The sequence below is a fragment of the Flagellimonas flava genome (assembly GCF_900129665.1).
In the GTDB taxonomy this organism is placed as follows: Bacteria; Bacteroidota; Bacteroidia; order Flavobacteriales; family Flavobacteriaceae; genus Flagellimonas; species Flagellimonas flava.
In genome coordinates this window covers 1-87,500 of the sequence record NZ_FQWL01000009.1, presented here as the reverse complement: position 1 = coordinate 87,500, position 87,500 = coordinate 1, and the positions used below count along the sequence as shown (strand labels likewise).

General features: G+C 42.2%; 79 protein-coding genes and 2 tRNA genes (1 of these 81 running past the window's edge). 42 read left to right on the top strand and 39 right to left on the bottom strand.

The genetic code is table 11. From position 1 onward, the window contains the following. A protein-coding gene (locus BUC10_RS16930) for a T9SS type A sorting domain-containing protein (RefSeq protein WP_073181865.1) crosses the window boundary here: on the top strand, positions 1-652 show its 3' end. The gene continues 1,082 nt to the left of window position 1, outside the view; only the last 652 of its 1,734 coding nucleotides appear in the window; the start codon falls outside the window, past its left edge; its stop codon occupies positions 650-652. Between the two features lie 61 nt (positions 653-713). Here the strand turns inward: BUC10_RS16930 and BUC10_RS16925 are convergent, their stop codons facing one another. The 3 genes from BUC10_RS16925 to BUC10_RS16915 all read right to left on the bottom strand — a co-directional run bounded on the left by BUC10_RS16925 (position 714) and on the right by BUC10_RS16915 (position 8,154). Continuing rightward, positions 714-2,180 (bottom strand): glutamate synthase subunit beta, encoded by a 1,467-nt coding sequence (locus BUC10_RS16925; RefSeq protein ID WP_073181863.1) that lies wholly within the window; start codon positions 2,178-2,180, stop codon positions 714-716. Positions 2,181-2,190: 10 nt separating this feature from the next. Beyond that, positions 2,191-6,696: a glutamate synthase large subunit gene (gene gltB / locus BUC10_RS16920; protein WP_073181861.1), complete on the bottom strand. Its 4,506-nt coding sequence runs from the start codon at positions 6,694-6,696 to the stop codon at positions 2,191-2,193. Between the two features lie 315 nt (positions 6,697-7,011). Then, positions 7,012-8,154: an acyl-CoA dehydrogenase gene (locus tag BUC10_RS16915; RefSeq protein ID WP_073181859.1), complete on the bottom strand. Its 1,143-nt coding sequence runs from the start codon at positions 8,152-8,154 to the stop codon at positions 7,012-7,014. A gap of 236 nt (positions 8,155-8,390) precedes the next feature. On the opposite strand from BUC10_RS16915, the gene nhaD reads away from it, so the two are divergent. The 10 genes from nhaD (at position 8,391) to BUC10_RS16865 (ending at position 16,207) form a co-directional block, all read left to right on the top strand. Then, complete coding sequence (gene nhaD, locus BUC10_RS16910) at positions 8,391-9,776, top strand: sodium:proton antiporter NhaD (RefSeq protein ID WP_073181857.1); 1,386 nt, start codon at positions 8,391-8,393, stop codon at positions 9,774-9,776. A gap of 57 nt (positions 9,777-9,833) precedes the next feature. Further along, complete coding sequence (locus BUC10_RS16905) at positions 9,834-10,526, top strand: MotA/TolQ/ExbB proton channel family protein (RefSeq protein ID WP_073181854.1); 693 nt, start codon at positions 9,834-9,836, stop codon at positions 10,524-10,526. Positions 10,527-10,535: 9 nt separating this feature from the next. Beyond that, positions 10,536-10,922, top strand: a complete 387-nt coding sequence (locus BUC10_RS16900) for an ExbD/TolR family protein (protein WP_073181852.1) — start codon at positions 10,536-10,538, stop codon at positions 10,920-10,922. Beyond that, a complete protein-coding gene (locus BUC10_RS16895) occupies positions 10,922-11,803 on the top strand; it encodes an energy transducer TonB (RefSeq protein WP_073181850.1) in 882 nt (293 codons plus the stop codon). The genes BUC10_RS16900 and BUC10_RS16895 overlap by 1 nt, the downstream gene beginning before the upstream one ends. Before the next feature lie 4 nt (positions 11,804-11,807). Then, entirely contained in the window at positions 11,808-13,019 is a 1,212-nt protein-coding gene (locus BUC10_RS16890) for a bifunctional folylpolyglutamate synthase/dihydrofolate synthase (RefSeq protein ID WP_073181848.1), read from the top strand. 73 nt (positions 13,020-13,092) lie between these two features. Continuing rightward, positions 13,093-13,167, top strand: a tRNA-Val gene (locus tag BUC10_RS16885). Between the two features lie 84 nt (positions 13,168-13,251). After that, complete coding sequence (locus BUC10_RS16880) at positions 13,252-14,028, top strand: LytR/AlgR family response regulator transcription factor (protein ID WP_073181846.1); 777 nt, start codon at positions 13,252-13,254, stop codon at positions 14,026-14,028. A 131-nt stretch (positions 14,029-14,159) separates the two neighbouring features. Continuing rightward, positions 14,160-14,588, top strand: coding sequence for a nuclear transport factor 2 family protein (locus BUC10_RS16875; RefSeq protein WP_073181844.1), 429 nt, complete (start codon positions 14,160-14,162; stop codon positions 14,586-14,588). A gap of 1 nt (position 14,589) precedes the next feature. After that, on the top strand, positions 14,590-15,102 hold the full coding sequence (locus BUC10_RS16870; protein WP_073181842.1) for a DOMON domain-containing protein: 513 nt from the start codon (positions 14,590-14,592) through the stop codon (positions 15,100-15,102). A 25-nt stretch (positions 15,103-15,127) separates the two neighbouring features. Next, positions 15,128-16,207, top strand: a complete 1,080-nt coding sequence (locus BUC10_RS16865; protein WP_073181840.1) for a sensor histidine kinase — start codon at positions 15,128-15,130, stop codon at positions 16,205-16,207. Positions 16,208-16,263: 56 nt separating this feature from the next. On the opposite strand, the gene BUC10_RS16860 is transcribed toward BUC10_RS16865, so the two are convergent. The 7 genes from BUC10_RS16860 to BUC10_RS16830 all read right to left on the bottom strand — a co-directional run bounded on the left by BUC10_RS16860 (position 16,264) and on the right by BUC10_RS16830 (position 24,867). Next, positions 16,264-16,338: transfer RNA gene (locus BUC10_RS16860), tRNA-Val, on the bottom strand. Between the two features lie 28 nt (positions 16,339-16,366). Further along, positions 16,367-16,777 carry a 6-pyruvoyl trahydropterin synthase family protein gene (locus BUC10_RS16855; RefSeq protein WP_073181838.1) on the bottom strand — a complete coding sequence of 137 codons (411 nt, stop codon included), beginning with the start codon at positions 16,775-16,777 and terminating at the stop codon, positions 16,367-16,369. Between the two features lie 96 nt (positions 16,778-16,873). Further along, positions 16,874-17,746: a hypothetical protein gene (locus BUC10_RS16850; protein WP_073181884.1), complete on the bottom strand. Its 873-nt coding sequence runs from the start codon at positions 17,744-17,746 to the stop codon at positions 16,874-16,876. A 28-nt stretch (positions 17,747-17,774) separates the two neighbouring features. Next, positions 17,775-19,508 (bottom strand): SusD/RagB family nutrient-binding outer membrane lipoprotein, encoded by a 1,734-nt coding sequence (locus tag BUC10_RS16845; protein ID WP_073181881.1) that lies wholly within the window; start codon positions 19,506-19,508, stop codon positions 17,775-17,777. Positions 19,509-19,530: 22 nt separating this feature from the next. Continuing rightward, positions 19,531-22,785, bottom strand: coding sequence for a SusC/RagA family TonB-linked outer membrane protein (locus BUC10_RS16840; protein ID WP_073181836.1), 3,255 nt, complete (start codon positions 22,783-22,785; stop codon positions 19,531-19,533). A gap of 478 nt (positions 22,786-23,263) precedes the next feature. Continuing rightward, positions 23,264-23,713 (bottom strand): helix-turn-helix domain-containing protein, encoded by a 450-nt coding sequence (locus BUC10_RS16835; RefSeq protein ID WP_073181835.1) that lies wholly within the window; start codon positions 23,711-23,713, stop codon positions 23,264-23,266. 137 nt (positions 23,714-23,850) lie between these two features. Next, positions 23,851-24,867, bottom strand: coding sequence for a LacI family DNA-binding transcriptional regulator (locus BUC10_RS16830; RefSeq protein ID WP_084732695.1), 1,017 nt, complete (start codon positions 24,865-24,867; stop codon positions 23,851-23,853). A gap of 153 nt (positions 24,868-25,020) precedes the next feature. Between BUC10_RS16830 and BUC10_RS16825 the strand changes: the two genes are divergently transcribed. The 4 genes from BUC10_RS16825 (at position 25,021) to BUC10_RS16810 (ending at position 28,178) form a co-directional block, all read left to right on the top strand. Beyond that, on the top strand, positions 25,021-26,061 hold the full coding sequence (locus BUC10_RS16825) for a sugar kinase (RefSeq protein WP_073181833.1): 1,041 nt from the start codon (positions 25,021-25,023) through the stop codon (positions 26,059-26,061). Positions 26,062-26,071: 10 nt separating this feature from the next. Further along, entirely contained in the window at positions 26,072-26,746 is a 675-nt protein-coding gene (locus BUC10_RS16820) for a bifunctional 4-hydroxy-2-oxoglutarate aldolase/2-dehydro-3-deoxy-phosphogluconate aldolase (RefSeq protein ID WP_073181831.1), read from the top strand. Positions 26,747-26,847: 101 nt separating this feature from the next. Then, entirely contained in the window at positions 26,848-27,384 is a 537-nt protein-coding gene (locus tag BUC10_RS16815) for an RNA polymerase sigma factor (protein WP_073181829.1), read from the top strand. Beyond that, the gene (locus BUC10_RS16810) at positions 27,384-28,178 is read left to right on the top strand and encodes an anti-sigma factor (RefSeq protein ID WP_073181827.1); all 795 of its coding nucleotides are present in this window, start codon (positions 27,384-27,386) and stop codon (positions 28,176-28,178) included. Before BUC10_RS16815 ends, BUC10_RS16810 begins: the two co-directional genes overlap by 1 nt. Before the next feature lie 53 nt (positions 28,179-28,231). Here BUC10_RS16810 and BUC10_RS16805 read toward each other — a convergent pair whose 3' ends face one another. From BUC10_RS16805 to gldJ, 7 genes are all read right to left on the bottom strand, one after another. Further along, positions 28,232-30,466: a TonB-dependent receptor gene (locus BUC10_RS16805; protein WP_073181825.1), complete on the bottom strand. Its 2,235-nt coding sequence runs from the start codon at positions 30,464-30,466 to the stop codon at positions 28,232-28,234. Positions 30,467-30,497: 31 nt separating this feature from the next. Beyond that, positions 30,498-31,772 (bottom strand): tetratricopeptide repeat protein, encoded by a 1,275-nt coding sequence (locus BUC10_RS16800; protein WP_073181823.1) that lies wholly within the window; start codon positions 31,770-31,772, stop codon positions 30,498-30,500. Between the two features lie 83 nt (positions 31,773-31,855). Next, the gene (locus tag BUC10_RS16795) at positions 31,856-32,635 is read right to left on the bottom strand and encodes a hypothetical protein (RefSeq protein ID WP_073181821.1); all 780 of its coding nucleotides are present in this window, start codon (positions 32,633-32,635) and stop codon (positions 31,856-31,858) included. 18 nt (positions 32,636-32,653) lie between these two features. Continuing rightward, positions 32,654-33,346, bottom strand: coding sequence for a DUF4331 family protein (locus BUC10_RS16790; protein ID WP_073181819.1), 693 nt, complete (start codon positions 33,344-33,346; stop codon positions 32,654-32,656). A gap of 222 nt (positions 33,347-33,568) precedes the next feature. Then, positions 33,569-33,943 (bottom strand): thiol-disulfide oxidoreductase DCC family protein, encoded by a 375-nt coding sequence (locus tag BUC10_RS16785; RefSeq protein WP_073181817.1) that lies wholly within the window; start codon positions 33,941-33,943, stop codon positions 33,569-33,571. Between the two features lie 87 nt (positions 33,944-34,030). Further along, positions 34,031-35,305, bottom strand: a complete 1,275-nt coding sequence (locus BUC10_RS16780) for a UDP-N-acetylmuramoyl-tripeptide--D-alanyl-D-alanine ligase (protein WP_073181815.1) — start codon at positions 35,303-35,305, stop codon at positions 34,031-34,033. A 60-nt stretch (positions 35,306-35,365) separates the two neighbouring features. Further along, entirely contained in the window at positions 35,366-37,024 is a 1,659-nt protein-coding gene (gene gldJ, locus BUC10_RS16775) for a gliding motility lipoprotein GldJ (RefSeq protein ID WP_073181813.1), read from the bottom strand. Between the two features lie 394 nt (positions 37,025-37,418). Between gldJ and porV the strand changes: the two genes are divergently transcribed. From porV to BUC10_RS16745, 6 genes are all read left to right on the top strand, one after another. Beyond that, positions 37,419-38,564 (top strand): type IX secretion system outer membrane channel protein PorV, encoded by a 1,146-nt coding sequence (gene porV / locus BUC10_RS16770; RefSeq protein WP_073181811.1) that lies wholly within the window; start codon positions 37,419-37,421, stop codon positions 38,562-38,564. Positions 38,565-38,641: 77 nt separating this feature from the next. Next, complete coding sequence (cdd, locus tag BUC10_RS16765) at positions 38,642-39,133, top strand: cytidine deaminase (RefSeq protein ID WP_073181809.1); 492 nt, start codon at positions 38,642-38,644, stop codon at positions 39,131-39,133. A gap of 81 nt (positions 39,134-39,214) precedes the next feature. Further along, positions 39,215-40,213, top strand: a complete 999-nt coding sequence (pdhA, locus tag BUC10_RS16760) for a pyruvate dehydrogenase (acetyl-transferring) E1 component subunit alpha (protein ID WP_073181877.1) — start codon at positions 39,215-39,217, stop codon at positions 40,211-40,213. Positions 40,214-40,217: 4 nt separating this feature from the next. Then, positions 40,218-41,843, top strand: a complete 1,626-nt coding sequence (locus BUC10_RS16755) for a dihydrolipoamide acetyltransferase family protein (protein WP_073181807.1) — start codon at positions 40,218-40,220, stop codon at positions 41,841-41,843. Positions 41,844-41,937: 94 nt separating this feature from the next. Further along, positions 41,938-42,969: a M28 family metallopeptidase gene (locus tag BUC10_RS16750; protein ID WP_073181875.1), complete on the top strand. Its 1,032-nt coding sequence runs from the start codon at positions 41,938-41,940 to the stop codon at positions 42,967-42,969. A 38-nt stretch (positions 42,970-43,007) separates the two neighbouring features. Beyond that, entirely contained in the window at positions 43,008-43,685 is a 678-nt protein-coding gene (locus BUC10_RS16745) for an SDR family NAD(P)-dependent oxidoreductase (protein WP_073181805.1), read from the top strand. Between the two features lie 7 nt (positions 43,686-43,692). Here the strand turns inward: BUC10_RS16745 and BUC10_RS16740 are convergent, their stop codons facing one another. Together BUC10_RS16740 and BUC10_RS16735 are read right to left on the bottom strand one after the other, a co-directional pair. Next, positions 43,693-44,190, bottom strand: a complete 498-nt coding sequence (locus tag BUC10_RS16740) for a DoxX family protein (protein WP_084732694.1) — start codon at positions 44,188-44,190, stop codon at positions 43,693-43,695. A 112-nt stretch (positions 44,191-44,302) separates the two neighbouring features. Then, a complete protein-coding gene (locus BUC10_RS16735) occupies positions 44,303-45,187 on the bottom strand; it encodes an amidohydrolase family protein (protein ID WP_073181801.1) in 885 nt (294 codons plus the stop codon). A 151-nt stretch (positions 45,188-45,338) separates the two neighbouring features. On the opposite strand from BUC10_RS16735, the gene BUC10_RS16730 reads away from it, so the two are divergent. Genes BUC10_RS16730 through BUC10_RS16720 form a run of 3 tightly spaced genes read left to right on the top strand, consistent with a single transcriptional unit; the run spans position 45,339 to position 48,524 of the window. Beyond that, entirely contained in the window at positions 45,339-45,965 is a 627-nt protein-coding gene (locus tag BUC10_RS16730; RefSeq protein ID WP_073181799.1) for a SprT-like domain-containing protein, read from the top strand. 21 nt (positions 45,966-45,986) lie between these two features. After that, the gene (locus BUC10_RS16725; protein WP_073181797.1) at positions 45,987-47,066 is read left to right on the top strand and encodes a mannose-1-phosphate guanylyltransferase; all 1,080 of its coding nucleotides are present in this window, start codon (positions 45,987-45,989) and stop codon (positions 47,064-47,066) included. Between the two features lie 3 nt (positions 47,067-47,069). Beyond that, positions 47,070-48,524 (top strand): DUF389 domain-containing protein, encoded by a 1,455-nt coding sequence (locus tag BUC10_RS16720; protein WP_073181795.1) that lies wholly within the window; start codon positions 47,070-47,072, stop codon positions 48,522-48,524. A gap of 27 nt (positions 48,525-48,551) precedes the next feature. Here BUC10_RS16720 and BUC10_RS16715 read toward each other — a convergent pair whose 3' ends face one another. Beyond that, a complete protein-coding gene (locus BUC10_RS16715) occupies positions 48,552-49,319 on the bottom strand; it encodes an ABC transporter ATP-binding protein (RefSeq protein WP_073181793.1) in 768 nt (255 codons plus the stop codon). Further along, positions 49,319-50,056, bottom strand: a complete 738-nt coding sequence (locus BUC10_RS16710) for an MlaE family ABC transporter permease (protein WP_073181791.1) — start codon at positions 50,054-50,056, stop codon at positions 49,319-49,321. The genes BUC10_RS16715 and BUC10_RS16710 overlap by 1 nt, the downstream gene beginning before the upstream one ends. A 119-nt stretch (positions 50,057-50,175) precedes the next feature. Between BUC10_RS16710 and pafA the strand changes: the two genes are divergently transcribed. Beyond that, entirely contained in the window at positions 50,176-51,852 is a 1,677-nt protein-coding gene (gene pafA, locus BUC10_RS16705) for an alkaline phosphatase PafA (protein ID WP_073181789.1), read from the top strand. A gap of 104 nt (positions 51,853-51,956) precedes the next feature. Here pafA and BUC10_RS16700 read toward each other — a convergent pair whose 3' ends face one another. The 4 genes from BUC10_RS16700 to gcvP form a co-directional block, all read right to left on the bottom strand. Beyond that, positions 51,957-52,811 (bottom strand): glycosyltransferase family 2 protein, encoded by an 855-nt coding sequence (locus BUC10_RS16700; RefSeq protein ID WP_073181786.1) that lies wholly within the window; start codon positions 52,809-52,811, stop codon positions 51,957-51,959. Between the two features lie 36 nt (positions 52,812-52,847). Continuing rightward, on the bottom strand, positions 52,848-53,372 hold the full coding sequence (locus BUC10_RS16695; RefSeq protein WP_073181784.1) for a class I SAM-dependent methyltransferase: 525 nt from the start codon (positions 53,370-53,372) through the stop codon (positions 52,848-52,850). A 90-nt stretch (positions 53,373-53,462) separates the two neighbouring features. Beyond that, positions 53,463-54,521, bottom strand: a complete 1,059-nt coding sequence (locus BUC10_RS16690; RefSeq protein ID WP_073181783.1) for a 3-oxoacyl-ACP synthase III family protein — start codon at positions 54,519-54,521, stop codon at positions 53,463-53,465. A gap of 164 nt (positions 54,522-54,685) precedes the next feature. Continuing rightward, positions 54,686-57,538, bottom strand: a complete 2,853-nt coding sequence (gene gcvP / locus BUC10_RS16685; protein WP_073181873.1) for an aminomethyl-transferring glycine dehydrogenase — start codon at positions 57,536-57,538, stop codon at positions 54,686-54,688. 125 nt (positions 57,539-57,663) lie between these two features. Here gcvP and BUC10_RS16680 point away from each other — a divergent pair, with 125 nt between their 5' ends. Further along, entirely contained in the window at positions 57,664-58,488 is an 825-nt protein-coding gene (locus BUC10_RS16680) for a UbiA prenyltransferase family protein (protein ID WP_073181781.1), read from the top strand. Here BUC10_RS16680 and BUC10_RS16675 read toward each other — a convergent pair. The 6 genes from BUC10_RS16675 to BUC10_RS16650 form a co-directional block, all read right to left on the bottom strand. After that, on the bottom strand, positions 58,485-58,715 hold the full coding sequence (locus tag BUC10_RS16675) for a hypothetical protein (protein ID WP_073181779.1): 231 nt from the start codon (positions 58,713-58,715) through the stop codon (positions 58,485-58,487). The two genes, BUC10_RS16680 and BUC10_RS16675, sit on opposite strands and share 4 nt — an antisense overlap. A gap of 2 nt (positions 58,716-58,717) precedes the next feature. Further along, positions 58,718-59,272 carry a sigma-70 family RNA polymerase sigma factor gene (locus BUC10_RS16670; protein WP_073181777.1) on the bottom strand — a complete coding sequence of 185 codons (555 nt, stop codon included), beginning with the start codon at positions 59,270-59,272 and terminating at the stop codon, positions 58,718-58,720. 151 nt (positions 59,273-59,423) lie between these two features. Further along, positions 59,424-61,454 (bottom strand): M3 family metallopeptidase, encoded by a 2,031-nt coding sequence (locus tag BUC10_RS16665; RefSeq protein ID WP_073181775.1) that lies wholly within the window; start codon positions 61,452-61,454, stop codon positions 59,424-59,426. 6 nt (positions 61,455-61,460) lie between these two features. Further along, on the bottom strand, positions 61,461-61,850 hold the full coding sequence (locus BUC10_RS16660) for a hypothetical protein (RefSeq protein WP_073181773.1): 390 nt from the start codon (positions 61,848-61,850) through the stop codon (positions 61,461-61,463). Positions 61,851-61,858: 8 nt separating this feature from the next. Further along, entirely contained in the window at positions 61,859-62,353 is a 495-nt protein-coding gene (gene purE / locus BUC10_RS16655; RefSeq protein WP_073181771.1) for a 5-(carboxyamino)imidazole ribonucleotide mutase, read from the bottom strand. A 57-nt stretch (positions 62,354-62,410) separates the two neighbouring features. Then, positions 62,411-63,565 (bottom strand): 5-(carboxyamino)imidazole ribonucleotide synthase, encoded by a 1,155-nt coding sequence (locus BUC10_RS16650; protein ID WP_073181769.1) that lies wholly within the window; start codon positions 63,563-63,565, stop codon positions 62,411-62,413. 117 nt (positions 63,566-63,682) lie between these two features. Between BUC10_RS16650 and BUC10_RS16645 the strand changes: the two genes are divergently transcribed. The 7 genes from BUC10_RS16645 to BUC10_RS16615 all read left to right on the top strand — a co-directional run bounded on the left by BUC10_RS16645 (position 63,683) and on the right by BUC10_RS16615 (position 70,880). After that, on the top strand, positions 63,683-64,792 hold the full coding sequence (locus BUC10_RS16645) for an adenylate kinase (RefSeq protein ID WP_073181871.1): 1,110 nt from the start codon (positions 63,683-63,685) through the stop codon (positions 64,790-64,792). A gap of 52 nt (positions 64,793-64,844) precedes the next feature. Further along, positions 64,845-65,846: a GTPase ObgE gene (gene obgE / locus BUC10_RS16640; protein ID WP_073181767.1), complete on the top strand. Its 1,002-nt coding sequence runs from the start codon at positions 64,845-64,847 to the stop codon at positions 65,844-65,846. A 78-nt stretch (positions 65,847-65,924) separates the two neighbouring features. After that, positions 65,925-66,431 (top strand): DUF4136 domain-containing protein, encoded by a 507-nt coding sequence (locus BUC10_RS16635; RefSeq protein WP_245812851.1) that lies wholly within the window; start codon positions 65,925-65,927, stop codon positions 66,429-66,431. A gap of 144 nt (positions 66,432-66,575) precedes the next feature. Next, the gene (locus BUC10_RS16630) at positions 66,576-68,600 is read left to right on the top strand and encodes a S9 family peptidase (RefSeq protein WP_084732693.1); all 2,025 of its coding nucleotides are present in this window, start codon (positions 66,576-66,578) and stop codon (positions 68,598-68,600) included. Positions 68,601-68,851: 251 nt separating this feature from the next. Next, entirely contained in the window at positions 68,852-69,049 is a 198-nt protein-coding gene (locus BUC10_RS16625; protein ID WP_073181763.1) for a hypothetical protein, read from the top strand. A 47-nt stretch (positions 69,050-69,096) separates the two neighbouring features. Continuing rightward, a complete protein-coding gene (locus tag BUC10_RS16620; protein WP_073181761.1) occupies positions 69,097-70,155 on the top strand; it encodes a sensor histidine kinase in 1,059 nt (352 codons plus the stop codon). Continuing rightward, positions 70,152-70,880 carry a LytR/AlgR family response regulator transcription factor gene (locus BUC10_RS16615; RefSeq protein ID WP_073181759.1) on the top strand — a complete coding sequence of 243 codons (729 nt, stop codon included), beginning with the start codon at positions 70,152-70,154 and terminating at the stop codon, positions 70,878-70,880. The genes BUC10_RS16620 and BUC10_RS16615 overlap by 4 nt, the downstream gene beginning before the upstream one ends. A gap of 76 nt (positions 70,881-70,956) precedes the next feature. Here the strand turns inward: BUC10_RS16615 and BUC10_RS16610 are convergent, their stop codons facing one another. The 3 genes from BUC10_RS16610 to BUC10_RS16600 all read right to left on the bottom strand — a co-directional run bounded on the left by BUC10_RS16610 (position 70,957) and on the right by BUC10_RS16600 (position 72,525). Next, positions 70,957-71,331 carry a DoxX family membrane protein gene (locus tag BUC10_RS16610; RefSeq protein WP_073181757.1) on the bottom strand — a complete coding sequence of 125 codons (375 nt, stop codon included), beginning with the start codon at positions 71,329-71,331 and terminating at the stop codon, positions 70,957-70,959. Positions 71,332-71,425: 94 nt separating this feature from the next. Beyond that, complete coding sequence (locus tag BUC10_RS16605) at positions 71,426-72,211, bottom strand: SDR family oxidoreductase (RefSeq protein WP_073181755.1); 786 nt, start codon at positions 72,209-72,211, stop codon at positions 71,426-71,428. 2 nt (positions 72,212-72,213) lie between these two features. Next, positions 72,214-72,525 (bottom strand): cupin domain-containing protein, encoded by a 312-nt coding sequence (locus BUC10_RS16600; protein ID WP_073181752.1) that lies wholly within the window; start codon positions 72,523-72,525, stop codon positions 72,214-72,216. Between the two features lie 93 nt (positions 72,526-72,618). On the opposite strand from BUC10_RS16600, the gene BUC10_RS16595 reads away from it, so the two are divergent. Both BUC10_RS16595 and BUC10_RS17785 read left to right on the top strand, forming a co-directional pair. Next, complete coding sequence (locus tag BUC10_RS16595) at positions 72,619-73,974, top strand: UDP-N-acetylmuramate--L-alanine ligase (RefSeq protein ID WP_073181750.1); 1,356 nt, start codon at positions 72,619-72,621, stop codon at positions 73,972-73,974. A gap of 59 nt (positions 73,975-74,033) precedes the next feature. Next, entirely contained in the window at positions 74,034-74,219 is a 186-nt protein-coding gene (locus tag BUC10_RS17785) for a hypothetical protein (RefSeq protein ID WP_131819096.1), read from the top strand. Positions 74,220-74,223: 4 nt separating this feature from the next. Here the strand turns inward: BUC10_RS17785 and BUC10_RS16590 are convergent, their stop codons facing one another. Beyond that, positions 74,224-74,673 (bottom strand): DUF1569 domain-containing protein, encoded by a 450-nt coding sequence (locus BUC10_RS16590; RefSeq protein ID WP_073181747.1) that lies wholly within the window; start codon positions 74,671-74,673, stop codon positions 74,224-74,226. Positions 74,674-74,723: 50 nt separating this feature from the next. On the opposite strand from BUC10_RS16590, the gene radC reads away from it, so the two are divergent. From radC to BUC10_RS16560, 6 genes are read left to right on the top strand one after another with little or no spacing between them, the layout of a single operon-like run. Further along, the gene (gene radC / locus BUC10_RS16585) at positions 74,724-75,422 is read left to right on the top strand and encodes a RadC family protein (protein WP_073181745.1); all 699 of its coding nucleotides are present in this window, start codon (positions 74,724-74,726) and stop codon (positions 75,420-75,422) included. A 12-nt stretch (positions 75,423-75,434) separates the two neighbouring features. Then, positions 75,435-76,730, top strand: a complete 1,296-nt coding sequence (locus BUC10_RS16580; RefSeq protein ID WP_073181743.1) for a polysaccharide deacetylase family protein — start codon at positions 75,435-75,437, stop codon at positions 76,728-76,730. After that, complete coding sequence (locus tag BUC10_RS16575; protein WP_073181741.1) at positions 76,723-77,412, top strand: YjjG family noncanonical pyrimidine nucleotidase; 690 nt, start codon at positions 76,723-76,725, stop codon at positions 77,410-77,412. The genes BUC10_RS16580 and BUC10_RS16575 overlap by 8 nt, the downstream gene beginning before the upstream one ends. 58 nt (positions 77,413-77,470) lie before the next feature. Beyond that, positions 77,471-78,022, top strand: a complete 552-nt coding sequence (locus tag BUC10_RS16570; protein ID WP_073181739.1) for a hypothetical protein — start codon at positions 77,471-77,473, stop codon at positions 78,020-78,022. Further along, complete coding sequence (locus tag BUC10_RS16565) at positions 78,019-79,476, top strand: DUF5723 family protein (protein WP_073181737.1); 1,458 nt, start codon at positions 78,019-78,021, stop codon at positions 79,474-79,476. The genes BUC10_RS16570 and BUC10_RS16565 overlap by 4 nt, the downstream gene beginning before the upstream one ends. Before the next feature lie 37 nt (positions 79,477-79,513). Then, positions 79,514-80,341, top strand: a complete 828-nt coding sequence (locus tag BUC10_RS16560; RefSeq protein WP_131819095.1) for a hypothetical protein — start codon at positions 79,514-79,516, stop codon at positions 80,339-80,341. Here the strand turns inward: BUC10_RS16560 and BUC10_RS16555 are convergent. Continuing rightward, positions 80,338-81,615, bottom strand: a complete 1,278-nt coding sequence (locus tag BUC10_RS16555; RefSeq protein WP_073181734.1) for a replication-associated recombination protein A — start codon at positions 81,613-81,615, stop codon at positions 80,338-80,340. The genes BUC10_RS16560 and BUC10_RS16555 overlap by 4 nt on opposite strands. Positions 81,616-81,748: 133 nt before the next feature. Here BUC10_RS16555 and BUC10_RS16550 point away from each other — a divergent pair, with 133 nt between their 5' ends. Further along, positions 81,749-82,483, top strand: coding sequence for a rhomboid family intramembrane serine protease (locus BUC10_RS16550; protein WP_073181732.1), 735 nt, complete (start codon positions 81,749-81,751; stop codon positions 82,481-82,483). A gap of 3 nt (positions 82,484-82,486) precedes the next feature. Here BUC10_RS16550 and rlmB read toward each other — a convergent pair whose 3' ends face one another. From rlmB to BUC10_RS17900, 3 genes are all read right to left on the bottom strand, one after another. Continuing rightward, positions 82,487-83,218 carry a 23S rRNA (guanosine(2251)-2'-O)-methyltransferase RlmB gene (rlmB, locus tag BUC10_RS16545; RefSeq protein ID WP_073181730.1) on the bottom strand — a complete coding sequence of 244 codons (732 nt, stop codon included), beginning with the start codon at positions 83,216-83,218 and terminating at the stop codon, positions 82,487-82,489. 28 nt (positions 83,219-83,246) lie between these two features. Beyond that, positions 83,247-86,579 carry a VCBS repeat-containing protein gene (locus tag BUC10_RS16540; RefSeq protein WP_084732692.1) on the bottom strand — a complete coding sequence of 1,111 codons (3,333 nt, stop codon included), beginning with the start codon at positions 86,577-86,579 and terminating at the stop codon, positions 83,247-83,249. A 204-nt stretch (positions 86,580-86,783) separates the two neighbouring features. Continuing rightward, the coding region (locus tag BUC10_RS17900) for a hypothetical protein (RefSeq protein ID WP_073181728.1) at positions 86,784-87,500 on the bottom strand (717 nt) is incomplete at its 5' end.

Below are 87,500 nucleotides of genomic sequence, written 5' to 3'. Positions count from 1 at the left end.
TCGTAACCAAAGTGAAGTACCGTCCCATTTTGTGAACAATCTGGTGGCGGATCCGGGCTATGATTTTGAAGGCGGTAACACTTGGAAACAAAACCAAGAGAGCTATTTTGACTTTAACGAGAGAGCAACAAGGGATAGTCTTCTGACCAATATCCATTCAAACATAATGACACGCCAGATAGATACATTGGGTCTAACAAATGTATTGAATAATGATTTCAGTCCTGCATCATCAACTTCAGACGTTGTAGATGCCGGCCACAACGTTGCTTCTTGGGGAATTACCTTCGATATGGACAATGATTCCCGACCTTCAGGAATCGCTTTTGATATTGGAGCTTACGAGTTCCAGTCGAGCGGAACAAGCTTGCAGGCTAGATTATCTGACGATTTGGAACTCTTTGATGTTTTGACCGAAGAGCAGCAGCAAACCATCTTTTATCCAAACCCCGTATTCTCTTCATTTAGACTGGAGAATTCAGGGTATAAAAATGTTATCCTCCAACTCATTGGACTTGATGGACGAGTACTTCAAACCGTTTCATACAAAATGGGGACCTCTTTCAATGTGGAGGAATATACAGCTGGACTCTATTTTTTAAAGGTTATTACCTCAGATAAAACCGAAACCCATCGGCTTATAATTAGATAAAAGAAGCAAGGCCCTCCATCAAAATTGACAGAGGGCCTTTATAGTTAGGTTGGTTATTTACTTATAAACGTGGCAAGTCGCCATCCCCTTTGAGTGGGAGATCTGAAGCCCCCATGATATAACTATCTACATGATGCGCAGCTTGCCTTCCTTCGGAAATGGCCCAAACTATTAAAGATTGTCCCCTTCTCTGATCACCGGCAACAAAAACTCCGGGAACATTGGTCTTGTAATCCATGACCGATGCATTGATGTTGGTTCTTGCATCCATTTCCAGGCCAAGTTGTTCTGCTATGGAAGTCTCTGAACCGGTAAATCCTAAGGCCAACAACGCCAAATCACACTCCCATTCTTTTTCTGTGCCTTCCACTTCTTTTAAAACTGGACGTTTCCCTGGGACCTTTTCCCAAAACACTTCTGCGGTAACCAGACTTTTAAGGGTTCCTTTTTCGTCTCCAATAAATTTTTTGGTGGAAATGCTAAAAACCCTTTCTGCGCCTTCTTTATGTGAGGAACTTGTTCTTAAGCGCATGGGCCAAAATGGCCACGGCTGTCCTTCAGGGCGTTCCGGAGTGGATTTTGGCATGATTTCAAAATTGGTCACGGAAACTGCCCCATGACGAATGGAAGTTCCGATACAATCAGAACCTGTATCACCTCCGCCAATTACAATAACATGCTTTCCTTTAGCATTGAGCTCTTCTCCCTCAAAGGGAATACCGTCCACCTTTCTATTATTTTGAGGAAGAAAATCCATGGCTTGCACCACTCCCTTTAAATCTGCCCCGGGTATGGGGAGCTTTCTTCTAACCGTAGCACCACCGCAGAGCAAAATCGCATCAAATTGGTCTTGAAGTTCAGTGGCGTTCACATCAACACCTACATGGACTCCCGTCTTAAAAATTATACCTTCTTTTTCCATGATTTCAAGACGTCTATCGATGACGTTTTTCTCCATTTTGAAATCAGGAATACCGTAGCGTAATAGGCCACCCACTTTTTCATCCCTTTCAAATACAGTGACCAAGTGGCCAGCTCTGTTCAACTGTTGCGCTGCAGCTAACCCGGCTGGTCCAGAGCCTATTACGGCTATTTCCTTGCCAGTTCTAACAATAGGGGGTTCAGGAGTGATCCAGCCATTTTTAAAAGCTGTTTCCACAATGTTTTTCTCAATGTTTTCAATGGAGACGGGATCTTCATTAATTCCCAATACACAGGCCTCTTCGCAAGGTGCCGGACACAATCTTCCAGTAAATTCAGGAAAATTATTGGTGGAATGTAGAATTTTGGTCGCCTTTTCCCACTTCCCTTGATAGACTGCATCGTTGAAGTCAGGAATTAAGTTCCCCAAAGGGCATCCGCTATGGCAAAATGGTATACCGCAATCCATGCATCGTGCACCCTGGTTTTTGAGTTCTTTTTCCTTTAGCGGAATTGTAAATTCCTTATAATTTTTGATGCGCTCTTTAACAGGGGCGTATGTTTCATCCTTCCTGTCAAACTCCATAAATCCAGTTGTCTTTCCCATGGCTCAAGTTTTATAAGGTTTGCAATTTTTCTTTTTCCAATCGTATTAGGGCTTGTCTGTATTCTTCAGGGAATACCTTGATGAATTTTGGCAAATACGCTTCCCAGTTCTCCAAAATGTCCTGCGCAAGGGGACTTAAAGTAGCATTGTAATGATTTTCAATAAGCTCCTTTAGTTGCTTAATATCATTATCCTCTTCAACTGACAGTAAATTCAAGGTCTCGCCATTGCATCTTTTTTCAAAAGTATTGTCCTTGTCAAAGACATAGGCGATGCCACCACTCATTCCTGCACCGAAGTTTCTTCCAACCGAACCCAAGATAACGGCTACTCCTCCGGTCATATATTCACAGCCGTGGTCACCTATACCCTCTACAACAGCTTTGGCACCTGAATTCCGAACGCAAAAACGTTCACCTGCCTTACCGTTGATATAGGCTTCTCCGGAAGTGGCTCCGTAGAGTGTTACATTTCCTGTTATGATGTTCTCTTCAGGTTTGATGGTGGATTTAAAAGGCACCTTAATCACCAATTTGGCGCCAGAAAGCCCTTTTCCGAGATAATCATTGGTGTTTCCATTCACTATCATGGTAAGTCCTTTGGTGGCAAAGGCACCGAAACTCTGTCCGGCGGAACCCGTGAAATTCAGTTTCAGTGTATTTTCTGGTAGACCATCCGCTCCGTAGATTTTGGAAATTTCATTGCTAATGATAGATCCCACCGCTCGATCAGTGTTATAAATAGGGAAGTCCAACGAAATCTTTTCTTTTCGGAATAAGGCTGGATGGGCTTGGGCGATTATATCAAATTCAATGGAATCCTCAATGCTATGCACCTGTTTTTCAGTGTTGTGGAACAATGTTCCCTCTTGCACATCCACTTGATAAAGAATGGGCGTAAGGTCGATGCCTGCCGCTTTATAATGGGCTATTGCCTTTTTTCTATCTAGTTTTTGAACCTGTCCAACCATTTCGTTAACAGTCCTAAACCCAAGCTTGGCCATAATTTCACGCAGTTCCTGAGCTACGAAATACATATAGTTGACCACGTGCTCTGGCTTTCCTTTGAATTTTTTTCGTAACTCCGGATTTTGGGTTGCTATTCCGACAGGGCAGGTATTCAAATGGCAAACCCTCATCATGATGCAACCAGAAGCTACCAAAGGTGCTGTGGCAAACCCAAATTCTTCGGCTCCCAATAGGCAGGCAATAGCCACATCTCTTCCGGTTTTTAGTTGTCCATCGCATTCCAAGACCACCCGATTTCTAAGATCATTTAAAACCAAGGTTTGCTGAGCTTCTGCAATTCCTAATTCCCAGGGGAGCCCCGCATGTTTTAAAGAGGTAAGTGGAGATGCTCCGGTACCGCCATCATATCCTGATATGAGGATAACATCCGCTTTGGCCTTGGAAACTCCAGCGGCTACGGTACCAACACCAACTTCCGATACCAGTTTCACATTGATTCGAGCCTCTCGGTTCGCCGATTTTAAATCATAGATCAGTTGGGATAAATCCTCAATTGAATAAATATCGTGATGTGGTGGAGGCGAAATCAATCCTACATAGGGGGTCGAATTTCTTGTTTTGGCAATGGCTGGATTGACCTTTGGTCCAGGTAATTGGCCGCCTTCTCCAGGCTTGGCCCCTTGTGCCATTTTTATCTGTATTTCTTGTGCGTTGGTCAAATAGTTGGAGGTGACTCCAAACCTACCTGAGGCCACCTGCTTGATGGCGCTGTTCTTCCAGTCGCCTGTCTGATTTTTATAAAAACGAGCCGAATCTTCCCCGCCTTCTCCAGAATTGCTTTTTCCACCAATTCGGTTCATGGCAATAGCCAGATTCTCATGAGCCTCTTTGCTAATGCTTCCATAAGACATAGCTCCTGTCTTAAAACGCTTCACAATTTCGGTCCACGGTTCTACTTCCTCAATCGGAATGGGATCGTAATTTGAAAACTCGAACAATCCGCGGATAGTCATTAAGCTTTTTGACTGCTTATTCACCAATTCGGAATACTCTTTATAGGTATCCGGCTCGTTATTGCGCACCGATTTCTGAAGTTTGGCAATACTTAATGGATTGAACATGTGTTTTTCACCATCCCTTCTCCAGCGGTACTCTCCACCAATCTCAATATCCAGATTGGCTGCTAATTCCTGATTCTTGAATGCTTTTTTGTGGCGTTTTGCTATCTCCTTTTCAATCTCATACAAACCAATCCCTTGAATACGTGTTGGCGTATTTGGAAAGTATTTGTCAACCACCTTGGTATTGATACCAATGCATTCGAATAATTGGGAACCTCGATATGAGTTCAATGTTGAGATTCCTATTTTGTTCATCACTTTTAAGATGCCCTTGCCAATGGCTTTGTTATAGTTTTTTATGGCTTCATCAAAAGTGTATTCCGTAATATCGTTTTCTTCTATTTGCTCCCCAATGATCTCATTTACCAAATAAGGATTGATTGCGCTGGCTCCAAACCCAAACAATAGGGCAAAGTGATGCACTTCGCGGGGTTCGGCGGACTCGACAATGATGCTGAGCTTAGAACGTTTGCCCATCACACTAAGGCCGCTGTTTACATACGAACAGGCCAACAAAGCAGGAATGGCGGCCATTTCGCTGCTCACCATTCGATCTGAAAGAATGATGATGTTTGTGCCATCATCTATGGCATCCGAAGCCTGCTGTAAAATAGAGTCCAAAGCTTCTTCAAGGCCATTGTGGCCTTTGGCAATTTCGTAGAGAATGGAAATGGAAACTACTTTGTAGTCTGGACTTGCATCATGATTTTTTATCTTATCCAAATCTTCCTTGGAGATTACTGGATTTTGAATTTTGAGCTTTCGGCAGTGCAATTCGTTGATATCGAATATATTTTGGTCACTACCAAGGGTGAGACTTATATCGGTGATCAACTCTTCGCGAATTCCATCCAAAGGAGGATTGGTAACTTGTGCAAATAATTGCTTGAAGTAATTGTAGATAAGCTGTGGCCGTTCGGATAACACCGCGATAGGGGTGTCTGATCCCATAGAGCCTATAGGTTCTTTCCCATTTTTGGCCATGGGCAAGATTATGGTATTGATATCCTCCAAGGTATATCCAAAGGCAGATCGGCGGGTTTCCAGAGGGAATTCTCCATAAAACACTGGGCAATCGTTATAAGGAATATCCTTAAGGTGTACCAAATTGTTCTTTAGCCATTTTTCATAGGGATGTTTTTTAGCAATGGACTCCTTTATCTCCTCATCATTGACAATTCTACCTTCTTCCATATTTACAAGGAACATCTTTCCGGGTTCCAATCGTCCATGGAACTCTATGTCCTCCGGTTCCAACTCTACCACGCCAGTTTCGGAAGACATGATTACATAGCCTTTTTTGGTTACTGAATAACGTGAGGGACGAAGCCCATTTCTATCCAATACGGCACCAATATAATTTCCGTCGGTAAAGGGAATTGAGGCAGGACCATCCCAAGGTTCTACCATACAGGAGTTGTATTCGTAGAATGCCCTTTTGGATGCGGACATTTCCGTGTTTTTTTCCCATGCTTCGGGAACCAACATCATCATAACCTCTGGAAGTGAACGTCCGGTCATCAGTAGTAGTTCAACGACCATATCCATGCTGGCAGAATCCGATTTTCCTGGAAGGACAACTGGAAGAATTTCTTTGATTTCGTCTCCAAACCAATCGCTCTTTAATAGCTCTTCCCGAGATCGCATTCTTGAAACGTTGCCTCTGAGAGTATTTATTTCCCCGTTATGGCACATATATCTAAAAGGTTGGGCCAAATCCCAAGTAGGGAAGGTGTTTGTGGAAAAGCGTTGGTGCACCAAAGCCAAACGCGTGACTACTCGTGGGTCTAAAAGATCTTCATAGTACCTACTGATGTCCTGGGGAACCAGCAGACCTTTGAAGATGATAATCTTAGTGGAAAGGCTAGGTAGATAAAAGAACTGACTTTGAGAGAGTTTACTTTTTATAATGGCATGCTCGGTAATTTTTCTGGCAATAAAAAGTTTTAGGTTGAACTGAAAATCATCCAAGTCCTTGTTTTTGCCAACAAATATCTGCTTTACGAAAGGCTCTGTTTCTGAAGCAATTCTTCCTGGTACCGATCGGTTCACTGGGACGTTTCGCCAGCCCAAAAGTTTTAGCCCTTGTTTTTTTATATTTTCCTCGAGAACAGAAACGCAAAAGTCGCGCTGATTTTCTTTTTGGGGGAGAAACACGTTACTTACGGCATAGGATCCAGCCTCTGGAAGGTCGAACTTGCAAACATCCATGAAAAAATCATGTGGTATATCTATAAGAATACCGGCTCCATCCCCTGTTTTTCCATCCGAGCTTACCGCTCCCCGGTGTTCCAATTTATCAAGGATCTCTAAAGCCTTATGAATGATGTCATTGGATTTCTTTCCTTTTAGGCTGCATATGAAACCTGCACCACAGTTATCGTGCTCAAATTCGGGTAGGTACAAACCTTGTTTCTCTAACTTCATCATTATGGTATTTCTTCAAAAATATCATAATCAATAAATAAAAATCAAGCTTTTTGGAGAAATGCAGTTAAAAGTGCAACGTTTGTGTTAGGACGTTAAAAATTATTTAAAATGAAAAAATGTAGAATATTAAATTGTGATTCTGATAAATATATCCAAAGAATGCTGTTTACCTCTCAAAAAACAGGGGTATGATATGTAATGTGCACTATAAATCCAATGATTTGCATAAAAATAAAGGGGTGGATGTCTTAATTGATGATACTTTTGAAAAACAACCCTGCAAAAAACGGGGTTTATCTTGGTAGTAAAATGTTAGTCCTTTAAAATACTCCTCGAAATAACTATTTTTTGAATCTCGGATGTGCCTTCATAGATCTGTGTGATTTTGGCGTCGCGCATGAATCGTTCTACATGGTAATCCTTCACAAAACCATTTCCTCCATGAATTTGAACTGCTTCAACTGCTGTTTCCATGGCCACTTCGGAAGCATATAATTTCGCCATTGCGCCGGAAAGCGTATAGTCGTTTCCGGAATCTTTATCGCAAGCGGCTTGATACACCAAATGACGCGCTGCCTGAATTTTGGTATGCATATCGGCCAGTTTAAATGCAATGGCCTGATGATTGGCAATCTCGGTTCCAAAAGCCTTTCGTTCCTTGGCGTATTTTTTGGAAAGTTCGTATGCGCCCGCGGCAATGCCCAATGCTTGTGCCGCAATGCCAATTCTTCCGCCAGCTAGGGTTTTCATGGCAAACTTAAATCCAAAACCGTTTTCCCCAATTCGATTCTCCTTCGGAACTTTTACATCGTTGAAGATAAGTGAATGGGTATCACTTCCTCGTATGCCGAGTTTGTTTTCTTTGGGACCAATTTCAAAGCCTTCCATTCCCTTTTCCACAATTAGGGCGTTTATACCCCGGTGGCCTTTTTCTATATCGGTTTGGGCAATGACCAGATATACCTCGGCCTTACTTCCATTGGTAATCCAGTTTTTGGTACCATTAATTATATAGTGGTCCCCTTTGTCCAGTGCTGTTGTTTTTTGTGAGGTTGCATCACTGCCAGCCTCTGGTTCGGAAAGACAAAAAGCCCCGATAATTTCACCAGTGGAAAGACGGGTAAGATATTTCTGTTTTTGTTCTTCGGTGCCGTAAGTCTCCAATCCCCAACATACAAGGGAGTTGTTTACTGATACCATGACGGAAGCGGATGCGTCAATCTTGGAAAGTTCCTCCATTGCCAGAACATAGGAAAGGGTGTCCAATCCGCTACCTCCGTACTTTTCATCCACCATCATTCCCATGAATCCAAGCTCCCCCATTTTTTCAACCAAATCCCAAGGGAATTTTTGGGCATCGTCACGTTCTATTACTCCTGGCAGCAACTCATTTTGTGCAAAATCTTTGGCCGCTTGTTGGATCATCAGTTGTTCTTCGGAAAGTGAAAATTCCATAGGATTGAGAATAAGTTAAAAAAACAGTGCAAATATAGCCTTAAACTGGTTATTTTTCAACGAAAAATCAACTAAAATGAGAATTAATTAAAGCTTGAAAGAAATTATTTGCCTTAATTTTTTAGCCACATTTATAAGGGTAAGATTATGAAGGAAAAGTCATTTTGAATATCTTTAGCAGCATAGTTGTGTCCTAAAGGGCACAATTTATTTTCAACCACGTAAACCAACTTTCTATGGAAACCGTACTGATTGCCATCTTTGTCATTGGATATTTAGCCATTACCCTTGAACATAACCTAAAGATTGATAAGCTTATCCCAGCTTTGGCCATGATGGCTGTGCTTTGGGCCATGATGGCTTTTGGAATTGATGGGTTTACTACTTGGTTTGATTCCGGCAAGCATGCTCTGATGGACAATTTTGGAGATTTGGGGCATGAGGATAAAATGCACATGCTGGAGGAAACTTTATTGCATCATTTGGGGAAAACCTCTGAAATTCTGGTATTTCTTTTAGGTGCCATGACCATTGTGGAAATCATTGATTATTTCGATGGGTTCGCCACCATCAAGTCATACGTAAAGACAAGAAGTAAAAGAAAAATCCTTTGGATTTTTGCCTTTTTGGCCTTCATCCTTTCTGCTATCATAGATAATCTTACCGCTACCATTGTTTTGGTTTCCATTTTGCAAAAGGTAGTAAGGGATAGAAATGTGAGAATCTGGTATGCAGGTCTTATCATTATCGCCGCAAATGCTGGAGGGGCTTGGTCACCGATTGGAGATGTGACCACAACTATGTTGTGGATTGGAAACAAGGTGACAACCGCAAAACTAATTGGTTATTTATTAGTGCCTTCTTTGGTGTGTATGCTCGTTCCTACCTTTATCGCTTCGTTTTTGGAGCCGTTCAAGGGAGAAATAGACTTGGAGGAGAATCCGCCGGCAAAGTCGAAATTTGGAGCTACAATGCTGTATTTGGGCTTGGGTGCTATTGTCTTCGTACCGATTTTTAAAACCATCACGCATTTGCCGCCTTATGTGGGAATGATGTTGTCTTTAGCGGTGGTGGCCACTTTCGCTGAAATTTATAGTAATTCCAAGATTACCATATCATCTGTGGATCCAGAGAGTGATGCTAGTTCGCATCACAGTCCTGTACATAGCGCGTTGACCAAAATTGAATTACCGAGTATTCTTTTCTTCTTGGGTATTTTGATGGCCGTTGCAGCCCTAGAGTCCTTAGGACTTCTCTTCAATTTTGCAGAAACCCTAAAACAAGGGATCGGCTTGTTGGGGACAGAAATTCCTGGAACAGAGGTGTCCGACCTTGTGGTTATTATTCTGGGAATAGGTTCCGCAATTATTGATAATGTTCCACTGGTGGCTGCCAGTTTGGGCATGTTCTCAGAGCCAATTGACAATCCGTTATGGCACTTTATTGCTTATTCCGCAGGAACTGGGGGGAGTATGCTGATCATAGGTTCCGCAGCGGGAGTAGTAGCCATGGGAATGGAAAAAATCGACTTCTTTTGGTATCTGCGAAAAATCGCTTGGTTGGCTTTCATAGGATTCATTGCAGGAGCCATCTGTTTCATTATCATGCGATATTTTTTCTGAAAAATACTTTAGCTCAAAAATCTCCGTTATTATTGCAACTTAAATTGGGGATTTTATATGACTATTTTTCAAGATTTGGAGGAAGGGACCGATTTAGCAGCATCTATTTCGGAAGAAAAAACCCTTTCTGTTATTGACTTAATTGTCAATGGGGGAACAGGAAGTATTGTGATTATAATGGTGCTTTTTGTGCTGCTTTTTGTAGCGCTCTATATTTATTTTGAGCGGATTTTTGCCATAAAGGCGGCTTCTAAAATTGATAAGAACTTCATGAACCAGATTCGTGACCATGTCATGAACGGAAAATTGGATGCTGCAAAATTACTTTGCGCCCAAACAGATTCACCTGTAGCTCGTTTAACCGAAAAAGGAGTTTCAAGAATCGGCAAGCCGTTGGATGATATCAATACGGCCATTGAAAACGCTGGTACACTTGAGGTGTATAAACTGGAGAAAAATGTAAGTGTTTTGGCCACGGTTGCCGGGGCAGCTCCAATGATTGGGTTTCTAGGTACTGTAATCGGTATGATTTTAGCTTTCCATGAAATGGCGAGCAGTGGCGGTCAGGCGGAAATGGGATCCTTGGCGTCCGGTATCTATACGGCCATGACAACCACAGTTGCCGGATTGGTAGTTGGTATTATTGCCTACATTGGATACAATCATTTGGTGAACCGAACCGATAAGGTAGTTCACAAAATGGAAGCCAATGCTGTTGAGTTCTTGGACTTGTTGAATGAACCTATCTAATCGTTCGGCATGAAATTGAAGGGAAGAAACAAGGTAAGTCCTGAATTTAGCATGTCATCCATGACAGACATTGTGTTTTTGTTGTTGGTATTCTTTATGCTGACATCAAATGCACCAAATGCCTTGGATTTATTATTACCGAAGGCTAAAGGCAAATCAACAAATACACAGAATGTTTCAGTGACTATCAACAAGGATTTGGAATATTATGTGAACAACGAGCAGATAAGCGCAGAATACATTGAAATTGAACTAAAAAAGGCACTTGAAGGACAAGAAAAGCCTACCATTATTCTAAGGGCGGAACAAAGCGTGGCCATTAAAGAAGCGGTCAATGTGATGGATATCGCCAACAGAAACAATTACAAGGTTATCTTGGCTGTGCGGCCAAAATAATGTCATTTTTAGATACGAGACACAAGAAAAAATCCTTTACGCTCACAACACTGTTGTTGAGCGCACTCCTGTTATTGCTTTTTTATATTGGTCTTACCTATTTGGACCCGCCCATTGAAAATGGGATTGCGGTCAATTTTGGTACGATGGATTTTGGTAGTGGAAAGGTACAGCCGAAAGAAAAAGTACGGTCAGAACCTAAGGAAGTGCAATCCGAAGAAATTCCTGAGCCAGTTCCAGAACAGACCGAATCACAACCAGTAGCACCCCAAGAGCCTGTGGAGAAAGTTGTCACTCAGAACAATGAGGAGACAATTAGAATCAATCAGCAAAAGGAGGCAAAAAGAAAAGCTGAAGAAGCGCAAAAAAGGGCGAAGGCCGAGGCAGACCGAAAAGCTCGGGAAAAACAACAGGAAGAAGAACGGAAAAGGAAAGAACAGGAAGCCAAAAAGAAGAGTTTGGATGCGCTTATCGGAGGGATTGGAAAATCTGATGGTAAGACTACCGGAAGTGAAGGAGACGATGATAAACAAGGTGATAAAGGACAGCCAGGAGGCGATCCATACGCCACAAGCTATTACGGGGCACCGGGAAGTGGAAGTGGCACAGGTGGTTATGGGTTAAATGGGCGTTCTTTGGTACGTAAGGGTAAGGTGCAGCAAGAATGCAATGAAGACGGCCGCGTGGTGGTCCGTATTGTAGTGGATAGAAATGGGAAAGTCGTTAAGGCAACCCCGGGAGTAAAGGGTACTACCAACAACGCCCCGTGCCTATTGGAACCAGCCAGGAAAACAGCTTTCTTGCACAAATGGAATCTCGATTCCAATGCACCAACATCCCAAATTGGTTTTGTGGTGGTCAACTTTAAGCTTGGCCAGTAATCCTATGAAGTACCAAGAAACTCTGGATTGGATGTTCTCAAGACTTCCAATGTATCAACAAAAAGGGACGTTAGCTTTAAAGAACAAACTGGATAACATTCTTCATTTATCCGATTTGCTTGGTAACCCTCACCAAAAATTTAAAAGTATTCATGTGGCCGGGACCAATGGGAAGGGTTCTAGCAGCCATATGCTGGCTTCAATTCTTCAGGAAGCCGGATACAAAGTGGGGTTGTATACCTCGCCCCATTTAAAGGATTTTAGGGAGCGCATAAGAATCAATGGCAAAAAGATAGAAAAAGCCTTTGTCAAAGAGTTTGTTGCATCCCGCAAGACTTTTTTTGAACAGCACGAGCTCTCTTTTTTTGAAATGACCGTTGGGATGGCTTTCCAATATTTTGCTATGGAAGAAGTCGATATAGCTGTTATAGAGGTGGGCCTAGGTGGTCGACTTGATTCAACCAACATTATACACCCAGAGGTTTCCCTGATAACGAACATTGGATTAGATCATACCCAGATTTTAGGTGATACCCTGGAAAAAATCGCATTGGAGAAGGCGGGCATCATTAAAAGAGGGGTTCCTGTTGTAATCAGTGAAAGACAATTGGAAACTCGAGGTATTTTCGAATTGATAGCAGCCCAAAAAAGTGCACGAATAACTTTTGCGGAGGATGCTACGACTCCAAAATATCAAACAGATTTGCTCGGCAGCTATCAAGAAAAGAACATAGGTGGTGTGGTTGAAACGATTAAGGAGCTAAAGGGCTTCAAGGTGACCGAGGAGCATATAAAAAAAGGCCTTTTAAACGTGGTCAAAAACACGGGAATGTTGGGGAGGTGGCAGGTTTTGGGTAAGAACCCCACAATTATATGTGATACGGCACACAACAGAGAAGGACTTCAATTGGTGCTTGAGCAATTACAGCTGCAAAGTGAAAAAAGGCTACATATTGTCCTTGGGTTTGTAGATGACAAAAATGTTGGGCAGCTTTTAGGCCTTTTTCCAAAGAATGGAATATATTACTTTGTGAAACCCAATGTGCCGAGGGGTTTTGCAGTTGAAAAGCTAAGAAAATTGGCATTGGAAAATGGTCTGAACGGAAAGGTTTTTAAGTCTGTGGAAAAGGGACTTAAAAGGGCTGTTGGCAACGCTGATAAGGATGATTTGATTTTTGTTGGGGGAAGTACATTTGTGGTTGCCGAAGTAGTTTAGATATTTTGTGTTTTTTCTTTTTGGGAAATGAAAAATGGTGCTATATTTGCACTCCCATTTGGTAAATGGAATGGGGCTCTTAGCTCAGTTGGTTCAGAGCACCTGCCTTACAAGCAGGGGGTCACTGGTTCGAATCCAGTAGGGCCCACAAAAGAAAAAACCTCCAAAATAATGGAGGTTTTTTTGTTTCTAGGTGTAACTTCCCTTCCCAGACAAACAATAGGCATTTGTGATGAAGTATAAGATACTTATTGTTGATGATGAACAAGAGGCCCTGAGCAGGCTTCGACTCCACCTTGAGCATTTTTCGGGACTCCATAGTATTGATGCCTGTCAGGATGGAAATCAAGCCTTGGCCAAAATCAAAGAACTTAACCCAGATATTGTTTTTATAGATATTGAAATGCCCGGAATGAATGGCATTGAAGTACTGCGAAAATGTATGGAGCCCTTTCCTTATTTCGTTTTTGTGACGGCCTACAACGAATACGCTATAGAAGCCTTTGAACAGAACGCCATTGATTATATACTGAAACCCTACGAGGGAGAGCGTATTGTAAAAGCACTTGAAAAGGCGGTAAACAGATTGGAAAGAGATAAATTGGCCAAAACGGCGGATGACTACAGAAATCTACTGTTGAGTTTTTCCAATAGCTTAGAAAGTAGGAAAAATAGGGAATTTGTTAAGCGAATTGCCGTGAGGTCCGTTGGCAAAACCTTGTTCATCAATGTGGACGACATTGTAAGTATTGAGGCCGCAGATCAGTATGTGGAAGTTGAAACTTCAACCAAGAAGCATACGGTCAGGGAATCCATGGATCATTTAGAAGCCATACTGAATCCTAAAATCTTTTTTCGTGTGCACCGATCCTTTATTATAAATATTGACCATGTGGTTGGAATGGAGAATTATGATAAAAACTCGAGCATGGTGATTATGAAGAATCAGAGAAAGATTAAAATTTCGAATAGTAGAAAGCCTGACTTTAAAAAATGGATGGGGCTCTGATCGTTCTATATGATTTTAGTTTCGCGAACCTTTTCACCTGATTCCCAATCTAGTTTCCATTACTCACAACTTTGACCTTTTAACTGTTTTAAAAGGGAATTACTTTCATCCTCAAACTAAAAAATGAGATTATGATTGTAAAAAATGTAATGAAAGTATGCGTGCTGTTCATGCTGTCTTTTGGAGCGATCAATGCCCAAAGTTCAAAAAAGGACATTAAGGAAGTAGCGGCTAAGTTTGTAAAGGGGGCGGACCTCCAGAATCCACAGATGCTCAGGGATATACTTGAATCCAACTCTAACCAGTATGTCCTAATAGGTGGAAAATTCAGCACTTTTTCGGCGGAGCAGTACATTAAAATGGTAGAAGAGAAAAAACTTGGTGGCAAACCACGAACGATGAAGTACCAACATGCTGAATATCTTGGGGAAAACTTGGCTGTTGTGGTTCTAAATGCGGTGAGCTCGGAATACGACTTCTTATATCAACTGTCCATGGCAAGGTCCAGCAGCGGTAAATGGGAAATTGTAGGAATCACTACCGAGGTCAGAAAAGTTTAGCTTGAGGTTTTCCAAACAACTGGCGATTTTTATCCTGTGCACCCATTCTTGGATTTCCATGCTCGGTCAGGAAACCATTCAGGTAGAGGGAATGACATTTGCATATCGAATTGAAGGTGATGTTCTGAGATGCGAACTTAGAGCCCCAACCAATGGGTGGACAGGAGTTGGCTTTAATTCCAAAAATTCTATCGTCGGAAGCGATTTACTGCTGTTCAATGTTGTGGACGGAAAAGCTACAAGCAAGGATTTATATGTCAAAAGTTTAGGAAACCCTATGCGGGATGAGGATTTAGGGGGAAAATATTCTATTGAATTACTGGATGCCTTGGAGGACGAAAAGTCCACCGTAGTTCGTTTTGTTATTCCGCTTGACTCTGGAGACCCTTATGACTATGCTCATGAACTCGACAAAGATTTTTGGCTCATTTTGGCTTATTCCATCGAGGACGATTTTGAACATCATTCCAGGGTTAGAAAACACATTCCATTGCAATTAAAACATAGAGAATAGTGGGGCTACTTTTGTAACTTTCAGGATGCTTCGATTGATTCAAAAAAGACATATTGCCATTTATTCCATTTGGGTACTTGCAGCTTTGTTTACAAGTACCCAATTGTATTTGAAAACCTTGGATGCAGGAAATGGAGATGGATGGCTAAAATTATTTTTGATCCAATTGTTGGTCTGGAGTGTATGGGGAGGGCTGAGCCCGATTATCTTTTGGTTGGGCAAGAGGTATCGAATAGACAAACAAACGTATTATAGCGGATTGGCACTGCACCTCTTGTTCGCAGTCGCATTGGTCTTATTGTATTTGGCTATTTATTCGCTCCTGTGGAATTTTTTGGGCATAGGGACCATTCGTTGGGAAACTTTTAAACTCTATTTTAAGATTTTCTTTCTCAACCTATTTCATTGGCACTTTTTTATCTACATGGCCATAATAGGGATTGCCCATGCCATGGACTATCGAAATGAAGCCGAAATCAGACGAAGGGAGGCGGACAGGTTGGAAAAACAGCTACTAAGGAGCGAACTAAATACATTGAAAGCACAGTTGTCACCACATTTCTTATTCAACACGATCAACAATGTTGTAGGTACCATTGAGCAAGGTAGGAATAAGGTAGCCTCTGGGATGTTGATACGTCTAGGGTCTTTTCTTAGAATGACCTTGGAAGAGTCCCAACATGATCTGATACCACTTAAGACGGAGATTGAATACATACAGCAATACCTAGAGATTGAGCGATTTAGGAATAAGGATTTGGAGGTGGTTATCCATGGGCCTTTGGGAGAATCCGAATGTCTTGTGCCCAACTTTATTTTACAACCCTTGGTGGAAAACGCAATTAAGCATGGTATTTCAAAAGAAAAAGAAGCCAAGCGCATTGAAATTGGGATGGACAAGCTTGGTGAAAAGCTAAAGCTCTGGGTTTATAACGAGGGCCCTCCTTTCAAAAGGCAAAAAGAACACGAAAATGGAATTGGTATTGGAAGTACGATTTCACGATTAGAGTCTGTTTACCAAGGGCAAGCCAGTTTTGAATTACTTAATGCAAATGCCGGAGTAGTTGCAGAACTACTTTTGCCCATAAACCTTAAAGGAAGTTAATAGCAGGTTACAATATAAAAGAACAGGCAGCCAAATCGACTAAATGTCCTCTTGTGTGGGATATACTGGATTCGAACCAGTGACCTCTGCCCTGTCAAGGCAGCGCTCTAAACCAACTGAGCTAATATCCCGTAAAAGTGTTGCAATATCGTAAAATTGTTACCAATCTCCATACTCAGCAGAATTCTTTTGGGTTTCATGCAAGGTAATATGGAGCAAATGCCCCTTATGCAGCTTTGGTTTCAAAATGTCATAGATCACCTTTACAAAATATTCTGTTGTAGGGAGCATCTCCCCAAATTCTGGACAGTCTTCATTTAGATTTTTATGATCAAAGCGTTCTTCGATTTCGTTTTTTATAAGACCTCCCAAAACAGCTAGATCCATGACAAAACCGGTGTCTGGATTCACCTCACCTCTAATCCTCACCTCTAGATCAAAATTGTGCCCGTGATAGTTTGGACTATTGCACTTTCCAAAAACAGCAATATTTTGTTCTTCACTCCAATTGGGATTATGCAGCCGGTGAGCGGCGTTAAAATGGGCTTTTCTGCATATTGTGGCAACCATATCACAAAGCAAGTAAAAAGATTGGACTCGCACCAGTTTAATGCAAAATAAAAAGGGTCGTTTAAACGACCCTTTTCCACGCTGTTTTGTAAAGTATTAAAGATTACCTAAACAGTAGTCGATCAGTTCAGCTCCTGCCGTTGGGCTAGGCTGTAGATCAACAATCACATTTCCGTTGGCAGAAGTGACCTGAGCGGTAACTTCCTCATCGAAATCCCCAGAAACAAAAATGATGGAGATTACCTCTGCGCCTGCTGGAACTGTAAATACTTCTGTACTGGCCGAGCCAGCCGCCAAGGTATAATCCGTAGAAGTTCCATCAATGTCAACCGTAAGGGCAGCATTGTTCCACCCATCACCGAAAGAATCCTGAAAATCAATGGTCCAGTCCCCAGCTGTTGGAGCAGTAGGAGGACATACGATTGGAGAGGTGTAGGCAAAGGGAGAGCTAAAGAAAGATCCATTTGCCACAGTTCCTGCCAATCTGTTGGTAAACACTCTTCCGTCGCTTAGGATTGCTTCCAACCTAAAATTAAACGCGTCACCACCCGCTACGTTATCAAAATCCACGCCTGTGGCCGCCAACGCTTCAGCATAGGAAGCGCTCACGTCTCCCCTTGGAAACCCAAAAGGTCCTGGAGCGAATGCAGAGGCAGAAAAAGTGGACAGTTCCGCCTCATCTGCACTGAAATCTGGATCTCCATCTTCGATGGTGTTATCGGTGAAGGAAACAAAAAGCTTGATTTCAGTTAGGAGGCTTCCTCCTTCAGCATCCTGCACTTCCAAGGTTTTCCCCCATACCGAACCGGTATCACTAATACTAAAACTGTCTCCGATGGTTCCCACTGTCCTTAAGATGAGCCCTCTTCCAACCGTTGCCTGAACGTCATCAACAATTTTTTCCTCTGAACAAGCCATTAAGGTAATGACCCCTAAAGAGAGTAATATATATGTTCTTATTTTTCTCATAATATTATTTTTATCAGTCATTACTTGATTAATTTGATCTTGGGAAGGCTGGTCCCGCCGGGTTATTATCCCAAAAAACCTGTTCTGCCAATGTGGTCTTCTGCGTGATGTTGGAATTTGATGTTACAGCCTGATTAGGGTAGAACATGGATCTTGGGAAACTTCCCGGATCCGGTTCCCTGTTTGGTTGCAATGTACTTGGGAAACCTGTTCTTCTATAGAAATTATAGGTTTCAATTCCATTACCATAATGTGCCACAAAGTAATTTTCGGCCAATACATCCCACTGAGCATCTCCACTGGCAGCACCAAAGGCTGCTACAACTCCATTGATAAAGTCTGTAACATCTGTGGCCGAAGGCTCAAATGAAAGATCTGCATTGGGATCAACGGATACGGCTGCCCTTACTTTTGCTATCTGCTTGGTGAGCCCTGCTTCCAGAAATCCCTGAGCGGCAGCTGCGTTGCCATCAACCAAGGCCATTTCGGCCCTCCAGAAATCAACCATAAAGGCATTCAAAATTGGAGTTACTCCAACACCACCTCCACCATTTGATAAGGCGTCGGTTGGCTGGGCAACAGGACTGAAACTGTCATCATCAAATCGTCCTCCTGCCGGATATACTCCCCAAGTTGTACGCAAAGGCCCATCTGGCGGAGCTCCTTCATCATCGCCGTGATCTCTTCCCCAATACCCGTTCGGAAGATTGCAAAATGTAAATCCACCATTGATATAATGTATTGGAGGGGTTTGTAGAGAGCATCTTAATGTTTGCTCGTCTGGATCTATTTCCTGTCCAGGCACTTCGGCTGTTTGTCTATAGAAGTAATATCTAATCCTCGGATCAGCTGCTTCCTGCATATAATTAATCAACCAGTTGGAAGCATAATCCCCAGGACCGTTAGAAACATAGTTCAATCCGTAGCGTGGATGCCTGTTATCGGGCTGGGCTGCACTGGTACCAGGCCAGAAGAACTCAAAGTCATCCGCGGTGTCGGTAATGTAATCTCCTGAAGCAACAATGGCATTAAAGGCAGCTGCTGCTCCTGGGTCAACCAACCTTGTTTGCAAGTAAAGCTTCATTTTAAGCGTGTTGGCAGCCTTTACCCATTTAGAGTAATCATTGTTGTAGAACATTTCCACAGGTGGGGTGGACGAAGCTGTATTTGTAAAATTAACTATCGCCTGATCCAACAGTGCTAGGGCCGCCGCATATACAGATTCTGCACTGTCGAGCTTTGCATTTACAATTTCTGGAGCTTGAACTGCCTCCGTGTATGGAATATCCCCAAAGAAATCCACCAAGGACGAAATGATATAGGCTTCTACAAACTGGGCAATACCCAAATGTCTGGTCAAACCTGCTTCTTCAGCCAAAGGCGTCATTAAGCGGATATCAAAAAGGACCCCTCTATAGGCATTGTCCCACTCATCATCAACATCACTGTCCTGATAGGTACTTTCGTAATCCCTACTCTGCATTTGCATAAGACGGGTCAACTCCATGCCTAAAGGAGAAAGTCCATCTCCAAATTGGAATCCGCCCGAAACAAAATTGTCATTGGGATCACCCGAAACGTCACCATCCAAATGTCTTGCGAAATCCTCTTGTATAGAGGTGATGAAAAAATCAGGCGCCGACTGATCTGGTGTTAAAAAGTTTGGGTCGTTTGTTCCATCCAGTTCTGATACTTCACAAGATGTCAACACGAGTAGCCCGGCAAAAAGGGCGGTAATAATATGTTTATTCCTTATTTTCATTTTTCTGTCTTTTTTTGTCATCTTAGAAAGTTGCTTTTACACTGAATCCATATCTTCTGGAGCTTGGTCCGTTTAGGAAATCAAAGCCAAAACCGTTACCGACTCCCGTACCTGAAGTATTTGGGTCGAAATTGGCCCCATCAGGCGTGTTAATGGCATCATACCAAAGGTTGAATCCGGATACCGTAAAGGAAAGGGACCCAAATGGCGTGTCTTCCAAGAACTTCTTCGGAAGCGAATACCCCAACGTAACCTCTTGCAAACGAAGCACTGTGGCATCAAAAATTTGCAGTTCCGAAATGTTACCTAAAATGTTGTTGAAGTAGTAATCCGAGTTATTGATCTGTACATCGTTGACTCTTCCGTCGCTTTGTTGAACTCCAGGCAATACAAAGGTGTTTTCCCTATCCAAGGTCTCCACAATCAATCCCCTTCCCAGAAGCGTAGATATGGTACTGGACCAAATATCGCCCCCCTGGGTCCAGTTGAACTGGAATCCGAGACTGAAGTTCTTGTAAGAGAAGGTGTTGTTGACGTTCATCACAAAATCTGGATTTGGATCACCAATTACACCATCCTGTGAATCCTGAACATAATCTCCAATGGCATTTACAACAAAGTTTCCAGCATCATCCCTCAATATTCTAGTACCGTAGATGACACCTAATGGTTGCCCTTCTATAGCTGCGTTACCAAGGTTTCCGAAACCGGAATACACAATCAAATCGGTTTCTTGACCCAAATCGGTTACTTCACTTTCATTAGCCGTGAAGTTGACATTGGTATTCCAGTTGAAGCCTCCTTCTTCTTGGCTTCTAAAGAAATTCAGTCCTAAATCAACTTCTATACCCTCACCTTTGATCTCACCGACATTGGTATTGGTTCTAAAGAATCCAGAAGATGGATCCAACGGTTGTTGAACGATAAGATCCGTAGTGGTTCTTTCGTAAACCGAGGCATCAAGGGTAATTCTACCACCCCACCACCTGGTCTCAACACCCAGTTCTATCTCATCCACACGTTCTGGTTTAAGGTCTGGGTTACCCAAGGTCAAAGGACTCGTATTGGTTACAATATTGGTTCCTGTACGATCTTGGAAATCTTGGGTGTCCAGATTCAAACGATTGGCAACCGGGAAATTATCCGAATTGGCATCTGGGAAACCTGCTGAAGTACCGTAACCGGCCCTTATCTTAAGATAATTTAAGACGTTTTCGCTCTTTAAGCCTTCAAAAGCCGTTGTGGGAACAAAAGAAAGACTGGCGCTAGGATAGAACAAGGATCTGTTGTCCTTGGAAAGATTGGAAACCCAATCGTTTCTTCCAGCCAGCGTTAGGTAGAGATAGTTGTCGTAATCCAATTCCAATTGACCATAGAAACCAACAAGATTCCTATCGGATGTCTGTTGAATCTCATTTTGATTCAGGAAGTTGAAGTGACGCAGCACGCCAAACACTTGTTGCGCATCACTGGCTACCCCACTCTGATTGAAAATTTCTCTTCTTCCATTGACCCCAACGTTAAATGTGGTGCCAATCTTTTCTGTGATATCGTAATCACCGTTAAAAGCCAGGTTATGGTCCCAAATGGTGTTGGTATTGTTCCAGGTTTCGTAAATACCACTTGCCAATCTTGGTTGTGGCACGTTACCGTTGATACCTCCTTTATTCTGATAGTTAAGATTATTCTCGCTATAGACATCTAGTCCCACTCTATATATCAAGTTGAGATTGTCGTTGAACTGGTATTGAAGCCCAAGATTACCAAACACACGATTGGTCTCTTGTTCGGTACCGGCGTTGTTGACTGTCCATAATGGATGCTGTATGTCATTACCATCCCTGTAGTAAATACTACGGCCATCAAGTGGACTCTGGAAGGGTAGACCTCCAACATCAATACTCCTAGGAGTAAAGAACAAATCACCAAAAACGGATGAACCTGAACCCGTTGCTCCGTTTCCTTGGCTCAAAGCCACAGGAGGGGAGATGAATTTGGTTCGTGCATAGTTCATTGCTCCAGTAACCGTGAACTTATTACTAAGCACCGCACGACCACCAACACCAAAGTTGTTTCGGTTTAGGCTGTTCCCAGGGGTAAAACCTATATCTTTTAGGTGTCCATAGTTGGCGTTGTAAGTAACTTTGCCATCGTCGGACCCACCGCTTGCATTTACCGAGAGATTAGTTACAGTCCCTGTTCTAAAGAAGTCTCCAAAACTATCATAGGCTCTCCACTCGTATCGCTGATTTGCAAATTCTGGAAAAGCCTGCTGTCCAGCGGCTGAAGTGGAATAGGGGTGAGGGAGTGTTCCATTACTATCAAAAGCATCACTATTGCCCCATCCTGAAATTCCTTCTCGATCAAAACTTGGTCCCCAGTTACTGAAGAACCATCCAAAAGACTGGTCGAAACCGTTACCGTATTGATTTTGGTACTCTGGTGTTGAAGCAATCTCATTAAAAAAGATGGAGGTATTTACCGTAATCTCTGTCTTTTTTACACCCTGGCCTCCAGCTCCTGCTTTTGTGGTAATCAAGATTACCCCATTTCTACCTAGGGAACCGTAAAGTGTGGAAGCGGCCAAACCTTTTAGGACGTTGACACTTTCAATACTGTTCGGGTCCAAATCCAAAAATCGACTGGAACCGTTGTTACCATTGATAAAATCCTGTCTGTTTCCTTGTCGCCCAGAAGCGTTGGTGTCCCCATTAAATGGAACTCCATCCACAATAAATAGAGGTTGGTTACTCTGACTAAAGGAATTGTATCCTCTAATAATGATATTGGTACCCGAACCGGAAAGTCCACTCTGTTGGGTGATGTTGACCCCGGAGGCTTTTCCGATAAGCACCCTTCCCAAGTCCCCCTCGGCTTTTTCCTCGAGTTGGTCAGAGCTTACCTCGGCAACGGCGTAACCAAGAGCTTGTTTCTCCCGTTTAATACCAAGGGCCGTTACAACAACTTCTTCCAGGGCTTGTGCATCTTCTTCCATTTGGATATTGATGACATCCTGGGCCCCGACCGTTCTTCTGGCAGGCCTTTGCCCCAAATAGGTATAAACGAGAATCTGACCTGCACTGGCGACTATGGAATAATTACCATCAAAGTCAGACTGGGTTCCCGTAGAGGTACCCTCGATAACAATATTGACCCCGGGAAGCGGTATCCCGGTTTGATCAATGATCGTACCTGTAATTGTTTTTTCCTGAGACCGAACAGCAACCACACAAAGAAGTGAGAAGATGACTGTCCCAAATAGCTGTTTTACTTTCATAGAGTTAGCAGTTTTGTTAAAAATTAAATGAGTCAGCGCAACTGAGAAAGGTAGGCGGGAGAAGATGTTTTGATAGCTAATTCAAATAATACTCCCTATTATGAAAACAAAACTTAATGGAAAGTTTTTTTAGAAGGTAGTAAGGCCTCTCACCGCCTTACCTTTACAATTGCAAGAACAAAACAATTATATGATGGTTTAGGAATGGTACTTCTAAAACGGGAGGAACCCCATAAAACGACTCGCCCAACGGGACGAACGTTTTTTAACAGTTTTTTACCCCTCACTCTAGGATCAAAAGCTTTCTTAAATTTTAACAAGGAGCTTTGGGATTGTTATAAAAATGGGTGAAACCGTTGTATTTTGCTTTCATTTAACTATGGTATCCCAATGTGGGTATGCCCGTTAGTTGGAAAGTGTGTGTGATAGCGCACAAAAAGAGTAATAGGAAAAGATAGTTGGCGGGTAGTCCGGTATGTTAGGATGCGAAGCTGGTAAGGAGCCTATAATCGTTTGGACTTAGACCAGTCTCCTTTTTAAATGCAGAATAAAAGCTGGTTTTGCTATTGAAGCCCACCTCATACATTATAGCTTTTACACTTAGGAAGGGCTGGGTCAACAATAAGTCCTTTGCTTCTTCAATTCGATATTGGTTAATTAAGGAATAGAAGTTTCTGGAAAGATATTCGTTCAGTACCTGGGAAACCTTATACCGGTCCTTATTGATATGACTCGAAAGATCGTTCAAACCAATGGCATTGTTTTTATAAATTCTGTCCTGTTTAAGGGCTAAATTGATTTTCTGTTTGATCTCGGCCGCCTCTTGGAAGGTCAAACCCGACTTTGCATATTTGGCTGCGATACAGTCCACCGTCCCCGATGTAATAGGAGCTTTTTTACTGAAGAAATCTAATACGAACCTTTTCATACCTAATCCTGTAAAAATGAAACCTTGTCTTCAATTTCATCTAAAACGCTGGTAATCAGGTTTTCCCCGATAAGGGTTTACGTAAACTGTCTTCGGGGATGTTTACTCTTATCCAACAATTACTTGAAATCTTTGGCCTAGGCGATCAGGTTTTCTTTAGTGAAAATCTCAAGTGGCATAGGCTGATGTTGTTGCACATCTTGGTTGGTTATTAAGCGATTATAAAAGGATTGAATGGCCAATTCGCCTTGTTTCATGGGATTTTGATCAATGATAAAATCAATAGCACCTGCTTTTAAACATGCTATGTTTTTTTCGATGAGGTCAAAACCAACAATTCTTGGGTGTGGGTCAAGTTCAGACATAGTATTATGGGTCAACTGATGGGCTCTTGAACTGGGCACGAAAAAATGGATTGGCCCTTCGGCACTTACTTCGCTCGAAAAATTTTGCGCATCTTTAGAAAGATCCATTTCCATAATCAGAAGTGGGTTAAAACCGTTGTCATGGTAAAAATCCCGGAAACCCTTTATTCTTTCCTCAATGGTTTTGTTCAAACTGTCAAAATCATGGAATCTAACAATGTAAGTTCGCTTTCCATGGGGGAAACCCAGATTGAGCAATTTGGCAGCCAAATGACCAGCCTGGTATGAAGATTGTCCAATAAAGGATAGCGGATTGGCGTTTTTGAGATTGGAATCTACAAACACATATGGAATTTTTAAGGTATCCAACTGTTTAGTAAAGTTGGTGGAGCCGGATTCAACCAGGGGAGCTAGAATTACCCCATCAGGATTGCTTTCTAGAAGTTTCTTTGCCTGTTGTTCCTGGGAAGCCGAATCTTTGCGATAAAATGTAAAAAATGTCAGCAATAAGCCAAGTGATTGATACTTTTCTGCGGTTTCGGATATGGCTTTGTTCTGCAGATTCCAATATTCGTTGTCATTGGGTAGGAGCACTGCAATGGTATAGGTACGGTTCAGTTTTAACGTTCTGGCGTATACATTGGTAGTATAGTTGCCTTCTTTGGCAATCTGCAATACCAATTCCTTGGTTTTAGGTGCAACTTCTCCGCGATTGTGCAAAACTCGATCTACGGTTCCAATGGACACACCCGCTTTTTTGGCAATTTCCTTAATGGTAATCTTCTTCATAGGGCTAAAAAGAGGAAAAAAACTTTTTAATTCTACTGCAATATACTACATTTGTGTTAATCCGTGTACGTTAACGGAATATATATGCCTCTATTTTGAGGTTGTTTTTTGAAAATTTTCCGTGTACGTTAACGAAATTAACTGAAACATAAGATGAAAAAAGTAGTAACATTTGGGGAAATCATGCTAAGATTGGCCCCTCCCGGATTTTTACGATTCTCGCAAGCCAACTCATTTGACGTAGTGTATGGTGGTGGGGAATCCAACGTTGCGGTTTCCTTGGCCAACTATGGAATACCTGTAGATTTTGTAACTCGTTTGCCCGAAAACGATTTGGGTCAATGTGCTTTGATGGAAATGCGTAAACGAGGGGTGAATACCCAAAATATTGTGTTTGGCGGGAATCGCTTGGGAATCTACTTTCTCGAGACCGGTGCTGTAAGTAGGGGGAGCAAGGTGGTGTATGATCGCGCCCATTCGGCCATGTCCGAAATAGAACCCGGCATGATAGACTGGAAAACGGTCTTCAAAGATGCCCAATGGTTTCATTGGACCGGTATTACTCCTGCCATCTCACAAGGAGCTGCAGATGCATGTCTGGAGGCGGTTAAGGTGGCTAGCGAAATGGGCCTGACTATTTCAACCGATCTTAACTACAGAGCCAAACTTTGGAAGTACGGCGGTGATCGAGAAGCCATTATGACCGAACTGACCTCGTATTGCGATATAATCTTAGGCAACGAAGAGGATGCCGAGATGCACTTTGGAATTAAACCGGAAGGTATCAGCGTTCAAACAGAAGGACACCATGTCAAAGCCGAGGCATTTCTATCCGTCTGTCAACAAATGATGGAGAAATTTCCCAAAGCTTCCAAGGTTATTACCACATTAAGGGGTTCTATTTCCGCATCACACAACACCTGGGCCGGTGTACTTTATGATGGAACCACCTTATATGATACTCGTCAATACCAAATTACGGATATTGTGGACCGTGTTGGAGGAGGAGATTCCTTTATGGGTGGACTTATTTATGGACTTCTAACCTATCCGGAAGATGATCAAAATGCTCTTGATTTTGCTGTAGCCGCATCATGTCTTAAGCATACGATCAAGGGAGATGCCAATTTGGTAACAGTGGCAGAAGTAGAAAAGTTAATGGGAGGTGATGCTTCCGGAAGAGTAGCACGATAAAATATTTGAAATGGCACGATTTACACGTATAGAAGTTGCGATTAAAATGAAGGAAACAGGAATGGTACCTGTTTTCTATCATAAGGATATTGAAGTTTGCAAGAAGGTGCTTCAAGCCTGCTACGAAGGCGGGGTAAGAGTTTTTGAATTTACCAATAGAGGTGATTTTGCCAACGAAGTGTTTGCGGAATTGAACAAATATGCAGCCGCTCAAACCCCGGAAATGATTTTGGGAATCGGTTCCGTGGTGGATGCCGGTACCACCTCGCTGTATATTCAATCGGGTGCCAATTTTGTGGTATCCCCTGTTTTAAATGCCGAGATGGCAAGGGTGTGCAATCGACGTAAAATCGCTTGGTCCCCTGGATGTGGTTCCTTGACCGAGATCTCGTATGCCGAGGAGTTGGGAGCGGAAGTGGTTAAGATTTTCCCAGCTACCCAAGTTGGAGGACCTGCTTTTGTAAAAGGCATTAAAGGCCCATTTCCATGGACGAGCATTATGCCCACGGGTGGTGTTGAACCTACCGAGGAGAATTTAAAAGCTTGGTTTGACGCTGGTGTACATTGCGTTGGTATGGGGTCCAAACTGTTTGTCAAGGATGCAGATGGAAATATAGATTACAAGGGTCTTTCCCATAAAGTAAGCCAAACCATTGATTTGATTAAAACACTGAGGGCAAAGTAAGGTCGACCTAAGAAGAAACATTATTACAAAGCGGCCCTTCAAATTGGGCCGCTTTTTTGCATGACATTGCCCCATTCTCTATTTTTACCTAAAACCTATGCATGCAGCTTGAGGAACTGGTAGAACGTTTTAAGCAGAAGGATTTAAGGGCCTTTGAGCAATTGTATGCCATGTACGCAAGAAATATCTGTGGGGCAATCAATACCATTGTCCGTGATGAGGTACTTGCAGAGGAAATTTGTCAAGATGTATTTGTAAAAGTTTGGGAAAAGTCTGATGCTTATAACAGCTCAAAAGGTCGGTTTTTTACATGGGTATTGAATATTGCCAGAAACGCCGCAATCGATGAACTACGCTCAAAATCCCATAAAAATCAAAAACTGAACCTGTCAGCAGATTACTTCGTAGGTATTTTGGAGCGAGCCGATGATGAACCTAATGGGAATGTCAATACGGACCGCATAATTGGTTTTATCAAAAATTTAAAGCAAAAATGTATTGAGCTTATTGACCTTATTTATTTTAAAGGTTATTCCCAAAAGGAAGTGTCCGAAAGCTTGGATATCCCTCTGGGAACCGTGAAAACCAGAAATAGAAATTGCATTTCGCAATTGCGAGAGCACATGAAACAAAACTAATGGATACCAAAGCATACATAGCATCCGGAATTTTGGAACTGTACGTAGCTGGCCAGCTCTCCGAAAAGGAGAATTTGGAAGTGGCAGAATATGCTGAAACCTATCCAGAAATAAAAAAGGAAATTTCCGAAATTGAGGCGGCAGTATTGGCTTTATCCGAAGCTGCTGCCCCAAACAAACCACTCTCTTTTGAAGCAGTTAAGAACCGGGTGGAATTGTCGGAGGATACCAAACTAATTCCCCTCAATAGAGGAAGGAATCGTTGGCTGCCCTATGTGGGTTGGGCCGCTTCAGCTGCTCTACTGGCTGGATTGGGGTATTTCTACAATCAGAACAACCAACTACGCTCGGATATAAAACTTGCAGAAACCGAGATCCAAGCCCTGGAAGAGCAAATAGCCGGAGCATCCGATTCTTTGGAAAAGACCACAGCATTGTTGCAAACACTTCGGGACAAGAATGTGACCGTTATCCCGTTGGGAGGACAGGTGGCGGCGCCTGAAGCCTATGCCAAGGCCTATTGGAACGAAACCGAAAAACAACTCTTTATTGATGCCCAGGGCCTTCCGGAACCTCCAGATGGAATGGATTATCAGGTTTGGTCCCTTACGCTAAATCCATTGACCCCTACAAGTGTTGGATTGTTGGAGAATTTCCAGACCGATGAAAATGGGGTTTTTGCCCTTTCCAATCCAAATCAATCCCAGGCATTTGGAATTACTCTAGAGCCTGCTGGGGGAAGTGAATCCCCCAACCTTGAGCAGCTCTATGTTTTGGGAACGGTTTCCTCCTAATTGGAATCTCGCGATCAGATGTCCAAATGGTATTTATCAAAAAAGCAAATGATTTAAAAAGTATAGCGAATGCCCGCCTTTAGAAAGAAGGGAGTACCAGGTGTAAAATGGATTTCCTCCACAGGGGTCGCTTCGTTGGCCAGTTGGGATACGGTGGCAAATTGGGTTTCGTTCCATTCTGTATTAAAGAGATTCTGAATGCTCAAACTAGCAAGGAGACCCTTTCCCAGTTCGTAGTTTGCGTTCATATCCATTACAAAGTATCCTGGAGCAATGATGGAGTTATCCTCGTTGGCTGGTCTATTGTCTAGATAACGGTATTGTAACCCGGCCGTTAGTTTACTTCCATTACCAAGGGTTACTCCTCCGGAAGCTGTAAAATCAGGAGCCAATGGAATGTAGTTGGAACCCTCTGGCTCATCAATACTTCGGGCATGGGTATAGGTAAGATCTGAGTGTAGATAGAGCCATGGAAATATTTGTTGTCTGAATCCAAGATCCAGCCCAAAACGTTCAGATCGCCCACTAGGTTCTACGATTCCAGCATCTCCCACATAAACCAATTCCTGTTCGGATTTCAGATACCATAAAGCCGCATTTAGAAGTCCATTTGGCGTGGGTTTGAAAATTGTCCCAATGTCCAATCCATATGCTTTGGGCAAAACTTCCTGACTTTGCCGTAGGGCCGATACCCTGCTGTCATTGGAATGAAATCCGACCCCGGATTTTAGGAAAAACTGCAAATTGGGGTTGTTATCATAAAGCAAACTTAGTTTAGGGGAAAGTACGCTTCCATTTCTGTTCTGTGTTTCCGTAAATTCTTGGAGTAAGTCTTGATATCCAAAATCAAAGTAATCCAATCTTAGGCCGGGAACCAGTGTAAACTTGTTTAGGCGCATTTTGGCTTCAAAAAAACCATAGAGATTGGTTTCGGTAACATCTCCCAATTGAATTCGGCGCAGTATGGCCTCCCTGTTCAATGTGCTTGAAAGTTCATTTCCATTGACCAAATCGGTACGGAAACCACCACCTAATTTAGTGGCTAACCCAAGACCATCCTGTGAATGCGTTTTGTGAAAGACGGTGTTTAGGCCAAACAGATTTCTAGATTCCTTTTGTTGGATTTGATCTCCATTTTCTGGGTCTTCCAAAAAAAAGGTAAAGTTGGAAAACAAGTTAAAGTCATAATGGGTCCAGTAAGCATTGGTCTCAATAAAACTGCTGTCATTCAGCTGTTGCTTTAAACTAGTATTTATGTTGAATCGGGATGTTTGGCCTCCTTCTGTATCATCTATGGCTCCAAAGCGACTGATTAAGCCAGCATCAACAGCCCGCTGTGGTATCTGACCCGATGCATCCCATGTACTGCGGAAATAGGATACCGAGGCTGAAAACTGGGACTTGGGCATAAATTGGGCTGTGTATTTTCCAAATACATTGATTCGGGAAAAGTTCTGGCTACTTTCAAAAGGTCCATCAAATTGTAGTAGTTCTGCGGCCAGATAAGCACTTTCCCTCTTCTTTGACAATAGATCGAACAAACCTAAGCTGCGGTTCCATCCAAAATCACCATATTCAAATTGAACGCTGCTACCATCCAGCCTATTTTTGGTATTAAAATCAACATATCCAGCTGTTGCAAAATTCCCTTTTCCAGCCGTGTACGGGCCTTTGTCAAAATCAATATTTTCTATAGTTTCCGGAATTACAAAATGCAAATCGGAATACCCTTGTCCATGCGCATGGGATACCATATTCACGGGCATATTGTCAACAGAAATAGAAATATCCGTACCATGGTCAATATCAAAACCCCGAAGGAACAATTGCTCAGCCTTTCCTCCCCCTGCATGTTGGCCAATTACAAGCCCTGGGACTTTTTCCAGAATTTCTTGTGACGAGCCAACAGGTTGGGCCATTAGGTCTATCTTACTGATGACGTTGAGTGCATTGATGTTTGGAGTTATTACCACTTCTTTTAGGGCCAAGGCAGACTCGTTTAGTATAAAAGGTAGATTTCCTTCAACGGAACCAGATGTAAGAAGAATATTCAATTTTTCATGACCCAATGCCCCAATACGCAGACTGTCACCGACACCGGTCTCTCCAATCCTGAAATACCCGGAACTATCTGAAATGGAATAGGATTTGGTATCTTGATTGAAGATGTAGGCTCCTTCAATCGGGTTTTGTTGTACATCCAAAACCTGTCCGTCAAATGTTTGTCCAATTAGGTTTTGTCCAAACAAAAAGCAAACTACAATAACTAAAAACTTTAAATGTTTCACGAATTTGTTTTTTGGGAAATGTTTTAAATTACTAGAGGGTGTTTATGTTTTTTTCTGCAAGGGGACCCAGTTCGAAAATGGAACCTAAGAGCTCTTTTTTAAGATTTGCAAGCTGTTCTGTGCGGCCTGCGGTCTTGAAAACTTCCGACGCCTTAAGCAAAGCAGCCGGTTCAAAGGTTTTTCCTTGTACGTGTTCCTCTAGAATGTCTACTGCAGTGGATAAGTTACCGTTTTTGAAATGGGCATAGGCCAGCACGGAATAGGTCTCCGGAGTTGCCCTGTTCCCTACTTCCTGTTGGGCCAGCTTTAGTGCTTTTTTATAATTGCTGTTCGTGCTGAGGTAGACATCTATGTTTGGGATATTGTACATAGTCCCATAATCAGGATTTTGAACCAATTTATAATAAGCATCCAAGCTTCCGGCACGGCTATGCTCGTCACTCATAAATTCTGCTATTTCAGCTTGTAACAAATAATGGTCCGGGGATTTATACTGGTTGTCCACTGTATTTAGGATTCTCATGGCCTCAATCCCATTTTTTTCATACGAATAGACGATCCATGCAATGCCTTTTTTTGCATAGGCGTTCTCGGGGTCTTGCTCAAGTGTCTTCAAATAATGCTCATACGAATCGTTCAACCTTCCAGCATGCCCATAGTAATCAGCTATGTTTGAATACGACCAGATTTTTAATGATTTGTTGTTGGCGTCCTCTGCTTTCTTCATGGCGTGTTCCATCAGGGCAATGGTGGTATTTAAATCCCCTTTATAGTCGTTCCACTTTGCGGCACGGATTAGGTAACCGAAATCAGAAAAGTTTTTGATACTGTCCAAATATTTTTCGGCTTGTGCATAGTTGCCCAACTCCATATGCACATCAAAAAGTAAGCTTTGTGAATCTTTTACCCCGCTACCCATGGTTCGGGCAGAATAGGCATAATTCAGAGCTTTCTTAAATCGATGTTGGGAAATGTAATTTCTAGCTAAGGACCGGTAATAACCGGATTTGTTGATGGCGGCGATTTCAACAGCCTTTTTCAATGCTTTTTCGGCCTTTTTCAAATACGTGATGTCCCCAGTGTTTTTAAAGTATCTATTGTATTCTCCAGCTACTATGGGAAAACTCAGCAACTGTGTGCTGTCTTTCGTAATTTTTGAATTCCAGAGCTCAAAATATTTCGACGTGTTTCTAGTGGGACTTGTTTCAAGATATACTTGATAATCTTCGGGATTGGTAATTGTGACTTGTTCGGTATTGCAAGCGAAAGCCAACAGCAACGTGGCAAGGACAAAGATGTGTTTCATTTTTTTAGGATTTGTCGTTGTTTTTTTGATAAAGGGAGAGCGCGCAATGGCCCTCTCCCTTCTCCTCTTCATAGCCCTACTTCCTATTCGGGATTGCCTATGTAGGGGAATGTGGTCAGTACCTCACCAGTAAAACCAACTCCATCAGAGGTCAATCTGGGCAGGTCGGCATTTCCATCCATATTAAGATCTTGCCCGCTAAAACGATCTCCTTCGGCCCCGCCAAAGAATAGGATCAAGGAGACATCTATGATGTCATCAGTAAGCTTTCTTCCGGTTAAGGCTACTTCATCACCATCGGGAACCAAAAGTCTACCATCGTTGTCATTATCCGTACCAGGGTCAAAATAGGTCGTCGGAAGGTCGGGAGCGACTTCAAGTACATCAGCTGATAGGACTGTGGTCAATGTTGTTGCGTCCAGACCTAGAATATTGGCCTCATAATTTACATCGGCAGGGTCTAGACCTAGCTTGTTGGCATAGACGTCATGGTATTGTTCCAGTCGAGCCTCAAAACCAACTTGGAATAGGGAGGTCATTTCGGAAGGAACGGATACGTTATGCGCATCCTTAACACTGGGTTGCCCATCCATATCAAAACTTAACGTAGTATTGATACCGGGCCGTCCCATAAAATCCACTTGGGTAAAGGTTCCACTAAAATCGGGATCCATGGACATGGTCTCGCAGGGAGCACAAGAACCTCCACAGTCCACACCGGTTTCATCACCGTTCATGATATTATCATCACAGGTGGCCATTGGTTCTGGCATCATTGCCTGTGCGTCATCGTCATTACTGCAAGAGCTTATGGAACCGGCAAATAGCAACCCACATAAAACTAGTTTTATATTGTATTTCATTTTTTTTGTTTTTAGAGATTATTGTTTTCGATTTGAAGTGACCCAGGTATTATACACCGTAAGCCCCAGGGCATTGGTTGCAGTGGGTGTGCCCAAAAGATTATTTGGGATTTCCACCGCGACGGATAAGGTGTTGGCGCCGTCAAAAGTGTCCGCAGCCGTGTCAGGAGCTAAAAAGCCACCAGGAGCAGACGCCACATCTGGATTTATCACAGCGTTGAACTGGAAAAAATCGAAGAAAAAAGGATCTTGTCGCGGCCCGGCAAATAGCGAAACCCCGTCCGAAGTGGTTTCCACAATAGCAGTTGCGCTTGAAATTTCCACATCTCCCAATGGCGCGTCGATAAGAATGCTGCCATTTAATCCAGTTTGGGAAGGCTCTGCTGGACCAAAAAAGTACATCCGTCCATTCCTTGGAATCGCTTGGATTACTTTATCCTCAATTAAATCATCGTCCAAATCAATATTGATTTCCAATAGCACGTCCTCATCAAAATTGCCATAGGCGAGTTCGGGTAAAACATTGGATTGGACGTCAACGATAAAAACGGTGTTATCCGAATTCTCGGAAGGTTCAAAGGCGTAGAAATCAGCGATGTCAGCTGTTGTTCCCATAGATGATGGGGCATCGATATGATCTGCCGAAACAAGTACCAGACCTGTTACAGCCAGTGCTCCTAGCCCCATCAAAAACTTAGTTGTTCTTTTCATTTTAAAGGTTTTAAATTTTTATTCTTTACGCCTACCTACGAAGTGTTCTGGGGAAGGTTTGGTTTTGAATGTTAAAAAAAAGTTAACGTATGGATAGTGTTCGGAAAGATGGTCTTCCAAGGATTTAAAAAAGTGGGTACTGTCCTGGAAAAGAACTCGTTGGGTAGGAGGGAAACAAAAAAGCCTTCGGAAAACGAAGGCTTCAAACTAATCTTATTACCGTTAGGAAAACTGTAAAGTGCAGGTTCCGGATTTTCCGAACCACCTTACCCGGTTTGCGGCAGCTAGCTTATATACCGTATCTCGGACTGGTCTTGGTATCCTAATCCCGACATTGGCGACCCATTTCCAAGCGGGAATAGCCGTTAATATGCGTAAAAAACCATCAGAATACATGTGCATTCCGTCCATGTCAAAAAGAATAACCGTGTTCAATTGGCTGGTGTCCATTCCCTCTTTTTCCAGAAGTTCTTGCCCGTAGGGCGATTGGAACGGAACCATTGTAAATTGCTCTTGTGGAGCATATTTAAGCAGCTGTCCAATTACTCCATTACATAGGTTGCACTCGCCGTCAAAAACAATCGTACTTCTTTCCATAATGATGTCGGTTTACCCATACTGGGTCGGACAGTAGGAAGAAGTATTTCAGAAACAACCTGTTTTTTATGAATATTTTGGGATTTGCTAAAGAACTTCCAAAACTCTTTCCAAGGCCATTCCCCGCGAACCTTTGATGAGCAGGCCTCCTTTTTTTGGCGGACGTGACGTTAAAAAATCCTGTAAGGCCTCAAATTCCCTGAATTTCTGAAACTTAGAATCTGTTTCGAAAAAATTCTCTCCAACCAACAGTACATCATTGAAACCCAGCTCTCGAGCTAAATCAGCAATATATTGATGTTCTTTGGCTGCATCTTCACCTAACTCGAACATATCGCCAAGAATACAGCTTTTATGCTCCAAATCTGTTTTTGAGAAGTTTTTAAGTGCTGCCTCCATGCTTGTGGGGTTGGCGTTGTAGGCGTCCAGTACAATCTGAAAACCGTTCTGTTTCATTAGCTGCGAACGATTGTTTTGTGGAATATAATTTTCAATACTGGTTTTGATAGTTTCGGGTTCCACATTGAAGTATTTTCCAATGGTCACCGCCGCACAACAATTAGGGAAATTATATTCCCCAACAAGCCGGGTGTTCACCTGTATGCCTTCAAACTCGAAGACCACAAAGGGATGGGAGGAAAGTAGTTTAATATTGTAATATTGCGGATCGTCTTGACTGAAGCCATATTTTTTGATGTGGCCGCCAAGCTTTTCCAGCTGAATTGGGTCATCCGCATTCAAAAAAATCGACTTGTCCCTTTCAATTAGATCTTTATAGAGCTCGCTTTTGCCTTTTATGACGCCTTCAACGCCGCCAAAACCCTCTAAATGTGCCTTTCCAAAATTGGTGATGTACCCAAAATCTGGCTGGGCCAATTGTCCTAAAAAGGCAATTTCCCCTTGATGGTTGGCACCCATTTCCACGATTGCAATTTCTGTGCTTTCCGAAATGGAGAGGAGGGTGAGTGGTACTCCGATATGGTTATTGAGATTGCCTTGGGTGGCAATGGTTTCGTACTTTGCGGATAGTACTTGGTTAATCAGCTCCTTGGTAGTTGTTTTTCCGTTGCTTCCCGTTAGCGCTACCACCTTTGCATTGCAGTGATTTCTATGGAAGGTGGCTAGTTGTTGAAGGGTTTCCAATACATTTTCTACAACAATATACCTTTCAGAGGTTTTGAAGCTTTCCTCGTCTATGATAGCATAGGACGCTCCCTTTTCCAATGCTTGGTCGGCAAATTTGTTGCCGTTGAAGTTTGGTCCCTTTAAGGCAAAGAATAAACAGTCTTGGGTGATTTTTCTAGTATCTGTGCAAACCTTGGGATGTTCCAAGAAAAGGTCGTGAAGTTCTTCCAAAATCATAGGTCGAAGATAAAAAAAGCCCCGATTTAAATCGGGGCTTTTTCAGATAACACATAAACTTTATTTCGCTTTTTTATGTCGCACCGTTTTGTTTTTGGATTTCGACTTAGAGCCCACTCTGGACATGGCGCATCTAAATCCAATATCATCGGTGGCCATATATTGTGGCAAATATCTTCTTTGCGCAGGATCTAACCAGAAAGCTCTATCTCTCCACGATCCTCCTTTATAAACCCTTACCTCATCATTGATCAAGGAAGTTCTATAGTTGGAAGTGTCATATTGGCGAAGGATTTTTCCTGTCGAATCGCGCTCTACACGGTGCTTTGGAGCATCGTACATTTTTCTATTGTCAGATTCATCGCTAAATCTTTGGAAGAATCTTGAGGAACCTGGGTCGCCATCTCTGTATCCACGGTTATCACTGGAGTCAAAGTTGGTCCGCAAATAAGTTTCTTCTTCGGTAACCGGAACCATTTCAATTTCTCCGGGAAGATTGATGGCCACGATCTTGCCGTTGGGAAGGGTGTCGTACTTGATCTCGTCACGTAAGACCTTTACCTTACCTTCTTCATCAATGGCTTTCTTCAAGAAGATATTTCCTCTGTAGTAGTTGAAGTCACTGATTTCATCATCAACTATTGGTCGGTATACGTCAGCTACCCATTCGGAAACATTACCAGCCATATCGTACAATCCAAAATCGTTTGGCTTATAAGATTTTACTTCGGCTGTAATATCGGCACCATCATCGGACCATCCTGCAATACCACCATAGTCACCTTTGGCCTGCTTAAAGTTGGCCAATTGATCTCCACGACCAACTCGTTGTCCGTTTCGGGTATAATCGCCCTCCCACGGATATTTTTTTCTTCCTCTATAGTTATTGTATTCCCTCGAACCGATAAGTGCTTGAGCAGCATACTCCCATTCTGTTTCGGTTGGAAGTCGGTATTCTGGCATGATCACTCCACTACTTCTTTTGGCAAAGTTGTTAATGGAATCACGTTTTTGTTTTCCTTGAAGTGAATCAATCTGGCCTCCGTAAACGGATTCTGGATTGTTCAAATAAGCCTCAGTACTAAAAGTTCCTCCTATGTCACCATTCAATACCTGATATTTGGCATCTTTAGCCAAATAACCTTCGCGCTCCAACATGGCTTCATTAACCCTGTCGGTTCTCCATTCGGCATACTGGGCAGCTTGGACCCAATTTACACCAACAACGGGGTATTCAGCATAGGCCGGGTGTCTAAGATAATTATTGGTCATCGTTTCATTGAAGCCCAATCGATTTCTCCACACCAAGGTATCTGGCAAAGCACCGTTATAAATGTTCCGATAGTTTGGATTTTCTGGAGGATATACAGCTTTCAGATAATCTAGATATTCTAGATACATAACATTGGTCACCTCTGTTTCGTCCATATAGAACGATTGCACGTGTTGTGCTGTGGGCGTATTGTTCCAATCGTGCATGATATCATCCTGAACCTTACCTTTTGTAAATGTTCCACCTTCAATGAAAACTGTTCCTGGAGGAGTTTCCTGCTCTTTAAAGTCAGAGTTGTATTGAAATCCACCCTCTTTAGCGTTGATTTTCCATCCCGTGGCTCTGGAGATGTTCTTGGAAGAAGAGGACGAGGAATTTTTACAACTGGAAAAACTTCCTACTATGATAGCGCTAGAAAGTACAACTTTGATAAAGTGTTTTTTCATAATTTGGGCTTGAGTACTTTAAAAATTAGGGCTTTTATCCCCTAGCTACTTTAACTTGATTTTGATTTATTAAATCCTTCAATGGCATTAAAACGATGTTTTTGCCATTATATTTTGTACCCACAAAATAATTGCGATGACCATTTTGCGTACACATGCTACTTTGATAAACGCTTTCGACTTCAAATTAGTATGGGGAGCTTTGTTTTTAACGGTTCATGACGCAGGTTAGATGAAACTGCGCAATTATGTGATTCCTTTCTTTGGGGAATTGGCTCCAAAAAAATGCCATTTATTATAAGAATTTTATAAAATGGTCGTTTACATGTAATACGTCCCGATTTATATTAAGGTACGTCGGGCCTCAAATTTTACTAAACGCTAAAAACAAAAAATGAAAAAGTTACTAATATTGGTGGTGTTGTTTATCGTTGCCCCACAGATAAGCGCTCAACAAGAAAGAGTAATTACAACTGCAGTTCCATTTTTGACCATAGCCGCCGACGCACGTGCTTCCGGTATGGGAGATATGGGAGTGGCCACTTCCTTTGATGTGTTCTCACAACAATGGAATCCGGCCAAATTTGCTTTCGCCAATCAAAAAACGGGAGTAGGGGTAAGTTATACTCCGTATTTGGAGAGTATTGTAAACGATGTTTCCCTCTTAAACGCAAATTTCTATAACAAAATCAATGATCAGAGCGCCTTTGCCTTTAGCGTGCGTTATTTTGGTCTGGGTGAGATTGAATTGCGTCAAACCATTGATGAGGATGCCACTTTGGTAAAACCCAATGAATTTGCTATAGATGGATCTTATGCGCTTAAACTCAGCCCCACGTTCTCTATGTCCGTTGCAGGTAGATTTATCAGTTCCAATTTAAGGTTCCAGGATGGTGCACAGGATTCCCAAGCGGCTAATTCCTTTGCGGTGGATGTATCCGGTTTCTTCAGATCTAGAGAAATTGCCTATGAGAATTTTGACGGTAGATGGCGAGCAGGTTTCAATGTTTCCAACCTGGGAGGTAAAATTCAGTATGATGAAGGCGGACAGCAAAACTTTCTTCCCACCAATCTAAAGTTTGGTGCCGGATTTGACTTCATTTTTGATCAGGACAACGTGCTTGGTCTACATACCGAATTCAATAAATTATTGGTGCCGACCCCTAGAGATTTTACTGGTGATGGGTTGATTACGGCCGAAGATAATGACGAATACCAACAGATTGGATTCTTTAGTGGAGTATTTGAATCCTTTGGGGACGCTCCAGACGGATTTAGTGAAGAATTGAAAGAAGTGACCTGGGCACTTGGTGCGGAATATAAATACATGGATGCCTTTATGTTACGGACGGGATATTTTAATGAAAGTGAAGTGAAGGGTGCAAGACAGTTTTTTACCCTTGGTGCTGGCTTCAAATTTAAGGCGGCCCAAATAGACCTTTCCTATCTGTTCTCCACCTCACAAGTCAGAAACCCATTGGAAAACACCTTACGTTTCTCTTTGACCTTCAACTTTGGCGAAGAGTATGTGAACGATTAAATGAAAAACAAGATATTGCTGTGAAACCTGTCCTTGGACAGGTTTTCTTATTTTTGGGATATACCCACATCCAATAGATGAAAAAGCAACAGATTGGTTTTGAACTTACCGTGTTCGAAACCCCACAGGAACTGTCACAAATCGAACAAAAATTGTTAAGTAGGGCAGAAGTCGCCAGGGAAGATGCCTATGCACCCTATTCCAGCTTTAAGGTAGGTGCTGCCGTATTGCTCAAAAATGGCGAAACCGTGATTGGGAACAACCAAGAAAATGCTTCTTATCCTTCAGGACTTTGTGCCGAACGGGTGGCTGTTTTTCAAGCAGGGGCCAAGTATCCAGGAGTCGCCATTCAAGCCGTCGCAATAAGTGCTACTTCTAAAGATTATGTTGTGGATATGCCTGCTGCTCCATGTGGTAATTGCAGGCAATCCCTCATCGAATATGAACAACGCCAAAAGTCTCCCATTACCATACTGCTTAGAGGTGAGGTGGGGCCTGTTTATAAATGCAACGCGCTGGCCGATATTCTGCCTCTGGCCTTTAGCAGTTCATTTTTAAGTGATTCTTAATCCAATTCTTTTTACAGAACAGATATATATGTATTTTTGCTCTTCTCCAAGATTGGGGAGTTTTCTTTAATTCAACCATTGATGAAAAAAATCACCAAAGAAGTTTACCTAAAGTGGTATGAGGATATGTTGTTCTGGAGAAAGTTCGAGGACAAATTGGCTGCCGTCTACATTCAACAAAAAGTAAGGGGTTTTCTGCACTTATATAATGGTCAGGAAGCGGTTTTGGCAGGTTCTCTGCATGCCATGGATTTAACCAAAGACCGTATGATTACCGCCTACCGTAACCACGTCCAGCCTATCGGCATGGGAGTGGACCCTAAAAGGGTGATGGCCGAGCTTTTTGGCAAGGTAACCGGAACTTCTAAAGGGATGGGGGGATCAATGCATATTTTCTCCAAAGAACATCGGTTTTATGGTGGCCACGGCATTGTTGGTGGCCAGATTCCCTTGGGGGCTGGATTGGCGTTTGCCGATAAATACTTCAAGCGAGATGCGGTTACGCTCTGCTACATGGGAGATGGGGCGGTTCGCCAAGGTTCTCTTCATGAAGCTTTCAATTTGGCAATGCTTTGGCAGTTGCCTGTAGTATTTATATGTGAAAATAATGGCTATGCGATGGGTACATCCGTTGCCCGCACAGCACATACTACTGATATTTGGAAGTTGGGTCTTGGATATGAAATGCCTTGTGGTCCTGTAGATGGAATGGACCCAGCTATCGTAGCCAAGGAGGTTGACAAAGCTGTGGAACGCGCAAGATCTGGAGGAGGGCCAACTTTTCTAGAGATGAAGACGTACCGTTATCGCGGGCATTCTATGTCCGATGCGCAACATTACCGAACCAAAGAGGAGGTTGAGGAATACAAGAAAATAGACCCGATCACTCAGGTAAAGGATGTGCTTTTGGAAAAAGGTTATGCCTCGGAAGATGAAATCAAGGAGATGGACAAGCGCGTGAAGGATCTTGTGTCCGAATGCGAAAAGTTTGCTGAGGAATCCGATTTTCCTCCAATACAACAGTTGTACGATACTGTTTACGAACAAGAAGATTATCCATTTTTACAACATAAACTATAAGTAGATGGCAGAAGTGATCAACATGCCTCGATTGAGCGATACCATGGAGGAAGGAACCGTGGCAAAATGGCTCAAGCAAGTTGGGGATAAGGTAGAAGAAGGAGATATCTTGGCCGAAATTGAAACGGATAAGGCTACTATGGAGTTTGAATCCTTTCACGAAGGCACCTTATTGCATATTGGAATTGCGGAAGGCGATGGAGCACCGGTAGACTCACTTTTGGCCATAATTGGTCAGGAAGGTGAGGATATTTCCGGTTTATTGACCGGAGGTGCCTCGGCTCCAGCTGAAGAAGCTCCAGCTCCAGTTGCTGAAAGTGCACCAGCTGCTGCAGTTGCTGCTCCAAGTGCTGCGGTCGTTCCTGAAGGCGTTGAGATCATTAAAATGCCAAGGTTGAGCGATACCATGGAAGAGGGTACCGTAGCCTCTTGGTTAAAAAAGGTAGGCGATTCGGTTGAAGAAGGTGATATTTTGGCCGAGATTGAAACGGACAAAGCTACCATGGAATTCGAATCTTTCTACTCTGGAACATTACTACACATTGGTATTCAAGAGGGAGAATCTGCACCTGTTGATGAAGTTTTGGCGGTTATTGGTCCAGAAGGCACGGATGTAAGTGCGGTATTAAACGCTCCGGCAAGTGTGCCGGTTGCTGAAAGTGCTCCCGCTCCCAAAGCGGAAGCTACAGCTGCTCCGGTGGCTCCAACACAAGCTGCCCCTTCCCAAAACGGACGTATTTTGGCTTCTCCGTTAGCCAAGAAAATTGCCGATGATAAAGGAATTAATCTGGCCGATGTAACTGGTTCCGGTGATCATGGTCGTATTGTAAAGCGTGACGTAGAGAATTTCCAACCTTCACAGGCTACTATTCCCGCTTCAACTGCAGGAAAAACGGAAACTGCTGTGGTATCCGCTCCGGTAGTGCCAATTGCGGTACCCGTTGGGGAAGAAAGTTTTGAAGAGGTCAAGAACTCTTCTATGCGAAAAGCGATTACCAAGCATCTTGGAGCGTCCAAATTTAGTGCTCCGCATTTCTATTTGACCATAGAGGTGGATATGGATAACGCCAAAGCATCAAGGGCGCAGATCAATAATTTGCCAGATACCAAGGTGTCGTTTAACGATATGGTACTAAAAGCTTGTGCCATGGCCCTTAAAAAGCATCCGCAAGTGAACACTACTTGGACCGATGATGCTACCATTTATAAACACCACATTCATATGGGCGTTGCTGTAGCCGTTGATGAAGGTCTGGTCGTTCCTGTCATAAAATTTGCAGATCAATTGAGCTTGACCCAATTGGGCGCATCTGTGAAGGATTTGGCGGGCAGAGCAAGGTCTAAAAAGATAAAACCAGATGAGATGGAAGGAAGCACCTTTACCGTTTCCAACTTGGGGATGTTCGGAATTTTGGAATTTACCTCAATTATCAACAAACCCAACTCGGCAATCTTATCGGTAGGTGCCATTGTGGAAAAACCCGTGGTTAAAAATGGAGAAATTGTTGTGGGAAGTACCATGAAAGTGACCCTAGCCTGTGATCATAGAACCGTGGACGGTGCTGTAGGAGCGCAATTCTTGCAGACTTTAAGGGCATATTTGGAAAATCCTGTGACCATGTTGGCCTAGGAATACGTTTGATATGGTCAAGATTTGACCAAACAAAATTAGATGAAAGCATCCTTTTAGGATGCTTTTTTTATCTTTAAACAAATTCATTAAGATGAAAAATTTAGCTCTTTTCTTTAGTCTGTTAATCGCTGTAAGTTGCAGCTCCACCCAAAAGATTGACACCTATTCTGCAGGTGCTCAGCAAACCCCTAGTGGTCCAGATGGACTTAAGGCCAGCGTTGTGGAACAAGCTGGAATCAAGGAGTCGTCTGACGATAGTTTTACAAATAAGGAAAGAATTGGAGACCTCATGAACTATCTGGCATCGGATGATCTAAAAGGAAGGGACTCGGGAAGTGAAGGCATTGAAATGGCTGCTAAATACATCGAAACTTATTTGGCTTCATACCAAGTGAAGCCATACTTTGAATCCTATCGGGATACCTTGTCCAACTATGGAAAAACCTCATATAATATTGTTGGTGTTGTGGAAGGGAATGACCCTGAACTCAAGAAAGAGTACATCCTCATCGGTGCCCATTACGATCATATAGGAACCATTGCTCCGGAAAATGGGGATTACATTGCCAATGGAGCCAACGATAACGCATCAGGAACTACAACTGTAATGGAGTTGGCCCGTTATTTTGGGACCGAAAAAACCAACAAAAGGAGCTTGATTTTTGCTCTGTTCAGTGCTGAAGAGAAGGGTTTGTTGGGCTCGGAACACCTTGCCAAAAAAATGAAGGAGCAAAATGTAAACCTCTACACCATGCTTAACTTTGAAATGACGGGAGTGCCCCTAAAGGTAAAGGACTATGTGGTGTATATCACTGGCTTTAAGAAGTCCAATTTGGCTGAAGTGAGCAACGAATATATCGAAGAAAACCTAGTTGGATACTTACCAACTGCAGCTAAATATGGTCTTTTTCAACGATCTGACAATTATCCTTTTTTCAAGGAATTTGGGATTCCTGCGCACACTTATTGCACATTTGACTTTACCAATTTTGACCACTATCACAAAGTAGGGGATGAGGTAGAGCTAATGGATTTCGAACATATGGCCACTTTGGTAAACAAAATGCTTCCAGTTGTTGAGGGTATTGCCAATGCTCCATTCCAAGAAATCAAACTGAATTAATCAAAATTTCGCTTCAAACAGCCCAAAAAGGACCTTGTATGCCAAACATTGTTATTACAGGAACCAGCAGAGGTATTGGTTTTGAACTGGTAAAACAGTTCGCCCATGAAGGACATCAGGTCTTGGCACTTTCAAGGAACCATGCGCCTTGCACCGATTTGGATATGCCCAATGTTCACAGCCTGCCTTTTGACCTTGCCAATCCTTCAGAATATAAAAAGGTTACTGCTTTCTTAGATCAATGGGATGGTGTGGATGTGCTGATCAACAATGCGGGAAGTTTATTGAACAAGCCCTTTATGGAGATTTCTTCCGAGGAATTCGAAGCGGTTTACAAAGTCAATGTATTTGGTGTTGCTCAACTGACCAAGACGGTACTTCCCAAAATGGGAAAACAGGCTCACGTGCTTACCATCAGCTCGATGGGGGGAGTACAGGGGAGTTTGAAATTCCCGGGATTGTCCGCTTATAGCTCTAGTAAAGGTGCTGTAATTACGTTAACGGAGCTATGGGCCGAAGAGTTTAAGGAAACTGGTCCAAGTTTCAATGTAATGGCGTTGGGAGCGGTGCAGACCGAAATGTTGGAAGAAGCCTTTCCAGGATATAAAGCTCCCGTGACAGCGATGGAAATGGCTGCCTATATCAAAGATTTTGCACTCAAAGGGCATCAATTTTATAATGGTAAACTTCTGCAGGTAAGTAACAGTACTCCATAATACAGTATTATTCCCACCTTTTGGCCAATAGATGGTCCAATCCGAATTTTCCAGAACCAAAAATCAAGGAATAAACAGCAATCCAGAGAAAACCGGCTGCAGGTAAAAAAGGCCAACTACTGCCAAACTCCATGGCTTCAGGCCATTTTTGTAAAAAGATGGCTGCTAACATGGTCATGGCAATAAGGAACGCGCTGATACGTGTGCCTAGTCCTAGGGCAAGAAAAAGCCCCCCTATAGCTTCGCTGGCAGCACCCAGCCAAGCAAAAAGGTTAGGTGCCAAGCTAAAAGGAATGCCAAACTGTGAGACATCTTCCGGGAACCATTGGACTACCTGAAAAAGTCCCATTTCTTCTGTGATGGACCAAGGCATGCCAAATTTTGATGAACCGAACTCCAAACATAGACTTAGACCCCCCCAAACTCTTGGAACAGCGATACCCAAATTAATAACCAAGTTGTCAAATGGATAAGGGGTGATAATGCGTCTTAAGGTTGGTTTCATAACTATCATGTTTATGCAAAGGATACTACAATTACCAATTTGTTACACCTATCGTGACACCTCTGGGCCTCCCAGTCGGTTCAATAATTGAATTTCGGAGGCTGATTGTATCTTAGTCTTCAATTTTTAAAAACCGCTTTGCATTCCCATATAGAATGAGCTCCTTTTCTGTTTCGGTAAGATAATCCTGTTGGTTGAGGAAATCGATGGAGGCAGAAATACTTCCAGGCCATACCATTTGATCGGACCCAAACATGACCCGATCGAGGACATTGGCTTCCTTGGCCAGTTTTAAAAGTCGTATCGCGTAATCTTTTACTATGGGGTCTACCCAAAGCAGGACACCAATATCAACATATAGATGTTGGTACAAACTCATCATCCGAACTGCATGTTCAAAGAAAACTTCTCCGCCGTGCATAAGATAGAGCCTAAGTTTTGGATACTTTACCAAAACATCCTCTATTAAAAATGGATCTCCAAAGGAAATTCTGAAGTTGGGACAACAACGATATGGCGTCATTGGTGGCCCACCACCGGTGTGATAGGCAACGGGAATATCATAGGTCTCACAAAGTGCCAAATAAGGTGCATATTTGGGATCGTTCAAAGTGGTGCCTCCATAAACTGCCGTGATTTCACCAAAGACTTTGATTTTTCCCTCCTTGATATGTTGTTCAAATTCATCCAGTGGAATCAAATCGTCATCATCCAAATACCCCGGTATAAATCGGGAATCAGCCGCCACGTAATCCGAAACGCTTTTCACTGTGCCACTGACCACGGCATACTCCACCTTGTTTTTGTCCATTTCCGCTATGGTTGCTAAAAGGTGTTCTTCGGCGGTGGTTGGTGATGCGATTCCTGTCGGATGGGCGCGCCCACCCCAATAATCTTTAGCGGTATAACTATGCATGTGTACATCTATGACTTGGGAATACAAGGGTGGCAGGCTGCCTAAAAAAAGACCTAGGGCCACGGAAACAACTGTTCTCATTGGAAGTGTTTTTTGAAGCCACAATAAGAGGAGGAACTGCTCATCCGGTAGAGGACAAGACAATAGTGTGGTGGTTGGACTAATGTTCTTGTTGAAGATAGTAATTTTTGATGGCTTTTACACTAGGCAATAAACCCTTAGTTTTGTTGCAGTGGAAGCTGCTTTACAGAAATACCTTCCGGAACGGGCTGTTGTTCCATGCTTAGATCTCATCAAAAAGTTTGAGGTACATCTAAAGATTGTAAATCACCGGGTAACCCGTCATGGCGACTACAGGAGATTGCCAGGCGGTATGCACCAAATCACCGTAAATGCTTCGCTGAATAAATACAGGTTCTTAATTACCTTGATTCATGAAATTGCACATTTGGTGGCCTTCGAGAAGTTTGGAAGACGTATCAAGCCGCATGGACAGGAATGGAAACGAACTTTTCAGCATCTCATGATACCCTTTATAAGGCCTGAGATATTCCCATCGCAATTGTTACCCATAATCGCCCATCATTTTAAAAATCCCAAGGCCAGTAGCAGCACGGATGCGCGTTTATCCATTGCCCTAAAGACTTATGACCCAGAAGAACGAAATAAAAGTTATGTTTATGAAATTCCTATGGGGAGCACATTTAGATTATACAATGGCAGGTTGTTCCGGAAAGGGAATAAAAAGGTAAAGCGTTATGAATGTACGGAATTGGCTACAGGAAGATTATATTTGTTCCAACCCAATGCCGAGGTGGAATTGGTACATCAAGCCTCAGATTTGGAACCACCATTTTAAACTTATAAATAGCGATTCAGCATGAACAAAAATTATTACGCCATTTTGATGGCAGGAGGGGTAGGGTCCCGTTTTTGGCCTGTGAGCACTTCGGCTTACCCAAAACAATTCCATGATATGCTGGGAGCTGGGAAAACGCTTATCCAAAAAACTTTTGATCGACTGAATCGGTTTGTTCCCACCGAGAATATTTTGATTTTGACCAATGAACGCTACAACGATTTGGTGCTGGAGCAGTTGCCCGATGTTACCCAAAAACAGGTGGTTTTGGAGCCTGCCATGCGAAACACGGCTCCATGCATTTTGTACGCCTCCCTAAAAATCCAAAAAATGAACCCCAATGCGGTTATGATCGTGGCACCAAGTGATCATTGGATTGAAGATGAACAAGCTTTCGAGGATAATGTGAAGGCTTGCTTTGACAAATGTGAAGAGGAGCAGGTGCTCTGTACCCTAGGAATTAAGCCCACTTACCCAAATACTGGTTTTGGTTACATTGAATTTGAAAAAGGAAGTGGAAAAAACCTAAAAAAGGTGTCCCAATTTAGGGAGAAACCGAATTATGAAACGGCAAAAGAGTTTTTGGCCCAGGGCAATTTTTTGTGGAATGCAGGAATATTTATATGGAGTGTGGAGACCATTGTAAATGCATTTAGGGCTTATCAGCCTGAACAATTTGCTTTGTTCCAGAAAGGTTTTTCTTGCTATAATACTTTGGAGGAACAGGCTTTTATCAACGAAAACTACCCCAAAGCAGACAACATTTCCATTGATTATGCTATCTTGGAGAAATCCAAATCCATATTTACACTTCCGGCCACTTTTGATTGGAACGATTTGGGTACTTGGGGGGCATTGTATGAAAAATTGGACAAGGATGCTGAGGAAAATGCGGTGGTAAACGGTAAAACCCTTTTACACGATGCGCATGGTAACATGATTAGGTTGCCCAAGGGGAAAATTATCGTTGTTGATGGTTTGGAGAACTATATTATAGTGGACAAGGAAGAAGTGTTGCTGATTTATCCAAAATCCAAGCAGCAGGATATTAAAAAAGTATTGAACGAGGTCAAAGAGAAATTTGGAGACCAGTATGCCTAATACATGAGCGAGCATTTGTTTACAAATGGGGATAACCCAACACCCGATAGCGGAGACGAGGTAAAAAAGGATTTTAAAGGTCTTTTAGGGAGTGTGAAAAAGTTCTTGTCCGAATTGTTGGAAATCCGAACCAACACGGACGCAGCAGCCACCAAAGAATCCATCATTGCGGATATCCCATTTAAGGGGCATACCTCATGGATTTTGATTTCCTCCATTTTTATTGCATCCGTTGGACTGAACGCCAACTCGACAGCTGTTGTGATTGGTGCGATGTTGATCTCGCCACTGATGGGTCCAATTCTTGGGATGGGACTTTCTTTGGCCATCAATGATATTGATACCCTACGCAGGTCGGTAAAGAATTTCACGGTAATGGTGGTCCTAAGTGTGATCACTGCTTTTTTGTTCTTTTATCTATTTCCACTTCGTGACGAATCCTCTGAACTTTTGGCGAGGACCAAACCTGACATTCGAGATGTCCTGATTGCCTTCTTTGGAGGTCTTGCCTTGGTTATTGCACGGGCCAAGAAAGGTACCATTGCCAGTGTAATTTTCGGTGTGGCCATTGCGACAGCTTTGATGCCTCCATTGTGCACTGTTGGATTTGGACTTGCTATCGGCAAGCCGTGGTATGCCGCGGGAGCTATGTACTTGTTTATTATAAACACAATTTTTATTGGACTGGCCACTTTTCTGGTCATCAAGTTTTTGCGTTTCCCAATGGTACGCTACGCGAACTCTCAACGCAGACGGTTGATCGCCAGAGCTGCATCACTTACGGGCATTGCCGTAATGATTCCTGCCGGTTTCACCTTTTACCAAGTATTTCAGGAATCGCTTTTTAAGAAACAGGCCCAGGAATTTCTAAAAGAAACTATCGAGGTTTATCAATTCAATGCTGCAGGTCGATATGTGGACAATTTAACCAAAATTGAATACGCTGAAGGGAAATCCCCGTTGATAGAGCTGGTCTGCATGGGTGATGAGTTGATTCCTGAAAATATCATCAGTACATGGCGGGTGCAAAAAAGCGAGTACTCCCGCCTTAAAGATGCTGAGTTTAGAATTCTGCAAGGAGGAAAGGACGATTCCCAAGAAAAATTCAATTATGTCAGCGAGCTGTACGAGAAAAATAAGGCCGAACTCTTAACCAAAGATGAGCAAATTAGACTTTTAGAGGAAGAAGTAGCTACCTTGACCAAAAATGTGGGAAAACAGATACCATTTCAAAATATTAGTGCTGAAGCCAAAGCAAACTATTCAAGTATTGAGGCCTTGGGCTTTTCGTACCAGATGCAGACCGATTTTAAAAAACTCGATACCATTCCTGTTTTCGAGGTGAAATGGAAAGAGGGGGTTCGGCAAAATCAAAAAGAGACTGAATCCAAAAAAATGACAGCTTGGTTAAAGCTACGGTTGCAAGATTCCACACTGGTCGTCAAGGAGGCGGATTAAGGTGTCAGGTGCAAGGTGTATATACCTTTAATTCCGCTCTTCAATGTACATTTGTCGTACCTTTTTGAACAATTCGGAAGAATACACAAAATTGGTAACGGCCTCATTGTCCGTTTTAAAGATTTCTTTGTTGGTCCCTTCCCATTCCTTAAAACCGTCTTTCAGAAAAATAATTTTCTCCCCAATTTCCATTACGGAGTTCATGTCGTGCGTGTTGATTACCGTTGTGATGTTATATTCCCTGGTAATTTCCTGAATGAGGTTATCAATTAATATAGCAGTTTTAGGGTCCAACCCAGAGTTGGGCTCATCGCAGAAGAGGTATTTGGGATTCATTACGATGGCGCGGGCAATGGCAACCCGTTTTTTCATTCCCCCGGATATTTCCGAAGGAAACTTTTTATGTGCATCAATAAGGTTAACGCGTTCCAGGACAAAATCCACCCGATCCTGCATTTCGGCCTTGCTTTGTTTGGTGAACATATCCAAAGGAAACATTACGTTCCCCTCAACGGTCATGGAATCAAAGAGGGCACTTCCTTGAAATACCATACCCATTTCCTGCCGTAAATCCCTTCGTTCACTAGTGGAAAGTTCAGAATAAAACTGGCCATTGTAACAAATTTGGCCTTCTTCGGGTTCAAAAAGACCTAAAAGACACTTTAAAAAAACTGTTTTCCCGGAACCACTTTGGCCAATTACCAAATTGGTCTTTCCGTCTTCGAAAGAGGTGGTAATACCCTTAAGTACATGGGTGTCTCCAAACGATTTATGAACATTTTCCACTTCAATCATCAGCCTAGCATTAATTGTGTAAGTATATAATTGAGAATAATGATAACCACACTGGTCCATACAAAGGCTGTTGTACTGGCCTTGCCTACCTCCAATGCCCCTCCACGCATATAAAAACCATGATACGATGGGACTGTGGCAATTACAAATGCGAATACCAGTGTTTTGATAAATGCATAGGTGACATGGAAGGATTCAAAATCCATTTGCAAACCTTTTATAAACTCTCCACTTGGGGCGTAACCACCAAAAACAGCTGCAATCCATCCACCCAAGATACCCACGTACATGGCAATAGCAACGGCAAAAGGGTACATAAGCATGGCTGTTATCTTGGGAAAAACCAGATAGTTTAAAGAATTTACACCCATGATCTCCAAGGCATCAATCTGCTCTGTAACTCTCATTGTTCCAATGCTTGAGGTGATATACGAGCCTACCTTTCCGGCCATAATGATTGAGGTAAAGGTAGGGGCAAACTCTAAAATCACAGATTGCCTTGTGGCAAAACCGATAAGACTTTTAGGTAAAAATGGACTATTGAGGTTTAATGCGGTCTGAATGGTCACAACCCCACCAATAAAGAATGCGATAAAAATAATGATACCCAAAGATCCGAAAATCAACTCATCGATTTCCTTTAAAATAAGGGATCTCATGATTGGCCACTTGGTGGGTTTCTTAAATACTTCATATACCATAATGAAATATTTCCCAATCGCTTCAAGGTATTTCATGCGCCAAAAATAGACTTGCAGCCATAAAAATAAGAATAATGACGTGCATTTAACCTTCATTTAAAGTTTTTAAACTGATATTTTGAATAGTTTTGTTGCCATTCAGTCAAATTGATTACATGAAAAAAGCCAGTCAATTTTTAGTTCTTTTACTGCTGTTTGCAACCACTTTTTCGAACGCGCAACGCCGTGGGAAAAAGACACAGGAAGTAACTGCACCCGAAGTACAAATCGCCCAAACCCCTAAATTGGTAGTGGGTATCGTGGTAGATCAAATGCGATACGATTACCTTACCCGTTTCTGGGGCCACTATGGAGAAGGTGGTTTTAAACGCATGGTACGGGATGGGTTCAACTGTAAAAACCACCACTTTAATTATGCCCCTACCAGCACGGGCCCGGGCCATGCATCGGTATATACTGGTACTACGCCTGCAACCCATGGAATTATTGGTAACAATTGGTATGACCGGGAAAGTGATCAGGAGGTGTACTGTGCTTCTGACGAAAGGTATAATTCCATTGGGTCAGCTTCCAATGCGGGTAAAATGTCTCCTCACAGAATGTTGACCACAACAATGACCGACCAACTTCGACTGCATACCCAAAAGAGAGGTAAGGTAATTGCCGTGGCCCTGAAAGATCGTGGAGCGGTATTACCGGGCGGACATATGGCCAATGCTGCATACTGGTTTGAGGGAGGTGATGTGGGCAAATGGATAAGCAGTTCCTTTTATATGAATGATCTACCACAATGGGTGAAAGATTTTAATACATCTGGGAGGGTTCAGGAATACAAAAAAGCTTGGACCACGTTAAAAGATATTTCGTTGTATCAGGAAAGTGGCTTGGACAATAATTCCTACGAGGGATTGTTTGAGGATGAAACCACACCTACATTTCCTCACGATACCCCAAACATGTTGAGCAAAACCAAGGATTTTGAAATTATTAAGTTCACACCTTATGGAAACAGCATAACTGCAGATTTTGCGTTGGAAGCCCTAGAGCACGAATCCCTGGGGACGGATGCCATCACGGATTTTCTCGCCATTAGCTTTTCAAGTACTGATTATGTGGGTCATAAATTTGGTGTGAACTCTAAGGAGGTTCAGGATACCTATTTACAACTAGATAAGGATTTGGAGCGCATCTTAACCAAATTGGATGAGAAAGTGGGTTCTGGTAATTATACGGTGTTTTTATCAGCAGACCATGGGGCAATTAACGTTCCGGCCTACTTAAGGGATCAACATATTCCGGCAGGCTATCTTGATTTGGATGCTATGAAATTGAGGTTTACGGAGTTTCTTAAATATAAATACGGTACAACGGATGTAGTCAAGAATATTTCTAATTATCAAGTCTTCTTGGATCATAAGGTAATTCATAATTTGGATATTGATTTAGATGATGCCCAGGAAGAAATTGCCATGGAGCTGTTGGGATACGATCAGGTCAACCAAGTCTTTACCGGAAGTCAAATGTGGCAAAACCATTACACAACGGGAATCCCTTATATTTTACAGAACGGATTTAACCAAAAGCGATCAGGAGATATTCTGTTTGTTGCTCGACCTGGTTTTATTTCCTACCCGGAAACAGGTTCCTCACATGGTACTCCTATGATTTATGACACTCATGTTCCCTTGCTATTTTTTGGAAAGGGAATCAAAAAAGGGAGTACAAACAATCGCACAGAAATCCCAGATATTGCCCCTACTATTACTGCTTTGTTGGGAATGGCCTTTCCAAATGGAGCCACCGGTAGACCTATTGTTGAGGTGTTGGAATAGCTCTTGTCTTTGAGAGGACCTCGGTCATATGATGGGTCCAGTGATTAGCAGGATCCTTGCTGGTCAGGATAAAGGTTTTCTGTTCAGCCTTAGGCACGTTTAAATCAAAGTTCTGACTTAAGTTTGGAAAGAATTCCTTGCCATCTTAGTTTACGGATAAACCCGCCCTCTGCTGGATTGACAAACCGTTCGGGTCTAAGGAAAACCGCCCTGATAAATCCGAGAACGGTTTGGAAATAAAGTGAAGGACTTTTGGATTGCCAGGCCATTTTTAGGGCTGCAAGTTTAGCCAAAACAATCCCATAGCGCATTTTGTAAAGGGCTTCGCCCTTTAGCTGTCTCTTTTTTACCGTATAGCCATGTCCCGTTGGACGAAGGTGCTTTACCTGTAAGGTTTTATCAGTTTGTACTTCAAAATCATGGTATTGGGCCAAAAGTACATCAACAGTGTCCCAACCTATCCCGGGTTTCAATCCTCCAATTTTTTTAAAACAGGCTTTATGGTAGAGTTTTATGGGCCCTCTGACATGGTTTTTGTCCGCTATGGGTTCATAAACCCACTTCCCTTGTTTAAGGATGTGCAGCAAGCCCGAGCACATACCCAGTTTCCAATTGCTCTGAAAATGATTGAGGATGGCTTCAAAATAATTGGTTGGGAGTACAACATCCGCATCAAACTTTCCGATAAGATCGTAAGAGGAAGCACGGCTTAACCCATAATTGAAAGCGTCCACCACCTTTTTTCCAGGGATATGCTGGTTTTGGGATTCATGTTGAATCACTTTAATCCACTTATGTTTTGCTGCGTATGCTGAGGCAATATTAAAAGTGTTATCGGAAGAATTGTCGTCTACAAGGATAAGTTCATCCGGCCTATGCTGTTGACCAACGAAGGAATCCAAACAGTCTTTGAGAAAGACTTCCTCGTTATGTGCCGGGATGATAATGCTAATACGCATGCGCTAAAATTCCAAAAAACAATTCAGAATTCCCAATCATTGGTCCCGTTCGGCATAAACGATATAGTATCTTGGTGTAAATAACCTTAGCAAAGGCCTAAGACCTATCTTCCTGGTGGGGTTGGTCCATTTGGCAGTGTCCTTGATATGCCATCCCGCTTTCTCCAATACCCAATCAAATTGCCAGTCCTCAAACTCGTGATAGTGTCTGTCCCAAGGGTCGGTCTTGCTTCGGTAGGCAGTCGAAAACCACAGTCGCATTGGGATGCTGGCCACAAGTTTTTTGGACTTTATTTCCCTTAGCACATTAAAAGGGGCCACCAAATGTTCAAATATCTCAAAAGCCGTAACCACATCAGCATTAGCTTCACTTACCACGGAGAAATCGACATCCAAATCTTCTCCTTGGGTATTCGTGACCTGATACCCGTTGGATTTCATGATATCCGAAAATGGATTCTCCACTCCTAAATCCAAAATAGCCTCATCAGGGGCTATATGCTTTTGTAGAAATTCTAAAGTATGCCTGTAACGTTTATTGGGAAAGTTGTTTTCGTACATCGACCAAAATTCAGCAAAACAAATAACAAATCCTAAATTTTATGGATTGATGAGCATTAACAAACTCCAGGGGGTCCGAGTAGAATTATACTATACCCTGTAGGTAATTGCATTTATGTTCATACCAGCTCCAACGCTGGCAAACATCACGACATCTCCTTTTTGAACTTCGTGGTTTTCCAACTCTCCATTTCGGACTAAATCGTATAATGTGGGAATCGTAGCAACAGAACTGTTACCCAATTTGTGGATGCTCATGGGCATAATGCCTTCAGGTGCTTCTTTTTTATAAAGTCTGTAGAGTCTCTTTATAATGGCTTCATCCATTTTTTCATTGGCCTGGTGAATGAATATTTTTTTTACTTCATCTATGGAGGTACCACTCTTATCCAAACAATCCTTCATGGCCTGTGGTACATGGGTGCATGCAAATTCGTAGATTTTGCGTCCATGCATTTTAATATACCGGGTATCCGAACACCCATCCTCATCATAAGTCTTATCAAAAAAGAGATAATAGGCCTCGCCATTGGCGTAGGTGGCACTAGCATGGCCGAGGATCTCTCCTGAGTTCGGATTTGCTTCAATTATTGCTGCTCCTGCACCATCGGAATAGATCATGCTGTCGCGATCGTGTTTGTCCACTACTCTGGATAGTGTTTCACCACCAATGACCAAGCATTTCTTTGCCATTCCACTTTGAATAAAGGCTTTGGCCTGTATCATTCCCTCCACCCAGCCGGGGCAGCCAAAGATCATATCGTAAGCCACGCAGTTTGGGTTTTTTATTTTGAGAAGATGTTTCACCCTTGTGGCCAAACTAGGTAAGGTATCGCCTTGGATTTTACCGGGCGTTAAATCCCCAAAATTGTGGGCGAAGATGATGTAGTCTAGCTCTTCCTTGTTAATACCAGCATCTGCTATTGCTTTTTCGGAAGCCAAGTAGCCCAAATCCGACGTATTGAGCTCCGGTTGGGCGTATCTACGTTCGGAGATTCCGGTAATGGCCTTAAATTTTTCGATAATTACGGTGTTCTCGTGGGCAAAATCTTTTCCGTCGGTATCAAGAAAGTTATGGGATAGGAAATCTTCATTTTTGGTGGTTACGGTAGGAATGTAACTTCCTGTCCCAGTGATTCCAATTTTCATGTTGAGGTTTTGATAGTATGAAGTTAAGCCATTGCAGGTTCATTGTTATGCACGCATAACAAATGATACGATGTCCAACAGCTGCTTCTGAGTTAATATGATAAGAAAAAGCCTTGGAATCGGTAAGAAACCAAGGCCTTTTGCATGTAAATATAAGGTTGTGCCTATGCTTCCGCATACGCCTCGATAGGTGTACAGGTACAGATTAAATTACGATCCCCAAAGGCTTCATCCGTTCGTCTGATACTAGGCCAAAACTTATTCTCAGCCACATAGGGAAGCGGGAAGGCGGCTTTTTGGCGACTGTATGGATATTCCCAATCATCACTGGTGATCATGGCCAGGGTATGGGGTGCATTTTTCAGCACATTGTTGGGTTCATTTGCACTGGCTTCGTCAATTTCTTCACGAATCGAAATCATTGCCCCGCAGAATCGATTTAATTCGGCAAGACTTTCACTTTCAGTAGGTTCTATCATTATCGTTCCCGCTACCGGAAAAGAAACCGTGGGTGCATGGAATCCGTAATCCATCAATCGCTTCGCAATATCTGTTACTTCAATACCATGCGCCTTAAAAGGCCTGCAGTCTATGATCATTTCATGTGCAGCTCTACCTCTTTCACCAGTATACAGTACATCAAACTTCCCTTTCAAACGGTCTTTGATGTAATTTGCATTAAGGATGGCAATTTTGGTGGCCTCGGTAAGCCCTTCGGTGCCCAACATTTTAATATAACCATAAGAAATTAGGCATGCTAAAGCGCTGCCCCAAGGAGCTGCTGAGATAGCTGTAATGGCCTGATCCCCACCCGTGGCCACCACAGGGTTGGTGGGCAAAAAGGGCTTAAGCTGCTCGGCGACACAAATTGGCCCTACACCTGGGCCCCCTCCGCCATGTGGAATCGCAAATGTTTTGTGCAAGTTCAGGTGGCATACATCTGCTCCAATGGTAGCGGGATTTGTAAGCCCCACTTGCGCATTCATATTTGCACCGTCCATATATACCTGACCTCCATTTTCATGGATTAACTGGGTGATTTGTTTAATTGAAGACTCAAATACCCCATGGGTGGAAGGGTAGGTGACCATCAATGCCGCCAGATTATCTGAATGCAACTGTACTTTCTCCTCTAGATCGGTAACATCAATATTTCCATGTTCATCAGTTTTGGTAACGACAACTTTCATTCCGGCCATTACTGCGGAAGCAGGATTGGTGCCATGCGCAGATGCAGGAATAATACAGATGTTTCTGTGGTTTTCGCCACGAGATTCGTGATACGCTTTTATGGTCATAAGTCCAGCATATTCACCTTGCGCGCCTGAATTGGGTTGAAGCGAAGTTCCCGCAAAACCTGTGATCACATTAAGTTGGGATTCCAGTTCCTTGAGCATTGCCTGATATCCCTGAGCTTGGTCCAATGGAACAAAAGGGTGAATATTACCCCATTTGGCCGAACTTAGCGGAAGCATTTCCGAAGCGGCATTTAATTTCATAGTGCAGCTTCCCAAGGAAATCATGGAATGGTTCAAGGCCAAGTCCTTGCGCTCCAACTTTTTGATATAACGCATCAATTCTGTTTCCGAATGGTAGGAATTGAATACCTCATGCTCTAGGAAAGGAGTCTTCCTTTGTAAGGATTCCGGAAGAATTTGCGTCGTTGAAGTTTCAAAGGTTTTGTCGGATTTCACATCCTGACTTTTCATGAAACAGTCAACCAAATGCTTAAGGTCGTCCTTGGAGAAGGCCTCGTTGATTGAAACGGAAACTGTTTCCTCATCAATATAGTTAAGGTTGATTCCAGAAGCTTCGGTGATTTCTCTTAATTTCTTAACATCCCTAACCCTGAATTTCAAGGTGTCGAAATATACCTTGTTAAGCTGTTCAAAACCAACTTCTGACAAAAAATCACTAAGGATTTTGCTACGGTCATGAACTTTGTTGGCGATATATTTAAGCCCTTCAGGGCCATGATATACCGCATACATTCCTGCCATAACGGCCAGCAGTACCTGAGCTGTACAAATGTTGGAAGTGGCTTTGTCCCTTTTTATATGCTGTTCGCGTGTTTGCAGCGCCATTCGTAGACCTGGATTCCCATCCGTGTCTTTGGTCACTCCAATAATTCGTCCTGGGATGCTCCTTTTATAGTCCTCTTTGGTGGCAAAAAAACCTGCATGAGGGCCGCCATATCCGAGGGGGATTCCAAATCTTTGGGTCGTGCCAACTACCACATCAACGCCCCATTCGCCCGGGGCGGTCAACATAACCAAACTTAGAATATCGGCAGCTACAGCAACTTTGATATCATTAGCTTTGGCTTTTTGGACAAATTCAGCATAATCGTCTACTTGACCATGCTTTCCTGGATATTGCAGGATCGCTCCGTAAAAATCGGAACCATGATCAAAGGTTTCGTGGTTGCCTACGACCAATTCTATACCAATGGGATTAGACCTGGTCTGGAGTAAACTCAAGGTTTGTGGTAGTATCTCTTCGGACACAAAAAATTTGACCACGCCCTCCTTTTTTTGTTGCCTGGACCGTACATCAAATAGCATGGTCATGGCCTCGGCGGCCGCTGTACTCTCATCCAAAAGGGAGGCGTTGGCCAATTCCATACCAGTGAGATCGCTTACCATAGTCTGAAAGTTTAGTAAGGCCTCCAATCTTCCCTGGGCAATTTCTGCTTGATAAGGCGTATAGGCCGTATACCAACCGGGATTTTCCAAGATATTTCGTTTGATTACGGATGGGGTTAGGCTTTCGTGGTATCCTAAACCGATGTAACTTTTAAAAACTTTGTTTTTATCCGCAAGCTCTTGAACATGTGTCAAAAATTCGTGCTCGCTTATGCCTTGGGGCAGGTTCAGTGGTTCCTTCAATCTGATGTCATCCGGAATGGTTTCTTGAATCAATTGTTCCATGTTGTCGACACCAATAGTTTCAAACATGGGGTTTAGGTCTTTTTGGGTAATCCCAATATGCCTTGAGGCAAACACGTCTGTATTCATTTTCAATTCAATAAAGTGCACAAAATTAGGGATAAATTCATTGAAAACATCGGATTTTGATAAGCTCCAAATCCAAGTTGTTAACCACCCATTAACGTTTGCGTAAAAAGTGGGAACTTTGTTCAATGCGATTCCTGAAATTGATTTTTGATTTTTACCTCAATGCCAGTATTCATGTAGCTTTAGCAGTGGTGGCGCTTTTGGTGGTATCCTGCCAAACCTTGAACATTCCCATAAATTACAGTTTATTGGGAGTTGCATTGGGTGGAACAATTGTATGCTACAATTTTATTAAATATGGTGTGGAGGCGGAGAAGTACCTTATGGTATCCAATCTGTACCATAGGATTATACAAATCTTTAGTTTTTTGTGTTTTGGATTTGCTGTTTACTTTTTACTAAAATTAGAAGCAAAACTGTGGTGGGGAATTTTGATTTTGGGTTTGATATCGTCTCTATATGCAGTGCCATTGTTGCCGCAAACTCGCAACCTGAGAAGTTTGGGAGGGCTTAAAATTTTTATCGTTGCACTGGTATGGTCTGGTTTTACTATAGTGCTTCCTGTTTTGGACTCTGATAGAGTTTTTGATTGGGATGTTTATGTTCTTATTTTCCAGCGTTTTATATTGGTGCTGGCTTTGCTCTTGCCCTTTGAGATTCGGGACCTACAATGGGATAATCCGGAGCTCAGAACCCTGCCTCAAGTGTATGGCGAGCAAAGAACCAGGCAACTTGGAATGATTTTAAGTGTCATATTTTGCCTTATCCCTTTCTTAAAAGATGAATTAGGTCTGGTTGAAATTCTAGCTGGACTCTTTATCGCCTTGACCCTCATGATGATGTTTGTTTATAAAGGCAATATGAAAAAACGCTACTTTGCGTCGTTCTGGGTGGAGAGTCTGCCTATTTTGTGGGCAATTTTACTGTGGGGTCTGGGGAAACTGCTCTAAAGATGTTTTTCCAAATCTTTACGCATAGCCTCTTTCTCACTTTCTGAAAGCACTTGGAGATTGGCTTTTTCGCACAAGGAGGTGAAGGCCGTATTTTTTTTGGTGAATTTAGCACAAGTTTTGCAGGTAAGAACATGAAGGCGAAGCTTTAGGACTTGCCAAAAACCTGCTTCTTTATATTGCGACTTATTACATATTTGTGATGCTTCCTCACATGAAATCTTCATAGCTAAAACCAATTTTCATTTAGGCAACCCATAAGTGCGGTTCGCGCCCTGTGGATCATTACCCAAAGGTTGGACGGATTTATTCCCAATTCATTACAAATATCTTCGGTGCTCATTCCTTGTATCGTCTTCATATTAAATACCAAAGATTGTTTTTTGGGAAGTTTGGAGATACATTCCTGAATAGCCAATCCCAATTCTTCGTTTTCAATAGAGCTGTCCCCATCCTTGCTAAACGGGTCGGCTACCTGTTCCTCCAACCAATCTCCTTCAGAATCTGAACTAGAACTATAATTTACACGAACTTCCGCTTTTCCTTTTTTTGAGTTTATTTTTCGATAATGATCAATAACCTTACGTTTGAGTATGGCCACAAGCCAAGTTCTTTCCGCAGCATCACCTTTATAGTTTTTGGCTGAGTTAAGCCCTGCAAAAAAAGTTTCCTGCACCAAATCTTTTGCAATCTCGGCATCACTCACACGAGCTACTGCATAGTTGAAAAGATAATCGGCATATTGATCTACCCAAGTATCGGGATGGAGTTCGTAAGCTGGCATATTTTTTTCAAGAAGTACCAAAAGTAATGGATTTTAGTTAATGATTTCATGTATTGTCCATTACAAACGACCAAAAAAAGTATCACGAAAAGTTCATGGACTTTTACTTTAGGTTAAGATTAACAAAGTGTCAATCAATTTTTTAGAATCCCTATGCAGTCTTTTTTATCAATCCAGCCCGTTCCAAAAGGGGCTCTATTTTTGGTTCTGCGCCCCTAAACCTTTTGTAAAGTGTCATCGGATTTTCCGTGCCTCCCCGTGAAAGCACATGATCTTTGAATTTTTGTGCTATGGTTGGATTGAATATGCCATTTTCCTTAAAATAGGCAAACGCATCTGCGTCCAGCACCTCTGCCCACTTATAGCTGTAATATCCAGAGGAATACCCGCCTTGAAAAATATGGGAAAAGGCCGTGCTCATACAGGTTTCTGAGGTCTCAGGAAAAAGGGAGGTGCTCTCAAAGGCCTTTACCTCATAAGCTTTTACATCGGTTATTCCCATAGGGTCTGTGCCATGCCAAGCCATGTCCAAAAAACCAAAACTCAATTGACGCAAAGTGGCCATGCCTTCTTGAAATGTGGCAGATTCCTTAATTTTTTGAACCAGTTCCATAGGTATGACCTCACCTGTCTCATAATGGAATGCAAAAAGTTCCAGGGCCTCTTTTTCATAACACCAGTTCTCCATAATCTGACTGGGCAGTTCTACAAAATCCCAGAATACGGATGTGCCGGAAAGACTTGGATACACCGTATTGGCCAGCATTCCATGCAAACCGTGTCCAAACTCATGAAAAAGTGTGGTTACCTCGTTAAAAGTTAGCAAGGAAGGTTTGGTTTCTGTAGGCTTTGTGAAATTACACACATTGGAGATATGTGGTCTGCTATTTTCGCCAGTAATCGTATACTGAGGTTTGTATGAGGTCATCCATGCACCGCCACGTTTGCCGGTCCTAGGGTGGAAATCAGCATAAAATAGGGCAATGAAATTGGAATCATCATCATATACTTCATAAGTTTTAACCTCTTCGTGGTACTTTTCCACGTTGAAAACCTCATTGAATGTGAGTCCAAACAGCTTTTCGGCCACTTTGAAAACTCCAGCGATGACATTTTCCAGCTTAAAGTAGGGCTTAAGTTTTTCGTCATCTAGATTGAACAGTTTTTGCTTCAATTTTTCAGAATAGTAGGCACTGTCCCACTTCTCTAACTTTTCAATACCATCCAATTCTTGGGCAAAGGAGGTCAGTTGTTCAAATTCCCTTTCGGCCGCCGGTTTAGCTTTTTCCAATAGCTCATCTAGGAATCCTGTCACCTTTTCCGGGGTTTCTGCCATGCGTTCTTCCAGCACAAAATTGGCATGTGTGTCATATCCCAACAAGTTGGCTCTTTCATGACGAAGTGCAACGATTTGAAGCACATTTTCTTGGTTGTCCAATTCATTTTGATGAAAACCCTTGCTTCCAAAGGCAAGTGACAGCTTTTTCCGTAGCTCCCGGTTCTCGGCATATTTCATAAAAGGAATATAGCTGGGATAATCCAAGGTAATCAACCAGCCCTCCTTGTCCTTGGACCTAGCCAATTGGACAGCTGCTTCTTTTGCTCCCTCTGGGAGCCCCTTTAGGTCTTCCTCATTGGTCAAAAGCAATTCGAAGGAATTGGTCTCTGCCAGAACGTTTTCCCCAAACTTTAATTTGAGCTTTGAGAGTTCTGCATCAATCTCGCGAAGTCTTTTTTTGTCCTTATCGTTAAGATTTGCCCCATTTCTGCTAAAGCTCTTGTAGCGCTTTTCTAGAAGGGTGCTTTGCTCAGGGTTGAGGGATAGTTGTTCCCGTTGGTTGTAAACGGATTTAATTCTTTGGAACAGGTTTTCGTTTAGGGTGATATCGTTACTGAATTCGGATAGTAGGGGTGAAACCTCCTGGGCGATTTTTTGGATTTCGGGATTGGTTTCCGCAGAATTCAGGTTGAAAAAAATACTTGAGATACGGTCTAATTGCCTGCCCGAAAAATCCAGAGCTTCAAGTGTGTTTTCAAAGGTTGGGGTCTCGGAATTTTCAGCAATGTCGTTTATTTCCTTCTTGGCATTTTCGATTGCTTCAAGAAAAGCAGGTTTAAAATGCTCGTTCTTGATCTGCTCGAACGGTGCCGCATCGAAGGATTTGAGTAGGGGATTGTTCATTTATGTTTATTTTTTTGTTTTGAAGCGAATTAAAACGAATTCCACTAACACATAGGAAAATGAAATCGCTGCTGACAACATGCCAACAGTGACACATGCAAAGTTTTTAGCGGTGTCCTGGGTCATCTTATTCATCGCGGCCAAAGCTTCTTCGTTATATTCATGTAAGTCAACAAAGCCATTGTTGTTTAGGTCAAAGCTTCTAGCATGCTCACTGATATAATACCAGCGAATTTCAACAAAAACAAGAATAATGACGTAGAGCACAAAGCATAATACGGCACCTTTCCAAATATATTTTATGTTGTTGGGTATTCTTTTTTGAATCAAAAAAAGAAAACCAAGGGCAAAGAGGCCCAGCAGAATGCCGATTTCATTGTAGCTTAAGCCAAGCATCAAATGCGTTATTTACTGCTTCCTTTTACTTCTTCCGCTCCTTTTATTACTTTCTCTTTTAAGCCTTTTTTGTAGATTTCTATTTTGTCCATCACACACTTGTCGGAACTGCCTATGATCTGAGCCGCCAAAATACCTGCATTTTTGGCTCCGTCCAATGCAACGGTGGCAACGGGAACTCCTCCAGGCATTTGTAGAATGGAAAGAACGGAATCCCATCCATCAATAGAATTACTACTTTTTACGGGTACCCCTATTACCGGTAGCGGTGATAATGAAGCTACCATGCCAGGCAGATGTGCGGCCCCGCCTGCTCCTGCAATAATTACAGCATAACCGTTTTTATGAGCGTTTTTTCCAAAATCGAATAGTTTTTCGGGGGTACGGTGGGCAGAAACAATGTCGACATCAACATCGATATCAAAGCCTTTTAAGATATCTACCGCGTCCTGCATGATTGGAAGGTCGCTTGTACTTCCCATAATTACGGCTACCTTTTTCATATGATCTAATATTTAAAACTCAAAAAATCTCTTCGTAAGAAAAAAGAAACTAAGTGCTTATTTACTTGTTACCTTAATAGTTTCCTTTACGTGTTGGGCCACTTCCCTGGCTCTTTTAATGTCCTTATCCACAATAGTGACATGTCCCATCTTTCGGAAGGGACGAGTCTGTTTTTTTCCATAGATATGCGGGGTTACTCCATCCATCTTCAGAATCGTTTCCATGTTCTCATAAACCACATCACCAGTATGTCCCTCCGCTCCAACCAGATTCACCATGATACCGGCAACCTTACTATCCGTGTTCCCTAAGGGAAGTCCTAAAATTGCGCGAATATGCTGTTCAAATTGGTTGGTATAGCTTGCTTCAATACTGTAGTGACCACTATTATGTGGTCTTGGTGCAACTTCATTGACCAATATCCCATCATCTTGGGTCTGGAAAAGTTCCACAGCCAATAATCCAACCTGTTCCATCTTGTCCGAAACTTTTAGCGCCACTTCGGTAGCTTTGTTGGCAACGGCTTCTGAAATCCGGGCTGGACAAATAACATATTCTACCTGGTTAGCTTCTGGGTGAAATTCCATTTCCACTACCGGATAGGTGCAAACCTCACCTGATGTGTTTCGAGCCACAATTACGGCAAGCTCATGCTTAAAATCCACCATTTCCTCTGCGATGCATTCCACGTTGGGCAATCCGTTTAGGTCTTCTTTGGTTCTTACCACTTTAACCCCTTGTCCATCATAACCAAACTGTGCACTTTTCCATACAAATGGGAGTTGGAGCCCTCCATTGGCAATACTATCCTCGATTTCACTGGTGTAGGCAAATCGACTAAATGGCGCAGTTGGAATACCGTTGTCCGTGTAAAACAGTTTCTGGGTGGCCTTATTCTGAATGGTGCGAAGTGTTTTGGTGGGCGGTAATACCTTTACCCCTTCGTCTTCCAACTTTTCAAGGGCATCCACATTGACATTTTCAATTTCTATCGTGAGCACATCCACATCTTTGCCAAAAGTATATACGGCGTCAAAATCCATCAAACTACCTAAGACGAACTCATTACACGCAATTTTACAAGGTGCTTCTGGCGAGGCATCCATTACTTTGGTTTGAATGTCCCATTTTCGGGTTTCGTACAACAACATTTTGCCCAGTTGTCCCCCTCCTAAAATACCTAGTTTAAATGGGGAAGAGAAATAATGCATGAATCAAAAATTGGAATGAGGTCAAAAATACGGGAATTCCTTCAAGCAATAAAAGCACGCAGGGGTAAACCACCCCAAAAATGTTATCTTTGCCAACCTGATAAAATTGATGACCAATTGATTAAGCTTCATGACAAGGTGTTTAAGCCTTATCTAGGGGAAGAGCAAATTCTGGCGGCTGTTAAAAAGATGGCTGTTCAAATTGCTGCCGACTACAAAGATGAGGTGCCCATATTTGTGGGAGTGCTCAATGGTGCCTTTATGTTTGTGTCGGATTTTTTGAAGGCATATCCACATCCTTGTCAGGTGTCTTTTGTGCGACTTAGTTCGTACCAAGGTCTGACATCAACAGGAATTGTGGAAAGCTTGTTGGATGTTCCGGAGAATATTGAAGGCAGGAGTGTAATAATTCTGGAGGATGTAATTGATACTGGAAGGACCCTTAAACAGTTGGTTCACTTGTTTTCTGGAACCAATGTAAAAGAATTCAAGATTGCATCACTTTTCTATAAATCGGAAGTGTACAACGGCGAATACAGTATTGATTATGTGGGTCTGGAAATCCCTGATGATTTTATCGTGGGGTATGGTCTGGATTATAACGAATTGGGAAGAAACTTAAGAGGAGTATATCAACTAAACCAAGCAAGTATGATTAACCTAGTGCTTTTTGGAAAGCCAGGAGCAGGAAAAGGAACCCAAGCAGGGGTTTTAAAGGACAAATACAATTTAAAACATATTTCAACGGGAGATGTTTTTCGGTACAATATCAAGAATGGGACAGCATTGGGCATCTTGGCCAAATCGTACATAGATCGTGGAGATTTGGTTCCCGATGAGGTGACCATAAACATGCTGAAAGATGAAGTGGAAAAGAACCCGGAAGCTGCAGGGTTTATTTTCGATGGATTTCCTAGAACTGCCGCTCAAGCCGAAGCTTTGGATAACTTCCTTGAGTCCAGAAACATGCATGTCAATGCCACTATTGCCTTAGAAGCTGATGACGACGTTCTGGTAGCTCGGCTCCTCGAACGTGGCAAGGAAAGTGGCCGTTCCGATGATCAGGATGAGGGTAAGATTCGAAACCGATTTGATGAGTACAATGAAAAAACGGCCCCACTAAAAGCCTACTACGAAAAGCAGGGCAAGTTTCATTCCGTCAATGGTATCGGTGAAATTACGGATATTACCAGTAGACTGGCCGAAGTGATTGATGCCTTGGGCTAGATAAGACTTTTCAAATTATTTCAATTGATGGGGGGCTGCCCAAAACTACACTATGACCGAGGGTAACTTTGTTGATTATGTAAAAGTGCATATTTCCTCTGGAAATGGAGGAAAAGGCTCTGTGCATCTCCACCGCGAAAAATATATCACCAAAGGAGGACCTGATGGGGGTGACGGAGGCCGAGGAGGCCATGTTATTGTAAAAGGCAATAAAAACCTTTGGACTCTCATAAATTTTAAGTTCCAAAAACACTTTAAGGCCGGCCATGGGGAGCATGGCAGTAAGAATAGAAGCTCTGGAGCCGATGGTTCTGACGTTTTTATGGAAGTACCCTTGGGAACTGTGGTAAGGGATACAGCTACCAATACCATACTTTTTGAAATTACCGAAGATCAAGAAGAACGTATAGTCCTTGAAGGCGGCAAAGGTGGAAGGGGGAACTGGCATTTTAAAAGCCCTACGAATCAAACCCCGCGCTATGCGCAACCGGGTATTCCGGGTCAGGAATCTCAAGTGACCCTAGAGCTTAAGGTGTTGGCGGATGTAGGTTTGGTCGGATTTCCCAACGCGGGCAAGTCCACCCTACTTTCTGTGATGACATCGGCAAAACCCAAAATTGCCGACTATGAGTTTACCACGCTTAAACCCAATCTGGGTATCGTCAAGTATCGGGATTTTAGAAGTTTTGTAATGGCCGATATTCCGGGGATTATTGAAGGTGCCGCAGAAGGAAAGGGATTGGGACATTATTTTCTAAGACATATTGAGCGCAATGCTACCCTACTTTTCCTTATTCCGGCTGACAGTAAGGATATCTCTCGGGAGTATGAAATTTTGTTGGATGAGTTGAGACGCTATAATCCCGAGTTGCTGGATAAGGAACGATTGGTGGCAATTTCCAAGAGTGATATGCTGGATGAGGAACTCATGGATGAAATGAGGGTGGAACTGGATAAGGATTTAAAAGACATACCTTACTTATTTATATCATCCGTTGCCCAACAGGGCATCCAAGAGTTAAAAGATAGGCTCTGGACGCTGTTGAACGAATAAGAGCACTTTTTGTGCTTCCAAGACAAATATTGATTAATTTTAAAGGTATTCCGTGCAGCTATGAAATACCTATACCCCATGTTTGTTCTGTGTTTGCTGGTTTCTTGCGCAGGAGTCCGTGTAAATTATGATTACGACAAGACTACCGATTTTTCCAATTATACCAGCTACAACTACTTTTCCGATATCGAATCGGGCCTAAGTCAATTGGATGAGAAACGCTTGGTAAGGATATTGGATTCCACTTTACAATCCAAGGGCTATCTGTTGGCCGAAGAACCCGATTTCTATATTAATATTCTTAGCAGCCAGTTTAGGAATACACCCAACAACTCCGTAGGTGTGGGAATTGGCGGAACAGGAAGGAATGTAGGTGGAGGTGTTTCCGTTGGATTGCCGTTGGGAAATTCTGGTATCCAACGGGAAATCCAGTTTGACTTTGTAGACGCCCAAAAAGATGCATTGTTCTGGCAAGCCAATAGCGAGAGTGGTTATCGGGAAAATGCATCACCAAGTGTAAGGGAAGATCGACTTAGGGCCGTGATTAAAAAAGTATTTTCCAAATTTCCGCCTGATAAAAAGTAACAAGCTCATCGCATTGGTGGATGGCGAAACATTCCCTTGGCATTCAACTTTTTCCAAAAAAATGTAACAAATGGTTCTGGATTAAGTCTTATCTAGAAGATTAACTTCAATTTTCTTACGAACACTAATAATTCTAAAACAGTCATGAAAACTAGATTTAACTTCAAAGGGGTCTATTTGGTCGCCCTTTTCCTGCTTGCGGGATCATTCCTATCCGCTCAGGAAAAACCTGGAGATACCACCCTGGTAAGCTCCAACGATGAATTGATTGCATTGGCAAAATTGGATGAAGGAGATTATCGATACACGGTAGAGGATTACTTTGCCAATCCCAAGGCCTTTACATTTCGATTTTCCCCAGACGGAAAATACCTTTCCTATAGGGAGAGTGATGAAAATGGAAAACAGCACATTTACGTAAAAAACATCGCCACGAGAGATGTAAAAAGAGCTATCGAAGAAAAAGATGAACTGGTACGCGGTTATGGATGGTTAAACGAGAACCAACTTTATTTTTCCATGGACAAAGGAGGGGATGAGAATTACCATATTTATGTGGTTGATTTGGATGGCAGTAACCTCAAGGACCTTACGCCACATGATGGCGTACGTGCACAGATGTCTGAATTGCTAAGGGAGGACAAGGAACATATTATCGTTTCCATGAACAAAAACAACCCACAAGTATTTGAGCCCTATAAAATCAACTTGAAAACTGGTGAGTCTACACAACTTTACACCAATGATGACCCCAATAACCCAATTTTTGGATATAATTTTGATAAAGATGGTAACCTAAAGGCATTTACCAGAATTAGGGATGGGGTGGAGCAAGATTTGTTCTATGAAGATGGTAATGGAGGTTACCAGATTCTTAAAAGCCTTAATTGGAAGGACAATTTTGCAATTCAAAGTTTCAACTATGCCACTGAAAACCCTCACGATGCCTATGTGCTTACCAATCTAGAAAGCGACAAGGCCCAAATTGTGCTTTACGACCTGAAACAGGACAAAACTATAAAACAGGTTTACGCCAATGACCAATATGATGTTCAGGGCATGGGACTTTCAAGAAAACGCAATTACGAATTGGACTACTTTTCCTTTGAAGGCGAAAAGAGCGAGATGGTTCCCATGAGTGCTGATTATAAGAAGTTGGATGCTAAGATAAAAGAGGAGCTTCCCGGAAAACAGTATCGGGTCTTGGATAGCTCTGAAGATGAGAACCTAAAGATGGTGTATGTGGACAGTGATAAACTCTATGGCATCTATTATGCCTATGATGCGGCAAAAAATGAACTAACGGAGTTGTACAACACCATGCCACAGCTCAAAGAGGAGGACATGTCCGAAATGCGACCAATAACTTTCAAAAGCCGTGATGGCATCACCCTTCATGGCTACATAACCTTGCCCAAAGCAGCACTGGCGGGCGAAAAGGTGCCGGTCATTGTGAATCCACATGGCGGTCCTCAAGGTATCCGTGATTCTTGGGGTTTTAACCCTGAGTCACAGCTGTTCGCCAGTCGAGGATACGCCACCCTACAGGTTAATTTTAGGATTTCTGGGGGATATGGAAGGGAATTCCTTGAATCTGGATTCAAACAGATTGGTAGAAAGGCAATGGACGATGTAGAGGATGGGCTTCAATATGTTATAGACCAGGGTTGGGTAGACGGTGATAAGGCCGCAATTTATGGTGGTAGTCATGGAGGTTATGCGGTTTTGCGCGGATTAACCAAGACTCCAGACCTCTACACCTGTGGGGTTGACTATGTTGGAGTATCCAATCTTTTCACTTTTATGAAAACAATTCCCCCATATTGGAAACCCTATTTGAAAATCATTAAGGAGATTTGGTATGATGAGGATGTTGCCGAAGAAAAGGCAATCATGGAAGAAGTTTCTCCGGTGTATCAGATTGACAAAATCAAAAAACCCTTGTTTGTAGTTCAAGGAGCCAATGATCCAAGAGTAAATATTGACGAGTCGGATCAGATTGTAGGTGCCTTGCGTAAGAAAGGTTTCGATGTTCCCTATATGGTGAAGTATGATGAAGGTCATGGGTTTGGTAAGGAGGAAAACCGTTTGGAGCTCTATAAATCAATGATGGGCTTTTACGCCAAACACTTGGGCAAAGAAGAAATACCGCAACCGTTGAAGGACTAAATCCTCTCAAAAACGTAAAGAAAAGGGCCTGTTTAGGGCCCTTTTTTTTTGTTTGGAGAATCTTTGGAAGGTGGTTTTGCCGTTTATGCGCTGAATTTTACCACTGGCCATAATATGGTTTCAAAACGGACTGTATCAGCTTACTTTTACCTTGAATTTAAACCGGAAACCATGATTGCGATAGCAAAATTATTGATATCCATAATTGTTGATATCCTTGTGTAGCGGTAGTAACAGTTAAAAGTTTCAAAATGAAAAATCTTAGTAAAGTTCAAAAAACAATATTTGTTTTGGGAGTATTGGCCACAGTAGCGGGCCTTTATGGCAAATTCAATGCATGGGAACATAACGATTACTTCCCCATTTTTTATGTTGGACTGTCCTTCCTGTGGATTCCATTCCTGAAATCTGGACGGACATGCTCACTTTCTTATAAGAAAGAAGCTTAACCAGACCTTTCTGGCAAAAGGCTATATTTGACAACTTCAGGTTAGTTATGGAGCTAAACGACAAAAGAAGAAACTACACCTTTTGGATCCTTCAATTTTTAGGATGGGGATTCATTAACATGATGTCCCTTTTTGTGATGAAAAAGATCAGCATCGAATTGGTGGTTTATTCTACCGTTGTGGGACTCTTTATAGGTATTTTTTCCACTTCCCTGGAGCGATGGTATCTAAAGAAGAACATTAAGTTTGAAGGGTTTGGTACTGGAGATTTCTTGAAGGTACTGGTGGCCTTTCTTTCCGCCGCCGCACTCTTTGGAGTATTAAATTATGCTGCTGGTTATACTTATGTGAAATATGGTCCAGAACTGACTGAGGCCGAAACCCATCTATTCAATTCCTATGATAGCTTTTGGATTCAGGTCATGAATTCCCTCTTTATTGTTGGGGCTTGGACAGTGACTTATTTGGTAATTAAACTACTCCTGAAGCTGAACAAAGATAGGATTGAGAGATTGGAGTTGAACACACACTTGAAACAGGCCCAACTCAATACCCTAAAAGGGCAGATCAATCCACATTTTATGTTCAACAGTCTCAATAATATAAGGGGTCTGATGTTGGAGGATGTGGAAAAATCGAGGGAGATGTTGACCAAGCTTTCCGAAATACTTCGATATTCTTTGACCAAGAACAATATAAATTCCATTTCAGTGGCGGAGGAGTTGGAAATGGTACATAACTACATTGACCTTTCAAAGATTCAATTTGAGGGTAGATTGGAATTTGTGAAACATGTGGATGAGGACACACTTTCTTTGGAAATTCCTCCCATGATCATTCAACTGCTCATAGAGAATGCCGTAAAGCATGGGATTTCGAACCTTAAGGAAGGAGGTAGGATCGAGCTTAACCTTAAAAGGGAGGATAGCTTACTGCAGATTGAGGTGCGCAACACTGGACGACTACAGATTGGAAAGAATACCACCCAATTGGGGCTTAAGAACATTAGGCAAAGGTTAAAATTGCTATACGCTGAAAAAGCTTCGTTCAATTTACAAGAGATAATGGGAGAGGTAGTGGCAAACATTAAAATACCGCTTGCATGAAGATAAGGGCGGTTATTGTTGAAGATTCCAGGTTGGCCAGAAATGAGCTCAAAGAGCTCGTGAAGAAGTATGATGACATTGAACTTGTTGGAGAGGCAGAAAACGTTGATATGGGCTTTGAACTGATTCAGGAGCAACGTCCCGATTTACTGTTTTTGGATATCAATATGCCCGAGAAGGATGGTTTCCAACTACTGGAAATGTTGGATGAAGTACCCATTACAGTATTCACCACTGCCTTTGATGAGTATGCCATTAAATCCTTTGAGTATAATGCGTTGGACTACCTACTGAAGCCTGTTAGCGAGAAACGCTTTGGCATGGCATTTGAAAAAGTAAAAGCCATTTTAGATGCAAGGGCAAAGGAGGAAAAGTCGACCGTCAAAAAATTATCGGAAAGCAGCCAGATTTTCATTAAGGACGGGGAAGCCTGTTGGTTGATAAAAATTGGGGATATATCCCATTTTGAGATTGTTGGAAATTATACTAGGGTCTTTTTTGATGAGAAAAGACCACTACTGTACAAATCGTTGAACCAAATTGAGGAGAAATTACCGGGGCAAGTTTTTTTTCGTGCCAACCGGCAGCAGATAGTGAATACCAATTTTATTGAAAATGTAGTGCCATGGTTTAATGGGAAAATTAAGCTACAAATGAAAAATGGTGATGAGGTAGAGGTGTCAAGACGTCAATCCTACATTTTCAAGGACCGAATGAGTTTATAATCAAAAAGCGAAGTCATAAGAAAAACGGCCCTTCACAATTGTGAAGGGCCGTTTGTTTGTTTTCACTTCTAAATCTTTAAGCTCTTAAAATATCCTTATATCGGTCTTTATACCCTAAAAGAACCACAATATTTAGAACTAGCAATATCAAAGCCCCTTGGATATCACTGGGAGCCAAGGTTGCATGAAATAAAACGGCATTCACCGAAATACTCATAAGAATCAAGGCCATCAACGACCCGTATTTGTTCAGGATAAATGCAATCCCTGCTAAAATTTCGATAATCCCAACAATTTTTAGAACATGGGTGGGGCCTACGCCAACAAAGTAGTTGACAGCGGCTTCTGGCATTTCCCCAAACTCAAGAAATCCAAAGAACTTATTCAATCCGAAAAACAGAACAAACAGTCCTAACAGGATACGGGCAACCAGAAAAACTTTTGAATTCATAAAGCTATTTTTATTGGTTAAGCAATAAAAATAGCTAAAAATTACGAATATGTTAAAATATATAGCTTAAATCTGTTGTATTGCAAACATGTGATTAAAACGACTTGAGCAAACCTCCATCAATGGGAATGTTTGTGCCCGTTATATATGCTGCTTGATCAGAGGCAAGAAAAGTAACCAAATAACCATATTCAGCTGGGTCCCCAATACGATTTAAGGGCACCCGGGATTCCATGTCGGATCTAACCTCTGAAACCGGAATCCCAAGTTTTTCCGATTTTTTGGCATTGAGTTGGGCAATTCTGTCAGTATCAAAATAACCAGTGAGAACATTGTTTACCGTTATCTTCTCCTTGCCCACATCAAAGGCCAGACTTTTTGCCCAGGTGACGACCGCCGCCCTAATGGAATTGGAAAGGGCCAAGTAATTCAAAGGCTCCTTTACCGAGACAGAGGCCACATTGATTATACGGCCCCATTGTTTTTGTTGCATTCCCTTTAACGCCAATTCTGTGGTAAATACTACTGACTTAAACAGTAAGTCAAAAGCTTCTTGATAATCACTTACAGACTTTTCCAAGGGTCCACCAGCTTTGGGACCTTGGGTGTTGTTGATCAGGATATCAACTGTATTGGTATCAAAAAAGCCTGCAATGGTGCTCTTAAAGGCCTCAAAATTGGAAAAATCCACAGCCAAGTACTGGTGTTGTTGCCCTTGACTGGTATCCAATTCCTTTATTATTTGTTGCATTTGGGAGACGTTCCGTGCCATTAAAACAACACTGGCCCCGCTGTTGGCCAATTGTCTGGCAATGGCTTCTCCAATTCCTTTGCTACTTCCCCCAATTAAGGCTCTTTTTCCAGATAAAGATATATTCATGCTTATTTGTATTCTTCCCTTACGGGGCTAAAGACATCCATTAATTTACAGGCTGTAATCGCCTTGCCCCCATGGGAGATTTGCGATGGGATGACGATTACGTCCCCAGATGTGCAAATTGAGGTCTTACCATCCACGGTAAATTCGAATTCTCCCTCAAGCACGTGCATGATCTGCTCGTGAACATGTTGATGTTTAGGTACTTCAGCTCCGGGCTCAACCTCCCAAAATGCCCAGCTCATAGCACTTCCATGAACCATTTTTCCATGGTATCCGGGCATAATCTCCTTGGACGGGATGTCTGATAGATTCATCGGTTTAATTTTTAGCCAAGATAGAAATAATAAGATCAAATGTTGTTTGCAATACCTTAGCCTTTGGCTATTTTTGAGGGATAATCTGAACCCATGACCATTCACTTTATAGCCATTGGAGGCAGCGCCATGCATAATTTGGCCCTAGCCTTGGCACACAAAGGATACAGCATAACCGGTAGTGATGATGTAATTTTTGAACCTTCCAAAAGTCGACTCGAGGCCAAAGGACTACTACCATCTGAGTTCGGCTGGTTTCCCGAGAAAATCCATAACGAATTGGATGCGGTGGTATTGGGCATGCATGCTAAGGCCGACAATCCAGAATTGCTGAAAGCACAGGAAATTGGAGTCAAAATCTATTCTTATCCTGAATTTCTCTACGAGCAGAGCAAACACAAAACACGTGTTGTTATTGGCGGAAGCCACGGAAAAACAACAATTACTTCCATGATTTTACATGTGTTGAATTATCATGACATTGCCGTGGATTATATGGTAGGGGCTCAGTTGGATGGGTTTGATAGGATGGTACACCTCACGGAACATAATGATTTTATCGTGTTGGAGGGTGATGAGTACCTCTCTTCTCCTATAGACCGAAGGCCCAAATTTCATTTGTACCAACCAAACATTGCCTTACTGAGCGGGATTGCTTGGGACCATATCAATGTATTCCCAACGTTTGAAAATTACGAGGAACAGTTCCAGATTTTTGTAGATGGCATTGTAACCGGGGGAAGCATCACTTATAATGAAGAGGATGAGGCGGTGAAGAGGGTAGTGGAGGCCACGGAAAATACCATCAGGAAATTCGCATACCGCACACCGGACTACCATGTTAAGGATGGAACAACACTTCTTGATACTCCGGAAGGCGAAATGCCCATCGAAATATTTGGAAAACACAATTTGAACAATCTTGCCGGTGCCAAATGGATTCTTCAGCAAATGGGTGTTGATGAGGAAGACTTTTACGAGGCGATATCTTCTTTTAAGGGAGCCTCAAAGCGCATGGAGAAAATAGCCGAAGGCCCTGACAAAGTAGCTTTCAAAGATTTTGCGCATTCGCCAAGTAAGGTTAAGGCCACAACTGAGGCGGTTAAGGAACAATTTCCCAAGCGGAAACTTATTGCCTGTTTGGAACTGCACACCTATAGCAGTCTCAATGCTGAGTTTCTGGGCGAATATAAAGGTGCCTTGGATGCCGCGGATGAGGCTGTGGTTTTCTTTTCGCCAAAGGCGGTTAAGATCAAGCAATTGAAAGAGGTCACTACTGACCAAATCTATAAGGCTTTGAATCGCAAGGATGTGACTATCTATACTGAGCCTGAAGAATTCAAAAATTACCTTTTTAAGCGTAATTTTGATGATTGCGCACTTTTGCTCATGAGTTCCGGTAATTATGGCGGTTTGGATTTTGATCAGGTAAAACAACTTTTCAAGTAGACACGAGGTAATTTTGTCAGTATTGGGGTTCTCGGAACAGTTGTTGACCTGTAAACCGCATGAAATCTTCAGTACATAGCTCTTTTAGAACTATAAAAAAGAGAATAAGGCGCATACTTTCCGTGTTCCTATCTGCTTATATGCTGGGAATATCCAACGTGGTTTTGGAGGAGGATCGGATGATCAATGATACTGGAGTGAAGACTGAGCAGCGGGAAGTCCAAGATGAAGATGATGCACACTAATATGCTATGCCCCGAACTGGCGAAAATGATGGTCTAGATGTTTGTATTGCATCTGTCCCCATTGGTCATAGGTGAATTTGCCGAAAGCAGGATGCGGTTCCCAAACCTTTTGCTCCTTTTTGGAGTGAAATTCATTAACCAACCCTTCCAACGTCCTTTTTTCAGAGGCAAACTCCTTTTCATCTGTTACTTTAAAACCCTTTGCAGTGGGTAGGTTGGGTTTCCACGGTTTATCGTCATACATGCTCTTTTTAAAACTTTTGAACAGAAGCTTCATTATGGGGTTTGGCTTTGCCATGTTATGTTTGCCCAAGGCCAAGAGCAGGGGGAATTGGCAATGGTGCAGCATTTGCCCTATTTCCATCTTTCCCCATTCCCGTTTCGAACTTTCCGAGAGTTGACCTAATCTTTGCAAAATTTCGGAATGGGTTTGCGAATCAAAAAGGGATTTCATTACTTCGGTTTTGTTCTAAATTTACAAACTTATTCCCCTATCTTTAAGTTATGCAAGAAAAAACCGCTTCCTTTTCCATTAAGCATTGGGCCGATGATGACAAACCCAGAGAAAAGTTGGTGAGCAAGGGCAGAACCGTTCTTTCCGACGCCGAACTTATTGCCATTCTTATTGGTTCTGGAAACAGAAAAGAGAGCGCCGTGGGCCTGTCCAAGCGTATTTTGGCAACTGTGAACCACAATTTAAACGAGCTTGGTAAGCTATCGGTAAATCAACTTAAACAATTCGATGGCATTGGAGATGCCAAGGCCATTACCATAGCTGCAGCGCTGGAGGTGGGTAGGAGAAGACGAGGTGAGAATCGGTATGCCATAAGCAAAATTAGCAGTAGTAAGGATGCCTTTGAAATTTTATATCCGGTTCTTGGAGAGTTGGAGCATGAGGAATTTTGGATCGTGTACCTCAACAATTCGAACAAGGTCATTCATAAATCTTTGATGAGTAAGGGAGGTATTACCGGTACCTTGGTTGATGTGAGACTGGTATTGAAGCAAGCTTTGGAACTGGGTGCGGTGGGGATAATCCTTGCGCACAACCATCCCTCGGGAGGGTTGCGGCCCAGCGGAGCGGATAAGCATATCACCCAAAAACTGCAGAAGGCCGCCGAAGCTCTGGATATAAAGGTCCTAGACCATCTTATTTTAACAGACCATACCTATCTAAGTTTTGCAGATGAGGGCATTTTATAAGAAAGGACAAGGATGCTACTGATATATACCCACAAAATTACCAACCGACTTACCTATACGACCAGACAGCTTTTTGAACGTATATTGGGAATAGATATCAGTTTTACCACCAAGGTTGAGGATTTCATTAAACATACAGGTCCCAAGTTGACCTACTCGAAACAACCCTTACAAAATGAATTTTTTATCCGAAGTAACGACTTGCTTTTTGAACAAGGTATCAATGATTTTGATATTAGAGTGGAGGATTGGGAAGGAATTCCATGTTTTTTTCCGACAGGAGAAAAAAGCTCAATTCCGTACGATGTTTTTTCGGCAAGCTTCTTTCTTTTAAGTCGCTATGAAGAGTATTTGCCTCATGTTAAGGATAGTGTGGGCCGTTTTCCCGCCAAGGAGAGTATAGCCTATTTAAATAAATTTTTGGAACTCCCTGTGGTGGATTTATGGGCCTATAAATTGTTGTTGACCTTGAAGGAACGGTTTCCTGACATCAAGAATTCGAGTCGAGACTATTCCTGTACCCCAATCATTAACGTTACTACATCGCATGCGCATGCGCATAGGGGTTTTATTAGAAGTCTGGGTGGATTTCTTATGGATTTAGGGGGTTTTAGGTTAAGAAATATTGGTAGGCGGATTGCAGTACTTTTGGGAATTAAGAAGGATCCTTATGACAACTTTGACGCTTTGGTGGATATCCATAAAAAATTTCCGGTGAAGAGCATGTTTTTTTTCCAGTTTGCCAAATATTCCGCTCATGATAAAAACATATCGCCAAACAACAATAAATTCCGATATCTAATAAAGTCGGTAGCAGATTATAGCGTTGTTTCCTTGAGTACTTCTTTTTTGTCATCAACGGATAAATATGTGCTCAAAGAAGAAAAACAACAACTGGCCAATCTTATAAATAGGCCCATTAACTATGCTAGACTACGGTACAATCGGGTTAATGTTCCAATGACTTATCGAACTTTGATTGAAACCGAATTCACAGATGATTTTTCCATGGGATATACCCATGAAATTGGTTTTAGGGCAGGAACCTGCACACCCTTCCATTTCTATGATATCAACACGGAGGTAAAACAACCCTTAAAGGTGCATCCATTTGCCGTTCACGATTACGCACTGCTTAAGTACCAAAAAAAAGAAGAGATTTTCAACAAAATAGATGTGATCTATAGACAAGTTAAAGAGGTTCATGGTGATTTTGTTTTGGTTTTTTCCAACGAATTGCTTGGAGGTGACCACAAGATTGACTGGATGGACCTTTACCAAGCTTCATTAAGGAGGTATTATGTTTAGAGACCGGATTACGGACATTTTCTTTGATTTGGACCATACCTTGTGGGATTTTGAAAAAAACTCTGCCCTGACATTCAAAAAAATCCTGACTGAAAACAAGGTCAATGTTGATCTCGAGGATTTTCTTCAGACTTACGTTCCCATTAATTTAGAATTTTGGAAACTGTACAGAGAAGATCGAATTAGTAAATCAGATCTCCGCTATCAAAGACTGAAAAAAACCTTTGATTCCATTGGGGCAAAGGTTTCTGATGACCTAATTGACCTTTTGGCAGTTGAATATATAGCCAATCTCTCTTCCTTTACCCACCTATTTCCCAATACCACTGATGTTTTGAACTATTTGTCCCCAAAATATAGGCTGCACATTATCACAAATGGATTTCAGGAAATACAAGATAAAAAATTGAAGGGAGCCAATATCTTCAATTACTTTGATGTAATTATCAATTCTGAAATGGCGGGGGTAAAAAAACCACATCCCCAAATTTTTAAACTTGCCCTAGAAACAGCCAAGGTTGCCCCAAAAAATTCCTTGATGATCGGTGATAACCTAGAAGCTGACATTTTGGGTGCAAAAGCGGTTGGATTCCAAACACTTCATTTTAACGCACATAGTGAACCTCCACATGAGATTTGTAAAATGATTAACTCTTTGGTTGAAATAAAAAACATTTTATAGAGTTATAGTAGGGTACAGCTTAGCCCCATTGTTTTAGTATAAAATTGCTTTAGAACCTATGAAAGGACTGCTTTTTCGCTGTATAATGGCGTTCACACTTGTATTGACTACTTTTTCCTGCTCGGAAGAACAGGATTTTAACCAATTTGATGACCTAAGTATTATCCCTACGGTTGCCTCTAGCATTTTATTGGTTGAATCTGATGAAGAGTTCATCAACACCGTGTCCACTTTTGGGGCATTTTATTCTCAAACTTTCAACTTTGACCCTTTTAACGAACAGTTTGTTGCAGAACGTCTGTTGGAAGGCGTAATACAATATGAAATTGAGAACACCACAAGTAAAGAGCTCAATTTTAGTGTTGAGTTTTTAAGTGAACAAGGAGATGCACTGGCAATCGATACTTTTAACATAGAACCTGACCCTGCACCTCTTGTAACCTTGGATGTTGTCTACGGGCCGGGTGGAAGAAATATAGATATATTAAGAAATACCAGTGCTCTAAGGGTAACGGCCCAAAACCTCGGTGATGATACCAGTACTTCGACCTCACCAGACCCAAAAGTAACATTAAGGTCCTCTGGCGACTTCCTATTCCGTTTAAAATGAGATTGAAGTCCGTATTATTTCTGGCCGTGGTCTATGGCACGGTTTCATTATCTGCGCAAAACAAGCAATTGTTATACGACTTTTATGAAATACCTCAATCTCTAATGGTCAATCCTGGAGTTAAAGCTTCAGAGAAATGGCATGTTGGCGTACCTGGAATTTCGGGATTGTATTTTCAGGCTGGTACTAGCGGGGTTACGGTAAATGATTTATTTGCCAATGATGGAGTGGATTTCACAACAAAAGTCAGGGAACGGGTTGTTGACGGAATGAGCAAACGCGATGACTTTAGCGTAACAAATCAGGTAGAAGCCTTTACTATTGGATTTAGGAGCAGAAATAGACCGGATGAATACTATTCAATGGGCATGTACGTTGAAACCGATGTTATTGTGTATTGGCCCAAAGATTTGGCAATTCTTGCATTTGAGGGAAACGGAGGAGCAAATATTGGAAGAAGTTTTGACTTAGGAGATTTAAGTCTTCGGGGAGAGATGGTTAATGTTTTTCATTTTGGAATCAACAGAAAAATAAACAATGCCCTAAGAGTAGGGGCCAGGGCCAAAGTTTACTCCAGCATTTTTCAATTTCAATCCAAAGCAAATAGAGGTGCATTCTCAACTACACAAGGACAGGACAACATTTATAGAACTTCAATAACGGCTGATTTGCAGTTACAAACTTCAGGAGTTGAAGGGTTTTTAGACGTTTTGGACGAGGACTCTACCGGAACAGCTGGTGATTTGGTTAATTTATTTAGTAAGAGAGCGCTTTTTGGAGGGAATCTTGGACTGGGTTTCGATGCTGGCTTTACTTACCAACTCAATCCACAGACAACGATTACGGGAAGTGTTTTGGACATTGGTTTCGTTTACAATTCTAAGGATATAATGAATTACACCCTTAAAGGCAGCGTGTCCAACGAAGGACTAACGGTAATTCTACCAGAAGATATTACAAATTTGAACAATGACCTCTGGCAGGATTTGGTAGATGAGATTGAAGCGGCCGTACCATTTGAAGAAAACGAATCAGGATATATTTCGTTTAGACCGGTCAAGGCCTATGGTTCGGTTCGTTATGACTTTGGACAGGCGGAGTCCACCTATAGCAGGGATTGCGGATGTGCGATAGCAGTTCAAGAAAACAGAAATAGCGATTTGTACAGAAACAGTATCGGCGGGCAGCTTTTTATGATGAAAAGACCAAGGGGAGTTCAGGCAGCACTCACAGGATTTTATCAAAGGAGATTTGGCAGAACTTTGGCGGTAAAGACAACCTACACTGTGGATAAATATTCATTGACGAATATTGGCCTAGGTTTAAATCTACAAGCAGGGCCTATCAACTTTTACATTATGGGAGATAACCTGTTGGCCTACAGAAACGTAGCTGATAGCCATTACGCTTCTTTACAATTTGGATTTAATATTATATCTTGGAACGATAATTGATTACTTGTTCCATATGAGACCTCAATCGTTATTTTTATTGGTATTTCTATTAGGATTTGGTGTTGTTGCAAATGCGCAATTGAACAACTATAAATATATCATAGTACCCAAAAAGTTCAAGGACTATAATGTTGAAAACAAGCATCAGACCAGTACAAATCTTAAATTTCTTTTGGTGAAAAACGGGTTTAATGTCGTTTATAATGATAGACTTCCAGAAGATTTGGCAGATAATCGGTGCTTAGGTCTTTTAGCAGACCTACAAGATGATTCGAGTATGTTTACTACGAAATTGACGGTAGTGCTTAGGGACTGCAAAGGGGTAGAGATTTTCAGGTCAAGGGAAGGGCGAAGTAAAACGAAGGAATACAAAGTTTCCTACAGGGAGGCACTAATGGAAGCGGGCACATCATTTGAAGGTTTGAATTACGAATATACGCCCAAACAGGAGCGTGCTGAAAAAGAAACTGCTGCCGAAAAGCCCATTGTGGTAAGTTTTAAGAATGATGTTAAAAGCGTGGAAGACACGGTAAAACAGTCAGTGGTTAAACAAGTGGCAACGCCGGAGGAGCAGAGCTTTGAGAGCAAGGAACCCAAAACATCAAGTTTTAAAAAGGCGGTGACAGCCGAGAAGGCTCCTGAAGCAATTGAGCTGCTTTATGCCCAACCCACGGAAACTGGCTATCAATTGGTGGACAGTTCTCCCAAAGTGATTCTTAAATTGATCAAGACCTCTGTGGACAATATTTTTCTAGTGGATGACGAAGTGAAAAACGGAATGGTCTACAAAAAAGGGGAGAAATGGTACTTGGAGTACGCCGAAGGTAGTGGTAAAAAACTTGAAGAACTACATATCAAGTTCTAGTATTCATATTTTCCCTTCCAACGTTTTTTTAGAAAATCGCGCATGGCTTTCTCTCTAGGGTTCTCACCGGGTTCGTAGAAAACGGTCCCAGAGATTTCTTCAGGAAGAAATTCAAAGTCCACAAAATTGTTCTTATGGTCGTGGGCATAATCATAACCTTTTCCATAGCCTAAGTCTTTCATCAACTTTGTGGGGGCGTTCCTAATTGGCAGGGGCACGGGTAGGTCACCGGTTTCCTTTACTTTTTGTTGGGCTTGTTTAATGGCAGCGTAACTGGCGTTACTTTTGGCAGAAGTGGCCAAGTAGGTGGCGCACTGACTGAGAATAATCCTTGCTTCGGGATAGCCAATCGTGTTTACGGCTTGGAACGTTGAATTGGCCATTACCAATGCAGTAGGATTTGCATTTCCGATATCTTCAGAGGCAAGTATCACCATTCTCCTGGCAATAAACTTAACATCTTCACCTCCCTCAATCATGCGTGCTAGCCAATAAACCGCTGCATTTGGGTCACTGCCCCTAACAGATTTGATAAATGCAGAGATGATATCATAGTGCTGTTCTCCTGTCTTATCGTACAAAACGGTGTTTTTCTGCACCTTGTTCATTACCAATTCATTGGTAACCGTTATGGATTCGCCAACCTCTGAGTTTACGATAAGTTCAAAAATATTAAGCAACTTTCTCCCGTCACCGCCAGATAATCGCAAAAGCGCCTCGGTTTCCTTTAGAACAATTTTTTTAGATTTTAAGATGGTGTCGGTAGTTATTGCCCTATTTAAGAGAGCCTCCAAATCTTCCTTGCCAAATGGGTTTAAGACATAGACTTGGCATCTTGACAAAAGTGCGGGAATAACCTCAAAACTTGGATTTTCTGTGGTAGCTCCGATAAGGGTGACCCAACCCTTTTCTACGGCACCAAGCAAGGAATCTTGTTGTGATTTACTAAAACGATGGATTTCGTCTATAAACAAAATGGGATTTTTGGCTGTGAACAGTCCTCCACCTTGCTTTGCTTTGTCAATTACTTCCCTAACGTCTTTTACTCCGCTGCTGATAGCGCTTAAGGTATAAAAGGGCCTTTCACTCTCGTGGGCAATGATGTTGGCTAAAGTGGTTTTTCCGGTACCTGGAGGCCCCCAAAAAATCAGAGAGGGAATGATGCCGTTCTTAATCTGATGTGTCAACGAGCCATCCGCCCCCACCAAATGGTTTTGACTGATATAATCTTCTAGGGTTTTGGGGCGTACTCGCTCTGCCAACGGTTCATTCATAGCGATAAAAATAATACATTTTACAGCGTGAAAGATTGGAAGGGACAAGCTGTGTTTTGAAAGTTTTCCAATGATTACCTGACAATTTGTGTAATTTCAAGGTTATGGATGGATAATTGTTATTGGAAAGGCAATGAAGCCAAAAGATAGTTTTCAGTTTTCGGGTAGTGTCCTGCTGGCACCGTTGGCGGCCATACTTGCTATATGGACCGTTTTTTGGGTAGAGGTACAGTTCGGTATCAATTTTAATGACTTTGGAATTTATCCGAGGAAATTGACTGGGTTACGGGGTGTACTTTTTAGTCCGTTTATCCATGGATCCGTTGAACATTTGTACAATAATACCATTCCATTAGCGGTTCTAACTGCCTTTTTGGTGTATTTCTATAGGGAGATCGCCCTTCGCACCTTGGTTCTAGGCGTGCTACTTTCAGGAATATTGACTTGGTTGATTGGTAGGCCCTCCTATCATATTGGGGCCAGTGGACTTATTTATGTACTGGCAAGTTTCATTTTCTTTAAGGGTGTTTTTGCAAAACATTTTAGACTTGTGGCGCTTTCCCTAGTGGTTGTTTTTATTTACGGAAGTATGATATGGTACATTTTTCCCGTTAAGGATGGTATATCTTGGGAAGGCCACTTATCTGGATTTATTACAGGTTTGTTCCTCGCTTTAATTACAAAGGTGAAAGTGCCTGAGGTAAAGAAGTACGAATGGGAAAAAGAAGGTTTTAATGAGGAGGAAGACCCCTTTTTAAGGCATTTTGATGAACATGGAAATTTTATTGAGTCACAACCCGAGGAAAAGACGGTTGCGGATGATTCGATCAAGATCACCTATCATTATAAAAAGAAAAGAGAGAACTGAAGATTATTTACTTCGTTGTCTAACTACTTCATAAAGGAAGACTCCGCATGCCACGGATACATTTAGCGACCCAATTTTGCCCAATAGGGGAAGCTTGGCCTTGTAATCTACCATTTTAAGGACGGATGGGGAAATGCCCCTGTCTTCCGCTCCCATGACCACAGCACAGGGTCCTTTAAAATCGATGGAATAGATATGTTTTTCTGTTTTTTCGGTAGCTCCAACCACGGTTACTCCCGATGATTGAAGGTAGAATATGGCATCTTTTAGATGGTCAACCTTGGCTACGGGAACATTAAAAACCGCACCGGCAGAAGTTTTAACGGTATCGTCAGTAATTGGTGCAGCACCGCTTTTGGGCACTATAATGCCATCGACACCGCAGCATTCAGCAGTTCTTATGATAGCTCCAAAATTTCTAACATCTGAAACTTGGTCCAACAATAGAAAAAAAGGTGAGTTGTTTTTTGCAACAATGTTTTCCACTAAAACTTCAAAATCATGAAATTCAACCGGGGAAATCTGGGCGACAGCACCTTGATGATTGTTTTTGGTCAACCGATTCAGCTTTTCCACAGGTACGTAGGAAGAGCTTATCCCTTGCTTTCGAATCAGACTTTCCAGTTCACGAAACAGGTCTCCGCTAAGGCCTTTTTGTAGAAATATCTTATTGATGGGCTGAGAGGCGTCAATAGCCTCTATAATGGCCCGAATTCCGTATATCTGTTTACTCATTTGGCTGTGGTCATGGGGTTAAATGGAATCATGATGCTAATTTGTGCACCAGGACCGCACCGTCGTTAACTGCTGTTATCAAATACTTTTCTCCTTTCGAATTCTCTATGATTTCAATGCTCTTTACATTGCCGTTAAGGAACAGTCCGGATTCTTGATGGGATAGGGCAGTGTACCCGTCCTTTCCGTTGGAAAGTAGTATTTGTCCCGAAATGGCATCCAAACGGGGGGTTTCAACTTCTGTTTCATAAATATTACCGGCGGCAATGATGTCCTCATAACCATCTTTGTTAATGTCAACCATTACACAATCCAATAATGGGAAGAATTGACTTTCCACGGGCAATATACTCTTTTCGAAACTCCCGTCACCCTTGTTAATCAGCAAAACAGAGTTGAATTCAGTTACGCTACTTTCATAGGAGGAGTTCAATTTATCTCCATAAATATCTACCAAACTGGCATTGGCAAATTCACTATAAGTGCCAAATTTTTCCTTGATAAAAGGCATTTGTTGCGAAGAACACTCGCGTCCTCTAACTGGTACATAGGTGCCATTGTACTTTTTACTGAGTACAATATCATTTGTTCCGTTTTCGTCAAAATCCGTGGCATAGACCTTAAAGGGCTTTTGCGGTGAGGCTTTAAATTTGATGTTAAGTCCAGCGTTGCCAACAACATAGTCTTTCAGGCCATCATTATTGATGTCCGTTTCATGGATGGAGAACCACCAACCTTTTTCCCTAAGCACGGAATCTTTTTCGTCAATATTCTGAAATATTCCCTTCTGGTTAATAAAGACTCCAATGCCCGTCCATTCGCCAACTACGATAAAATCCATCCAACCATCGTTGTTGACATCAGTGATTTGAATATCGTTAACAATTCCGAAGGAATGCAGTTGCGGTGCAATTTTCTGGGTAACATCGATAAGCTCCCCATCTGCGTTTTCATAAATTGTAGAAGATTGTGGATTTGGATACATTTTGGGAACCACCCGATTGCCCACTAGAATATCTTGATCACCGTCTTGGTCGAAATCAATGAAACTTACGGCCTTTCCGTTTTTTGGATAAGATCTGAGGGCATCAATCTCCAATTTGGTATATACGCCACTTCCGTTGTTCAGGTAGATTCTGTCCGTGTGATAGGATGAAAACTCGTCAAACTCATTACCGCCGCTGACAATATAAAGATCTAAATCATTATCTCCGTCGAAATCAAAGAAAGAGGACTCCATATCTTCAAACTGTGCATCATTGGCAAGGGCAGGGGAGTCCAATTTGGTAAATCCTTTATTGGATTGTATATAAAGCTGTCCGGCCTGACCTGATGCCCCTCCTATATGCAAATCCATCAGGCCATCATTATTAATGTCCCCCTTTGAGACAAACGGTCCTAGATTTGACTGTTTGTAGGGCAGCAAAATCTCCTTTTCAAAATCATCAAAAGGATTTTCGTTGTGCACAAAGTCCAATCCCAAGTTTTTTGCATTAACTGGAACAAAAGGATTCTTCGAGGTTCTTTTTGGAGCAATCTGCTTGGCGTCTTTGATATTGAATACAACTGTTGTGTTGCTTGGAACATTGAATTTCCGCTCCATTTTACCCGACTTCCAAAAAACCGTTACCGTATCGATGGTCTGGTGTCCACCGACTCCAAAAAATGCATTGTTCTCTTGGGAAGACCTATAGCCTCGAACACGTTTGATCTCTACAGTTTGCGAGGACCCTTGAACTTTGATGTCCACTCTGGCAAATTCTTCTGAGGAATTGCCGTTGGTGATTACCTTTAAATAGTTTCCTTTTTGTTCCTCTATGGCCATGTTTTGATACAGAAAGGCCTGATCATCCATATTGTTGATGACAAGATCTAAATCTCCGTCATTGTCTAAATCCCCACTTACCGCCCCGTTACTAAAGGAAAAGTCGTCTAACCCCCATGCGGCGGATACATTTTCGTATTTAAGAGCAGATGTTCTTTTGTACATGATGTTGGGCAACTTTTCGGAAGGCATGGAGCTGTATAAACTTTCTTTGACCTCCAACGGCACATTTTGACCATATTTTTGACGGGCTTCGAACACCTTTCGCTGTAGGTCATTATCCAGTGCGTAACGTCTATATCCATTGGTGATATGGATTTCCTTGTGTCCGTCCAAATCAAAATCGTTCATAAGCACGGACCAGCTCCAATCCGTATTGGCTACCCCGGAAAGTTGGGAGATGTTGGTGAATTTTTGATTTCCAAGGTTTTTCTGCAAGGAATTATACATGTATTGGTACTGGAAATCCGCTTTATTGACCAAATAATCAAATCTACCCGTGCTCATGGAGGCCATTAGGGTTTTTGATCGTACATGGTCGTTCGCCGCCATATCCAGAACAAAGATATCCTGAAGGTTGTCGTTGTCCAGATCGGCTATGTCCATTCCCATCCCATAAAAGGAAATCTGATTGGTGGTTTCCTTGATTTGATCTTTAAAAGTGCCATCACCGTTGTTGATGTACATCGCATCTGGTAGGTAGTAATCACTGGCAAGGTACATGTCCATCCATCCATCCTCGTTTATATCAGAAATGGCCAATCCCAAGCCAAAAATGGGCTTTTCTATTCCCACCTCTTTGGTAATATCGGTGAATCTTCCCCCATCATTCCGATAAAAATGGGATGAATTAAAATATGCGCTCCCTGGATTGGCCTTTATATAACGCTCAAGGCGAATGGGGTCAAAACCGTAGAGCTCATTTTCATTCATGACCACACAATCCAAGTCACCGTCCTTGTCAAAATCGAAAAAAGCGGATTGGGTACTAATGCCTACGTCTGCAAGCCCGTAATCCTCGGCACTTTCCAAAAAGGTTTCATTCTTTTGATTGATAAGGAGCAAATTTTTACGTTGTTCCCGGTTTTTAGGTCCTCCTTGGGAAATATAGATGTCCATCCACCCGTCATTGTTCACGTCGGCAAAAGTGACTCCGTTGGACCAATGTTTAAGTGTATTTACTCCGGAAGTTGAAGTGATGTCCTTAAACTTTAGTCCTCCTTCATTAATATAGATTCGATTTGGTACTTGATTGCCACAGAAAACGAGATCTAGCAGGCCGTCATTATTAAGGTCTTCCAGTCCAACCCCGGCGCCATTATAGAAATAATCGTAATCAAAGAGATTCTCTAGTGTTGCAACATTATGTTGTATAGAATTTGAAAAGTCCAAACCAGTTTCAGAAGCATTCAGTTTTTGAAACAATGGTTTGTTTGAGTTGGAGGAAGTAATATCTGGGGTGTTGTCCTTAGTAGAAACCTCACCGCAGCCTATCAGCGTAGCGCAAAATAAGAGCAAAGAACTTTTTCTTAGCATCGAGAAAGCAAAATTAATTCAAAATAAAACATAATAATCTTACTTCAAAGGAAGTGTGATCAATGTAAGCACCTAGGCATAAGTCGTTTTGGGAACGGAAAACTAATTCAATTTGGGAAAATAATAGGGTAGTAAAGCGTTAAAAGTTTGGTGAAAAAAAAGGGCATCCAATTGGATGCCCTTTTCATATGCTGATTTAGTGTATTATTCACAAACCGCGATTCCAACAGGTCCAACAACTGGACCTAGGGCACCACCTGCATCAGCTGCAGCTTGGTTACCATTTGGATCTGCAATGTTATAAGAGTGCTCAGACTCGAACGCTCCAGGAACGTACTCAACGTCCAAGGAAGTTGCTCCTTCAGGAACAGTGAACTTGGCAGAACCGGAAGTTCCATTTCCTAAGGTGTACTCTTGAGCAGAACCACCATCAATGGAAACGGTGATTTTAGCTCCATCCCATCCGTCTCCAAAGCTATCGAAGAAGTTGATGGTGTATTCACCTGGGAATGGTGCATCTGCATTCAACAAAGTACAATCCAATACGATAACTTGAATAAAGTTCTCTGTACCGGGAGCGTTGGTTGTGATGATCCTGCCGTCGGCAGTTTCGATCTCAACACGCAAGTTAAATTCGTCGTTGACACCTAGATCACCGAATGTCAAGGCACCGCCCAACAACTCAGCAAGTGTACGAGTGAACTCTACTCTTCTGTAGGAGTTGGTCACCTCACCATCATCATCAGTTTCCTCAACAAGCTCCAAGCTGGAAATGTCATAGCTGATCAATTCAGCTTCAGCTTCTGAAAGGTCAGGATCGCCATCCTCAATAGTTCTATCAACAAACTCTCTGAAGATTCTCAAGGTGCTCAACAAATCCCCGTCAGTTCCGTCGTCAATTCTCAACTCAATGGACAGGTC

What these genes read in the sequence shown, in the direction of transcription:
- BUC10_RS16925 (WP_073181863.1), bottom strand. Translation starts at nt 2,180, where the DNA reads ATGGGAAAGACAACTGGATTTATGGAGTTTGACAGGAAGGATGAAACA.
- gltB (WP_073181861.1), bottom strand. Translation starts at nt 6,696, where the DNA reads ATGAAGTTAGAGAAACAAGGTTTGTACCTACCCGAATTTGAGCACGAT.
- BUC10_RS16915 (WP_073181859.1), bottom strand. Translation starts at nt 8,154, where the DNA reads ATGGAATTTTCACTTTCCGAAGAACAACTGATGATCCAACAAGCGGCC.
- nhaD (WP_073181857.1), top strand. Translation starts at nt 8,391, where the DNA reads ATGGAAACCGTACTGATTGCCATCTTTGTCATTGGATATTTAGCCATT.
- BUC10_RS16905 (WP_073181854.1), top strand. Translation starts at nt 9,834, where the DNA reads ATGACTATTTTTCAAGATTTGGAGGAAGGGACCGATTTAGCAGCATCT.
- BUC10_RS16900 (WP_073181852.1), top strand. Translation starts at nt 10,536, where the DNA reads ATGAAATTGAAGGGAAGAAACAAGGTAAGTCCTGAATTTAGCATGTCA.
- BUC10_RS16895 (WP_073181850.1), top strand. Translation starts at nt 10,922, where the DNA reads ATGTCATTTTTAGATACGAGACACAAGAAAAAATCCTTTACGCTCACA.
- BUC10_RS16890 (WP_073181848.1), top strand. Translation starts at nt 11,808, where the DNA reads ATGAAGTACCAAGAAACTCTGGATTGGATGTTCTCAAGACTTCCAATG.
- BUC10_RS16880 (WP_073181846.1), top strand. Translation starts at nt 13,252, where the DNA reads ATGAAGTATAAGATACTTATTGTTGATGATGAACAAGAGGCCCTGAGC.
- BUC10_RS16875 (WP_073181844.1), top strand. Translation starts at nt 14,160, where the DNA reads ATGATTGTAAAAAATGTAATGAAAGTATGCGTGCTGTTCATGCTGTCT.
- BUC10_RS16865 (WP_073181840.1), top strand. Translation starts at nt 15,128, where the DNA reads ATGCTTCGATTGATTCAAAAAAGACATATTGCCATTTATTCCATTTGG.
- BUC10_RS16855 (WP_073181838.1), bottom strand. Translation starts at nt 16,777, where the DNA reads ATGGTTGCCACAATATGCAGAAAAGCCCATTTTAACGCCGCTCACCGG.
- BUC10_RS16850 (WP_073181884.1), bottom strand. Translation starts at nt 17,746, where the DNA reads ATGAGAAAAATAAGAACATATATATTACTCTCTTTAGGGGTCATTACC.
- BUC10_RS16845 (WP_073181881.1), bottom strand. Translation starts at nt 19,508, where the DNA reads ATGAAAATAAGGAATAAACATATTATTACCGCCCTTTTTGCCGGGCTA.
- BUC10_RS16840 (WP_073181836.1), bottom strand. Translation starts at nt 22,785, where the DNA reads ATGAAAGTAAAACAGCTATTTGGGACAGTCATCTTCTCACTTCTTTGT.
- BUC10_RS16835 (WP_073181835.1), bottom strand. Translation starts at nt 23,713, where the DNA reads ATGAAAAGGTTCGTATTAGATTTCTTCAGTAAAAAAGCTCCTATTACA.
- BUC10_RS16830 (WP_084732695.1), bottom strand. Translation starts at nt 24,867, where the DNA reads ATGAAGAAGATTACCATTAAGGAAATTGCCAAAAAAGCGGGTGTGTCC.
- BUC10_RS16825 (WP_073181833.1), top strand. Translation starts at nt 25,021, where the DNA reads ATGAAAAAAGTAGTAACATTTGGGGAAATCATGCTAAGATTGGCCCCT.
- BUC10_RS16820 (WP_073181831.1), top strand. Translation starts at nt 26,072, where the DNA reads ATGGCACGATTTACACGTATAGAAGTTGCGATTAAAATGAAGGAAACA.
- BUC10_RS16815 (WP_073181829.1), top strand. Translation starts at nt 26,848, where the DNA reads ATGCAGCTTGAGGAACTGGTAGAACGTTTTAAGCAGAAGGATTTAAGG.
- BUC10_RS16810 (WP_073181827.1), top strand. Translation starts at nt 27,384, where the DNA reads ATGGATACCAAAGCATACATAGCATCCGGAATTTTGGAACTGTACGTA.
- BUC10_RS16800 (WP_073181823.1), bottom strand. Translation starts at nt 31,772, where the DNA reads ATGAAACACATCTTTGTCCTTGCCACGTTGCTGTTGGCTTTCGCTTGC.
- BUC10_RS16795 (WP_073181821.1), bottom strand. Translation starts at nt 32,635, where the DNA reads ATGAAATACAATATAAAACTAGTTTTATGTGGGTTGCTATTTGCCGGT.
- BUC10_RS16790 (WP_073181819.1), bottom strand. Translation starts at nt 33,346, where the DNA reads ATGAAAAGAACAACTAAGTTTTTGATGGGGCTAGGAGCACTGGCTGTA.
- BUC10_RS16785 (WP_073181817.1), bottom strand. Translation starts at nt 33,943, where the DNA reads ATGGAAAGAAGTACGATTGTTTTTGACGGCGAGTGCAACCTATGTAAT.
- BUC10_RS16780 (WP_073181815.1), bottom strand. Translation starts at nt 35,305, where the DNA reads ATGATTTTGGAAGAACTTCACGACCTTTTCTTGGAACATCCCAAGGTT.
- gldJ (WP_073181813.1), bottom strand. Translation starts at nt 37,024, where the DNA reads ATGAAAAAACACTTTATCAAAGTTGTACTTTCTAGCGCTATCATAGTA.
- porV (WP_073181811.1), top strand. Translation starts at nt 37,419, where the DNA reads ATGAAAAAGTTACTAATATTGGTGGTGTTGTTTATCGTTGCCCCACAG.
- cdd (WP_073181809.1), top strand. Translation starts at nt 38,642, where the DNA reads ATGAAAAAGCAACAGATTGGTTTTGAACTTACCGTGTTCGAAACCCCA.
- pdhA (WP_073181877.1), top strand. Translation starts at nt 39,215, where the DNA reads ATGAAAAAAATCACCAAAGAAGTTTACCTAAAGTGGTATGAGGATATG.
- BUC10_RS16755 (WP_073181807.1), top strand. Translation starts at nt 40,218, where the DNA reads ATGGCAGAAGTGATCAACATGCCTCGATTGAGCGATACCATGGAGGAA.
- BUC10_RS16750 (WP_073181875.1), top strand. Translation starts at nt 41,938, where the DNA reads ATGAAAAATTTAGCTCTTTTCTTTAGTCTGTTAATCGCTGTAAGTTGC.
- BUC10_RS16745 (WP_073181805.1), top strand. Translation starts at nt 43,008, where the DNA reads ATGCCAAACATTGTTATTACAGGAACCAGCAGAGGTATTGGTTTTGAA.
- BUC10_RS16740 (WP_084732694.1), bottom strand. Translation starts at nt 44,190, where the DNA reads ATGAAACCAACCTTAAGACGCATTATCACCCCTTATCCATTTGACAAC.
- BUC10_RS16735 (WP_073181801.1), bottom strand. Translation starts at nt 45,187, where the DNA reads ATGAGAACAGTTGTTTCCGTGGCCCTAGGTCTTTTTTTAGGCAGCCTG.
- BUC10_RS16725 (WP_073181797.1), top strand. Translation starts at nt 45,987, where the DNA reads ATGAACAAAAATTATTACGCCATTTTGATGGCAGGAGGGGTAGGGTCC.
- BUC10_RS16720 (WP_073181795.1), top strand. Translation starts at nt 47,070, where the DNA reads ATGAGCGAGCATTTGTTTACAAATGGGGATAACCCAACACCCGATAGC.
- BUC10_RS16715 (WP_073181793.1), bottom strand. Translation starts at nt 49,319, where the DNA reads ATGATTGAAGTGGAAAATGTTCATAAATCGTTTGGAGACACCCATGTA.
- BUC10_RS16710 (WP_073181791.1), bottom strand. Translation starts at nt 50,056, where the DNA reads ATGAAATACCTTGAAGCGATTGGGAAATATTTCATTATGGTATATGAA.
- pafA (WP_073181789.1), top strand. Translation starts at nt 50,176, where the DNA reads ATGAAAAAAGCCAGTCAATTTTTAGTTCTTTTACTGCTGTTTGCAACC.
- BUC10_RS16700 (WP_073181786.1), bottom strand. Translation starts at nt 52,811, where the DNA reads ATGCGTATTAGCATTATCATCCCGGCACATAACGAGGAAGTCTTTCTC.
- BUC10_RS16695 (WP_073181784.1), bottom strand. Translation starts at nt 53,372, where the DNA reads ATGTACGAAAACAACTTTCCCAATAAACGTTACAGGCATACTTTAGAA.
- BUC10_RS16690 (WP_073181783.1), bottom strand. Translation starts at nt 54,521, where the DNA reads ATGAAAATTGGAATCACTGGGACAGGAAGTTACATTCCTACCGTAACC.
- gcvP (WP_073181873.1), bottom strand. Translation starts at nt 57,538, where the DNA reads ATGAATACAGACGTGTTTGCCTCAAGGCATATTGGGATTACCCAAAAA.
- BUC10_RS16680 (WP_073181781.1), top strand. Translation starts at nt 57,664, where the DNA reads ATGCGATTCCTGAAATTGATTTTTGATTTTTACCTCAATGCCAGTATT.
- BUC10_RS16675 (WP_073181779.1), bottom strand. Translation starts at nt 58,715, where the DNA reads ATGAAGATTTCATGTGAGGAAGCATCACAAATATGTAATAAGTCGCAA.
- BUC10_RS16670 (WP_073181777.1), bottom strand. Translation starts at nt 59,272, where the DNA reads ATGCCAGCTTACGAACTCCATCCCGATACTTGGGTAGATCAATATGCC.
- BUC10_RS16665 (WP_073181775.1), bottom strand. Translation starts at nt 61,454, where the DNA reads ATGAACAATCCCCTACTCAAATCCTTCGATGCGGCACCGTTCGAGCAG.
- BUC10_RS16660 (WP_073181773.1), bottom strand. Translation starts at nt 61,850, where the DNA reads ATGCTTGGCTTAAGCTACAATGAAATCGGCATTCTGCTGGGCCTCTTT.
- purE (WP_073181771.1), bottom strand. Translation starts at nt 62,353, where the DNA reads ATGAAAAAGGTAGCCGTAATTATGGGAAGTACAAGCGACCTTCCAATC.
- BUC10_RS16650 (WP_073181769.1), bottom strand. Translation starts at nt 63,565, where the DNA reads ATGCATTATTTCTCTTCCCCATTTAAACTAGGTATTTTAGGAGGGGGA.
- obgE (WP_073181767.1), top strand. Translation starts at nt 64,845, where the DNA reads ATGACCGAGGGTAACTTTGTTGATTATGTAAAAGTGCATATTTCCTCT.
- BUC10_RS16635 (WP_245812851.1), top strand. Translation starts at nt 65,925, where the DNA reads ATGTTTGTTCTGTGTTTGCTGGTTTCTTGCGCAGGAGTCCGTGTAAAT.
- BUC10_RS16630 (WP_084732693.1), top strand. Translation starts at nt 66,576, where the DNA reads ATGAAAACTAGATTTAACTTCAAAGGGGTCTATTTGGTCGCCCTTTTC.
- BUC10_RS16625 (WP_073181763.1), top strand. Translation starts at nt 68,852, where the DNA reads ATGAAAAATCTTAGTAAAGTTCAAAAAACAATATTTGTTTTGGGAGTA.
- BUC10_RS16620 (WP_073181761.1), top strand. Translation starts at nt 69,097, where the DNA reads ATGGAGCTAAACGACAAAAGAAGAAACTACACCTTTTGGATCCTTCAA.
- BUC10_RS16615 (WP_073181759.1), top strand. Translation starts at nt 70,152, where the DNA reads ATGAAGATAAGGGCGGTTATTGTTGAAGATTCCAGGTTGGCCAGAAAT.
- BUC10_RS16610 (WP_073181757.1), bottom strand. Translation starts at nt 71,331, where the DNA reads ATGAATTCAAAAGTTTTTCTGGTTGCCCGTATCCTGTTAGGACTGTTT.
- BUC10_RS16605 (WP_073181755.1), bottom strand. Translation starts at nt 72,211, where the DNA reads ATGAATATATCTTTATCTGGAAAAAGAGCCTTAATTGGGGGAAGTAGC.
- BUC10_RS16600 (WP_073181752.1), bottom strand. Translation starts at nt 72,525, where the DNA reads ATGAATCTATCAGACATCCCGTCCAAGGAGATTATGCCCGGATACCAT.
- BUC10_RS16595 (WP_073181750.1), top strand. Translation starts at nt 72,619, where the DNA reads ATGACCATTCACTTTATAGCCATTGGAGGCAGCGCCATGCATAATTTG.
- BUC10_RS17785 (WP_131819096.1), top strand. Translation starts at nt 74,034, where the DNA reads ATGAAATCTTCAGTACATAGCTCTTTTAGAACTATAAAAAAGAGAATA.
- BUC10_RS16590 (WP_073181747.1), bottom strand. Translation starts at nt 74,673, where the DNA reads ATGAAATCCCTTTTTGATTCGCAAACCCATTCCGAAATTTTGCAAAGA.
- radC (WP_073181745.1), top strand. Translation starts at nt 74,724, where the DNA reads ATGCAAGAAAAAACCGCTTCCTTTTCCATTAAGCATTGGGCCGATGAT.
- BUC10_RS16580 (WP_073181743.1), top strand. Translation starts at nt 75,435, where the DNA reads ATGCTACTGATATATACCCACAAAATTACCAACCGACTTACCTATACG.
- BUC10_RS16575 (WP_073181741.1), top strand. Translation starts at nt 76,723, where the DNA reads ATGTTTAGAGACCGGATTACGGACATTTTCTTTGATTTGGACCATACC.
- BUC10_RS16570 (WP_073181739.1), top strand. Translation starts at nt 77,471, where the DNA reads ATGAAAGGACTGCTTTTTCGCTGTATAATGGCGTTCACACTTGTATTG.
- BUC10_RS16565 (WP_073181737.1), top strand. Translation starts at nt 78,019, where the DNA reads ATGAGATTGAAGTCCGTATTATTTCTGGCCGTGGTCTATGGCACGGTT.
- BUC10_RS16555 (WP_073181734.1), bottom strand. Translation starts at nt 81,615, where the DNA reads ATGAATGAACCGTTGGCAGAGCGAGTACGCCCCAAAACCCTAGAAGAT.
- BUC10_RS16550 (WP_073181732.1), top strand. Translation starts at nt 81,749, where the DNA reads ATGAAGCCAAAAGATAGTTTTCAGTTTTCGGGTAGTGTCCTGCTGGCA.
- rlmB (WP_073181730.1), bottom strand. Translation starts at nt 83,218, where the DNA reads ATGAGTAAACAGATATACGGAATTCGGGCCATTATAGAGGCTATTGAC.
- BUC10_RS16540 (WP_084732692.1), bottom strand. Translation starts at nt 86,579, where the DNA reads ATGCTAAGAAAAAGTTCTTTGCTCTTATTTTGCGCTACGCTGATAGGC.